We start from the raw sequence: 105,123 nt of genomic DNA, 5'->3' as shown, positions 1-105,123 counted from the left end.
GCGCTCACGGTGCCTCCGCCACGACGGCCTGGACGGGCACCAGCTCCGGGTCGACCCCCGCGGCCACCGCCAGGTCCCGGGCGCGGGGGCCCTTGAGCAGCCGCGCGGCCGCCGCCGGCTCGGTCGGCCCGGTGCCGTACGACGGGCAGAGCTTCGCCAGCGTGCACGCGCCGCAGGCCGGCTTGCGGGCGTGGCAGACCCGCCGGCCGTGGAAGATCACCCGGTGCGACAGCATGGTCCAGTCCCGCCGGGGGAAGAGCGCCCCGATCGCGTGCTCGATCTTCACCGGGTCGGTCTCGGCGGTCAGCCGCCAGCGCTGCACCAGCCGCCCGAAGTGGGTGTCGACGGTGATCCCGGGCACACCGAAGGCGTTGCCGAGGATGACGTTGGCGGTCTTGCGGCCGACGCCGGGCAGCGTCACCAGGTCGACGAGCTTGCCGGGGACCCGACCGTCGTACCGCTCGACGAGGGCCTGGCCGAGCCTGATCAGGGAGTCGGTCTTGTTGCGGTAGAAGCCGGTGGGCCGGATCAGCTCCTCCATCTCCGTCCGGTCCGCCCCGGCGTAGTCGGCGGCGGTCGGGTAACGGGCGAAGAGCTTCGGGGTGACCTCGTTGACCTTCTTGTCCGTGCACTGCGCGGAGAGGATCGTCGCGACGGCCAGCTCCAGGGGGCTGGAGTGGTCGAGTTCACAGTGCGCGTCGGGGTGGGTCTCGGTCAGCGCCCGGCCGATCCGCCGGGCGCGGCGCGTACGCCCGAGGTCGGTCTCGGTGAAGCCGGAGGAGCTGGTGGTCACGCCGGCCAGCCTACGTCGCCGGTGTGACCGGACGCCGGGGCCACGCGCCACGCCGCCCGGTCAGCCGCCCTGCGGCGGGCTGATCGCCCCGGAGTCGTCGAACCGGGCGCCGGTCTCCGGGAAGTCGCTGCGGGTGAGCTGCTTCACGAGGCCCAGGCCGCGGTCGTCGCCGTCCATCGTCGGCTTGCCGGCGGAGTTCATGTACGTCGAGACGAACGAGCCCCCGGCCCAGCTGCCGTCCGGCTTCAGCGACACCTTGAGCACCCCGCCCCAGCCGAGCCGGCCGGTGTTGCTCAGCGAGTTGCCCCCGCCGGCGAAGTTGCCCAGGCTGTACGCGATCAGCCGGCCCTTGTAGAACTCCATGCCACGCAGCACGTGCGGGCCGTGCCCGACGATCAGGTCCGCCCCGGCGTCGATCATCGCCTTGGAGAACTTGACGGGGTCGCCCCGGTTCTCGCCGAGGAACATCTCGGTGCCCGGCCGCACCCGGGTCTTGTCGGCTCCCTCGCCGCCCATGTGCACCTGCACCACGACCACGTCGGCCTGACCGGCCGCCTTGGCGATCACCTGCTTCGCCTCGGCGATGTCGACGAGGCTGTTGGACCAGACGTACGACGAGAAGCCGGCGACCGCGACCTTGACCCCCTTGACGTCGACCACGGTGATCTGGTCGGGCGCCCCGGTGTGCGCGAGATCGTACTTCTCCAGCGCCTTCTGGGTGTTCTCGTAGCCCTTCGGGCCGTAGTCGTAGCCGTGGTTGTTGGCCTGGTTGAGCAGGTCGAAGCCGGCGTCGCGCAGGTGCGCCGCGTAGTCCGGCGGGGCACGGAACTGGAAGCAGCGGGTCGAGTTCGGGCCGCACTTGCCGGTGCCGGTGTCGACGGTCAGCGGCTCCTCCAGGTTGCCCATCACCAGGTCGGCGGCGAGCGCCTTCTCGACCGAGTCGAAGAAGCCCTTGCCGCCGTTGGCAGGCAGCCGGTTCGGCGCGTTGCCCATGATGATGTCGCCGGTCGCGGAGAGCGAGATCGCCTGCTCTGCGGGCTTCGCGGGCTGGCCGGACCGGACCGGGGCGCCGGTGCCGCCGGCACCCGCGCCGGGCTGCCAGACGGGGTCACCCCCGGACCCGGGCTGGCCGCAGCCGGCGGCGAGCAGGACGGTGAGCAGCGCGCCCAGGGCGAGCGCGACCCGGCGGGGCGGAGGGGAGGCGGCAGCGTACATCGAGCGCGACCCTATCGGGTAGGCAACGCCGGGACGAGACCCGATCGGACGGATGTTCAGCCAGTCGGCCGATCGGACCACGGGACCACGGTGCCCGCCCCGCCGGCCGTCACGGCGGCGTACACGGCCCGGGCCAGCGGGGCTCCCCAGGTGGAGCGCGGTCCGCCGTACGCCGACTCCGGGCCGTCGAGCGGGCAGAGCACGGTGACGGCGTCGGTGGGGGTGCCGGTGCCCGGCACCCCCAGCTCCGCGATCGCCTGCGCCTTCGCCTCGGTGGCGGTCGCCACCGCGTTGACCAGGGCGGCGTCGCCGAGCCGGGCCGGGACGTACACCACGATGTTGACCGTGCCGACCCGCTGGCCGGGCGCCGCCGGGGCGGGCTCGGCCGCCCATACCGGGGTGCCCAGGCCGACGGTGGCCCAGACCCGCACCCCGGTGTCCGTCCGGGCGACCACCTCGGCGACGTCCACCCCGGTCAGCAGGCCCACCCCGGGCCCGTCGAGGTCGAGCCCGTCGGCCAGTCCGGCCAGGTGGCCGGCCGGGTCGTCCCGGTCGTACGACATGGGTACGGTCGCGTTGACGACCCAGCGCCGGACGCCGATCCCGCCGCCCAGCGGCGCGGAACTCACCGCGCGCAGCGGGCGGTCGGCGCGCCAGACCAGCAGCGGGACGTCCCGACCGTCCTCCCGACGGGCGGTCAGCACGGGTTCGCTCAGCACGCGGTGACCCTACGACCCGGCGCCCGCCGGCCCGCCGGCGCCCGGGACGGGCACGCGATCTTACTGCTTGATCACGTCGGGCGGGTTACGCCCAACGATCAAGATTCCAGGGGTGCACCTCTGATTCCAGCTCACGTGCGCCTAGACTGGCGACGCGCGAGGGATCAGCGGACGGCGGACCCGGCCGACGGACGGCACGCGCAGGTGGAGGTGCGCGATGGACGAGGTACTGGCCCGCAGCGGGATCTTCCAGGGCGTCGACCCGGAGGCTGCCGAGGCGCTCGCCAAGGAGATGGAGACGCTCGAGGTCCGCAAGGGCGAGATCGTCTTCAACGAGGGCGAGCCCGGCGACAGTCTCTACATCCTGCTGTCCGGCAAGATCAAGGTGGGTCGCCGGGCGGCCGACGGCCGGCAGAACCTGATCGCCGTGATGGGCCCGTCGGACATGGTGGGCGAGCTGTCGCTCTTCGACCCCGGCCCGCGTACGGCGACGGCCACCGCGGTCACCGACACCCGGCTGGTACGGCTGCGCAAGCAGGCCCTGCGCCCGTGGCTGAACAACCGGCCGGAGATCGCCGAGCAGCTGCTGCGGGTGCTCGCCCGCCGGCTGCGGCGGACGAACGACTCGCTGGCCGACCTGATCTTCACCGACGTGCCCGGTCGCGTCGCCAAGAACCTGCTCCAGATGGCCGGCCGCTTCGGCACCCGCGACGGCGGCGTGCTCCGGGTGACCCACGACCTCACCCAGGAGGAGATCGCCCAGCTCGTCGGCGCCTCCCGGGAGACCGTCAACAAGGCGCTGGCCGACTTCGCCTCGCGCGGGTGGCTGCGCCTGGACGGCAAGAGCATCATCATCCTCGACCCGGAGCGCCTGGCCCGCCGCGCCCGCGTCTGACGCCACCGGGGCCGGGGTCCACCCCGGCCGCCTCGGCACCACCGGTCCGGACCGCACACCCGCGGCCGGGCCGGTTCGCGTTCGGGCCCCCGCGGCCACCGGAACCCCGACTGCTCGTCTGCCCGGCTGCCGGTCTGCCGGTCTGCCGGTCTGCCGGTCTGCCGGGGGCAGAATCGCTGGACTCCGGCCGGGTCGGTGGGCATGGTGGAGCGATGCTGGACCGGGTCGCCGTTCTCTCCGACATCCACGGGGTGCTGCCCGCGCTGGAGGCCGTGCTGGCCGAGCCGGACGTCGCCGCCGCCGACCTGATCGTGCTCACCGGCGACATCGCCGCCGGACCGCAACCGGTCGAGGTGCTCGACGTGCTCGCCGGCCTCGGCGACCGGGTCTGCTGGGTGCGCGGCAACGCCGACCGCGAACTGGTCGAGGCGCGCGCGGGCCGCAAGTCACCGATCGACGTCTCGAACTGGGCCGCCGAGCAGCTCCGCGCCGACCACCTCGCCCGGCTGGCGGCGTTGCCGATGACGGTGACCCTGGAGGTCGCCGGCCTGGGTCCGGTGCTCTTCTGCCACGCCACGCCCCGCGACGACGAGGAGGTCGTGCTCGTCGACTCCCGGATGGAGCGCTGGGCGGAGGTGCTCGCCGGGGTGCCGACCGAGGTGGGGACGGTGGTCTGCGGCCACACCCACATGCCGTTCACCCGGCTGGCCGACCGGCGGCTGATCGTCAACCCGGGCAGCGTCGGGATGCCCTACGGCGGCCCCGGCGCCTTCTGGGCGCTGCTCGGGCCCGGGGTGCACCTGCGCCGCACCCGTTTCGACGTGGACGCCGCCTGCGCCCGCGTGGCCGCCGAGTCGGGCTTCCCCGACGCCGCCGAGTGGGCGGACGAGTACCTGCGCTCCCGGCACTGCGACGCCGACGCGCTCGCGGTGTTCGCCCCCCGCGACGGCCGCTGAGCCGGCAGCCGGCCGACCCGCAAAAAGTCAGTCTTGACTGTTTGTTTCGGTGGCGGCACGCTGTCCCCGTGCCCACCGCATCGACCCGCGTCCCTCAACAGGAGCGCAGCCGCGCCACCCGGACCCGGCTGCTGGAGGCGACCGTCGAGTGCCTGGTGGAGCACGGTTGGGCCGGCACCACCACCACCGTCGTCGCGGCCCGCGCCGGCGTCTCGCGCGGCGCCCAGCTCCACCACTACCCCACCAAGGCCGCGCTGGTCACCGCCGCCGTCGCGCACCTGACCGAACGCCGGGCCGAGGAGCTGCGCACCGAGGCCGAGGCGCTGCCGCCCGGCCCGCAGCGCCTCGACCGGGTGATCGACCTGCTCGGCGCGGCCTTCACCGGCCCGCTCTTCGTCGCCGCCCTCGAGCTGTGGGTCGCCGCGCGCACCGACCGGGCGCTGCGCGAGGCCCTGGTGCCGCTGGAGGCCCGGGTCGGCCGCGAGATGCACCGGCTCACCGTCGCGCTGCTCGACGTGGACGAGCGCCGCCCGGGCGTACGCGAGGCGGTGCAGGCGACGCTGGACCTGCTCCGCGGACTGGGCGTGGCCAACCTGCTCAGCGACGACTCGTCCCGCCGCACCGCCCTGCTGCACACCTGGAAGCGCCAGCTCGCCGCCCTGCTCGCGCCCTGACCGCCGCCCTGACCGGCCCGTCCCGCACCGGAGGCACCATGGTCGACCTGAAGGCCCTGCTCGCGGATCTGGCCGACGAGGCCGAGCAGCTGGACGGCCTGGTGGACGGCCTGTCGCCGGGCGACTGGGCGCGGCCCACCCCGGCGCCCGGCTGGGGCATCGGGCACCAGATCGCCCACCTCGCCTGGACCGACCAGGTGGCGCTGCTCGCCGCCACCGACCCCGAGGCGTTCTTCGCGTCCGTGTCCGCCGCCCCCGACCCGGCGCGGCTCGTCGACGCCGGCGCGGAGGAGTTCCTCGCCCCGCCGACCGAGCTGCTGCCCCGCTGGCGTGCCGGCCGGACCGCGCTCGCCGCCGCGCTGGCGGGCGTACCGGAGGGCGGGAAGCTGCCCTGGTTCGGCACCCGGATGTCGCCCGCCTCGATGGCCACCGCCCGGATCATGGAGACCTGGGCGCACGGTGCGGACGTGGCCGACGCGCTCGGCGTCATCCGCCCCGCCACGGCCCGGCTGCGGCACGTCGCGCACCTCGGCTTCCGCACTCTCGGGCACAGCTTCGCCGCCCACGGCCGGCCGGTGCCGGCGGCGCCGGTGCGGGTCGAGCTGGCCGCGCCCGACGGCGGCACCTGGACGTACGGGCCGGCCGAGGCCGCCGACCGGGTCACCGGCCCGGCGCTCGACTTCTGCCTGCTGGTCACCCAGCGACGGCACCGCGCCGACCTGGCCCTGGCGGCGACCGGACCGGTCGCCGACGGGTGGCTGGACGTCGCGCAGGCCTTCGCCGGTCCGCCCGGCGCCGGCCGCCCGCCGCAGGCCGCCGCAGCCGGCGCGACCGGAGCGGCGGCCGACGCGGGCGAAGCGGCCGGCACTGGCACGGCGGCGGGTGGGGCCGGTGCGGGGACGGGCAGGGCCGACGCGGGCCGGGTACCGGCATGAGCGGCGTGCTGCGCGTCGGCAACGCCTCCGGCTTCTACGGCGACCGGTTCAGCGCCTGGCGGGAGATGCTCGACGGCGGCGAACTCGACGTGCTGACCGGCGACTACCTGGCCGAGCTGACCATGCTGATCCTCGGCCGGGACCGGCTGCGCGACCCGTCCCTCGGCTACGCGAAGACCTTCCTCCGCCAGCTCGAGGGGTGCCTCGGCACCGCCCTGGACCGGGGCGTGCGGATCGTCACCAACGCCGGCGGGCTGAACCCGGCCGGCCTGGCCGCCGCGATCGGGTCGCTCGCCGACCGGCTCGGCCTGACCGTGCGCGTCGGCCACGTCGAGGGCGACGCCCTTCCGCGCGCGGACGCGCTGACGGCCAACGCCTACCTCGGGGCGTACGGCATCGCCGCCTGCCTGGACGGCGGGGCCGACGTGGTGGTCACGGGCCGGGTCACCGACGCGTCCCTGGTGGTCGGGCCGGCCATCGCCCGGTTCGGCTGGGGGCGCAACGACCTGGACGCGCTGGCCGGGGCGACCGTCGCCGGCCACCTCGTCGAGTGCGGGGCGCAGGTGACCGGGGGGAACTTCAGCTTCTTCACCGAGCTGCCCGACGGCGGGCACCGCCCCGGCTTCCCGGTCGCGGAGCTGCACCCGGACGGCTCCTGCGTGCTCACCAAGCACTCCGGCACCGGCGGCGCGGTCACCGTGGAGACCGTCACCGCCCAACTGCTGTACGAGGTCGGCGGGCCGGCCTACCTCGGGCCGGACGTCGTGGCCCGGCTCGACACGGTCGAGCTGAGCGCCGCCGGGCCGGACCGGGTGCGGGTGAGCGGGGTCCGGGGCGCCCCGCCGCCGGACGCCCTCAAGGTGGGCGTCACCAATCTCGGCGGCTTCCGCAACTCGATGACCTTCGTCCTCTGCGGGCTCGACATCCCCGCCAAGGCGGCCCTGGTCCGGGGCCAGGTCGAGGAGGCGGTCGGCACGGAGGGGCTGGAGTTCACCCTGGCCCGCACCGACCACCCCGACGCCACCGACACCGAGGCGGCCAGCGCGCTGCTGCACGTACACCTGCGGGACGACGACCGGGCGCGGGCCGGGCGGGCCTTCTCGGCGGCCGCGGTGGAACTGGCCCTGGCCTCCTACCCGGGCTGCACGCTGACCACGCTGCCCGGCGACGCGGCGCCCTACGGGGTGTTCACCGCCGACACCGTGCCGCAGGACGCGGTGCCGCACGTCGCGGTGCTGCCCTCCGGGGAGCGGCTGCCCGTCCCGCCGCCGCCCCGCACCGCCGGCGCGCCCGATCGACCGGCACCCGCCGCCGACCCGCCCCCGCCCGTGCCGACCGACCCGGCAGCGGCCGGTGACCGACGCGGGGCCGACCCGGGGCGGCCCGCCGCGCCGGCAGACCGACCGACCCGGCGCGCGCCGCTCGGCGAGCTGGTCGGGGCCCGCTCCGGCGACAAGGGCGGCGACGCCAACCTCGGCGTCTGGGCCCGCACCGACGCGACGTGGTCGTGGCTGCGCGGCTGGCTCACCGAGGCCCGCCTGCGCGAGCTGCTGCCGGAGACCGCCCCGCTGGCCGTGGAGCGGTACGAGCTGCCGAACCTGCGGGCGGTCAACTTCGTCGTCCGGGGGCTGCTCGGGCAGGGGGTGGCCGCCTCCACCCGGTTCGACCCGCAGGCCAAGGCGCTCGGCGAGCTGCTCCGCTCCCGGGTCGTCGACCTGCCGGCGGACCTCGCGCCCGGGGCGGCCGGCGCGACCACCACCCGGGAGGAACCGTGACCATCGTCGACACCCCGGAACGGCGGCAGCTCCGGGAGCTGACCCGCGCCTTCGTCACGCGGGAGGTGCTGCCGCACCTCGACGACTGGGAGCGGGCCGGCGAGGTGCCCCGCTCGCTGCACGAGACGGCCGCGAAAATCGGCCTGCTCGGCGTCGGCTTCCCGGAGGCGGTCGGCGGCAGCGGCGGCGACCTGCTCGACTCGATCATCGTCACCGAGGAGGTGATCCGCTCCGGCGGCTCGTCCGGGCTGGTCGCCGCGCTGTTCACCCACGGCATCGCGCTGCCGCACATGGTGGCCTCCGGTGACGGCGAGCTGATCGACCGGTACGTCCGGCCGACGCTGGCCGGGACGATGATCGGCGCGCTGGCGATCACCGAGCCGGACGGCGGCTCGGACGTGGCGGCCGTCCGCACCTGCGCGCGGCGGGACGGCGACCACTACGTGGTCAACGGGTCGAAGACCTACATCACCAGCGGGGTCCGCTCCGACTTCGTCACCACCGCCGTCTGCACCGACTTCCCCGGATCCGGCTCGCTCAGCCTGCTCGTGATCGAGAAGGGCACCCCGGGCTTCACCGTGGGCCGGCGGCTGGAGAAGCTGGGCTGGCACTGCTCGGACACGGCCGAGCTGTCCTTCGTGGACGTGCGGGTGCCGGTCGCCAACCGGATCGGCCCCGAGGACACCGCCTTCCTGGCGATCATGCAGAACTTCGCCAGCGAGCGGCTGTCGCTGGCGACCCAGGCGTACGCGACCGCGCAGCGCTGCGTCGAGCTGGCCGCCCGCTGGTGCCGGGACCGGTCCACGTTCGGCCGTCCCCTGGCGAGCCGGCAGCTCGTCCGGCACCGGCTGGCCGAGATGCACACCCGCAGCGAGGCGGCGCGGGCGTACGTGCACCAGGTGGCGGCGCGGGTGGCGGCCGGCGAGCCGGTGGTGACCGAGGTGGCAATGGCGAAGAACGTCGCCGTGGCGGCCTGCGCCGAGGTGGTCGACCAGGCGCTCCAACTGCACGGCGGCTACGGCTACCTGCGCGACGCCGAGGTGGAGCGGCACTACCGGGACTCGCGGATCCTCGGCATCGGCGGCGGCACCACCGAGATCATGAACGAGATCATCGCGAAGGGCATGGGCCTGTGAGTGCGAGGAGTGAGCCGGGTCTGCGAGCCCCGCGGTCACGAACGAAGGAGGCTCCGTGAGTGCGAGGAGTGAGCCGGGTCTGCGAGCCCCGCGGTCACGAACGAAGGAGGCTCCGTGAGTGCGAGGAGTGAGCCGGCTTTGCGAGCCCCGCAGTCACGAACGAAGAAGGCTCCGTGACGACGCTGCGGAGCGCGGTCGACCCGTCCTCGCCCGGCCACCGAGCCAACCGCGAGGCCCTGCTGGAGCGCCTCGCCGAGCTGGAGGCCGCCCTCGACCAGGCCCGGGCCGGCGGCGGGGAGAAGTACGTGACCCGCCACCACCGGCGGGGCAAACTGCTGCCCCGGGAACGGATCGAGCTGCTGCTCGACCGGGACAGCCCGTTCCTGGAGCTGTCCCCGGTGGCGGCGTACGGCACCGACTTCCCCGTCGGGGCGAGCGTGGTGACCGGCATCGGGGTGGTCGAGGGCGTCGAGTGCCTCGTCGTCGCGAACGACCCGACCGTACGCGGCGGCGCGGTGAACCCGTGGTCCCTCGCGAAGACCCGCCGGGCCGGCGAGATCGCCCTGGCCAACCGGCTGCCGATGGTGAACCTGGTCGAGTCGGCCGGCGCCGACCTGCCCACCCAGGCGGAGATCTTCATCCCGGGCGGCCGGGTGTTCCGCGACCTGACCCGGCTCTCGGCGGCGAAGATCCCCACGGTCAGCGTGGTCTTCGGCAACGCGACCGCCGGGGGCGCGTACGTGCCGGGGATGTCCGACCACGTGATCATGATCCGCGACCGGTCGCAGGTCTACCTGGCCGGGCCGCCGCTGGTGAAGATGGCCACCGGCGAGGTCACCGACGACGAGTCCCTCGGCGGGGCGGCCATGCACGCCACCACGTCGGGGCTGGCCGACTTCCTCGCCGCCGACGAGCGGGACGGCATCCGGCTGGCCCGGCAGTGCGTACGCCGGCTCAACTGGCGCAAGCAGGGGCCACCGCCGCGCGACCCGTTTCCCCAGCCGCCCAGGTATGGCCCGGAGGAGCTGCTCGGCATCGCCAGCGCCGACCTGAAGGTGCCGTTCGACCCGCGCGAGGTGCTGGCGCGGGTGCTCGACGGCAGCGAGTTCGACGAGTTCAAGCCGGCCTACGGCACCGCCCTGGTGACCGGCTGGGGCGAGCTGCACGGCTACCCCGTCGGGGTGCTGGCCAACGCCCGGGGCGTGCTGTTCAGCGAGGAGGCGCAGAAGGCGGCGCAGTTCATCCAGCTCGCCAACGCCGCCGACACCCCGCTGGTCTTCCTCCAGAACACCACCGGCTACATGGTGGGCACCGAGTACGAGCAGCGCGGCATCATCAAGCACGGCGCGCTCATGATCAACGCGGTGTCGAACTCGACCGTGCCGCACCTGACGGTCAACCTCGGCGCCTCCTACGGGGCCGGCAACTACGGCATGTGCGGACGGGCGTACGAGCCACGGTTCCTGTTCACCTGGCCGAACGCCAAGTCGGCGGTGATGGGGCCGGCGCAGCTCGCCGGCGTGCTGTCCATCGTGGCCCGGCAGGCCGCCGCCGCCCGGGGGCGCGACTACGACGAGGACTCCGACGCCGCGATGCGGATGATGGTCGAGCAGCAGATCGAGTCCCAGTCCGGCGCGCTCTTCCTCTCCGGCCGGCTCTACGACGACGGGGTGATCGACCCCCGGGACACCCGTACCGTCCTCGGGCTCTGCCTGTCGGCGATCCACAACGCACCGGTGCGGGGCGCCGACGGCTTCGGCGTCTTCCGGATGTGATCTCCCGTGAGCGTGAGGAAGGCGACGGAGCGGAGTCCCGCGGCCACGAACGAAAGGCAGGCACCGCGCGAATGATCACCCGACTCCTCGTGGCCAACCGGGGCGAGATCGCCCGCCGGGTCTTCGCCACCTGCCGGGCGCTCGGCATCGGGACGGTGGCCGTGCACGCCGACGCCGACGCCGACGCGCCGTTCGTCGCCGAGGCCGACCACGCCGTCCGGCTGCCCGGGAACACGCCCGCCGAGACGTACCTGCGGATCGACCTGGTCCTCGACGCGGCCCGCCGGGCCGGCGCGGACGCGGTCCACCCCGGCTACGGCTTCCTCGCCGAGAACGCCGAGTTCGCCACGGCGGTCACCGACGCGGGGCTGACCTGGGTGGGCCCGCCGGCCAAGGCGATCGCCGCGATGGGCGACAAGATGGCGGCGAAGGGGCTGCTCGCCGAGGCGGGCGTGCCGATGCTGCCCACCTGGACCGACGCCGACGAGATCACCGACTTCCCGGTGCTGGTGAAGGCGTCGGCCGGCGGCGGCGGGCGCGGCATGCGCGTCGTCCGCGACGCCGCCGGGTTGGCCGAGGCCGTCGCCTCCGCGCGCCGCGAGGCGGCGGCGGCGTTCGGCGACGGCACGGTCTTCGTCGAGCGGTACGTCGAGCGGGGCCGGCACGTCGAGGTGCAGATCTTCGGCGACGCGCACGGAACGGTCGTCGCCCTCGGCGAGCGGGAGTGCTCGATCCAGCGCCGGCACCAGAAGATCGTCGAGGAGGCCCCGGCGGTCGTCCCGACGGACCTGCGCCGGCGGCTGCACGAGGCGGCGGTCGCGGCCGGCCGGGCGGTCGACTACGTCGGCGCGGGCACGGTGGAGTTCCTGCTCGCCCCGACCGGGGAGTTCTTCTTCCTGGAGATGAACACCCGGCTCCAGGTCGAGCACCCCGTCACCGAGGCGGTCACCGGGCTGGACCTGGTGCGCCTGCAACTGCTCGTCGCCGAGGGCGGGCCGCTGCCGCTGGCGGCGACGCCGCCGACCCGCGGCCACGCGATCGAGGTCCGCCTCTGCGCCGAGGACCCGGCGCAGGGCTGGCGGCCGGCGACCGGCACCCTGCACCGGTTCGCGGTGCCCGGGGTGTCCGCCGAGTTCGGCCCGCTGCCCGGCCCGGGCCTGCGGCTCGACTCCGGCGTGGTCGACGGCTCGCCGGTCGGCGTCCACTACGACTCGATGCTGGCCAAGCTGGTCGCCTGGGGGCAGACCCGGGCCGAGGCGACCCGGGCGCTGGCGGGCGCACTGGCCCGCGCCGAACTGCACGGCGTCACCACCAACCGGGACCTGCTGGTCCGGGTGCTGCGCAGCGACGACTTCCAGGCCGCCGAGTTCGACACCGGCTTCCTCGACCGGCACCCCGAGTTCCTCGCCCCGCTGCTGCCGGCCGACCGGCTGCCGCTCGCGGCGCTGGCCGCCGCCCTCGCGGGTGCCGCCGGCCGCCGCGCTGCCGCGCCGACGCTGGCCGGGCTCCCCTCCGGCTGGCGGAACGTGCCGGCGTTTCCCCAGGTCGCCCGCTTCGCCGGCCCCGGCGACGGCGAGATCGAGGTCCGCTACCGGCTGGACCGTACCGGCGCGCTCGCCGAGTGGTCCACGGATCCCGCGACCGACCATCCGGTCAGCCTGGTCGAGGCCGCCCCCGACCGGGTGGTGCTCGAGGTCGACGGTGTGCGGCGGGCCTACCGCGTACACCGGGTGGGGTCGGCGGTCTTCGTGGACGGCCCGGACGGGGCGGCGGGCCTGGCCGAGCTGCCGCGCTTCCCGGAGCCCACCGCGGAGCTGGCGGCCGGGTCGCTGGTCGCGCCGCTGCCCGGCGCGGTGACCCGGGTGCACGTCGAGGTCGGCCAGCGGGTGGCGGCCGGCGACCTGCTGCTGACCCTGGAAGCGATGAAGCTCGAACATCCCGTGCTCGCCCCGGCCGGCGGTGTGGTCGCCGAACTGCCGGTGCCCGCCGGCGGGCAGGTCGACACGGGCACCGTGCTGGCCGTGGTCGACCCCGAGTGATCCTGGAGGCCCCGCGATGAACTTCGACCTCACCCCCGAGCAGGACCAGCTCCGCGACGCGGTCCGCGCGCTGGGCCGGCGGTACGGCCACGACTACTTCGTCACCCGGGCCAAGGCCGGCCAGCACACCACCGAGCTGTGGGACGAGGCCGGCCGGCTGGGCTACCTGGGGGTCAACGTCCCCACCGAGTACGGCGGCGGCGGGGGCGGGATCACCGAGCTGGCCATCGTCTGCGAGGAGCTGGCGGCGGCCGGCTGCCCGCTGCTGCTGCTCGTGGTCTCCCCCGCCATCGCCGCCACGGTGCTCACCAGGCACGGCACCGAGGAGCAGCGCAAGCGCTACCTGCCCGGCTTCGCCGACGGCTCGCTGAAGGTGGTCTTCGCGATCACCGAGCCGGAGGCCGGGTCGAACTTCCACCGGCTGGGCACGGTGGCCCGCCGCGACGGCGACGACTGGCTGGTCTCCGGCCGCAAGTGCTACATCTCCGGCGTCGACGAGGCGTCGTACGTGCTGGTGGTGGCGCGGGTCGCTGTCGAAGACGGCCAAGCCGGCGCGGGGGACGCGGCTCCGCAGAAACTGAAGCCGGCGCTGTTCATGGTGCCGACCGACGCGCCGGGGCTGACCCGGTCCAAGCTGGACATGGAGATCGTGTCCCCGGAGAACCAGTTCCTGCTCTACCTCGACGACGTGCGGGTGCCCGCCGACGCGCTGGTCGGCGAGTCCCTGGACGCCGGCCTGCCGGCGTTGTTCGCCGGGCTCAACCCGGAGCGGATCACGGTCGCCGCGATGGGCGTCGGCACCGGCCGGTACGCCATCGAGCGGGCCTCGGAGTACACCGCCGCCCGCAAGGTCTGGGGCGGCCGGAGCATCGGCTCGCACCAGGGCGTCGCGCACCCGTTGGCACACGCGGCCGTGCAGGTCGAGCTGGCCCGGCTGATGGTCCACAAGGCGGCCGCCCTCTACGACGCCGGCCGGGACCTGGAGGCCGGGGTGGCCGGCAACATGGCCAAGTACGCGGCCGGGGAGGCGGCGGCGCTGGCCGTCGACACCGCCGTCCAGGTGCACGGCGGGGCCGGCATGACCACCGAGTACGGGGTGGCGACGCTGCTCGGCGCGGTGCGGGCCGGCCGGATCGCCCCGGTCAGCCGGGAGATGATCCTCAACTTCGTCGCCCAGCACGTCCTCGGTCAGGACAAGTCGTACTGACGGTGGGGCCGGGGTACGGCGGGCGCCCGATCGCCCGCCGTACCCCGGGTCCTCAGCGGATGGTCAGCGAACCGACCGCCGGCAGCGGCGCGACCACCGGCGGGAGCCGCTTCGGCTCGCCCCGGCCCGGCGCGCCCTCGGCCGCGAGGGCACTCTTCGACGACTCCGCCCGCCGCGTCGCCCCCGGGTTCCCGGGCAGCTCGGCGAACGGCTGGACGTCGCCCGTGCAGACCGTGCCCTTCGCCGGCAGGGTGCCCCGGACCAGGTAGGCGTCCACCGCGCCGGTCACGCAGGCCGAGGTCCCGTACGCGGTGTGCCCCCAGCTGTCGCTGCTCAGCAGGCGGCTGTTCGGCAACAGCCTGGCCGCGCCAACCGCGCCCCGGTAGTTGGTCGACGGGTCCCAGTAGTTGCCGACCACCAGCACCGGCGCGGCGGTGCGCCGGTTGAACGGGCCCGTGTAGGCGTCCTCGTCCCGCACCGTCCACGTCTTCCGGGCGCAGGGCGAGCTGCCCCAGGTCCACAGCCGGCCGAAGTACGGGTCCCGCTTGTCGGCCTTCGCCGCCAGCGCCGGGAACGAGGCGGCGTCCGCCGGGTGGTAGGCGTCGGTGCAGTCCACCCCGAGGAACGTCTCCAGCCCGTTGTCGTATGGGAAGTCGTACCGGCGGGCCTGCTCGCGGGCCGTGGCGGCGCGCCGGACCACGTCGGCGTGCGCCTGCTGGCGGGCGGTGACGCCCGACGCCGGGTCGGTGAGCACCAGCAGCTCGGCGGTGAGGCCGACGACCTGGTCGTAGCCGGCGGGGCTGTAGAGCGCGCCCAGGGTGGCGGAGACGAAGTCGGCGTAGCTGACGCGGACGAGGCCCAGGTCGGGATCCTCGATCACCAGCGGCTTGGCCCGCAGCCGCTGCGCCACCAGCTCGAACGACGCGAGGGGGTCGCCCTGGGCCAGCGGGCAGACCTCGGCGCCGGCCCTGTCGCAGCGCACCAGGATCTCCCGCAGCGCCTTGTACGCGCCCTGCGCGCTGCGCAGCCGGTCCTCCTGGGACAGTGTGCGCGCCCTGCCCCGGCCGACCCAGGCATCCGCGTCGAGCACCCCGTCGATGGCCAGGGCACGGACCCGGTCCGGGAACATGTTGGCGTAGTACTGGCCGAGCGCGCTGCCGTAGCTGAAGCCGAGGTAGGTGAGCTTCGGGTCGCCGACGGCGCGGCGCAGCACGTCCATGTCCCGGGCGACCTCGGCGGTCGACATCGCGCCGGTGAGCGGCCGGCCCGTGCTGGAGCAGCCCTTCCCGACGGCCTTCGACGACGCGACGTACGCCTTCTCCTCGGCCCTCGTCCACGGGAACGCCACGTTGAGCCCGGCGTACGCCCGGGTCTGCTCCTTGACCGACGGGAAGCACCTGACCTGCTGGCTCGCGCCGACGCCGCGCGGATCCACGCCGACGATGTCGAACCGGTCGAGCACCTCGTCACCGAGGAAGTACGGCGCGGCGAGCGCGACGGCGGTGCCGGAGCCGCCGGGGCCGCCCGGGTTCAGGAAGAGGCTGCCGATCCTGCGCTGCTGGTCGCGGGCCTTCACCCGCAGCACGGCGATCTCGGTCGTCGGGCCGTTCGGCCTGTCGTAGTCCAACGGGAGCCGGACGGTGGCGCACTCGGCGTAGTCGTAGCAGGCGTACCAGTCCAGGTCGGGCGTGGGCACCCGGTCGACCCGGCGTGCCTCCTCGGGGCTGGTCCGGTCGGACGTGGCTGGGCGACCCCAGCCGGTCGGGGACGGTGCGGCGGCGGCGGGCGCGACCGCCGATCCGGCGAGGATGACGCCGGCGATACCGGCGGCGGCGAGGGACCGGGTTCGTCGTGGCATGTGGACCCTTCCGGTGGACGACAGGACAGGTCGGGGCGAGGCCCGACCCTTCGCACTCTAGGGATCGCGGGCAATGAATACCGCCCGAAGAGGGGCCACATATCCGACAATCCTTCGAACCGGTGTAACGAGTTCCCGACGACCGACGCCGTTCTTGCCCGACCCGGCGGACGGCCACAACTCCCACGGACCGGGCCCGGCCGCACCGGCGGGCCCGGCCGCACCTGGCCCAGCCGCCCGGCAGGTCCCGGCTAGTCGAGGCCGGCCATCCAGGCGGGCGTGGACTCGTCCGGCTCGCCCGGCACGTGGTCGTCCACCACCCGCCAGCCGTCGGGTCCCTCGCGAAGCAGCAGGAAGCCGACGACCTCGCTGGACGGGGCTCCCACGCCGTAGACGTCGCCGCCGTCCACAGTGGCCATCTTGATCGCACAGACCGCGTCCGGGTCGGGTTCCGCCTGCGCGCACTGCCCCACGTAGCGGGCCCCGGAGGCGGCCGAGAGGTAGCGGGCCACCGCCTGGTCCACCGTGGCGAACCCCCCGCCGCCGGGGGACGACGACGCCCCGGACGCGGTGGCGCCCCCGGCGGTCGGCGTCGGCGCGGTCACCGTCTCGGGTGGACGGTCGGACCCGCAGGCGGCCAACGCGCCCGACACCAGCACGGCGGCGACGATCCGGCAGAACCGGGACACCGGCGCTCCTCTCTCCGGGAAACGACCTGCCTCGGAGATCATCGCACCAACGCTGGCGCGCCTCCGGTTGACAGCGGCCCCCGGGTGGACATGCTGGACGGGTGAGGTTTCCCAGGCCCGACGCGCGGACGAAGGCGGTCGTCGCGGCGCTGGCGGCGGTCTCGCTGCTGGCTACGCTGGTCGTGCGCGGACGTCAGGATCTCCTCGGAGTGGTCCTGGCGCTGCTCTGCGTCCTGATGGTGATGATCGCGGCGGTGTCGGTGGCGGCGGCCCGCCAGGAGGGCGGGCGGCGAGCGGCGGTCACGCCGACCGTCCCGGGGCAGCCGGCGGGCGGCCTGTACGGCATCGACGCCGACACGCTGGAGACGCTGGACGGCCGGGAGGCGGTCCGCGCGATGCGGGAGCGCCACCGGGGGCGCGGCTCAGCGACCGGTGAGGGTGGGTGACGCGAGCGCGTCCAGCCCGCGCCCGGCCAGGCAGCGGTACGTCCGGTCGGCGTCGACCCCCGTCGGGGGCAGCACCTCCAGGTTCCAGCCGTCGGCGTGGCCCATCCCGCTGGTGAGCCGGAAGGTGGTCTCGTTGCAGACCCGGCGCACCGCCGGGGCCTCGCTGACCCGGATGTGGTCCGCGCCGACCAGGGTGTCGGGGAGCCTGCCCTCGGCGTAGCTCTCCCAGGTGTGGTCGCCGTCGCAGGGCACCCGGGCCGCCCTGGCCCGCGCGCCGCGCACCTCCATCGGCCCGAAGCACTCCAGCTCGTCGGCGCAGCCCGCCCCGTCGGGCAACCCGGTGGCCGCGGCGCAGGCGGGCAGCAGCCCGCTCGTCGCGGCCACGTCGGCCGTCGGGGACGGGACCGGGGTGGACGCCGGGCCGGCGAGCCAGGCGCCGGCGCTGGCCGAGGCGGCCAGCGCGACCATCCCGGCGCCGCCGAGGAACCAGCGCCGCCGGCGCCGCCGGTCGGAGGTGGGCACCGTCGGGTGCATGTCCTCCACCGGCGGCCGGGGCGCGGGCCGGGTCGTGCGGCCGGCGGCGTACGGGCCGGAGGCGGCGGGACCGCCGCTGACCGGGAAGCCCGGCGCGGGCGCGCCGCCGGCCGGCGGGCCGGTCGGGTCGAGCGGCAGGCCGACCAGCAGGTCGCGCAGCTCGACGGCCGACGGGCGCTCCCCCGGGTCGTTGGACATGCCGACCCGGAGCACGTCGATCAGCTCGTCCGGCACGCCGGGCAGGCCGGGCACCGGCTGGTGGAACATCTCCAGCACCGTCACCAGGCTGGGATTGCGCTCGGACTGCCAGCGCGGCGGGCGTCCGTGCATGACCGCGTAGAGGGTCGCGCAGAGGGCGTAGACGTCGACGGCGGGAGACGGCGGCGCGTGGTTGAACATCTCCGGCGGCGCGTACGCCGGGGTGAGCACCTCCAGGGCGACCGAGGCGTCACGCATCTCGGCCACCACGGCCAGCCCGAAGTCGGCCAGCACCGCCGGGTTGAAGTGCGAGTAGAGGATGTTCGCCGGCTTGACGTCGCGGTGCAGCACGCCGGCCGCGTGCGAGTGGGCGACCGCGTCGGCGATCTTGACGCCGAGGTCGCGGGCCTCGGCCGGCCCGAGCGGCGAGGTCCGCATCCGCTCCGCGTACGAGCCGTCGCAGAGTTCCATGATCAGGTAGGGGTGCTGGTCGACCGTGACCCCGACGTCGAAGAGGTCCACCACGTGCGGGTGGGACGACATCCGCCCGGCGGCCCGCGCCTCGCGTAGGAACCGGGCCTGGTCCCGTTCGCTGTCCAGGGTGCGATTCTCCACCTTGACCGCGACCTCACGCCCCACCGAGATCTGGGTCGCCTTGTAGATGGTCGCGTAGCCTCCCCGGGCGAAGACCCTCAAATCAGTCAGACCGGGCACAACGGGCAACGGCAGGGCACCGGGCGGGGTCGCGGTCACAGTTCTAGAAAATACCCAACCGGACGGGCTGCTCAGTGCACCGCGTCGGGGGCCGGGGCGGCACCAGCGGAAAGACCGCTCCCACCCCCGCCGGCCACCGGGCCCGCGCGCCGTGCGTCCCACCAGAGCCCGGCGGCGGTCGCCACCGCGCCGAGGCCCTCCCAGGCGGCCACCCCGAAGAACCGGCCGGGCGCGATGTCCGCCAGCACCGCGATGGTGAACACGGTGAACGTGACCAGCCGGAACACCACCGTGAAGCGGTAGAACGGGCGCCACTCGGTCGCGGTGGCGAGCAGGTAGTAGACCCCCATGTTGAACGAGGCCATCGAGGACGCCAGCAGGAAGGTGCCGGTGTGGTCGCCGGCCGCGCGGGTCGCCGGCACCTCGAAGCCGAGCAGGCGCAGCAGCGCCTCGGGCCAGAGCAGCCCGACCACGCCCATGAGCAGGGCCAGCACGCCGAAGACCGCGATCGTCCATCCCGCGGCCGAACGCGGCAACCTCATCCCGGCCCCTCCCAGACCCGGCGCGGTCGACATCGGACCGCCCCTCCGGCCTGACACGCTATCGGCCACCCCCGACATGCCACATCACCGGAACCGCCAGACCTGCCCGGGCCGGGGCCCCGCCGAGCCGGCCAGGGGTCAGCCGGCGGCGAGGCGGGCGCGGAGGGCGTCGGCGGCGGCGCGCTCGCTGCGCTGCTCGGTCCCGTACGCCAGGCGCACCGCCTCCTCGGCGGCGGCCAGCGCCTCCGCCGGCCGGCCGCACGCGGCCAGCGCCTCGGCGAGCACCATCGCGCCGACCACCTGGCTGCGCACGTCCTCCGCCGGGGCGGCGACCGCCCGCCGGGCCCAGTCCAGCGCCTGCTCGCGCTGGCCGTGGGCGAGCAGCGCGGCGGCGTACCGGGCCATCGTCTGGCGGCGGGAGAAGAGCAGCGAGGGCACGGTCGCGGCGACGGTGGCGACCGGGGCGAGCAGCCCGACCGCGGTGGCGGAGTCGCCCGCGGCCAGCCGGGCGGTGGCCAGCAGCACCCGGGGCGCCACCTGGGCGGGCGCCTGCGGGTTGTGCGGCTCGACGGCGGTCAGCACCGAGCGGGCGGCGCGTTCGGCCGTGTCGTAGTCGCCCATGTCCAGCGCCACGAATCCCCGCAGCGTGCCGGCCATGCCGGTGAGCAGCGGGTGCGACGTCCGGTGGGCGTACCGCAGCGCGTCGGTGAGCAGGTCGGCGGCGTGCTCCGGCTCGCCCAGCCCGCGCGCCACCACCCCCCGGACGACCAGCGCGAAGCCCTGCCCCCAGTCGTCGGAGGCGGCGGCGAACTCCCGGTACGCGCGGCGGGCCCCCCGGTCCGCCTCGCCCAGCTCGCCCAGCTCGGCGGTGGCGTACGCCTCCACCGCCCGCAGCGTGCCCACCGCCCACGCCTCGCCGACCCGCTCGCCGAACGGCAGGAAGACCCGCGCCATCCGGCACGCCTCCCGCAGCCGGCCCGCCAGCAGCCGGGCGAACGCGGTGGTGCCCCGCAGCCACGCCCGCCCGTACGGGTCCTTCAGCTCGGCGAAGAGGCGGGCGGCCCGGCCGAGCACCGCGTCGGTCCCGGCGAAGTCGCCCCGGGTGGTGGTGACCCAGGCCAGGTTCTGCAACGACCACGCCTGCCCCCGGCGGTCCTGCGCATGGCGGCTCACCTGGTACGAGGCGGCGAGCCGGCTGCTCGCCTGCCCCAGCCGCCCGGCGATGAAGTCGGCCATGCCGAGGCGGCGCATCGCCGAGGCGCGCAGGGTCGGCAGGCCGCCGTCGGTGGCCACCTGCAACGCCTCCTGCCAGCAGGCCTCCGACCGCGCCTGGTCGCCCATGGTCTGGTGGGCCTGCCCGGCGAGCAGCAGCGCACTGGCCCGGACGGCCGACTCGTCGCCGGCGTTGGCCGCGATCTTCTCGGCGGAGGCGAGCGCGTCGGCGGGCCGGCCGATCTGGAGCAGCGCCCGGGCGTGCACCACCCGGTCGGCCGCCGGCACCCCGTCGCGGGCCAGCTCGGCGGCTCGTTCGGCGTACTCCACGGCGAGCGCGGGCTCGCCCGCCTGCAACGACCGGCGGGCGGCCCCGCCGAGCGCGGCGACGCCCAACGGGACGACGGTCCGCGCCGGGGCGTCCGGCCGGAGCCCGACCGCGTCGGCCAGCGCGGCGGCCCGCTCCACGTGCTGGGCCACGAAGACGTCCCGGGCCGCCCCGGTGAAGCCGCCCGGCGCGCCCGCCCCGGCCGGCGGGTCGGTCGCGGCCCAGCGGGCCAGCGCGGCGTGCCGCTCGGCCAGCTCGGCCTTGCTCACGCCGGCGTACGCGGCCTCCCGCATCAGCGGGGTGGCGAAGGCGTACCCGGTGCGGGTGCGGTGCAGCATCCGGCGTTGCAGCAACTCGTCGACGGCCCGCTCCAGCTCGACGGCGACCACCGCCGCCGGGCGGCCGTCCCGGCCGGCCCGCTGCTCGCGCAGCGCCTCCAGCGCCCCGGCCGGCACGGTGTCGCCGACCACGGCCGCGTCCCGCAGCACCGAGCGGGCGTCGACGGGCAGCGCGTCGATACGCGCGGCGAGCACCGCGGCCAGGTCGCGGGAGAGCAGGCGGCTGCCGAGCGAGCCGGGCGCCAGCCGCCAGGCCCCCGGGCTGGGGGCGTTCCGGTCGGCGACGGCGGTCAGGGCACCCCGCTCCATCAGCAGGGTGACCAGCTCGGCCAGGTAGAACGGGTTGCCCTGGGCGGTGGCGAGCAGCCGGTCGGTGTCGGCCTGCGGCAGCTTGCCCCCGCCGAGATAGCTGGTGAGCAGCCGGGCCGCGTCGGCGCCGCGCAGCGGTGGCAGCGCGTGCACCTCGGCGTCGGCCACCCGGGTCAGCGCCCCGGCGGTGCGCACCAGCTCGGGGCGGCCGAGCAGCAGCACCAGCACCGGGCCGGCGAGCCGGGACAGGGCGAGCCCGAGCGCCCGGATGGTCTCCGCGGTCGCGTCGTGCAGGTCGTCGACGACGACCACCAGGGGTGCCTCCGCGGCGAGGGCGCTGAGCAGGTCCGCGACCGCGTTCGGCACGGCGTCGGCGTCGGCGGGCTGCTGGGGGTTGGTCCACTCGCCCTGGTCGGCCGGGCCGCCGCCGGGCAGCTCGGCGTAGCCGAGCAGGGCCATCAACTGGTCGGTGGCGACCGGGGCCGGGTCGCCACCCGCGCGGCCGAGCCGCTGGTTGAGCCGGCGCAGCCGCTCCTCGACGGCCGGTCGGGTCAGCGCGGTGGCGGCGTCGTTGGGCAGGCCGACCGCCGCCCGGACCAGGTCGGCCAGGGGCGCGAGCCGGCGCCGCTCGCCGAACGCGGCGCAGCGCACCGACAGCACCCGGGCGCCGGTGTGCGCGGCGTACCGGCCGGCGCCCACGTCGTAGCCGGCGGCGAGGCGTTCCACCTCGGCGGCGAACCGGGACTTGCCGAGCCCGGCCTCGGCGGTCATCAGGAGCACCCGGGGCTCGGCGCGGTCGATCACCTCGGCCAGCCGGCCGGCGACCCGGCCGATCTCGGTCTCCCGGCCGACGAACGGGGCCTCGTCACCGAGGCCGGACCGGGTGCCCGGCGCGTCCAGGAGGCCGAGCAGCTCGTACGCCTCGACCGGCTCGCGCTTGCCCTTGAGCCGCAGCGGCCGCAGCGCGCGCCAGGAGGCGACGTGCCGGGTGGCGGCGGAGGTGCGGGCCCCGGCGTAGACCGCGCCGACGGCGGCGGCGTCGGCCAGCCGGGCGGCGGTGTTCACGGTGTCGCCGATGACCGTGTACTCGATCGCGGCCTGGATGCCGGCGATCACGTCGCCGGTGTTCAGGCCGACCCGCAGGCCGAGCGGCGCGCCGCCGCCGCGCTCGTCGTCGAGCACCCGGCGGACCGCGCGCTGCATGGACAGCGCGGCGCGGACCGCCCGCTCGGCGTCGTCCTCGTGCGCCACCGGCGCGCCGAAGACCGCCATGATCCCGTCGCCGGTGAGCTTGTCGACGTGCCCGCCGAAGGTCTTGACCGCGCCGGCCAGGGCGGCGAGCACCCGGTCGGTGACCGCGCCGACCCGCTCCGGGTCGAGGTCCTCGGACCAGGAGGTGAAGTCCGACAGGTCGCCGAAGAGCACGGTGACCACACGGCGCTCGGCGGCCGGCAGCGTCGCGGCGGCCGGCAGGGCGGCCCCGCAGTTGTGGCAGAACCGGGCGCCGGGGACGGCTACGGTTCCGCACACCGGGCAGGTCACGCTTGCTCCAACCCCGCGGTGCCCGCGCCGGATTCCCGCCCGAGGTGTTCCAGTTGGGCCCGCACCGACCACTCGGCCGCCCACCACAGCGACCGGTCGACGTCCGCGTAGACCTTCGCGACCACCTCCGCGGCGGTGGTGGCCCCCTCGGCGACCGCCGCCCGGACCTGGTCGAGCCGGGCCCGGCGGTGGGCGAGGTAGAACTCCGCGGCGGCGGCGCAGTCGGCCAGCGCCGGGCCGTGCCCTGGCAGCGCCGGGATCCCCCGGTACGTCGAGAGCAGCTCCAGGCTGGCCAGGTAGTCCCCGAGGTGCCCGTCGGGGTGGGCGACCACGGTGGTGCCCCGGCCCAGGATGGTGTCGCCGGTGAGCACGACCCGCTCGTCGCCGTGCGCGACGACGAAGCAGACCGAGTCGCCGGTGTGGCCGGGGGTCGGCACGAGCCGGATGTCCAGGCCGGGGCCGCCGAGGCTGTCGCCGGGCGTGGTCAGCGGCTCCCCGCCGAGGGTGTGCGCCGGGTCGGCCGCGCGCACGGGCACCCCGTCGAGCAGGTCGCGCAGGCGGGGCGAGCCCTCGGTGTGGTCCGGGTGGCCGTGGGTGATCAGCACCAGCCCGATCGGCCCCCGCGCGGCGATCGCGGCCAGGTGCTCCTCGTCGGCCGGGCCCGGGTCGACGACGACGGCGTGCTCCTGGCCGGGGGCGCGTAGCAGCCAGGTGTTGGTGCCGTCGAGCGTCATCGGCCCCGGGTTCGGGGCACGCAGCAGCGTCACCCAACCCGGCAGCTGGTCGGCGAGCGCCGCTGCCGGCGCGGTGAAGTGCCCGGTCATGGCTGCGATCGTACGGCCCCCGCCGCCACTCCCCGCGATCTTGCAGTTTCCACCCGGGATACGTCCCACTTCACGGCTTTTGCCGGGGCGGTCAGTGCAAGATCGCGGGGTGGGCGCGGGTCAGGCGACCTCGACGATGACCTCGACCTCGACGGGGGCGTCGAGGGGGAGCTCGGCGACGCCGACGGCGGCGCGGGCGTGGCGGCCGGCCTCACCGAACACCGCGCCGAACAGGTCGGAGGCGCCGTTGATCACGCCGGGCACGGCGGTGAAGCCGGGGGCGGCGGCGACGAAGCCGGTCACCTTGACGACCTTGACGACCTTCTCCAGGCCGACCAGCGAGTCGATCGCGGCCAGCGCGTTGAGCGCGCACCGCTCGGCCAGGTCCTTCGCCTGCTCGGCGGAGACGCCGGCGCCGACCTTGCCGGTGGCGAGCAGCTTCCCCTCGACCATCGGCAGCTGCCCGGAGACGTAGACGTGCTGCCCGGACTGCACGGCCGGCACGTAGCTGGCCACGGGCGGGACCACCTCGGGCAGCGTGTGCCCGAGCTCGGCGAGCTTCCCGTGCGGACCGCTGCTCATGCCACCACCTCGCTCCGCTCGGCGGCGCCATGAGGCACCGAGGCGCTGAGCCCGATGATTCGCTCGCTCCGCTCGCTCATGCCTTCGGCCGCTTCAGGTAGGCGACGAGCTGCTCCGGGTTCGGGCCGGGAACCACGGAGACGAGTTCCCACCCGTCCTCGCCCCAGTTGTCGAGGATCTGCTTGGTCGCGTGGACCAGCAGCGGGACCGTGGCGTATTCCCACTTCTGCATCGGTGGAGGGCTCCCTTGGATGGAGTACGACTCTTCGACGCACAGCCTACGGTCCGGCGGCCGGCCGGGGTGCGGGACGCTGCTCCGGAGCGGTGGGCACTTCCCCGCAGGGGCCACTGTGCTCGTACGGCTGCGGGCAGCGCGACCGGTCCGGCAGCAGCAGGTCGCAGAAGACCCGGTGCCGGTTGTTCTGGTCGTCCGCGGTGGACACGGTCGTCTCGCCCGCGTCCAGTTCCGGCAGGAAGCTCAGCGACGTGGCGACGGTGCCGGCCAGCGCGGTGGCCGCCGCCAGGTCGGCGACCCGGATCGGCAGGTGGATGACGTACCCGGGCTCCTCCTCGTCCCGGCCGCGCGCGCCGGGCCGGCCGGCCGTGCGCACCACCTCGACGGGCGGGGCGAACCGCCGGTACGACCGCTCGTTGATCGGCAGGCCGCCGGCCACGCCCTCGGTCTCGCCGGAGGAACCGGCCCCGGTCAGCCAGGCCCGGTCACCCGCCGGGAACTGTGCTCGGGGGATGTTGTCCACGTCGCGCATGCCTTGCCTCCGGACGTCGTACCTGGTCACGTCATCGCCTTGCGGGCCGGGCCCCGGTGCCCGACCTTCCCCCCGCGCCGGTGAGAACGTAGGGCCGGAGGAAGAGTCCCGCCAACAGGACGCGCACGCCCGGTCACGACGAGTCACATATGCGACACATCCCTGGTCAGGGACGAGGCCCCACCTGCCGCCCCGCGAAACCGGCCGACCGACCGCTACCCTTCCGGTCGGACGGGCGCTCGCCGGCTCGCCGCCAGCTCGATCACGCTCGTCGCCGGGGCAGGCGACGACGTCGCACCCCGGGGGAAGAGATGACCCAACCACCCAGCGGCGGCCCCACCGGATCGCCGGCCGGCCAGCCGGACGTCCCGGCCGCTCCCGGCGCCGCCGTGCCGCCCGCGCCGGCAGCAGCCCCGGACCCGTCGATCCCGCCGCCCCCGGCCGGGTACCCGCCGTACCAGCCGCCCGCGCCGGCAGCGGCCCCGGACCCGTCGATCCCGGCCGGGTACCCGCCGTACCAGCCGCCCGCCGCGCCGAAGAAGAAGCGCGGCGTGCTGATCGCCGCCATCGCCCTGGCCGTGATCCTGCTGCTCTGCGCCGGCGGCGGCGTCGTCACCTTCCTGACGCTGCGCAACGTCGAGAGCGGCGAGGGAGCCAAGGAGCCGGCGGTCGCCGTGGACCAGTTCCTCACCGCCGTCTACAAGGACCGCGACGCGGGCAGGGCGGCCGCCCTGGTCTGCTCCTCGTCGCGGGACGAGAAGAAGATCGCCGCCAAGGTCGCCGAGGTCGAGAAGTACGTCGCGGCCCACCAGAACCCCCGGTTCCGGTGGAGCAGCCCGAAGGTGGACGACCGGACCGGCGACCGCGCCACGGTCACCACCAAGGTCACCATGACCACCGCCGACGAGAAGGTCGCCGACCAGGACCTGCGGTTCACCGTGGTGAAGAAGACGGGTTGGTGGGTCTGCGAGGTCGCCTGAGCCCGGCCGCTGGATAGGCTCGACGGGTGCGAGCAGCAGAGCGGCCGGCCGATCCGGCCGGCACCCAGTGGCCGGCCCGCCTCCACGTCGTGACCGGCAAGGGCGGCACCGGCAAGACCAGCGTCGCGGCCGCCCTGGCCCTGGCCCTGGCCGCCGGTGGCCGGCGCACGCTGCTGGTGGAGGTCGAGGGGCGGCAGGGCATCGCCCAGCTCTTCGACACCGACCCGCTGCCCTACGAGGAGCGGCACCTGACCGACGCGCCCGGCGGCGGCGAGGTGCGGGCCCTGGCGGTGGACGCCGAGGAGGCCCTCCTCGAGTACCTGGACATGTTCTACAAGCTCGGCGCGGCGGGCCGGGCGCTGCGCAAGCTCGGGGCGATCGACTTCGCCACCACCATCGCCCCGGGCCTGCGGGACGTCCTGCTCACCGGCAAGGTGAAGGAGGCGACCACCCGCACGGTCGGCCAGCGGCGCGCGTACGACGCGGTGGTGCTGGACGCCCCGCCGACCGGGCGGATCGGCCGCTTCCTGAACGTCACCGCCGAGACGGCCCGGCTGGCCAAGGTCGGCCCGATCAAGACCCAGAGCGAGGGGGTCGCGGCGCTGCTGCGTTCCCCGATCACCGCCGTGCACGTGGTGACCCTGCTGGAGGAGATGCCGGTCCAGGAGACGGTCGACGCGATCGCCGAGCTGACCTCGTTCGGCTTCCCGGTGGGGCGGGTGATCGTCAACGGCACCCGGCCGCCGCTGCCCGCGGGTCGCGCGGTGGGCCCGGCCGAGCTGGAGCGGGGGCTGCGCGCCGCCGGGCTGCCGGCGGACCGGGACACCGTCGCCGGGCTCGCCGTGGAGGCACGCGACCAGGCGATCCGCCGCGAGCTGGAGGATTCGCTGCGGGCCGACCTGATGGAGCTGGGGCTGCCGCTGACCGAGCTGCCGCTGCTGCCCGACGGGGTGGACCGCGCCGGGCTGGACCGGCTGGCCGAGGCCCTCCTCCGGGCGGATTGACTCACACCAGCCACCGGCACGGGCACGGCGACCGACCCGGCCCGATACGCTCGATTGGTGCCTTCCGAAGACGCGGCGCCGCAGCTGGATGTCGACCAGATCCTCGCCGATCCCGGCGTGCGGATCGTGGTCTGCTGCGGGGCGGGCGGGGTGGGGAAGACGACCACGGCCGCCGCGCTCGCGCTGCGGGCCGCCGAGCAGCACGGCCGGCGGACGGTGGTGCTCACCATCGACCCGGCCCGCCGGCTGGCCCAGTCGCTCGGGCTGACCGAGCTGGACAACACCCCCCGCCAGGTCAAGGGGATCGACGTCGAGGCCAGCGGCGGCGAACTGCACGCCATGATGCTGGACATGAAGCGCACCTTCGACGACGTGGTGCTCCAGCACACCGATCAGGCGAAGGCGGCGGAGATCTTCGCCAACCCCTTCTACCAGGCGATGAGTTCGACCTTCGCCGGCACGCAGGAATACATGGCGATGGAGAAGCTGGGCCAGTTGCACGCCCGGGGCGAGTGGGATCTGATCGTGGTGGACACCCCGCCGTCCCGCTCGGCGCTGGACTTCCTGGACGCCCCGGCCCGGCTCTCCCGCTTCCTCGACGGGCGGATGCTGCGGCTGCTGCTCGCCCCGGCGCGCACCGGCGGGCGGAGCATGTTCAGCCTGGTGACCGCCTCGTTCGGGATGTTCTCCAAGGTCGTGCAGAAGGTGCTCGGCGCCCAGTTGCTGACCGACCTCTCCGGCTTCGTCGCCGCGCTCGACTCGATGTTCGGCGGGTTCCGGCAGCGCGCCGAGCAGACGTACCGCATCCTCCAGGCGCGGGAGACGGCGTTCCTGCTGGTCGCGGCGCCGGAGCCGGACGCGGTCCGGGAGGCCGCCTACTTCGCGGGCCGGCTGCGCGAGGAGAGGATGCCGCTGGCGGGCCTGGTGCTCAACCGGGTGCACCGGCCGGCGGTGCCGGGCCTCGGCGCGGCGGAGAGCATGGCCGCCGCGGAGCGCCTGGCCGACCTGGGTGGGCACGAGGGCACCGTCGACGTGCTGCGGGCCCACGCGGCCCTGGCCCAACAGGCGGTACGCGAGCGCCAGGTGGCGGCCCGGTTCACGGAGGCCTTCCCGGCGGTGCCGGCGGTGTCCGTGACGGCGCAGCCCGCCGACGTGCACGACGTCGACGGGCTGCGGACGATCGGCGCGGCGATCAGCCGGCCGTGACGGCGTTCAGCCGGCGGCGGTGACGAGGATCTTGTCCTTGCCGGCCTTGTCCTTGGCGTTCTTCTTCATCGCGGCCTCGAACATCTTGCGCCAGCTCGTCACCTGGGGGTGACGGCGCAGCAGCGCGCGGCGTTCGCGTTCGGTCATGCCACCCCACACGCCGAACTCGATCCGGTTGTCCAGCGCGTCGGCCAGGCACTCGTACCGGACTGGGCAGCTCCGGCAGATCCGCTTGGCCACGTTCTGTTCGGCGCCCTGTACGAACAACGCGTCCGGGTCCCCGTTCTGACACGCCGCCAGCGACGGCCAGTCAGTGATCATGCCCATGTGTACTCGTCCCCCCTTGCAGTACCTACCGACCCCGTCGCGGACCAGCCGGCAATTCCCCCCGATCGCCCGGCGCGCCTTCCCCAAGGCCGCACGGACGACATGTGGCTCGGTCGCCGCCCCCATCATGCTCTGTAGTCGCCTGATTACGCAACGTTGTCGGCTAAATCCATCATTCCGGACACTCCCGGCTTCCCGGGCTTCGCGACCGCCGGTTACCCCGCCGGAGTCCGTGAAAACGCTGCGGGCCCCCTCGGGAAGGAGGGAGACTCGACGCCGGATTCACGCAACCACGCACCGGGGGTCGTGCGTTTAGCACAACGAGGTCGGCGCGCGCAGGAAATGGGGAAAGAAGCCCCGGCGCCCCTCGTTCCCTACTCGCGTACCCTGTCGAGGTGACCTGGATGCGGAAACGTGACCACAATGTGCTGACCAACGCCGCATCGCTACTCATATGTGGCCTGTTGGCCGGCGTGGTGGTCGCGGCGGCGGCCTTCCCCGCGGTGGCGATGTCCGGCCTGGCCGCCAAGGCCGGCGCCGAGACCTTCGGCGCGTTGCCCAAGGAGCTGACCGTGGCCCGCGCGCCGCAGATCAGCTACCTGTACGCCGCCGACGGCAAGACCCCGCTGGCGACCATGTACGACGAGAACCGTCGCGACGTGAAGCTGGCCGACATCGCGCCCATCATGCAGAAGGCGATCATCGCCGCCGAGGACCACGACTTCTACAAGCACAACGGCGTGGACCTCAACGGCATCGCCCGGGCCTTCGTCAACAACCAGTCCGGCGCGTCCAGCCAGCAGGGCGCCTCGACGCTGACCATGCAGTACGTCCGCCTGGCCATCGCCTACTCGGCGACCCACCCGGCCGACGTGGTCGCGGCCACCGAGGACACCAGCGCCCGCAAGCTGCGCGAGATGCGCTACGCCATCCAGATCGACAAGGAGCTCTCCAAGGACGAGATCCTGGAGCGCTACCTGAACATCGCCGCGTTCGGCAACGGCGCGTACGGCATCTACGCCGCCAGCCAGGTCTACTTCAACAAGCCGCCGAGCAAGCTCAAGATCGAGGAAGCCGCCATGCTCGCCGGCATGGTGAAGGCGCCGAGCACCAACGACCCGACCACCAAGAGCGGCTACAAGGCGGCGGTCGAGCGGCGCAACTACGTCATCGACAACATGGTCGAGATCGGCGCCATCACCCAGCAGGAGGCGGACGCGGCGAAGGCCGTCCAGCTCAAGGTCACCGGCAAGCGGGCGCCCAACGGCTGCGTCTCGACCAACGAGAAGGGCTGGGGCTTCTTCTGCGACTACTTCTACCGCTGGTGGATGCAGCAGGAGACCTTCGGCTCGACCTCGTACGACCGGGAGCGGCGGCTCAAGAGCGGCGGCTACACCGTGGTCACGACGCTCGACCCGCAGGCCCAGCGCGGCGCCGACAAGGCCGTCCGCAAGGCCAAGTCGGTGAACAGCAAGGAAGCCGCCATGGTCGCGGTGGTCGAGCCGGGCACCGGCCGGGTCCGGGCGCTGGCGGTCAACCGCATCTTCAAGCTCGACGACCCGAAGAAGCCGGCGAACAAGCCGCACAGCGACCCGAAGCAGAAAAGGAAGGGCAAGCTCGGCAACTACCCGAACACGGTGAACCCGCTGCTCTCCGGCGGTGACGGCATCACGGGTTACCAGGCCGGCTCGACCTTCAAGATCTTCACCATCGTGGCCGCCTTGGAGAAGGGCATCCCGCTCGGCTACACGATCAACGCTCCGCAGCAGTTCAAGTCGGAGTACATCATCGACAGCAGCAGCCCGGCTGCGTGCCCCGGCACCCACTTCTACTGCCCGACCAACTCGGGCAAGAAGGCCGGCGGCGTACAGAACATGTGGAGCGCCTTCGCGCAGTCGATCAACACGTACTTCGTGCCGTTGCAGCAGCAGGTCGGCGCGGAGAACGTGGTCGACGTGGCCAAGCGGCTCGGCATCCAGTTCCGGCAGAGCGAGGACGCGAAGTTCGCCGGCACCAAGGACGCCGCGCACCAGTGGGGCGCCTTCACTCTCGGCGTCTCGCAGACCACTCCGCTGGAGCTGGCCAACGCCTACGCCACCCTCGCCGCGGACGGCAAGTACTGCGAGCCGATCCCGGTGCAGGAGATCAAGGACCCGGAGGGCAAGAAGCTCGACATCGCCAACCCGCGCTGCGAGAAGCGCGTCAGCACCGAGGTGGCCCGCGCCGCCGTGGACGCGGCCCGCTGCCCGGTCGGTGACAACTCCTCCACCAGCAGGTGCGGCGGCAGCCGTACGGCCGCGAACGTCAGGGGCATCGTCAACGCGCCGGTGGCCGGCAAGTCCGGCACCACCGACTCGGAGAAGACCGCCTCGCTGGTCGCGATGACCAAGCAGTACGCGGTGGCCGGCATCATGGCCGACCCGGACTGGCCGCAGACCAACGCCAGGATGAAGCACAAGGAGCACGACGGCATCAACCCGCCGGTCTACGAGACGCTGCGCGACGCCATGAAGGGCAAGAAGCGGATCAACTTCGAGCCCCCGGGCCAGAAGATCTCCGAGGGCGACCAGCGCCGGATCCCGGACGTGAAGTGCCTGGACGTGGAGCAGGCGAAGTCCCGGATCGAGGCGGAGGGCTTCGACGCGGTCGTCTCCGACATCAAGGTCCCGTCGAGCTGCGCCCCGGGCAAGGCGGCGGGCACCAGCCCCGACGGCCGGACCATCAAGGGCGGCGTGGTGACCATCCAGATCAGCGCCGGCGGCGGCACCGCCCCGGGCAGCGACACCAAGCCGACCACCCCGGGCCGTCCGCCGGGCCGCAACGGCGGCTGAGCCGCCCGGACCGACGGGAACGGGCGGGCACCCCACGCGGGGTGCCCGCCCGTTCCGCGTACGTCGTGGATTGTTCGTCGAACTGGATCAGAAGCACTCGGTGTATTTGGTGTCGTTACTCCTGACAGTCTCGAACGGCTCCGAATTTCGGCTCAAATGACGGCGAGGATAAGGAAGGATATCCCTTGCGGGACACCCTTCCTTATCGGCTTGCGTGACCTTTAGGCCCGCATGGCGGTGAACGACTAGACGACGGTGATCGGGTAGCCCGCTTCGTCGCAGTAACCGTCTAGGTACCACCTGAGTGCGTCACGCGTCTGCGGACCGTACACGCCGTCCGCCGTGATGCCCTCCGCCTGCTGCGCGGCGATCAGCGCCGACTTGGTTGCCGGGCCGAAGTCTTGGTCGAGGGCGATATTCTTGCCGTAGCAGTACTTGAGGCTGCGCTGAAGCAGCAGGACAGCACTGCTGTTGGCTCCCTGCGCCATGCCGCAACTGGTGCTCGATGCCGTGCTGCCGGTGGAAGGCAGTGCCACCGGGCTCGCACTCCACAAGTTGTCGCTCGCCACCCGCACCGTCCGGCTGCACGTCGCTTGGACGATGATGTCAGCCGACGCCGCCGACGGGGCGACGAACACGGCCCCCAGAGTTCCGGCAACCACAAGACCTGCGGCAAATCCGCGCTTCATTAAGAAACCCTTCCTCGATGCAATGAGGCAACGGGGAATTGAATTGCCAGCCGGCCCGATTGCACCCCCGTTGCGCACTCTGCCGACAGGAAGACCTTCTCATGGAACTCAATGCGACGCAATAGACGCGTGACAATACTCAGCGTCACGAAGAAGCCTAACGAAAACCTGCGCTCCCCAATCGCCAGCAGACTTTTCGCAGGTCACTGATTACCGCTTCAACCTCGCACCGTAACCCATCGTTACAAGCCGAGCTGTCGGCGTACCTCCGCGGCCACCCGGCCGCCCTCGGCCCGGCCGGCCACCGCGGCCTGGGCCGCCTTCATGGCCGGGCCCATCTGCGCCTTGCCGGTGAAGCCACCCGCGGCGAGCGCCCCCGCGACCAGGTCGGTCAGCTCGGCCTCGGAGAGCTGCTTCGGCAGGTAGCGCTCCAGCACCTCGCCCTCGGCGGTCTCCTTCGCGGCCTGCTCGGTGCGGCCGGCGTCGGCGAAGGCGGTCGCGGCCTCCCGGCGCTTCTTCGCCTCCTTGGTCAGCACCGCGAGCACCTCGTCGTCGGTGAGCTCGCGCTTGGCCTTGCCGGCGACCTCGGCGGTGCCGACGGCGGCGAGCGCCATCCGCAGGGTGGAGGTGGTCAGCTCGTCGCGCGCCTTGAGAGCGGCGCGCATGTCGGCAGTCAGACGGTCCTTCAGCGTGCTCATGGACGGTGAAACTACCCTGAACGCCATGCGAAAGCGCACACTATTCCGGCTTGCGACCGGGACCGCCGCGTTGGGCGCGGCGACCCTGGCGTACGCGTCGCTCGTCGAGCGCAACATGTTCACCCTCCGGCGGTACGACGTGCCGGTGCTGCCGGCCGACGCCGAGCCGCTGCGCGTCCTGCACCTGTCCGACCTGCACATGATGCCCGACCAGGGGCGCAAGCAGCGCTGGGTGGCGTCGCTGGCCGCGCTCGACCCCGACCTGGTCGTGGTGACCGGGGACAACATGGCGCACCCCGGCGCCGTGCCCGGCGTACTGCGCGCCCTCCAGCCGCTCCTCGACTACCCGGGGGCCTTCGTCTTCGGCTCCAACGACTACACCGGGCCGGTCTGGAAGAACCCGTTCACCTACTTCCTGCCCGACCGTGAGTACACCGAGGGCGCGGAACTGCCGCACGAGGAGCTGCGCGACGTCCTCACCGGGGCCGGCTGGGCGGACCTGAACAACGCCCGCACCGTCGTCAAGGCCGGTGGCCGGGCGGTCGAGCTGCTCGGGGTCGACGACCCGCACATCGAGCGGGACGACTACGACTCCGTCGCCGGGCCGGTGTCGCCCGCGGCCGACCTGTCGATCGCGCTGACCCACTCCCCCGAGCCGGCCGTGCTCGACCGGATGGCCGCCGACGGCTTCGGGCTGCTGCTCGCCGGGCACACCCACGGCGGCCAGGTCTGCGTGCCGGGCGTCGGGGCGCTGGTCACCAACTGCGGCCTGCCCCGCTCCATGGCGCGCGGCCTGCACCGCTGGCCCGGGTCCGACTCCTGGCTGCACGTCTCCGCCGGCCTCGGCACCCACCCGACCGCGCCGGTCCGGTTCGCCTGCCCGCCGGAGGCGAGCGTGCTCACCCTGATCCCCCGCTGACCCGTACGCCGGCAGGCCGGGCCGGCTCCCCGGCCTGCCGGGACAGTGCCGCCGATCGCGCTGTCGAGCTGCCCCGTCCATGGGACCGGGCGGGCCGCCCGGACCACCGGGGGTACCGAGTTTGACCACCGGAGCGGGTGGGCTACTATTTGTCGGCACGCCTCGGGGTGTGGCGCAGCTTGGTAGCGCGCTTCGTTCGGGACGAAGAGGTCGTCGGTTCGAATCCGGCCACCCCGACCAGAGGTAAGAGGGCACATCCAATCGCTGGATGTGCCCTCTGGCGTTTCCTGGACGTCCAACTCGGTGTGGCGAGGCTCACTTCATGTCCAGGCGGCCCGGTCGAGGCCGCCAGGGGAAGAGGCTGCAGGTGGTCCGCGTGTCGCAGCTCAGGTAACCGCTCGTGCGGTGGGCCGCCCCATCCGGGACGGCCCACCGCGTCAGCGCCTGTCAGGAGACGTCGACCAGGAAGGAGTAGTTCGTCGCGTCGGTCCACACCCCGTCGGCCGTACGTCCGCGCACCCTCATGGTGTGCGAACTCGTCGAGGTCGGGGTGTAGCTGACGGTCGCAACCCCGGCACCGTTCGCCGGCACCATCACCGGCTCGCCGTCATCGACCCTGTACTCGAACTCCACCACGCCCGGCATGCCCTGCGTGAAGGTGAACTCACCCGGCACGCCCACGCCACCGGCCCACTGACCGGACGGGTAGGTAGCCGACGACACCAGCGGTGCCGTGCCGACCAGGAACGGGTAGTCCGTCTGAGGGGTGTACTCGCCAGCCGCGGTCCGGCCCCGCACCGAGAAGACGTTCTCGCCGTTGCGGTCCATGGTCACCGAGATGTCGGTCACCAAGGCGTCGGGGGTCTTCGGCACGCTCTGCCAGGCGCCACCGTTGAGCTGGTACTCGAAGGTCGTCACCTCGCCGATCTCGGTGTAGACCCCGAACCTGCCGGTCGCGCCGATCCCGCCACGGGGCGTGTACTCGTCGTAGGCGCTGCTCACGTTCACGCGCGGGTCACGGACGCGGAAGTAGTACCGCCGCTCCGCGCTGACCGTGCCATCGGCCGTCCGGCTCGTGACCGTCAACAGGGTGTGCCCGGGATGGGCCGGCGTGATCTCGACCGTCGCCCTGCCGTCCGCTCCCGCGGCGACGACCTGCTCCTCGCCGCTGTACTCCAGCACGTAGCGGTACTCCACCACGCCGGAGCGGCCCGGGTTGAAGGTGAACCGACCCGGCTGGCCGGGCTGACCGGCGGCGTCGTTCTCGGGGTAGTCGCTGGACGACACCACCGGCGCGTCGCTGACCTCGAACGTGTAGGTCCGCGGTGGCGAGAAGGACCCGTCCAGGAAGCGCGTCCGTACCGTGAGCGTGTTGCTGCCGGAGCGGTCGGGTGCAAGCGTCACGTAAGCCCAGCTGTACTCCGGATCTACGGTCTGCTCGGGCCCGTCGTTGAGCCGGTAGAGGTAGACGTCCACGTCCGGCATCGCCGTGTCGAAGGTGAACTCGCCGGGGATGCCCACGCCGCCCCACGCGCCGTGCTCGTAGTAGGTGCTGGAGTAGACGGTCGGCTTGATGTCGATGACGTTGAACTCGTACTGCGCGATCTCGGAGACGGTGCCGTCGGCGCTGATGCTGCGCACCTTCAGCACGTACCAGTTCGGCTCCGTCGGCGTCCATCGCAGCACCGCGGCGCCGTCTGCTCCCGCCTCGATCCGCTGCCAGTCGTCGTAGAGGAAGGCGTACTCGTACGCCACCACGCCGGGGCGGCCGGGCCGGAAGGTGAAGCTGCCCGGACGATCGACCACGCCGTCGTGGTCGGGGAAGGCGAAGTCGGTCGACCCGATCAACGGGGTGTCGCGGACCCACACGTCCTCCGTGTGCGCGCCGACGAACTCGGTACCGACGTAACTGCGCACGTGAAGCCTGATGGAACCAGCCTGCGGAAACACCACCGGGACCTCCGTGGTGCCAGCGGCGTTCGCCGGGACCCTGACCTCGTCGCCGTCACCGATCCGGTAGCCGAACTCGGTGACCCCCTCGACGTTGGTCCAGATCGCCAACTGGCTCGGCAGGCCGACACCGCCGACCGTCACCCGCACTCCCGGCGCGGTCGATCGCACGAGGAACCGGTAATCGGTCACCTCGGAGGAGTTCGACGCGCTGTCCACACTCCGCACGCTGAGATACTCGACGAACGAGGTCGGCGTGTACTCGAACGTCGCGTCCGCGCCCGGTTCCGGCGCGGGGACGTAGTTGTACGTCTGGCCGAAGCGTCCCCAGTAGTAGCCGACCACGTCCGGCGATCCATTCGCCTTCAACGTGAACGTGCCCGGAACTCCCGAGCCGCCATGCGGCAGGCCGTCATCCGGGTAAGTGGCCGAGGTGATCACGGGTGCGGCCGGCCGCTCCCCGTCGACCTTCACGTAGCACGGCTCGGCCCACTCCGAGTAGTCGTGACCGTCGTAGGCACGGGCGGTCCAGGCCACCACGGTGCCGTGCGGGTATCGCGCCATGTCCCAGCCGACCTTGGAGAGCGTGGCGCCGTAACTCGACCCGAACCGCTCGGAACGCTGGTCCTCATGGCCGACCGGCCAGGCGGCGAACTGCCCGGTGAAATTGAAGTCGTTGCTGTCCGCGTCCGCGCCCCGGACCATCAGGGTGTGGTTACGCGCCCCCACGGGCTGCGGGTCCTCCTTCGAACCGCACGACCAGGACGGAAACTCGAGCCCGATCTGCGCCACGGTCGGTGCGCGGTTGGCCTCGCTGCGGATCGTGGGGAACGGGCGGAACTTTCTGCCGTGGGAGAGCTTTCCTTCGAAGCCGTGCGGCACGCGAATCTCGACGGTGAGGGTCTGCTCGTCCTGGTTCGCCAGCTTCTGCAACGCGGGCATGATGTCCCACACCAGGTAGCCGGGGCAGGTGGCCGCCCCGCCGGCCTGGACGGTGCCGAGCAGCTCACGTCGGCGCGGCGTCGACTCCCAACTCGTGGTCGCCTTGATCGGATCGGTGCGCCAGAGCTCGACCGGCTGGGCCGACCCGCAGTCCGCCGCCGAGCGCTCCGCGATGACCAGGTCCGCCTTGTGGATGACGGCTCCACGGAAGCGCGAGATGTCGAAGGTGAAGTAGGACCGAGACTTGTGCTTGTTGCCGTCCGCGTCCGCCCAGGCGCCGATCGGCGCGTCTCCGGCGGGGTTGACGAACGACCGGTCGGGCAGGTGGGAATCGGTGTAGGCCCAGCCGGACCTGACCACATCCCGCTGCTCGTAAGCCTGTGCCGGCATCGTGACGACATTGACCAGACCCACACCAAGCATGATCCCGAGTGATGCGGCCACCAATCTTCGTGCGCGCACGGGCAATTCCTTCCCCCTGGTAATGGCGCGCTTCGCCATCGAGGGGCCCGAGCATATCGAGGTACGGCTACGTCCCACCGACCCGAAAATCGGGTCGGCTCCGACCGTCGACGGCCCCGCCGGCGCTCAGGTCGTACGCCAGGGGAGGGCGTCGCCGGCGCGACCCGGCTGGCGGCACTCGGACGCGCTCAGTCGTGGCGTTCGGTGCGCGCGATCTCGGCGAACGCGGCGGTCAGGTAGCCGTCGAGCGGCCGGCCGGTCGCGGCGAGCAGGTCGGCCACGAGCAGCGGCGCGTGCCGCGCCACGGCCGGCGGGTCGGGCGGGGACTCGTCGCCGTCCGGGTCGTAGACGCCGAGGGCGCCCGCCAGCAGGACGAGCACCACGTGCGGGTCGACGTCGGGCCGCCACCGCGCCGCGTCCCGTACGCAGCGTTCGAGCACCTGCCGGACGTCGTCGCCGTCCAGGCCGTCCGGGTGGCCCTCCTCCAGCAGCAGCCGGACCACCGCGCCGAGGACCAGGCCGGACCGTTCGGCCGCGGCGAGCCGGGCCACCGAGACGTCGTACGCGTCGGGGTCGCGTTCGCGCGCGGCGGCGACCGCGTCGGCGGCGGCGGTGGCGATCTCGCGGGCCGGTGCGGGCAGGTGTCGCCAGGTCGTGGTCATCCGGGCCAGCATCGCAGACGGGCCCGACAGCGAGCCGGCCCCGGCACCACGGCGCGGGCCGGTCGGCGCGAACGTGTCCTTGGTCACCGGGCGGCGTCGGGCCGCGCGGGGCGGGTCGTAAACGGCTCGCCTGTCGTCGTACCCGGCGCACAGAATCGCGGCATGCTCAGTCGTGCCCTGCCCCGCCGGCCGGAAGCCCGGCGGATCCTTGTCGGCACCCTGCTGTCGGCGGTCGGGCGCGGCCTCACCCTGCCGTTCCTGTTCATCTACCTGACCGACGTCCGCGGCCTCACCGACGCCCGCGCCGGCCTGGTGATCGGCTGGTACGGCGCCGTCACCCTGGCCCTGTCGCCGCTCGGCGGCACGCTCATCGACCGCTTCGGCGCGCGCCGGATCGTCGTACCGTGCCTGCTCGTCGAGGCGGCCGGCACCGGCTCGCTGGCGCTGGTCGACTCGACCGCCTCGGCCTTCGTGGTGATCACGCTGATCGCGATCGGCAGCTCGGCCATCTGGTCCGGGCAGAACACCATCCTCGCCTCGCTCACCGACGACGACGAGCGGCAGCGGGTCTACGGGCTGAACTTCGCCCTGCTCAACCTCGGCATCGGCATCGGCGGCCTGATCTCCGGCGCGATCGTCGACACCGCCCGCCCGGTCACCTTCCAGGCGATCTACGTGCTCGACGCGATCAGCTATCTGATGCCCGCGCTGATCCTGCTGAGCCTGCCCCGGGTGGGCCACCGGCTCACCGCCGGGCCGACCGGGGACCGTCCGTCGGCCGGCGGCTACCTCACCGTGCTGCGGGACCGGCCGTTCCGCCGGCTGGTCGTCTTCGGCCTGGTCCTGACCACCTGTGGGTACGCGCAGATCGAGGTGGGCTTCGCCGCGTACGCCGTGCGCGTGGTGGAGGTGACGCCGCGCGTGGTGGCCTGGGCGTTGGCCGGCAACACGGTGATGATCGTGCTCGCCCAGCTGTTGGTCATCCGCCGGATGGAGGGGCGCAGCCGGACGGGCGGGCTGGCCGTGGTGGGCGCGGTCTTCGCGACCGCCTGGCTGGTCCTCGGCGCCGCCGGCCAGGTCGGTCCGGGCAACGCGCTGGTCGCCGCCCTCGGCGTGGTGGCCTGCTCGGCCATCTTCGGCTTCGGCGAGACGCTGTTGTCGCCGGTGATGCCCGCGCTGACCAACGCGCTCGCCACGGACGAGCTGCGCGGGCGTTACAACGCCATGAGTTCGATGATCTTCGGCATCAGCGGGGTGATCGGCCCGGTGACGGCGGGTCCCCTGATCGGGGCGGCCGACGGCCGGATCTGGGTCGCGGTGGTGGTCGGCGGCTGCCTGGTGGCCTCGCTGCTCGCGCTCTCCCTGCGCCCGCTGCTCACGGCGGTCCAGGACGGCCGCGTGCCGGCTGCCACGCCGGCCGCCGAGCCGGCCCCCGCCCACGTCTGACCGCCACGGGGCGCAGCGGAGACGGGCCCCGGAGCAGGTGCTCCGGGGCCCGTCGGGTGCGCACGTCGCCTCAGGCGGCGGCGACCTCCGCAGTGGTGCGGATGCGGTCCAGCGCCGGCGCCGAGACCGGGGACTCGGCGGCCAGGTACGCCACGAACGCGTCCAGGTCGATCATCCCGGTGACCACGTTGGTGCCGCCGGTGAGGACGCTGAAGCCGTCGCCGCCGCCGGAGAGGAAGTTGTTCACCGTGACCCGGTAGGTGGCACCGGCGTCGACCGCCACGCCACCGAAGCTGAGGCTGCCCCGGACCACCCGGGTGCCCGCGCACGGGTCCGCCACGGTGCCGGTGGTGCCGGCCGGGTCGACGACGTACCGGACGGTCGACGACGGGTAGAGCGTCCGGCCGGTGACGAACTGCTGCTCCAGCACGCAGTAGAGCTGCGCGCCGGTGAGGTCGAGCGTCACGAGGTTGTTGCCGAACGGCTGCACCGTGAAGGCCTCCTCGTAGGTGACCACGCCGGCGTCGAGGTCGGCGCGTACGCCGCCAGGGTTCATGAAGGCGGCGACCGCGCCCTGCTCGTCGTCGGTGGCGGCGAGCTGCGCGTCGGCGATCAGGTTGCCCATCGGGGACTCGCCCAGGGTCTTGTCGAAGAGAATCTCCTGGGTCCTCTTGATCGCCGTGGTGGTCTGGCCGACCTCGCGGCCGGCCACCGGGCCGAGCACGGTCTTGTAGCGGTTGATCAGGTCGGTCTGCGCCGGGTCCCTGTCGACGTCCCGGTTGACCACCACGTTCTCGGCCTTGGCGGTGATGACGTCACCGGTGCGCCGGTCGATGGAGAGGTCGATGTCGGTGACCAGGCGGCCGAACGAGCTGGCGCTGGTGACCAGCTTGCCGGCGATGTCGCAGTTGTACGCCTGGTGGGTGTGGCCGCTGACGACGACGTCGATCGACGGGTCCATCCGGTTGGCGATGTCCACGATGGGGCCGGAGATGCCCTTGCAGTCGTTGATGCCGCCGGTGGCGTCCTGGGTGCCGCCCTCGTGCAGCAGCACGACGATGGTCTCGACGCCCTTGGCACGCAGCTCGCGGGCGTACCGGTTGGCGGTCTGCGCCTCGTCGGCGAAGGTCAGGCCGGCGACGCCCTGCGGGCTGACGATCTGCGGGGTGCCCTCCAGCGTCATGCCGATGAAGCCGACCTTGACGCCCTGCACCTTGTGGATGGCGTACGGGGCGAGCAGCGGCTGGCCGGTGGCGGTCCTGAACGCGTTGGCCGACAGGTACTGGAAGCCGGCGCCCTCGTACGGGGTGCCGTCGGCGCAGCCGTCGACGGGGTGGCAGCCGCCGTTCTGGATGCGCAGCAGCTCGTCGGCGCCCTCGTCGAACTCGTGGTTGCCGACGCTGGCGTAGTCGAGCCCGGCCAGCGACAGCGCCTCGATGGTCGGCTCGTCGTGGAACGCGGCGGAGAGCAGCGGGGAGGCGCCGATCAGGTCGCCGGCCGCCACGGTGATGGTGTTCTGCTCCTTGGCGGCGCGCTTGCGCAGCTCGGCGAGCTGGGTGGCGAGGTATTCGGCCCCGCCGGCGGGCTGCCCGGCGATGGTGCCGTTGGTGGTGCCGGTCGGCGGTTCGAGGTTGCCGTGGAAGTCGTTGAGGGCGAGCAGCTTGACGGCGACCGGCTTCGGGCCGGCGTCCGCCTGGTCGGGGGTGGTCGTGACCGCGCCGAACGCGGTCACGGCGAGCGCGGTCAGGCCGATGGCGGCCCGACGCATCCCGGGGATGGACATGGAACTCCTCGTGAGAAGCCGGCGCGGGCGCCCGGACGATGGTGACGCCGGTCGGGCCCGCGCCGTCGGCGGGGTTCGGTCGCGGTGGCGGCGGTGGGGGACCGCCGCCGCGTCGGGGACAGCCTCTCATCGCCGGCCGCCGCCGGTCGACCGGGGCGGGCCCCGCAGACCTGGGGATACGTCTTCGATCGGGGGACGTCTGGACGGGCGTTTCCGACATGCCCGGCCGGCGATGGCCGGTCGTCGCGGTTGTCGGTGGGCTGGTCTAGAAAGGACCGGACGGACGGCGTACGACGGGAAGGATGATCGGATGAGCGAGGGCCCGGTGGTGGAGACGGTGCGGTCGGCCGACGGCACCCGGATCGCGTACGAGCGCGCGGGCGACGGGCCAGCGATCATCCTGGTCGGCGGCGCCTTCAACGACCGGTCGACCACCCGGGCGCTGGCCGGGGCGCTCGCGCCGGACTTCACCGTCGTCGGCTACGACCGGCGCGGCCGGGGCGACAGCGGCGACACCGCGCCCTACGCGGTCGACCGGGAGATCGAGGACATCGCGGCGCTGGTCGCCGCGGTCGGCGGCACTGCGCACCTCTACGGCGTCTCGTCCGGCGCGATCCTCGCCGCGCTCGCCACGGCGCACGGGCTGCCGGTCGGCGGGCTCGCCCTGTTCGAGCCGCCGTTCCAGGTCGGCCCGCAGACCGGCCCCCGGCCGGACGTCTCGGCCCGGACGGCCGAGCTGATCGCCGCCGGCGACCGGGCCGGTGCGGTCGAGGCGTTCATGCTCCACGCGGTGGGGCTGCCCGCCGAGGCGGTGGCCGGGATGCGCGGCGAGCCGGTGTGGCCCCACCTGGAGTCGCTGGCGCACACCCTCCCGTACGACACGCTGATCAGCGCCGGCGGCGTGCCGCCGGTCGACCGCCTGGCCACGATCACCGTCCCCACCGTGGTGGTCGACAGCACGGGCAGCCCGCGGTGGTTGCGCGACGGCGCCCGCGCGGCGGCCGAGGCGATTCCGGGTGCCCGCCACGTCAGCCTCGACGGCGGCTACCACGAGGTGCCGGCCGAGGCGCTCGCCCCGGTGCTGCGCGACGTCCTCCTCCGCTGACGCCCGTCCGCCTCACCGACGGCAGCGGCATGCCGGGCGCTATTGACGGCCGCTGATACACCGGAGTGGGTGAGCGCCGGAGGAGGCAGGGTGTCGGAGGAGCAGAAGAACCGGGCCCTCGAGGCGGCCCTGGCGGACGCGGCGGCGATCCGGACGACGATCGAGCGCAAGGCCAACCACAACCAGGCGCTCGTCGGGGCGAACCTGACCGCGGTCGCGGCGGTCGCCGGCTTCGTCCTCTCGGAGAAGGCAGACCTCCGGATGTTCCTGCTCCTGCCGGTGCTCAGCACCGCCCTGGGGCTGAGCGTCGTCTCCCAGTACCGGGACATCCGCATCGCCGGTCAGTACCTCGAGCAGGTGTTGCGCCCCGCCATCGCGCGCTACACCGGCGAGCCCAGCCTCTTCGGCTGGGAGGTCTTCTACTGGCGACGCAAGCACGACGGGCACGTGGCGCAGGCGCTCGCCATGGGGGTGATCTTCCCGGGGGTGTCCACCCTCGCCCTGGCGGTCACGTTCCCCGGCATCCGCACGACCGCCGACAAGCTGGCCTGGGCCGTCGGGGCGGCCATGCTCCTGCTGCTGCTCGGCGCCTGGTCCAACCGTCTCCACGAGATGGTCCGCTCCCGTTGGGCCCGGTTCCGCCGCGCCTCGCCCCGCCGGGCGCCCGACGAGCCGGCCCGGTCCGGCGACGACGGCACCCGCACGCCGACGGCGGCCTGACCAGCCCCGAGGGTCCCGGTCCTCCCCGTTGTCCGCCCGAGGGAAGAGACGGTGCGCCGGTCAGCCCGGCACCCGGTCCGTCCCGGCGGTCAGCGCCCCAGGTCAGAATCCGCAGGTCTTGCCGGCGGCGTGGCTGACCTGCACCAGGTGGGTGACGCAGCCGCCCCTGGCGACCTGGTGCAGCAGGAAGCCGGTCGGCTCGGTGACCCAGCCGATCTGCTCGTCGGCGCTCATGGTGAGCGAGCACTGCCGCCAGGTGCTCGGCGCGGTGGTGAGCACCGTGCCGGCGAAGGTCACCGTGACCGGGCGGTGGACGTGCCCGGCGACCACCCGGGCGACGTGCGGGTGCCGGGCGATCACCTCGGCCAGCGCGTCCCCGTCGGTCAGCCGGATGTCGTCGGCGACGGGGATGCCGACCGGCGCCGGCGGGTGATGCAGGCAGACCACGGCCGGCACCTCCGGCCGGCCAGCCAGCACCCCGTCCAGCCAGCCGAGCTGGTCCTCGCCGAGGCACCCGGCGCCGTCGCCGGCCGGCATCAGCGAATCCAGCACCACGATCGTCGCCTCGGGGTGGTCGACGTGGTAGTAGGCCGAGAAACCGCCACCGAGCCACGGCGTGCCGCCGAAGGTGTCGAGGAGCGACTCCCGGTCGTCGTGGTTGCCGGCGACCAGGTGCACCGGCAGCGGGAACCGGCCGATGATCTCGCGCAGCGCGGCGTACTCGTCGGGGCGGCCGTGGTCGACGAGGTCGCCGGTGATGACCACGCACTCCGGCCGGGGGTCCAGCGCCAACACCCGGCCGAGGGCACGGTGCAGGCCGACGGCCGGTTCGGCGGCGAGTACGCCGGTGGTCACGTGCGGATCACTGAGCTGGGCGATGAGCATACGTGCCTCCACTCGACCGGGACCCTCACGCTATCGCCGCGAGCGCCGCCGCGCGGCCCGCCCGAACCCACAGGCCGTGTCCACAGCCTGTGGATAGCACATGTGTACGAAGGCTGTGGGTGATCTTGCTCCCGGGCGGTACGACGCCTCGCTGAGTACCCTTGGTGCGGGCCCGCCCGCCGGCCGGCACCCCTCCCAACCTGGAACGACGTGCCCAGTGGATCACGAGCGAGTCATCCGTGACGTGACGGTCCGCCTCCCCATGGCGTCGACCGCCCTGGAGGCGTGCCAGTGGACCGTCACCGCGCTCGCCCGGCACGCGCCGGCCACCATCTCCGTCCTGCTCCAGGTGCACGACCGGCTCCGCTGCGTCGCGGCGACCGGCTCCTGGCAGGTCTTCTCGACCGTGCCGCCGAAGACCGGGATCGTCGGGCGGGTGTACGCCTCCGGCGAGACCGCCGTCGTGCCCGACGTCGCCGACGACCCCGACTACATCCCGGTACGCCCCGACGTCACCGCCGAGGTCTGCGTACCGGTGCTGGACCCGGCGGGGCGGCCGATCGGCGTGCTGGACCTCCAGTGGCGCGGGCCGGCCGACCTGGCCCGGTGGGGAGAGACCGCCGAGCGGCTGGCCGCCCGGCTCGGTGCCCGGATCGTGGCGCTCGGCGGGCCGCCCGCGGAGAGCCGCAGCGAGAAGCTGCTCCGGCACGCCACCGCGCTGACCTCCGCGTCGACGGAGTGGGACCTGTTCGCCGCCGCGATCGCCGCGGCCCGGGACGTCTCCGCCCTCTCCGCCGCCGTGCTGGTGCTCGCCGGGCCGGAGGGGCCCCGGCTGGGCGCGCCCACGGCCACCCCCGGCGAGTTCGAGTCCCGGATCCGGGCGGAGCTGACCGAGGCGGGCCCCGTCGCGCTGGGCCGGATGATCAGCCGCGCCCACCACCACGGAGTGGGGTACACGCTCGGCGAGGCGGGGCACCCGCCGGTCCCCGACCACCGGCCGCTGTCCCGGGCCGGGGTGCGCACCCTGGTCGCGGTGCCGGTCGGCCCACCCGGCGACGGCGGGGTGCTGCTGGTCGCCGACGAGCGGCTGCTGCGCCCCGACCCGACCACCGTCAACCTGCTGGAGCTGCTCGCCGGCCAGGCATGGAGCTGCCTGGACCGGCTGCGTACCGTCGCCCGGCTGCGCGAGCAGGCCAACTCCGACCCGCTGACCGGGCTGCGCCACACCGGCCCGTTCGGCCGCCGCATCGCCGTGGCCACCCCCGGTCGTACGGCCCTGCTGGCGATCGACGTGGACGGCTTCAAGAGCGTCAACGACACGTACGGCCACCAGGCCGGTGACCGGGTGCTGGTCCGGCTGGCCCGGGCCCTGGAGGGGGCGCTGCGGCACGGCGACGAGCTGTACCGGATCGGCGGCGACGAGTTCGTGGCGGTGATCGAGGTGAACCGCCCCGACGAGGCCGTCCGGATCGCCGAGCGCCTCGCCGAGGCGGCGCGGCAGATCGGCCGCACGATCAGCGTGGGGGTTGCCCTGCCCCGCCCCGGCGAGTCCCCCGAACTCACCCTGCGCCGCGCCGACCAGGCGCTCTACGCGGTGAAGCGGCACGGCCGCGACGGCGTCCGCCTGGCCGCCGCCTGACCGCACCCGTCAGCGGGGGGTCAGTTCCTTGGCGAGGAGTTCGGCGATCTGGGCGGTGTTGAGGGCCGCGCCCTTGCGCAGGTTGTCGCCGGTGACGAAGAAGTCGAGGGCGCGCGGGTCGTCGACGGCGCGGCGGATCCGTCCCACCCAGGACGGGTCGGTGCCGACCGCGTCGATCGGCATCGGGAACTCGCCGTCGCCCGGGTCGTCGACCAGGATCACCCCGGGCGCGTTGCGCAGCACCTCGCGGGCTCCCTCGGCGTCCACCTCGGTGGCGAAGACCGCGTGCACCGCGACGGAGTGGCCGGTCACCACCGGCACCCGTACGCAGGTGGCCGAGACCTTGAGGTCGGGCAGCCCGAGGATCTTGCGCGACTCGTTGCGCAGCTTCATCTCCTCGGACGACCAGCCCGCCTCGGCCAGCGAGCCCGCCCAGGGCACCACGTTGAGCGCCAGCGGCGCCGGGAACGGGCCCAGCTCGTCGCCGACCGCCTGGCGTACGTCGCCGGGGCGGGAGCCGAGGGCCCGGTCACCGGCGATCTTGGTGAGCTGGGTGTGCAGGGTGTCCACGCCGGCCTGACCGGCGCCGGAGACCGCCTGGTAGGAGGCGAGCACCAGCTCGCGCAGCCCGTACTCGCGGTGCAGCGGGGCGACCGCGACGATCATCGCGAGGGTGGTGCAGTTGGCGTTGGCGATGATCCCCTTCGGCCGGTTGCGCACCTGCTCGGGGTTGATCTCCGGCACCACCAGCGGGACGTCGCGGTCCATCCGGAAGGCGCCGGAGTTGTCCACCGCGACGGCGCCCCGGCCCACCGCGACCGGGGCCCACCGCGCGGAGACGTCGTCCGGCACGTCGAACATCGCCACGTCGACCCCGTCGAACGCCTCCGGGGTCAGCGCCTGGACGGTCAGCTCCTCGCCCCGGCAGCGCACCCGCCGCCCGGCCGAGCGCTCGGAGGCGAGCAGCCGGATCTCTCCCCAGACGTTCTTCCGCCCGGTGAGCAGCTCGCACATCACGGTGCCGACGGCACCGGTCGCTCCGACCACGGCCAGGGTGGGCAGCGACGACACGGGGGCTACCGTCCCGTCCCCGCGTAGACGACGGCCTCGGTGTCGCCGCCGAGGTCGAACGCCTCGTGGATGGCGCGCACGGCGGCGTCCAGGTCGGTGTCGCGGCAGACCACGGAGACCCGGATCTCCGAGGTGGAGATCATTTCGATGTTCACGCCGGCCGCGCCCAGGGCGGCGAAGAAGCCGGCCGCGACGCCGGGGTGCGAGCGCATGCCCGCCCCGATCAGCGACACCTTGCCGACGTGGTCGTCGTAGAGCAGGCCCTTGAACTTGACGGACTCCTGGATCTTGCTGAGCGCGGCCATGGCCGTCGGGCCGTCGGTCTTGGGCAGGGTGAAGGAGATGTCCGTGCGCCCGGTGCCCTCGGTGGAGACGTTCTGCACGATCATGTCGATGTTGATCTCGGCACCGGCCACGGTGTCGAAGATCCGCGCGGCGGCGCCCGGCTCGTCGGGCACCCCCACGATCGTGATCTTGGCTTCGCTGCGGTCGTGGGCGACCCCGGTGATCAGTGCTTGCTCCACAGGAAGGTCCTCCATCGATCCGGTGACCATCGTGCCGGTGTTGGTCGAGTATGACGAACGGACGTGGATCGGCAAGCCCGCCCGGCGGGCGTACTCCACGCTGCGCAGATGCAGGACCTTGGCGCCGCAGGCGGCCAGCTCCAGCATCTCCTCGTAGGTGATCTGCTTGATGTGCCGCGCGTCGGGGACGATCCGCGGGTCGGCGCTGAAGACGCCGTCGACGTCGGTGTAGATCTCGCAGACGTCCGCGTGCAGGGCGGCGGCCAGCGCCACGGCGGTGGTGTCGGAACCGCCCCGGCCCAGCGTCGTGACGTCCTTGGTGTCCTGGGAGACGCCCTGGAAGCCGGCCACGATCACCACCGCGCCCTCGTCGAGCGCACCCTTGAGCCGGCCCGGCGTGACGTCGATGATCCGCGCCCGGCCGTGCACCGACGTGGTGATCACGCCGGCCTGCGAACCGGTGAACGAGCGGGCCTCGTACCCCAGGTTGTGGATGGCCATGGCGAGCAGCGCCATGGAGATCCGCTCCCCGGCCGTGAGCAGCATGTCCAGCTCGCGGCCCGGCGGCAGCGGGCTGACCTGGTTGGCCAGGTCGAGCAGCTCGTCGGTGGTGTCCCCCATGGCGGAGACCACCACCACGACGTCGTCGCCGGCCTTGCGCGCGGCGACGATGCGCTCGGCCACGCGCTTGATCCGTTCGGCGTTGGCGACGGAGGACCCGCCGTACTTCTGCACCACGAGTGCCACGACGGTGCGCTCCCTCCCAGCGACGACCCTGAGCGTGCCGACGCCGCCGGTCGGGGCCGGCGGCGTGTGTCAGACGCCTTCAGGGTATCGGTCGACCGGCTCGGTCGGGTCAGGTGATCCCACGATCCGGCCCGGCCGACGCGGGGGGCGTGGCGCGCGACACGCCGGGCGGACGGGGCGGCAGGGGCCCCGCGCACCGTTCCCGGGCCGCAGAATGACCCGGTGCACGCCCACCTGAGTCCGGCCGGCCCCCACGGACGCGATCGTCAGTCCGCCCGGGCCGGGAAGGCCGCCGCCGAGGAGGTCCGCGCCCCCGTCGCCGGCCTCCGCACGGCGGCGCGGCCGGCCCGACGCCTCGCCGGCCCGCTCGCGCTCGCCCTGCCGGCGCTCCTCGTCGCCTGCGCCGCCGACGAGCCGGTCACGCCACCGCCCGCCACGTCGACGCCCGTCCCGGTGGGGATGGACGCGGCGCGCGACGCGCTGGCCGCGCTGGCCGCGGCGGCGCAGGACCGGCACCTGGTCGCCGGCTACACGCTGCGCAGCCCGGACGCCCCGGACCGCACGATCATGGTGACCAGCGCGAACGACGGCACCTGGCGGGTCGACGTCCCGGGCGGTGCGCTCGGCGGCACCGCGGACATCTCGCTCGCCGCCACCGCCGATGGGCTGTTCCAGTGCGCCCTGCCGTCCGCCGCCCGGCCCGAGCCGGCGAGCTGCGTACGCCTCGGCGACCCGGACGACGCGGTGCCCCGCCGGCTGGACCCCCGGGTGCAGCACCCGTTCACCGACTGGCTGGACGTGCTGACCGACCGGCGCGCCCCGCTCGCCGTGTCACCCGCCCAGCCCCTGCCCGGGGCGTCGGGCACGTGCTACTCGGTGGAGACCACCTCGGCCTCGATCAACGCCCCGCTGGACGTGGGCATCTACTGCTACGGCCCCGACGGCACGCCCACCGCGGTGCGCACGGCGTTCGGCACGCTCACCCTGGCCGGGCCGCCCGGGCCGGCCCCGGCGACCGTGCAGCTCGCCGGTCCGGTGGTGGAGGGCGAGCCGCTCGGTACGGCGGCGCCGGAGCCGACCGACAGCCCGAGCGCGGGAACGCTCTGACCCAGCCGCACGTTACGGGTGCTTTCCGCCACATTCGGACATACCACCCTTAGTTGCCGAACCGCCCGTACGGGACACTCGTCGCATGGTCGACCTCACCCCGCTGCTCGCGTTCCGCTGGAGCCCCCGGTCCTTCGACCCGACGGCGCAACTGGCCGCCGACCACGCGTCGGCGCTGATCGAGGCGGCCCGCTGGGCGCCCTCGGCCGACAACGTCCAGCCGTGGCGGTTCGTCCTCGGGCACCGCGACGACGAGACGTTCAAGCGGATCCTGGTGAACCTGCCGGAGCCGGACCAGCGGTGGGCCCAGCGCGCCTCCGCCCTGCTGCTGGGCACCCACCTGACCGGGGCCGCCGGGCACCTCTACGACCTGGGTCAGGCCATCGCCCACCTCACCGTGCAGGCCACGGCGCTCGGCCTGCACGTGCGCCAACTGCGCGGCCTGGACCGCGCCGGCCTGGCCGCCGACCTCGACCTGCCGGACGGCGTACGGCCGCACGTGGTGGTGGCCGTCGGACAGCTCGGCGACCCGCTCAGCCTGCCCGCCGACCTGCTCGGGTCGGAGACCGGCCTGCGCCGCCGCCTCCCCCTGGCCCAGATCGTGCTGACCAGCGGGGATGCGAAGTACGTCTCATAGTCCGGACCGTCCTTCCCGCGACTCGTCCCACCACGTAGGGTTACCTGGTCATGTGGCGGGCGTACCTCCTCCTTAATCGCCGCGACGAGGCCTGAAGGCCGGCACCTCGTCGCGGAGTCGAACCGCGCCGTCCAGCACATCCGAACTTCCCATCGGCACCGCCCGGGCACCGTCGCCCCGGCACCTGGCCGACACCTTCCGATTGCTGACGCCACATGTTCAAGGGGAGCACTTCGTCATGGCTCAACCCGTCACCGACGCGGAGACCGATCCGATCGCCCGGCAGCGCCCCAGCGGGATGCCGTACCACCGCTACCAGCCCTACCAGCAGCAGTTCCGCATCGACCTGCCGGACCGCACCTGGCCGACCCGGCACGTCGAGACCGCGCCACGCTGGTGCGCGGTGGACCTGCGCGACGGCAACCAGGCGCTCATCGACCCGATGTCGCCGGAGCGCAAGCGGCGGATGTTCCAGCTCCTGGTGCAGATGGGCTACAAGGAGATCGAGGTCGGCTTCCCCTCGGCCAGCCAGACCGACTACGACTTCGTCCGGCAGCTGATCGAGCAGGACCTGATCCCCTCCGACGTCACGATCCAGGTGCTCACCCAGTGCCGGGAGCACCTGATCGACCGCACCTTCGAGTCGCTGCGCGGCGCGCGGCGCGCGATCGTGCACTTCTACAACTCGACCTCCACGCTCCAGCGCCGGGTGGTCTTCGGGCTGGACCGCGACGGCATCGCGGACATCGCCACCCAGGGCGCGCGGCTCTGCCAGAAGTACGCGGAGATCCACACCCCGGACACCGACATCCACTACGAGTACTCGCCGGAGTCGTACACCGGCACGGAGCTGGAGTACGCGCTGGAGGTCTGCGCCAAGGTCATCGAGGTGGTCGACCCGACGCCGGACCGGAAGCTGATCGTCAACCTGCCCGCCACCGTCGAGATGGCGATGCCGAACGTCTACGCCGACTCGATCGAGTGGATGCACCGCCACCTGCCCCGGCGGGACAGCCTGGTGCTGAGCCTGCACCCGCACAACGACCGGGGCACCGGCGTGGCCGCCGCCGAGCTGGGCCTGCTGGCCGGCGCGGACCGGGTCGAGGGCTGCCTGTTCGGCAACGGCGAGCGCACCGGCAACGTCGACCTGGTGACGCTGGGCCTGAACCTGTTCTCCCAGGGCATCGACCCGATGATCGACTTCTCGCGCATCGACGAGGTGAAGCGGGCCGTCGAGTACTGCAACCAGCTCCCCGTGCACGAGCGCCACCCGTACGCGGGCGACCTGGTCTACACCGCCTTCTCCGGCTCCCACCAGGACGCGATCAAGAAGGGCTTCGACGCCCTGACGGCGGACGCGGCGGCGGCCGGGGTGCCCGTCGACAACTTCACCTGGGCGGTGCCCTACCTGCCGATCGACCCCAAGGACCTGGGCCGCACCTACGAGGCGGTCATCCGGGTCAACTCGCAGTCCGGCAAGGGCGGCGTCGCGTACATCATGAAGAGCGAGCACCAGCTCGACCTGCCGCGCCGGCTCCAGATCGAGTTCTCCGGCGTGGTCCAGCAGGTCACGGACCACGACGGCGGCGAGGTCGACCCGGGCACGATGTGGGAGATCTTCGCGGGGCACTACCTGCTCGACCACCAGGCCGACCCGGCGCTCACCCTGGACGGCTACGCCATCGGCACCCCCGAGGGCAAGGTCGAGATCGAGGCCCGCGTCGGCCTGGACGGCGAGGCCCACTCGCTGACCGCGGTCGGCAACGGCCCGATCGACGCGTACGTCAACGCGCTCCAGTCGGTGGGCGTGGCGGTGCGGGTGCTCGACTACCACGAGCACGCGCTCTCCTCCGGCGGGGACGCGCAGGCCGCCGCGTACGTGGAGTGCGAGGTCGACGGTCGTACGGTCTGGGGCGTAGGCACCGACGCCAACATCGTCACCGCCTCGATCAAGGCCGTGACGAGCGCCGTCAACCGCGCCCGCGCCTGACGCGCGAGGAAGGGCCCCCTGCCGAACGCCTGGCGATCGCAGGGGGCCCTTCCGCACGGTCGCCACACGCCCGAGCCGCCGCAGGCGTCGTACGCCCGGCGGGTCGCGCCGTCGGCGCTGCCGTGATCAGACGGGGGTGATGTCGGCCGCCCAGCCGTCCGCGAGCACCACCGCCTGGGCGACCACGACCCGCTCACCGTCGAAGGTCATCGCGGGCGAGCCGTGCAGCCGGTACCCGTCGGCGAGCGCCTCGCTGACGCGCCGGCAGAAGTCGGCGTCGTCCGGCCCGGTGAGCAGGCGGTAGCGCAGGCGGGGCGACGCCTTGTCCTGATCCGTCACGCGGCGACCGTACCGCTTCCGCGGGGCTCTCGCCGGCGCGGGCGGTGGATGAGCAGGGCGGCCAACGCCGCGCCGGCCAGCAGCAGGCCGGCGCACCAGAGCATCGCGTCCCGGTAGGCGCCGGTCAGCTCGCCCGCCTGCTCGTAGCCGGTGCCGGAGAGCCCGACCAGCAGCGGTAGCGCCGCCACCGCGAGCAGGCCGCCGGCCCGGGACGCCGCGTTGTTGAAGCCGCTCGCCACGCCGGCGAACCGGTCGTCGACCGCCGCCAGCACCGACGCGGTCAGCGGCGCCACCACCAGGGTCAGCCCGACCCCGAAGAGCACCACCCCGGGCAGCACGTCCCGCCAGTACGACGCGTCCGGGTCGACGCCCCGCAGCAGCACCAGCCCGGCGGCGGCGACCACCGGCCCGACGGTCAGTGGCAGCCGGGGACCGATCCGCGCCGACAGCGCGCCCGCCCGCGCCGAGCCGACCAGCAGCAGCACCGTCATCGGCAGCAACGCGACCCCGGTGAGCAGCGCCGACCAGCCGACCACGTTCTGCAGGTAGACGGCGAGGAAGAAGGTGAAGCCGCCGAGCGCCGCGTAGACCAGCACGGTGAAGACGTTCAGCACGGAGAAGAGCTGGCTGCTGAACAGCCCGGTGGGCAACATCGCGGTGTCGCCCCGGCGCCGCTCGACGAGCACGAAGGTCACCGCGCCGGCCACCCCGAGCAGCGCCGCGACCAGCACCGGCGCCGAGTCGAAGCCGCGCGCCGGGGCGTCGATCAGCGCGTACGTGACGCCGGCCAGGGCGAGCGCGCCGAGCAGCGCGCCGGCCACGTCGAAGCGGCGGCGCCGGCCGGCCGCCCGGGTGCGGGAGGTGGCCTCGTCCCTGCTCTCCGGCACCCAGCGCAGCGCGGCGAGCACCACCAGCACGGCCAGCGGCAGGTTGAGGAAGAAGATCCACCGCCAGGAGAGCGCGTCGATCAGCCAGCCGCCGATGAACGGGCCGAGCGCGGTGGAGACGCCGGACAGCCCCGACCAGGCGCCGATCGCGCGCCCCCGGTCGTCGGGGTGGAAGCTGGCCTGGAGCACCGACAGCGAGCCCGGGGTCAGCAGCGCGCCGCCGGCGCCCTGGAGGAAACGGGCCGCGATCAGCCACTCCGTGCCCTGGGCCAGGCCGCAGAGCAGCGAGGCGGCGGTGAACCAGACCACCCCGAGCAGGAAGACCCGCCGCCGCCCGAAGCGGTCGCCGAGCGCGCCGCCGAGCAGGACGAAGGCGGCGAGCATCAGCAGGTACCCGTTGACCGTCCACTGGAGACCGGCGACGGTGGCCTCGAGTTCCGCGCCGAGCCGGGGCAGCGCCACATTTACCACCGTGCTGTCCAGGAAGACCATGCCGGAGGCGAGGACGGCGGCGAGCAGGGTGCCCCGACCGTGGGCGGTGCCCAGCCGGAGCGCGGGCGCGGAGTCGGTCATGGCGTCCAATCTTCCCCGCACCATATGAGAGACGCCACGAAACGCCGAAACCATGCCCGGGTACTGTGCGGGATCGCCGGGAGCCCGCAAGCTGGAGAGGTGTCGTCTGTGCGTACCAGATCAGGACCGCGCGCCGCGGTGACGGCCGCGCTGGCCGCGGCGCTGGCGCTCGGCGCGGCCGGCTGCGTCCCCGTCGACGAGCCGGAGGCCCCGCCGAGCAGCAGCGGCGGCAACGCCGCGCAGAAGCTGGCCCAGCTCAGCGTCGCCGGCGCGGGGTCGATGAAGGGCTACAGCCGGGAGCGTTTCCCGCACTGGCGGGACACCGGCAAGAACTGCGACGTGCGGGACAGCGTGCTGAAGCGCGACGGGGAGGACATCAAACTCTCCGGCTGCAACGTGGTCGGCGGCCGGTGGGAGAGCGTGTACGACGACCGCGCCCTGACCGATCCGTCCGACGTGGACATCGACCACATGGTGCCGCTGGCGAACGCGTGGCGCTCCGGCGCCGACGAGTGGGACGACGCCAAGCGCGGCGACTTCGCCAACGACATGGACCGACCGCAGCTCATCGCGGTTTCCAAGAACTCCAACCGGGCAAAGGGTGATCAGGACCCGTCCCAGTGGAAACCGGCGAACCGGGCGTTCTGGTGCCAGTACGCCGAGAACTGGGTGACGGTCAAGCACCACTGGCGGCTCACGGTGACCACCGCCGAGAAGGCCGCCCTGACCGACATGTTGGAGGGCTGCACATGGGCGAACAAGCCGTGACCGGGGCCGGGGCGACCCCCGCTCCCGAGCAGATGCCGGATTCCGGCGGGGAGGACGCGGCGGCGGCTGCCGGCAGCGCGCCGGCGGGGCCGACCACGGCCGGCATGACGGCGGACGGGAGAGCCGCCACGCAGACCGCGGTGCCGGGGGCGGGCATGGCCGCCGACGCCGGCGGCGCGTCAGCCGCCGCCCAGGAACGCACCGCCGACCTCGTCCCCGGCCCGGGCGGGGTGATGACCGACGAGGTCGGCGTGGTCACCGGCGAGCTGACCCTGCGCACCGGCTACGCCGACGGCCAGGTCACGCTGTCGGTGCGGTACAAGGACGCCGACGAGTGGTACACGGTCACCGGCGGCAGGGTCGCGCTGGCTGATCCGGCCGGGTTGGACGCGGTGCACGGCATCGCCGTCGCCCTGCTGCACCGCCCCGAGGGCTGACCACGGCCGGACGCGGCCCCCCCGGCGGGACCGCGTCCGCGCCGCGGGTCAGACGTACGAGCCGGGCTCGCTGGGGGCGGAGACGGTGTGGGGCTCCTCGCCCTCGCCCATCGGGCGGGTGATCTGCACGCTGACCTTGTGCGGGCGCAGCTCGCCGCTGGCGATCCGCTCCGCGAAGTGGCAGGCGACCCGGCTCCCGCCGATCTCCCGCAGCACCGGCCGCTCGTCGGCGCAGCGGGTCGGCTGCGCCCACGGGCAGCGGGTGTGGAAGCGGCAGCCCGCCGGCGGGTTGGCGGGCGAGGGCAGGTCGCCGGCGAGCAGGATGCGCTCCCGCCGGTCCTCCACGTCGGGGTCCGGCACCGGCACCGCCGACATCAGCGCCCGCGTGTAGGGGTGCAGCGGTTCCGTGTAGAGCCGGTCGCTCGGCGCCTCCTCGACCAGCGCGCCGAGGTACATCACGCCGACCGTGTCGGAGATGTGCCGCACCACGGCGAGGTCGTGCGCGATCACCAGGTAGGTCAGGCCGAGGCTGTCCTGGAGCTCGTCGAGCAGGTTCACCACCTGGGCCTGGATCGACACGTCGAGCGCGGACACCGGCTCGTCGGCGACGATCAGGTCGGGCCCGAGCACCAGCGCCCGGGCGATGCCGATGCGCTGCCGCTGGCCGCCCGAGAACTCGTGCGGGTAGCGGGAGAGCGCCCAGCGGGGCAGGCCGACCTTGTCCAGCGTCTCGCTGATGATCCGCCGCCGCTCGTCGCGGTTGCCGCCGATGCCGTGGGTCTGCAACCCCTCGGTGAGGATCGACTCGACGTTCTGCCGGGGGTCCAGGCTCGACATCGGGTCCTGGAAGATCATCTGCATCCGGCGGCGCATCGACCTCAGCTTGCCCGCCGGCAGCTTCGTCAGCTCGACGCCGTCGAAGGCGACCTCGCCGCCGGTGGGCGGGGTGAGCTGGAGCAGCGCCCGGCCGAGCGTCGACTTGCCGCACCCGGACTCGCCCACCAGGCCGTACGTCCGGCCGCGCGCGATGCGCAGGTCGACCCCGTCGACCGCCTTCACGTGCCCGACCGTCCGGTCGAGGATCACCCCCCGCCGGATCGGGAAGTGCACCTTCAGGTCGCGGACCTCGACGAGGATGTCGCTCTCGGTCACGGCTTCTCCTCCTCGCGCGGGGCGGGCACCGGGCCCGCGGTCGCCTCCGTCGCCGGAGCGTCCGCCGCCGGGGTGGCGGCGGCCCGCAGGGGCACGGTGCCGGGCAGCGGCGCCGGGTTGACGCAGCGGTAGCTGCGCCCGTCGTGGGCGTGCACCAGCGCGGGCGGCTCCCCCACGCACTCGTCGACCCGTCGGGAGCAGCGCGGCGCGAAGGCGCAGCCGTCCGGCCAGGGCAGCACGTCGCGGACCGAGCCGGGGATCGGGTTAAGTCGCTCCCCGCGCCCGGCGTCCAGGCGGGGCACCGAGCCGAGCAACCCCACGGTGTACGGGTGCCGGGGCTCGCGGAACAGCGGACGACGGCGGGCCGTCTCCACCACCCTGCCGGCGTAGAGCACGTTGATGGTGTCGCACATGCCGGCCACCACGCCCAGGTCGTGCGTGATCATGACGAGCGCGGTGCCGGAGTCGCGGACCAACTCCTTGAGCAGCTCCAGGATCTGCGCCTGGATGGTGACGTCCAGCGCCGTGGTCGGCTCGTCGGCAATCAGCAGCCGGGGCTTGCAGGCCACCGCCATCGCGATGAGGGCGCGCTGCCGCATGCCGCCGGAGAGCTGGTGCGGGTACTCCTTCAACCGCCGCTTCGGGTCGGGGATGCCGACCCGGTCCAGCAGCGTCGCCGCCTCCTTCTCGGCCGCCGCGCCCTTCATCCCCCGGTGCCGCGCGAGCACCTCGGTCACCTGCAACCCGATCGGGATGACCGGGTTCAGGGAGGACAGCGGGTCCTGGAAGATCATCGCGACGTCCCGGCCGCGGATGTCCCGCCGGGACCGGTCGTCGAGCTGGAGCAGGTCGGTGCCGTCGAAGACCGCCTTGCCGCCGACGCGCAGGCCCGGCTGCTTGGGCAGCAGGCCCATGATCGCCAGCGAGGTCACGCTCTTGCCACAGCCGGACTCACCGACCAGGCCGACCACCTCGCCGGCGTCGACGGAGAACGAGACACCGTCCACGGCGTGCACGGTGCGCTGACCGCGCCGGGCGAAGGTGACGGAGAGGTCGTCCACTTCGAGCAGTGCCATTACCGACCCTCCGTCCGAGACTGCGGGGCTCGCAACTCTTCACACAGCCGACCTACCGTTCGCGACTGCGGGGCTCGCAAGCTCACTCCTCGCGCTTCACACATGGAGACCTACTTCCGCAGCTTCGGGTCGAGGGCCTCGCGCATCGCCTCACCGAGCAGGGTGAAGCCGAGCGCGGTGATGATGATCGCGACCGCCGGGTAGATCGCCAGCCCCGGCCGGATGCCCAGGTACGGCTGCGCGTCGGCGAGCATCACGCCCCACTCCGGCACGGCCGTGTCGGGGTTGCCGAGGCCGAGGAAGGAGAGCGCGGCGGCCTCGATGATCGCGGTGGCCAGGGTCAGTGTGGCCTGCACGATCACCGGGGCGAGCGAGTTGGGCACCACGTGGGTGATCGCGATCTTCGACTTCTTCACGCCCAGCGAGGTGGCCGCCAGCACGTAGTCGCTGTTGGCCTGGGAGATCATCGAGCCGCGCAGCAGCCGGGCGAAGACCGGCACGGAGACCACGCCGACCGCGATCATCACGGTGGTCAGGCTCGCCCCGAGCAGGGCGGCGATGCTCACCGCCAGCAGGAGGCTGGGCAGCGCCAGCATCATGTCGATGACCCGCATGAGCGCGGTGTCGACGGCCCGGCCCCACCGGCCGCCCAGCCCGGCCGCCGCGCCGGCGACCCCACCGATCAGGGCGCCGACCGCCAGACCGATCAGCGTGGAGACCACGCCGACGAGCAGGGTCTGCCGGGCGCCGACGATCATCCGGCTGAACACGTCGCGGCCCTGGTGGTCGTAGCCGAGCCAGTGGTCGCCGGAGGAGCCGGGGATGAGGCCCTGGCCCGACTTGACCACGCCCTCGCGGATGCCGATCGCGTCGGTCGGCCCGTACGGGACGAAGAACGGCCCGACGACCGCGACCAGGACGAAGAGCACCAGGATGACCGCGCCGATGATCGCCGCGGGGTTGCGCCGCAACCGGCGGAACGCCTCCTGCCAGAGGCTGACGCCGCGCTCGTCGTCCCGGGCGGCCAGCTCGGAGAGCCGGTCGATCTTTTCCTTCTTCTTGCCGGTGGTGATCGTCATCGGACCCTCACCCTCGGGTCGATCAGGCTGTAGGAGAGGTCGACCAGGAGGTTCACCAGCACGTACACCACCGCGATGATCATGATGAAGCCCATCAGCACCGGGTAGTCCCGCTGGCCGATGGCGTCGTAGATGAACGCCCCGATGCCGCTGAAGGCGAAGACGGTCTCGGTCAGCACCGCGCCGGAGAGCAGGCCGCCGGTGAGCAGGCCGATCGAGGTGACCACCGGCAGCATCGCGTTGCGCAGCACGTGCCGGCGGCGGACGGTCGGCTCGGTGAGGCCCTTCGCCTCGGCGGTGCGGACGAAGTCCTCGTTGAGCACCTCCAGCACGCTGGCCCGGGTGATCCGGACGATGATCGCGAGCGGGATGCTGGCCAGCGCGACGCCCGGCAGCACGAGGTGCCAGATCGCGTCGGCGGCGGCGTCCCACTCCCGCGTCATCAGTCCGTCGAGGACGAAGAAGTTGGTGATCCGGGTGGCGCCGAGCGTCGGGTCCTGCCGGCCGCTGGACGGGAACCAGCCGAGGTTCTCCGAGAAGATCGCCTTGAGCACGTAGGCCAGGAAGAAGACGGGGATGCAGATGCCGATCAGCGAGCCGCCGACCGAGAGGTGGTCGAGCATCCGGCCGCGACGGCGGGCGGCCAGGTAGCCGAGCGGGATGCCGAGCCCGATCGCGATCACCAGCGCCATGACGGTCAGCTCGACGGTGCCGGGGAAGCGCTCCAGGAACTCCGTGGTGACGGCGCGCTTGGTGGAGGTCGAGGTGCCGAGGTCGAGGCGGAGCAGCCGCCGCACGAAACGGCCGTACTGCACCAGGATCGGCTCGTCGAGGCCCATGTTGCGCCGGATCGCGGCACGCATCTCGGGCGTGCCGCGCTCGCCGAGGATGGCGGTCTCGGGGCCGCCAGGCAGTCGGCGGAGCCAGATGAAGAGCAGGAGGGAGAGCCCGAACAGCGTGGGTATCAGCTGGAGCAGGCGTCTGACGATGAACCGGAACACGGTGGCCTCGAAAGGGGTGCGGAGGGTCGCGGGCGGGCGCTGTCGAAACAGCGCCCGCCCGCGTGCCTTGCGTCAGGTCAGGACTTGAACTCGGCCGTTTCAAGCCGCTCGTCGGTGAGCGGGCTGGCCTTGACCCCGGTCACGTCCTTGCCGAACACGATCGCCGGCGGCGAGTGCGACACCGGGACACCGGGCAGGAACTCCATGATGGCCTTGTTGAGGGCCTTGTACTTCTCCACCCGGGCCGCCTGGTCGGCGGTGGTGTCGGCGTCCTTGAACTGGTCGAACAGGGCCTTGTTGGTGAAGCCCCACTCGTCCTTCGGCCGGTCGAAGAAGGTGCCGATGAAGTTGTAGGCGTCGCCGTAGTCACCGGTCCAGCCGAGGAAGTGGATGTCGTGCTTGCTGCCGGACGTGGTGGCGTTGAGGTAGTCCGGGCTCCACTTCAGCGGGATGGCCTCGACCTTGATGCCGACCGCCTTGAGGTCCGCCGAGAGCAGCTCGAAGATGTCCTTCGGGTTCGGCATGTACGGCCGGGTGACCTCGGTCGGGTAGTGGAACTTCAGGGTCAGGTTCGTCGCGCCGGCCTCGGCCAGCAGCTGCTTGGCCTTCTCCGGGTTGTAGTCGTACTTGGCGACGTCGCCGTTCCAGCCCTCGACCGTGTCCGGCATGAAGTTCTCGGCGACCTTGGCGCCCGGGGGCAGCTTCGAGTCGACCAGCGCCTGCCGGTTCAGGGCGTGCGCGATGGCCTGCCGGACCTTGATGTCGGCGAGCTTCGGGTTGCCCTTCTGGTTGATGGCCAGGTAGAGCACGTTGAACGCCGGGCGGGTCAGGACGTTGAAGCCCTCGCCCTTCAGCGGCTCGACGTCGGCCGGGCCGACCAGGTCGTAGCCCTGGATGTCGCCGGAGCGCAGCGCCTGCTTGCGGGCGTTCTCGTCCGAGATGGTCTTGAAGATGATGGTCTTCAGCTTGGCCTTGGTGCCGGCGTAGTCGTCGTTGCGCTCGATGGTGAGCGTCTTGTTGGCGACGTCCCAGGACTTGAACTTGAACGGGCCGGTGCCGGTCGGGTGCTCCATCGCGTACGCCGGGTACTTGATGTCCTCGGCGGTGCCGCCCACGTTGCTGGCGTCGTACTTCTCCAGCGCGGTCGGGCTGTGGATGGAGAACGACGGCAGCATCAGCGCGGCCGGGATCTTGCTGGAGACCCGGGTGAAGGCCAGGTCGACAGTGGTGGCGTCCTTGACGGTGCAGGACTTGAAGAGGCTCGGCGGCAGCTCCGCGTCCTCGTTCTTGGCGAAGCCGCCCATGACGTCCTGCCAGTACGCCGTCACGTCCGGGCTCTGCATGAGGCCCTTGGCGTTGTACCAGCGGTCGAAGTTCTTGCAGACCGCCTCGGCGTTGAAGTCGGTGCCGTCGTGGAACTTCACGCCGGAACGCAGCTTGAAGGTCCACGTCGTGCCGGCGGCGTCCGGAGTCCAGGACTCGGCCAGACCGGGGGTGATCTTCGTGCCCCCTTCCTCCGGCGTGACCAGCGTCTCGAAGATGCTGCGTGCGACGCGCAGCGACTCACCGTCGCTGGCGAAGCTCGGGTCGAGCACCTTCGGGTCTCCGGCGACGCCGAAGACGAGGGTGTCCTTCTTGCTACCGCCGGAACTGTCACCGCGGTCGCTCTCGGCGCAGCCTGCTACCGCGAGGGCCGCGACCGCGACGGCCGCGATAGCGACCTTCGGCCTGGATGCACGCATGGTGCTTCTCCTTGGGGGTACGGACAACGTGGTGACAGGGGTCACCGATGGCCGTGACCTTAGCCCTCGTTCGGACCGCCGGGAAACCTTCGTCGAACTGGTTGGTACCGGATCGTGTCTTAACCGGGGCACCCCGCGCTGGACGCAGCGCCGGACCGCTATCAAAGGGGCGAGATGTCCGGGTTGGTCGATGCAAATTTGTTACATGCATCGACACTCGCTTCGTCCACATGTCAGAGCCCACAGTGGATGTCCGAGCGCGTACGACAGTGGCCGGCACCGAGATCCGGTGCCGGCCACGATCGGCGGATCAGACGGCGCGGCGCCCCTCGAAGGCCCGGCCGAGGGTGATCTCGTCGGCGTACTCCAGGTCGCCGCCGACCGGCAGGCCGCTCGCCAGCCGGGTCACCGCGATGCCCATCGGCTTGACCATCAACGCCAGGTAGGTGGCGGTGGCCTCGCCCTCGGTGTTCGGGTCCGTGGCCAGGATCAGCTCCCGCACCGCGCCCCCGCCCAGGCGGGTCATCAGCTCGCGGATGCGCAGGTTGTCGGGCCCGATCCCCTCCAGCGGGTTGATCGCCCCGCCGAGCACGTGGTAGCGGCCCCGGAACTCACCGGTCCGCTCGATCGCGACCACGTCCTTCGGCTCCTCGACCACGCAGAGCACCTCGTCGGTGCGGCGCGGGTCGCGGCAGATCCGGCACTGGTCGGACTCGGCCACGTTGTAGCAACTGGTGCAGAACCGCACCAGCTCCTTGACCTTGCGCAGCGCGCCGGCCAGCCGGTTGACGTCGGCCGGGTCGGCCGACAGGACGTGGAAGGCGATCCGCTGCGCGCTTTTCGGGCCGACGCCCGGCAGCCGCCCCAGCTCGTCGATCAGGTCCTGGATGGCGCCCTCGTACATCTGCCGCTCAGAAACCGGGCAGGCCGAGGCCGCCCATGCCGCCGGTGACCGGGCCCATCTTCTTCTCGGTCAGCTCCCGGGCCGCCTCGGCGGCGTTGTGCATCGCCGCGACGACCAGGTCCTCCAGGGTCTCCACATCCTCCGGGTCGACCGCCTTGGGGTCGATCTTGATCGCCTTGAGCTCCCCGGTGCCGGCGACGGTCGCGGTCACCAGGCCGCCCCCGGCGGTGCCGGTCAGCTCGGCCTCGGCGAGCTCGGCCTGGGCCTTGGCGATCTGCTGCTGCATCTTCTGCGCCTGCTTCAGCATCTGCTGCATGTTCGGCTGTCCACCTGGGCGCACGGATGGCTCCTTCTCGCACTCGTCTGCTCGGCCGCCGCTCAGCCTATCCGCTGTGAGCGGCCTCGCCCCGCCCGGTGCTTCCCCGCCCGGCGGGTCCCGGGCGGACGATCACGGAAGCGACCGGAGGAAGACGCGGATGCCCCGGGAGCAGGCCGCGACGGCAGCGGAACAGCAGGCGAGGGCCTCTGCGGCGATGGACGCCGGCCGCTACGCCGACCTGCCGGGCCGTGGCCCTAGCGGGCGTCCACCTCGTCGATCTTCTCCGCGCCGAACGCCTCCCGCAGCAGCCGTACCGCCTGCTCCTCGCTGGATTCCCGCGCGGTCCGCTCGTCGAGCACCTCGTCCAGCGGCTCGTCGCCCGGGTCGAAGCCCTCGTAGGTCGGGCTCGCCGGCTGGGCGCCGCCGGGGCGTCCCCCGCCGCCGCGCACCGGCCCGTCGAAGTCCGGATCGTACGGCGGCTCGCCGGCCCAGTCGGCGTCCGCGGTCTTCCGGGCCGCCTGGGCGGGCCGCGGGCCGCGTCCCGCCGCAGCCGCCCGCGCCGCCGCGATCGCGCTGCTCACCGGGGGACCGGCGGGCGCGGCCTGCTGCGGCGCCGCCGAGGGACCGGCCGGCTTCGGTACGGCCGGCGCGGCGGTCGCCGACGCGCTGCCCGGCGGTGCGGTGGTCGTCGCCGCGCCCGCCGTGGAGGTGGCCGTCGACGTGGTGGCCGACGTGCCGCCCGGCCGGGCCGGTTCCGGCCAGTCGTCGGCGCCCCCGGCCGCGCCGCCCGGGCGGGCCGGTTCGGGCCAGTCCTCGCCCCCGCCGGCCGCGCCGCCGGGCCGGGCCGCCTCGGGCCAGTCCCCGGCGTCGTCGGCGGACGTGGTGCCGCCCCGCGCCGCACCCGCGCCGGACGCCGGACGGGTCGCCCCGCCCTGGCCGCCCGCGCCACCACGAGGCCCACCGGCCACGCCATCGGGCCCGCCAGCCGCACCGCTCGGGCCGCTCGGACCGCTGGACATGCCGCCGCCCGCGCCGTTGCCGGACGGGCCGGCGCCGGCCGGGGCCTGGTGGACGGGGGCGGCCGGTGGCGGGGAGGCCGGGCGGGCCGGAGGGGCGGGCCGGGACGGGCCACCGAGCGACGCGCCACCCCGCTCGCCGGCCACCTCGCAGCGGATCTGCCAGCGGCCGCCGAACTCCTCGTACAGCGCCTCGGCCAGCACCGAGGTGTGGTTGCCCATCATCTGCGCGAGCACCGGCGACTTGACGGTCAGCACCAGGGTGTCGCCGTCCACGTCGCGGACCACCGCGTCGCGCATCAGCGCGGCGGCCGGCTTCTTGATCCGGTTGACCTTGGCGACGATGTCCGGCCAGACCCGGCGCACCGCGACGGCGTCCAGCGCGCCCGCCGGAGCCGCACCGGGGCGGGGCGGCTCCGGGGTGGCCGGGTCGGGCATCACCGCCGAGGACGGCACGTCACGGCGGGCGGGAGCATCGGCGGGCGGGCCACCGGCGGTGGCACCCACCGGGTCCGCGGCACCCGGGACCGCCTCCGCCGACCGGGAACCGGTGGCGGCCCCGGCGGCGCGGGCGGCGGCGACACCGGACGGAGCGGCGGCAGCCGCCGGCGGGCCGGCGGGCCCCGGGTCGGGCGCGGCGGCAGCCGCGGTCGCGGCGGGGGTGTCGGGGCGTACCGGAGCCGGGGCGGCCGGCGCGGGGCTGGCGGCGGCCGGCGGCGCGTCGGTGCCGACGAGGGTGAGCCGGCGCTCCATGCGCTCCAGGCGCTGGAGCAGGCCGCCGGTGGTGTCGTCGGCGCCGGGCAGCAGCATCCGGGCGCAGATCAGCTCCAGCAGCAGCCGAGGCGCGGTGGTGCCACGCATCTCCACGAGGCCGTTGTGCACGATGTCGGCGCAGCGGGACAGGGTGCCCGGGCCGAGCCGCTGGGCCTGGGCGGCCATCCGCTCGATCTGGTCGGTCGGGCCGTCGATCAGGCCCTTGGCGGCGGCGTCCGGCACCTGCTGGAGCACGATCAGGTCGCGCAGCCGCTCCAGCAGGTCGGAGGCGAACCGGCGCGGGTCGTGCCCGGCCTCGGCCACCCGGTCGACGGTCACGTACGCGGCCGCCCCGTCGCCGGCGGCCAGCGCGTCGCACATCTCGTCGATCAGGGCGGCGTCGGTGACACCGAGCAGCGCGGCGGCGCGGGGGTAGGTGACCCCCTCCGGCCCGGCCCCGGCGATGAGCTGGTCGAGCACGGAGAGGCTGTCCCGGGCGCTGCCGCCGCCCGCGCGCACCACCAGCGGGAAGACCGCCGGCTCGACCGCCACGCCCTCCGCCTCGCAGAGCTGCTCCAGGTAGGGCCGGAGCACCTTCGGCGGGATCAGCCGGAACGGGTAGTGGTGGGTCCGCGACTTGATCGTGCCGAGGACCTTCTCCGGCTCGGTGGTCGCGAAGATGAACTTGACGTACTCGGGCGGCTCCTCGACCAGCTTGAGCAGGGCGTTGAAGCCGGCCGACGAGACCATGTGCGCCTCGTCGATGACATAGATCTTGAAGCGGCTGCGGGCCGGCGCGAAGAACGCCTTCTCGCGCAACTCGCGGGCGTCGTCGACGCCACCGTGGCTGGCCGCGTCGATCTCGATGACGTCGATCGAACCGGCGCCGTCAGTGGCCAGCGAGCGGCAGGACTCGCACTGCCCGCACGGCTCCGGGGTGGGACCCTGCTCACAGTTGAGGGAGCGGGCCAGGATGCGGGCGCTGGAGGTCTTGCCGCAGCCACGGGGGCCGGAGAAGAGGTACGCGTGGTTGAGCCGCCCGCTGCGCAGCGCCTGCGACAGCGGCTCGGTGACGTGCTCCTGCCCGATGACCTCGGCGAAGGTGCGTGGCCGGTACTTGCGGTAGAGCGCCAGTGCCACCCGTCCCGCCTCCTCTCGACCGAGCCATTCTGCGCCGGTCAGCCGCGGGTGACCACCCACCCCGCCGGTGACCTGACCCGCAGGGACGTTACCGGCACCCGGAGACAGAAAGGCCCCCCGTGCACCCGTCAGAGCCCGCTTATCCTTGCTGCCTTCCGGCCCTGGGGAGGTTCACGAGATACACGCCGCACGGGGGGTACCGCCAAGCCTACCCGACCGGCGGTCGATCTTCAGGGGGTGGTGGGGTGGCCGAGCCGCCGGGGACCTGTATCCTCTTCTGCGGAGGATTCGCCTAGAGGCCTAGGGCGCACGCTTGGAAAGCGTGTTGGGTTCACACCCTCACGAGTTCGAATCTCGTATCCTCCGCCGTCGACGAAGGGCCGGCCCCCACGAGGGGCCGGCCCTTCGTCGTGGTACGTCCCCAGGTGTCAGCCGATGACCGAGATCGACGAGTGGGAGCCCGCCGTCCCGGTGATCAGGCGCTGGAACGGCGTCTCCCGGGCCCCGCCGGTGACCAGCCGTACGGAGAGGTAGTCGGCCCCGTCGGCCAGGTAGAGCGCCGTCCGCATGCCCGCGCCGCCGACGATCCACTTTCCGCCGCCGCCGGCCCGCTGGAACGAGCCGCCCTCCACGCTGACGGCCGAGGCGGCGATGTGGAAGCCGGCCGAGTGCTGGTCACTGCTGCCGGTCCCCGTCGAGTCGGCGGTGCAGCCGGAGAGCGTGCAGTTCGGGGCGGCGATCTCGAACCCGTTGCCCGCGCTGTCCTGGGCCTCGCAGCCCACCAGCGTGGCGCGGGCGGACTCGATGCGGAAGGCGGGACCCGGCGTCGTCGCGGTACCGGTGCCGTACGCCTTGCTGCCCCAGACCTTGAGGTTGCCGCCGCTGATCAGGTAGCCCCCGGCGGCACCGCCCTGGGCGGAGCAGCCGCTGACGAAACCGTCGGAGGACTGGATGTTGTAGGCCCAGCCGTCCGCGTGCTCGACCCGGCAGTCGGTCAGCTTGAACTCGCGCTGCCCGCCCGAGTAGGTGCCGCCGAGGTAGATGCCGTCGCCGGTGGTGCGGGTGACGAAGACCCGGGTGAACCACGGCGCCGGGTCCGGCCCGTACGTGGACGGGGTGGCGTTCATCTGGAAGTTGATCCCGTTCGCCACGATGTTCGCCGCGTCGAGCCCGATGTCGGTCACGCACTGGCGGGAGGAGCCGACGTACGTGCCGGACCACGGGTTGACGACCAGCGCCGCCCCGCTGAAGCCCGAGCCGGCGCGCAGAATCGTGACCAGCGGGCCGGCGCCGATCAGCGCGTGCTTGTCGTCGAGCACCACCGGGGCCTTGACCGTGTAGGTGCCGGGCGCGACGTAGACGGCCCGCTGGCTGCTGCTGCCCAGCGCGGTGTTGATGGCGGCCTGGGCACCAACGGTCGGATCCACCTCGTAGGTGGCGCCGGAGCCGGCGGGACCGACCCACGGGATCGCGCCGGTGGACGCGAGCGCGGCGGCCTGTGCGGGGGTGATGCTGCCCAGCGCGGGCGCGGCGACGGCGGCGCCCGCGCCGACCATCGCGGCCCGGAGCAGATGACGACGGCCGGAACGGTTGTCCTGCATGCTTCCTCCTGAGCTGGTTGGCCCTCGGCCGCCGGGGCGGAACGAGGTGCGGCGTCGGTGGCCCGTCGTCGCCCGGAGGAAGCGGACAGGTCGACGGGCAGCCCGGCCTGCGCCGAGCCGCCAAGTCTCTCCGTCTGTGTCGATCCCCCGTGGCGGCGACGGAGCCCGCGCCGCATCGGCGGTCATCATCGCAACTGGTGGCCGATCCGTCTGCCCCCTGCGAGCGATCTTCGGGACTCAGCAGCCGCCCGCACGGCACGGACGCGCCTGGCCGGACTCGGCCGGTCGAGAGGTGATCTCCGACGCAGGTCGATCAACCCGACAGGGCCGGAACCATACGCTGGCAGCCGCACTCGACAGCGAGACATCCGGGCGGCGGCGACCTGAGGGCGACGACCGGCCCGGGGAAGGCGCGGACACAGATGAACACGATGTTGAACGCCGCCGAGATGCTGGCGGTGCTGGCCGCCGGGGTCGCGGCCGGTGCCATCAACGCGGTGGTGGGCTCGGGCACGCTGGTGACCTTCCCGGTCCTGCTGTCCCTGGGCTATCCACCGGTGGTGGCGAACGTGTCGAACACGGTCGGGCTGGTGCCGGGGTCGTTCTCCGGGGCGTACGCCTATCGCCGTGATCTTGCCGGGCACGGCCGGCTGCTGGCGCGGTTGGGCGTCGCGAGCGTGCTCGGGGGGATCACCGGGGGCGTGCTGCTGCTGCGGCTGCCGCCGGGGGCGTTCCAGGCCATCGTGCCGGCGCTGATCGGGCTGGCGCTGGTGCTGGTGCTGGTGCAGCCGCAGCTGGCCCGGGCGCTGGCCCGCCGGCGGCAGGGCCCGGCGGACGCGCCGCCGCCCGCCGACGGGGAGGTCCGGCGGGTCGGGCTGCTCCTGCTCCTCGGTGTGTTCGCCACCGGGGTGTACGGCGGCTACTTCGGCGCCGCCCAGGGTGTGCTGCTGCTGGGGCTGCTCGGGGTGCTGCTCTCCACCGACCTGCGCTGGGTCAACGGGGTCAAGAACGTGCTCGCCGGCCTGGTGAACGGGGTCGCGGCGGTCATGTTCATCGCCCTGGGCACGGTGGCCTGGCAGCCGGCCCTGCTCATCGCCGTGGGTTCCGTGGTGGGTGGCCTGGTCGGCGGCCGGTGGGGGCGTCGGCTGCCGCCGGCAGCGCTGCGTGCCGCGATCGTGGTCGTCGGGCTCGCCGCCCTGGTCAACCTGCTGGCCTGAGCCGGCGCCGCCCGACGTGAGCCTGGCCGGTCAGCCGCGCGCACGGGCCCACGAGACGAAGCGGTCGGCCAGCTCGGCGGGGTTCACGTCGTGGTCCAGCCCGGCGAGTTGCTCGGCGGCATCGGCCTGGAGGGTCGCCAGGTAGACGGTGAGCGCGACGCGGTCGTGGCGGTACTCGCCGAGCAGCCGCAGCTTCGCCGCCGAGCAGGGCCAGGCGATGCCGCACGCCCGGCAGCGCCAGGTGGGCCGGGTCGGGACGTGCTCGCGGCGTCGAGTCACGGCCGGGCCGCCCCCGCCGCCTCTGCGGACCCTGGGCCGCCGGCGACCGGCCCGGACGGTTCGGCGACGACCGCGACCGGGTGGTTCGGCGAGGGTGCGGGTCGCGTCATCGATCCGGCCAGCTGGGGGCCGGCGGAGATCAGCGTGACCCGGTCGACGCGGACGAAGGCGAAGCGCGCGCGGGCGCGGAGGGTGCCGTCCGGGGTGACCTCGTGGCCGCGTACCTCGGCCCACACCCGTCCCTCGAACGGGCCGATGCTCAGCACCTCGGTGATCCGCAGGGTCAGCGGTCCCTCGCCGAAGCGGTACGCGTCGTCCGGCACGCGGATCGTCGCGCCGACGGCCAGAGGCATCCGTGTCTCCCGACGAGGCGCGTTCTCCTGGCGGGGCGCGGGCTCCCGGCGATGCACGGGCTCCCGGCGGGGCGCGGGCTCCCGGCGAGGCGCGGGCTCCCGGCGAGGCGCGGGCGGGGTCGGCTGGCATTGGCCTGCGACGGCATCGGGCCGGACGGGCAACGGTGCCGGGCCGGGCGGCTGGCGGGTGGGCACGGGCGGGGCCTCCTCCGGGAGCGCGACGAGGAACGCGACGAGCGGGCTGGAGGGGGCCGCCCCGCCCTCCCCGCCGGGGCGGCCCCGCGACTGGCACGACCGCCGGGCTACCTCGCCTCCACCGGCCGCGCCGCCTTCGTCACCCCAACTTGCCGCCAGTAAGCAGACAGATACACCGCGTGAATGTATGGTCGCCAGATATTTGGGACATCCGATGGGAGGAGCCCGTGAACGACGCGCTGCGGGTCGCGCTCAGCGACACCGGACACACGACCGAATCCCTCGCCGAGAAGGTCGGGGTCGACCCGAAGACGGTCGGCCGCTGGCTGACGGAGGACCGCATCCCGCATCCCCGACATCGGTTGGCGGCGGCGGAGGCCCTCCACCGGGACGTGTCGGACATCTGGCCGGACACTTCGAGACGTCGTGACCCGATCTGGTTCCGTCCGTGGCAGGAGATCGAGCGCGAGGCGGTGTCGCTGCGGTCGTACGAGTCGGTGGTGCTGCCCGGGCTGCTCCAGACCGAGGCGTACGCGCGTGCCGTGCTGACCGGCGGCGGCCTGTTCCCCCGGGGCGACGTCGAGCGGCACCTGGCGGCCCGGCTCGCCCGGCAGGGCATCCTCCGGCAGGACGAGCCGCCGCTGTTCACGGCCGTCGTCGACGAGGCGGTGCTGCGCCGGCCGGTCGGCGGCCGGGCCACCATGCGCGAGCAGCTCCGCGCCCTGGTCACGGTGTGCGCCGAGCCGCACATCCGGGTGCACGTCGTGCCGTCGTCGGTCGGTGCCTACGCGGGGCTGAACGGGCCGTTCGTCATCGCCAACAGCCACGACCACCGGATCGCCGGCTACCTCGACAACCAACTCCAGGGTCAAGTGGTTAGCGACCCCGCGGACATCGCCGCCATGATGGCAGCGTGGGAGAACGTGCGCGGCGAGGCGCTGACCCACTGGCAGTCTGTCGATCTCATCTCGGAAGTGGCGGAGACATGGAGCTGAATGGCGCGCGGTGGCGCAAGAGCAGCCGCAGCAGCGGCAACGGCGGCAACTGCGTCGAGGTCGCCGACAACCTGCCCGGCGTCGTCGCCGTGCGCGACTCGAAGGACCCGGCCGGCCCGGCGCTCGCCTTCCCGCCGGCGGCGTGGCGCGCGTTCGTCAGCCGGATCGCCGAGCGCCCCTGACCGAGCGGCGGTGACCGGATCGGCGTCCGGGGCGGCGGAAACTCCGCCGCCCCGGACGACCTGGGGTCACTCCGCCGGCATCGTGGCGGCCTCCAGGGTCGCCAGCGCCCGCCGCAGCGCGCCGGCCCGCCCGGCCGGCGTGCGCGCCTTGAGCAGCGGCAGGAAGATCCCGTACCGGTCGCTGCGGCTCAGGGCCTCGAACGCCACGCGGGCACGGTCGCTGCCCGCGAGCGCCGCGACGAGATCCTCGGGTACGGCGGCGCTGCGCTGCGGGGCGTACGCCCTCGCCCATCGGCCGTCGGCCTTCGCGGCGTCGACCTGCGCGGCCGGCGGGGCGCATCTGGCCGGCCGCCTCCAGGGCGGCCACGCGGTCGACGTTGACCCGCGACCACGGGCTGCCCGGCCGGCGCGGCGAGTAGCGCTGGAGGAAGTGCGTCGCGTCCAGGCGGCGGCGGTGGCTGTCGATCCAGCCGTGGCTGATGGCGACGTCGCCGGCCTGCGCCGCGCTCATGGCGACCGCGCCCGAGCCCTTGCGGGGAATCGCCAGCCAGGCTTCGGACCGGGTGCCGGCGTGCGCGGCGAGCCACCCGTCCCACTCGTCCGCGTCCGCGCACCGGATGATCTCGACCTCGTCCACGGTTGTCAGCCCTGCCCGGCGAGGATCTCGACGTAATGCGGGTTGTACATGACGCCCAGCAGGTTGCCGAACGGGTCGACCACGGTGGCGGTCACGAAGCCGCTGCCGCGGTCCTGCGGTGGCTCGTGCGGGGTGGCGCCCAGGGCGAGCAGCCGCGCGTACATGCCGTGCACGTCGTCGACGTGCCAATACAGGACGACGCCGCCCGGCCCGGACGCCGCGCCCGGCGGCCGATAGCGGCTGTCGACCAGGCCCAGTTCGTCCTGGTGGTCGCCGAGGCGCCATTCCGCGTAGCCGTCGCGCAGGAAGTACGGCTCGAAGCCGATCAGTTCCGTGTACCAGCCCTTGGCCGCCTGCCAGTCCACCGCCCAGTAGCTGACGTTGGCCATGCCGCGCAGTCTCGGTGTCTCCGTCATGACCTCACGCTAGGACGGGTTGAGGAACATCAGCTTCCTCAATCTCGGGCAGAATCGGGAAATGCTGGAAACCTCGGTACGGCTCCTGCGGCTCCTCTCGCTCCTCCAGCAGCGGCGCGACTGGTCCGGCGCCGATCTGGCGGCCCGGCTGGCGGTCACCACCCGGACCGTCCGCAACGACGTCGACCGGCTCCGGCAGCTCGGCTACCAGGTGGACTCGACCACCGGCCCGGCCGGCGGCTACCGCCTCGGCGCCGGCACCGCGCTGCCGCCGCTGCTGCTCGACGACGACGAGGCGGTGGCGGTCGCGGTCGGCCTACGGGCGGCCGCGGCGGGCTCGGTCACCGGCATCGAGGACGTGTCGCTGCGGGCGCTGACCAAGCTCGAACGGACCCTGCCGGCGCGGCTGCGCCCGCGCGTCGACGCCCTGCGCACCACGACGGTCTCGGCGGCCGGCGGCGGGCCGACCGTCGACGCCGACACGCTGACCGCCGCCGCGGCGGCGGCACACCGGCACGAACGGCTGCGGTTCGAGTACGCCGGCCACGACGGGAGCACCAGCGTGCGCGACGTGGAGCCGCACACCCTCGTCTACACGGGCCGCCGCTGGTACCTGCTGGCCTGGGACACGGACCGGCGGGACTGGCGCACGTTCCGCGCCGACCGGGTGCGTCCGCTGCCGCCGGCCGGGCCACGGTTCGTGCCGCGCGAGCCACCCGGTGGCGACGCGGCGGCACACGTCCTGCGCGGCGTCCGGTCGCTGGTCTGGGCGTACCAGGCGCGCATCCGCTTCCACGCGCCGGCCGCCGTGGTGGCCGAGCGGAGCACCCCCACCTCCGGCGAGATCATCCCGATCGACGACGCGACGTGCGAGCTGGTCACCGGCACCGACTCGCTGCACGACCTGGCCACGTACCTGAGCAAGTTCGACGTCCCGTTCACGGTCCTGGCTCCCCCCGAACTCCACGACCTCCTCCACACCCTCGCCACCCGCTACCTCGCCGCCCTCCCCCACCCGCCCCGGCGATCTTGCACTGCATGCCCGGGCGAAGGCCCGCATTCCGCCTGAAACAGGGCCGAAAGTGCAAGATCACGGGGGTCGTCGCGTCCCCACGGCGGCGGGGGTGGGCGGTAGCGTGCGGTGGTTGGTGGCGGAGGCGCGTCCGTCGTACACATGTTCCATCCACAGCCTGTGGACGGCGGAGGGCTCCGATGGGTTACCAGCTCAGCGCGGTCGTCGCGGACGCCGAGCTGCTCCGCGAGCAGACCGCCGACCTCGACCACGCGGTCCTCGGCGAGCTGCGCCAGGACTTCGCGCTGCTGCCGGTCACCCCGCAACTGGTCGAGGAGCTGACCGGGGCGCTGCCCGACTTCTCGGCGGCGGAACGGTCGCCTGCGGAGCCGTTCCACCTGGTGCTCTCGGCCGCCCTCGCCGGGGTCCTCGCGGGCTGGTCGCGGTCGGGTCCGGTGGCGTACCTGGAGGCGGAGTTCGCCGGCGGCGCCGGCTACCAGTCGGCGGTGGTGTGGCTCGGCGGCGGGGTGAGCTGGGGGCCGCGCGTCGACCACCTCTTCGACGGGCCGCGGTCGGAGTGGCCGCTCAACGCCGCGCTCGCCCGGCTCGGCGCGGAGCCCGGCGCGTGGATCGACCCGTTCGCCGAGCTGGGCCTGCACGTCGAGCGGAGCACCGCCGGGTGGCTCGCGCACGGCCGCCGACGGCTGAGCGCCGACTACTGGGACGAGCTGGCCGAGGAGTGGGAAAGCCGGCAATCTGGGGACGAACAGCAACCTGAGCGCCCCGGCCCCGTTGGGGACTGGGGGATTCTATGAAATTGCGACAATTCGTGTTCATCGCGGCGCTGCTGACGGCTGCCTCGATCGCGGGCAGTGGCGTTCGCCCGCAACTGCCCGAAATGGACGGTCGGCCCGCCGGAGCCGTCGACGTGGTCGGCCTGAACGGGCTCCACGACATCGAGTTCGGCGACACCGAGGACGAGCTGACCCGGCGGGGCATCCTGCGTACCGACGTCGACGCCTGCGGCCCGTCACTCGCCGGGCACGACACGACCAGCCCGATCTTCGTCGACGACCGGCTCGTGCTGCTCTGGCTCGGCGACGCGACGCGCACCCCGGAGGGCGTCACCGCCGGCAGCCCCGTCGACGAGGTCTGGGGCCGCTACCCGTCGGCGCGCGAGCTGGAGGCTCCACAGGGGACGCACCGGTTCGACGGGCTGCTCGCCCGGCGGGGCGACCGCGCGTACCTGTTCCTGCACGACGGGCGCACGGTCCGCAAGATCATCGTCGGCTACGCCGAGTGGGCCCAACGCCTCTTCGAGGAGGGCCACAGCCCCTGCTGAACTCCGCCGGTCGGTCTTCGACAGCAGCGGCGTGCGGTACTGCGGCCCCGACCGGCTACGCCTTGCGGATGGATCGGGCGTCGACGGGGTCGGGGGGCGCGGCAGGCATGTGCGGCGGAGTGCCGGGTATCCGCCGGACATGGCGCGGTACACGAAGCCCGAGCTGAGAGAACAGCTCAAGGAAGAGATCATGGCTTCCGACAAGGGCGGCAGGCAGGGGCAGTGGTCGGCGCGCAAGTCGCAACGGCTCACCAAGGAGTACCAGAAGCGCGGCGGAGGCTACGAGGGCCCGAAGGACGAGCGGCAGAAGTCCCTGCAGCGTTGGGGCGGAGAGCACTGGCAGACCAGGGAAGGCGACACCCGGGCGCGGCACGGCGACGAGACGAGTCGTTACCTGCCCAAACATGCCTGGGAGCAGCTCTCCGACGAGGAGCAGCGCAAGACCGACGCCAAGAAGCGGAAGGAGTCGAGGTCCGGCAAGCAGTACGTCGCCAACACCGAGCGGGCCAGCCGCGCACGCCGGAACGCCACGTCGGTCGGGCGGCTGTCGGAGCTGCCGGTTGCCGAGGCGGCCAAGCTCGTCCGGGGCCTCGACACGGGCCAACTCAAGGCGGCACTGCGGAGCGAACGCGACAACAAGGGTCGCAAGACGCTCATCCAGCGGCTGGAGTCGGAACTCGACCGGCGCTGACGGGCGTCCGGGTCACCGCGCCCGCTCGCGTACCGCCGAAACCGGGACCACAAGCGGAACGCCCGGCCGATCCTCGCGGATCGACCGGGCGTCCTCGCTTGTCACGAGCGGTGGCGGAGGGATTTGAACCCTCGGAGGGCGTAAACCCTCACACGCTTTCGAGGCGTGCTCCTTAGGCCACTCGGACACGCCACCGCCGACGAGGGTACAGGACCGCGGGTCTGGATGCCGAACCGGTATCCCCGCCTCCGGCCTGGCAGGATCTTTGCCATGAGTACGCACATCGGCGCGAAGCCGGGAGAGATCGCCGAGCGGGTCCTGATGCCGGGCGACCCGCTGCGGGCCAAGTGGATCGCGGAGACCTACCTCGAGGGCGCCAGCTGCTACTCGACGGTCCGGGGCATGCTGGGCTTCACCGGCCGCTGGAACGGCGTCGAGGTCTCCGTCCAGGGCTCCGGCATGGGCATGCCCTCCGCCTCGATCTACGCCCACGAGCTGGTCAACGAGTACGGCGTGAAGAGCCTGATCCGGGTCGGCTCCTGCGGCGCCCTGACCGAGGACCTGCGGCTGCGCGACGTGATCGCGGCGATCGGCTCCTCCACCGACTCGAACATGAACCGGATGCGCTTCGACGGGTTGATCGACTACGCCCCGGTCGCAGACTTCGGGCTGCTGCGCACGTCGGTCGAGGTGGCCGAGCGGCGCGGCATCGCCATGCGGGTGGGCCCGATCCTGGCGGCGGACGCCTTCTACACCGACCGCCCGGACCTCTACGACAACCTCGCCGACTACGGCGTGCTGGCGGTGGAGATGGAGTCGGCGGCGCTCTACACCATCGCCGCCCGGTTCAAGGCCCGCGCGCTGACCCTGCTGACAGTCAGCGACCACATCAAGACGGGCGAGAAGACCACCTCCGAGGAGCGCGAGCAGACCTTCAGTCAGATGGTCGAGATCGCCCTGGACACGATCATCGCCTGATCGCCTCCCCTTCGGCTCCACCGCCCCGTCGTCCGCTGGACGGCGGGGCGGTGTCGTGACGACCGTCACCCGACAAAACTATACGACCGGTCGTGCTTATTTATTAGCCTCTGCCCATGACACTCGACGGACGCGTCGCGCGGGGCGACCGGACCCGCACGGCCGCGCTGGACGCCGCCGTGGTGCTGGCCACCGAGGTCGGCCTGCACGGGCTCTCCCTCGCCCAGCTCGCCGACACGCTCGGGGTCAGCAAGTCCGGGCTGTTCGCGCACTGGCGCTCCAAGGAGGCGCTCCAGCTCGCCACCATCGACCGGGCCGTGGAGCAGTGGCAGGAGCGGATCGTCGCCCCGGCCCTGCGCGCCCCCGGCGGCGTACGGCGGCTCTGGGCGTTGCACCAGGCCCGGATCGACTTCTACGCCGCCCGGGTGCTCCCCGGCGGCTGCTTCTTCGCCAGCACCGACTTCGAGTACAACGCCCGCCCCGGCCCGGTCCGGGACCGGCTCGCCGAGGTGTTCGGCCGCTGGGCCGCGTTCCTCGAACGGCTCGTCCGGGAGGCCGTCGACGCCGGCGAGCTACCCGCCGACACCGACGTCCCGCAGCTGGCGTACGAGATCGACGCGCTCGGGATCACCGCCGCGCTGCGCTCCCGGCTGCTGGACCCCGACACCGCCTACCGGCACGCCCGCCAGGGCCTACTGACCCGCCTACGGGCGCTGTGCCCCGACCCCACCCTGCTACCGGAAGGCCCCTCATGAGCCACGCCATCGCCGACCAGCCCGCCGTCGAGTTCGGTCACGTCGAGCACGTCACGGTGCACTTCGACGACCTCGACGCCCTCGGCCTCCTGCACAACGCCCGGTACGCCGTGCTGCTGGAACGGGCCCTGACGCCGTACTGGGCCGCCCGCGGCGTCTCGTTCCAGGGCGGGCAGCACAGCGCCCCCGACGTGTTCCACGCGGTACGCGAGTTCACCATCACCTACCGCGCCCCGATCACCGGCACCGGGCCCGTGGCGGTGCACTTCTGGCTCGAACACTTCGGCACCAGCAGCGCCGAGTACGCCTACCAGTTCCGCTCCGTCGACGGCCGGGTGGTGCACGCCGAGGGCCGGCGCGCCATCGTCCGGCTCGACCCGGCCACTCTGCGCCCGGCGCCGTGGACCGAGACCGCGCAGGCGGTGGCCGCCACCCTGCTCCGTCCCGCCCCGAGCCCCGCCTGACGCGGTTCGGGTGCGTCCGCCGGTCGCGCAGGCGACCACGGACGCACCCGAACCGTCAGGCCAGCGCCTCCGTGGGGGCCAGCCGGGCGGCGCGGACGGCCGGATACAGGCCGGCGCCACCACCGATCGCCAGGGTCGCCGCCACGCCGCCGACCACCGCCCAGGCCGGCACCACGGTCGGCCACCCCTGGGAGAGCGCGTAGCCGGCGGTGACCAGGATGCCGAGCAGCACCCCGCCCGCCCCGCCCAACGCGGAGAGCAGCAGCGACTCGGCCAGGAACTGGGTGCGAACCTGCCCCCGGGTGGCGCCCAGCGAGCGCCGCAGCCCGATCTCGGCGCGCCGCTCCAGCACCGAGATGACCATGGTGTTCGCCACCCCGACACCGCCGACCAGCAACGCCACCGCGCCGAGGCCCAGCAGCAGGCCGGTGAACGCCTCGTCGGTGGCCTCCGCGGCCGCCAGCGCGTCCGACGGCCGGGACACCTCCACCTCGTTCGGCGCCTCCGGGTTCGCGGTCGCGCCGAGCACCGACCGGACTGCCTCCACCGACGCCTCCCGAGACCGGGTGTAGACGGTCGTCGGGTGCCCGTCGAAGCCCAGGTACGTCTCCGCGGCCGGCCAGCCGACCAGCGCCGAGCCGTCCAGCTCCGGGGCGAGCGGGGCCGGCGCCAGGATGCCGACCACGGTGAACCAGCGCCCGCCGAGGTGCACCTGCACGTCCGGGCCGGCCGCGCCGAGCCCGAGCCGCCGGGCGGCGGCGTCGCCGAGCACCACGGCCGGGTACCGCTCGGTGGCCGCGTTCAGCCAGGTGCCGCTGCGTACCGTCGCGCCGACGGTGTCGACCAGCCCGAGCTGGGCGGCCCGGGTGGCGATGCCGCCCGTCTGGCCCGGCGGGATGCGGTCGGAGCGGTAGACCGGGCTCTCCGGCACCTGCCCGGTGGCGGCCACCGCGGTCACCGGCCCGATCCGGCCGATCATGGCGACCGCCTCCACCGGGAGCCGCGCCTGCTCGCCGAAGAGCGTGCTGCCCGGGGCCACGGTGAGCAGGTTGGTGCCGAGCCGGTCCAGGGTGCGGTCCAGGTCGGCGCGGGACGACGACGAGATGCCGACCACCGCCACCATCGCCGCGATGCCGATCGCTATGCCCAGGGCGGAGAGAAACGCGCGCAGCGGCCGGGTGCGCAGCCCCACCCCGCCGACCCGGAGCACGTCGGCCGGCACCAGCCGGGCCGGCACCAGCCGCGGCCGGTTCTCCACCACCGTCAGCCCACGCCGGTCGCGCCGGGTGTCCACCGCCATCAGCGCACCCCCTCGGAGACCAGCGCCGCCGAGTCGGCCACCACCCGGCCGTCCCGCATCCGCACCTGCCGCGGCAGCCCGTCGGCGATCTCCCGGTCGTGCGTGATCACCACGACCGTGGTGCCCGCCACGTGCAACTCGCGCAGCAGCGTCAGCACCCCGGCACCGGCCACCGAGTCGAGGTTGCCGGTCGGCTCGTCGGCGAGCAGCACCGCCGGCTCCCCGACCACCGCCCGGGCCACCGCGACCCGCTGCCGCTCGCCGCCGGAGAGCTCGTGCGGCCGGTGCGTCAGCCGGTGCCCGAGCCCCACCCGGTCGAGCGCGGCCTCCGCGCGCCGCCGCCGCTCCCGCCGGGGTACGCCGGCGTAGAGCAGCCCGTCCGCGACGTTGTCCAGCACAGGCGTGCCGGCGGCGAGGTGGAACTGCTGGAAGACGAAGCCGATCCGGCGGGCCCGCAGCGCGGCCAGCTGGCGGTCCGGCAGGATCGCCACGTCGTACCCGTCGATCCGGACCCGGCCGGCGGACGGGCGGTCCAACGTGCCGATCAGGTGCAGCATGGTGGACTTGCCCGACCCGGACGGGCCGACGATCGCCAGGAGCTCGCCGTATCGGATCCGCAGCGACACCTCACGCAGCGCCACGACCCCGCCCGGGTACGTCCGGCTCACCCCGTCCAGCACGACGGCGTCAGCGGTCATGCCGGCATCCCCACGGTCATGCCCTCGGCCACGTCCGGGCCGCTGATCTCGACCCGGCCGGCGGCGAAGAGCCCGGTCGTGACCGCGACGATCCGGCTCCGCCCCGCATCGACCACCTCCACCCCGTAGCCGCCCTCGGCGAGGGCGAGCAGCGCCGCCACCGGCACGGTGAGCACGTCGGGCCGCTCGGTCGCGGTGAAGGTGACCTCCACGGACGCCTGGTCGTAGCCGGCGAGCTTTGCCGGGTCGGCCACCGACACGGTGACCTCGATCTTCGTCTCGGCCTCGCTGTCCTGCCCCGCCGCGCCGCCGGTGCCGGCGTCGATCACCGTCTGCACGGTCTCGACCTTTCCGTTGACCGGCCCACCGTCGGGCAGGCTGACGGAGACCGCGCCGCCCTTCTTCGCCAGCCGTTGGTCGTCGACCTCCAGCTCGACGGTGACCAACCGGCTGGTGCCCGTGTACGTCAACACCGCCTGGCCCGGCTGGGCCGCGTCCCCGGGCGCCGCCTGCTGGCTCGCCACCCGGACCGCGCCGGCCGCGTAGACGATCCGGCCCGGCTCGACCCGGCCGGTCTCGGGCAGCCCCAGCTTCTCCTGCCACTGCCGGACCGCGTCGGCGGTGCTGCCGGTGTACTCGTCGTCGACCGTGAAGCCGTCGTGACCGAGCGCGCGCAGGTTCCGCTCGAACTGCTCGACGTCCGCCCCCTCCACCCCTGGTTGGAGCACCCGGTACGCGGGCAGCGGCCCGTAGAGCAGCACCACCGGGTCGTTGTCCACGGCGTAGAGCCGCCCGCCCCGCTTCACCGTCGCACCGGTGTCCGGCACCGCGGTGATCGTCCCGCTCAGCCGGGCGGAGGCGGTGCGGGTGGTGCCGTACCCCAACTCGCCGTCGACGGTCTGGGCGTCGGTCAGCGTCTGCCGGGTGACCGTGGCGGTGGCCGGCGGGGCGGTGTCGGCGGCGGCGGTGCTGCGGTCGGTCCCGTCGAAGCCCACCGCGGCGGCGACACCGACGGCGGCCGCGACCACGACGGCGGCGGCCAGCGCGACCGTCCGGAGCCGGAACCGTCGAGCGCTCACCGCGCGGCTCCGGCGGTCTTCGGTGCGTACTGCCGGCACTTCTCCATCGCGGCCTTCAACTGCTGGTCGTCGACGTTCATCGCGTCGAGCCGCAGTTGGATGCCGCCGTCCGCGGAGGGGTCGGGGAACTCGGGCACGCCGTTCTCGCGCATGCAGGCGGCGAGCTTGCGCATCCGGTCCACCTGCTCCGGGTCGAGCTTCGGCTTCTCTCCGCCGTTCGGCAGGTGCTGCCGGCACTTCTCCATGGCCGCCTGCACCTTCCCCGGGTCGGTCTTCCCGTCGAACCGGAACAGCCGGGCGCCGCCCGGCTCCGGGTCCGGCACCTCCACCCCGTTCTCCCGCATGCACTCGGCGAACTTCAACTGCCGTTCCTCGTCGCCGAGCTGGGCGGCGGTGGAGGCCGACACCGGTTCGGCACCGCCGCCGCCCGCCGTCGCCACCGCCGGTCCGTCGCCCGACCCGCCGCAGCCGGCAAGGGCCAGGGCGACCAGCAGCGGCACCGCGAGTAGTCCTCGTCGCATGACACGCTTCCTCTCCGGGCCCGGCGGACGTCGCCGGGCACCCCCCGTTCGGCCCGGCGCTCCACCGGGCGTCCCGACCAGTCGACGACAGGGGGCGTATCCGGGGCGTAACCGTCGGCGTTAACGGCGGCGTTATGCGGGGCGCGGCACCATTGGCGGGTGAGAGTGCTGGTGGTGGAGGACGAGAGCCTGCTCGCGGAGAGCATCGCCGAGTGGCTGCGCCGGGAGGCGTTCGCGGTCGACGTCGCGTACGACGGCGACGCGGCGCTGGAGCGGCTCGGCGTCAACGACTACGACGTGGTCGTCCTCGACCGGGACCTGCCGTTCGTGCACGGCGACGAGGTGTGCCGGGCGATCGTGGACGGCGGCGGGGAGACGCGGGTGCTGATGCTCACCGCGGCGGCGGCCGTCCGGGAGCGGGTGGCCGGCCTGGCGCTCGGCGCCGACGACTACCTGACCAAGCCGTTCGCCCTGGTCGAACTCTCCGCCCGGGTGCACGCGCTGAGCCGGCGGGCCCGCCCCGCAGCACCGCCCACGTTGGCCCGGGCCGGCATCGTGGTCGACCCCGGCCGCCGCGAGGTGCACCGGGACGGCCGGTACGTGCCGCTGTCCCGCAAGGAGTTCGCGGTGCTGGTCGAGCTGCTGCGCGCCGACGGCTCGGTGGTCTCCGCCGAGGAACTGCTGGAGCGGGCCTGGGACGAGCACATCGACCCGTTCACCAACGTCGTCCGGGTCACCGTGATGAAGCTGCGCCGCAAGCTGGGCGACCCGCCGGTGGTCGAGACCGTGCCCGGTGTGGGATACCGGATCTCGTGAAGCGCCTCTCCCTCCGGGCCCGGCTGACCCTGATCTACGGCGGCCTCTTCCTGGTCGCCGGGTTGGTCCTGCTCGCGGTCACCTACGTACTGGTCGACCAGCGCACGACGCAGCCGGTCGGGATGGCGCTGCGCGACGCCAAGCCGGTCGTCCAGGGGACGGAGCCGAAGATCAACGGCGTCCCGGCCGAACAGCTGCGGGTGCTGGTCAGCAGGGCCCAGGACGACGCCCGGGACCAGACCCTGTACTCGCTGCTCACCCAGGGCGGTATCGCGTTGCTCCTGGTCTCCGTGGTGGCCATCGCGTTCGGCTGGCTGGTCGCCGGCCGGGCGCTGCAACCGCTGCACCAGATCACCGGGACCGCCCGGCGGATCGCCGGCGCCGACGTGGCCGGACGCGGGCTGCACGAACGCATCTCGCTCTCCGGGCCACGGGACGAGGTCCGGGAGCTGGCGGACACCTTCGACGAGATGGTGGAGCGGCTCGACCGCTCGTTCGACGGGCAGCGCCGGTTCGTCGCGAACGCCTCGCACGAACTGCGTACCCCGCTGGCGCTCAACCGTTCGCTGATCGAGCTGGCCGTCACCCGGCCGGGCGCGTCCGAGGACGTCCGCCGGCTCGGCGAGTTGCTGCTCTCGGTGAACGAGCGGCACGAGCGGCTGATCGACGGTCTGCTCACCCTGGCCGACTCGGAGAACGAACTCACCGCCCGGTCCCGGGTGGACCTGGCCGAGGTGGCCGCGCACGTCGTCGACCAGGCGGTCCGGGCGGGCACCGGGCCGGTGGTGGACCGGGACCTGGCGGCGGCGCCGGTCAGCGGCGACCCGGTGCTGCTGGAACGGATCACCACCAACCTGGTGGAGAACGCGCTGCGGCACAACCTGCCGACCGGCGGGTGGGTCGGAATCCGCACCGGCGTGGTGGCGGGGCGGTCGACGCTGACCGTGAGCAACACCGGCCCGGTGGTGCCCGGCTACGAGATGGCGGCCATCTTCGAGCCGTTCCGCCGGCTCGCCGGCGAGCGGGTCGGCGGTGGCCGCGGGTTCGGCCTCGGGTTGTCCATCGTCCGGGCGGCGACCCGGGCGCACGGCGGCACGGTGACGGCCCGCCCCCGCGACGGCGGCGGGCTGGACGTCACGGTCGAGCTACCGCCCGCCTGACTCCCACCCCGGGGGGAGGGCGGCCGTTGCCTCAGCGGAAGAAGGCGCGCAGCAGCGCGGCGCTCTCCGACTCCAGGACGCCGCCGTAGACCTCCGGCCGGTGGTTGAGCCGGCGGTCGCGCAGCACGTCCCAGAGCGAGCCGGCGGCCCCGGTCTTCGGCTCCCAGGCGCCGAAGACCACAGTGGACACCCGGGCCAGCACGAGCGCGCCCGCGCACATCGTGCAGGGTTCCAGGGTGACCACCAGCGTGCAGCCGTCGAGCCGCCAGCGGCCCAGCCGCTCCGCCGCCCGGCGCAGCGCCAGCACCTCGGCGTGCGCGGTCGGGTCGCCGGTCAGCTCCCGCTCGTTGCGCCCCGTCGCCAGCTCGGCGCCGTCCGGCCCGTAGAGCACGGCGCCGACGGGGATGTCGTCGGAGCTGTCCTCGCCCGCGCCGCCGGGGGGCTCCGCCGGCCCGGTGACCGCGACCTCCAGCGCCCGGCGCATCCACAGCTCGTGCCGCTGCCGCCGGCCGGCGCCGTCGGGGTCCGCCAGCTCCTCGTGCGCGCCGGGCCCGACCCGGCCGACCGAGCCCGGGGTCGGCTGCCCCGGCCGTACGGTCTCCAGCGCCGGATCGGTGGCGTCGGCCGGCTCGCCGCCGCCGGCCCCCGACCGACCCGGCCCGGCGACACCGGACGGGTCAGACCTCACGCAGTTCCTCGACCTCGTCGGCGCAGCCGAGCATCAGGCACACCTCGGCGGTCACGTCGGCGGGCATCATGCCCTCCTGCGCGCAGAGGTTGAGCAGCTTCTGCGCGGGGATGCCCAGGTCGGCCAGGAGGTCGGCGTCGCCGACCGGGTCGGCCTCGGGGTCGACGGCGGGCTGCTGGCTCTCCTCGTCGCCGGACGGGGCCGGGCGCGGCTCGTCGGTGTCGTCCATCCCCGTCACCGAGGTCTTCAGGTCCCCCACCAGCAGCGCGCCCAGCCGGGACTCCTCCGCGTACGCCGAGTCGGAGCCGAAGACCCGCAGGTCCTCCCCCTCGTCCAGGCGCAGGATCACCAGGTACGCGTCGTCCGCCTCGACGAAGAGCAGCGACAGGTCGGCGTCCTGGTCGACGTCGCGCAGCCGGTCGGCGACGTCGTCGACGTCGGTGACGCCCCGCAGGTTCACCTCGGCCGCGGTCCAGCCGCCGCCGTCACGCACGACCGCCGCAGCGAAGTACGACACGGTCCCCCCAAAAAAGCCTCGGCACGCCGACCCGTTACGCGTGCACGTTAGCCGGTCGGGTCGGCAGGCGACCGGTCAACGCCCCGAAGGGCCGGTCAATCCTGAGGAAACTCTCGTCAGCCGGCGACGCGACGGCGGGTGGCGATGAGCTCCCGCAGCCGCTCGCTCCGCACCCGCTGCGGCCGCTCGCGCTGGCGGACCGCCCGGGCACCCGCCAACTCGGCGAGGAGCTGCTGGCGGCGACGGCTGCGCTCGGGATCGAGCCGCGGAGTGGTCCAGGCCATACCGCCGAGAGTGCCGAGTCCGCGCGGCCACGTCAAGACGGGATTCGCTGCGCAGCCGACCCGCGACGCAGCGCAGCCGCGCCCGCCGCGCGGACCTCCCCGTGACCGGGGACTACCAGAGCGGCCAGTCCCCGCTCGACGCCCAGCGCACCGCCACGACGGCGGCGGCGATGCTCCACCCGCCGGCGGTGACGATCGCGATGCCGGTGGCCACCCCCCGGTCGCCGGCGCGGACCAGCAGCAGCGCGGCCAGCCAGGCCAGGCCGCCGGCCGCCACCGTCCACCAGGCGTACTCGGACACGCTGCGGCCGAGCAGGCCGAACAGGAGCAGCCAGACGGTCGCCGCGCCGCCGCCCACGGCGACGCCCACGCCGGTGACCGGGTGCGGCTCGCGGTAGGTGGGCCGCGACGGCGGCCCGGCGGGGAAGAGCCCCGAGGGGGCACGCGGCGCCGGGCGCAGGTCCGGGTCGGGCGGGAAGGCGTACGGTCCGGTCGTCACCCTGCGCCTCCCCTCTGCCGTGCGGCTCGTCCCACCGTACCGACTCTGTCAGGATGTCCGGATGCCCTCGCCGACGATCCGACGCCGCCGTGCGCGTCCGGCGTACCCGGTCCTGCTGTTGCTCGTGCCGGTGCTGGCCGCCGGCTGCGCGACGAGCCGGCCCGGGACGGCACCCGGCACCCCCCGCCCGAGCCTGCCGGCCACGGCCGCGCAGCCGGCGCCGTCGTCCGCCGTCCCGACCGACGCCGCCGTCCCGACCGACGCCGCCGTCCCGACCGGCCCGTCGGTGGCGCCGGCCCGCGCCGGGCTGCCGCACGTCTTTCCGGTACGCGCGACGAACGTCGCCTACCACCCGACCCACTCGGCCTACCCGGGGACGGACATCTTCGCCGACTGCGGCGAGCCCGTGGTGGCGGTGACCGACGGCGTCGTCCTTGAGGTCAGCCGGGTGGACCGGTTCGACAAGCGGGGGCCGCGAGGGCCCTACAACGGCGGGCTGTCGGTCTCGCTGCTCGGCGACGACGGGGTGCGCTACTACGGCTCGCACCTGCGCCGGATCGCCGACGGGATCGACGCCGGCGTGCGGGTGCGGGCGGGGCGGCTGCTCGGCGAGGTCGGCCGGACGGGCAACGCGAACAACGTCTGCCACCTGCACTTCGGCATCTCCCCGCCGTGCACCGGCCGGGACGGCTGGTGGATCCGGCGGGGCGTGGTCTGGCCGGCGCCCTACCTGAACTCGTGGCGGCGCAAGGGCAACCGCGAGCCGGCCGCCGAGGTGGCCGCGTGGCACCGCCGGCACGGCTGCCCGAAGGCCCCGGCGACGACCGGCTGACCGCGCCGCAGGTCGTCCCTGCGACCGGCGGCGCGGAGGCGTATTTTCCTTGGAATGAGCGCCCGGGACCCGATCGCCGATCTCCGCCGGATCGCCTTCCTCCTGGAGCGGGCGAACGAAGCGACCTACCGGGTCCGGGCGTTCCGGTCGGCGGCCACGGCCCTCGCCGCGCTGCCGGCGCGGGAGGTGGCCGAGCGGGCCCGCACCGGCAAGCTCACCGAGCTGTCCGGGGTCGGCGACGTCACCGCCCGCTGCGTCGCCGAGTCGCTCGCCGGCGAGGAGCCGGTCTACCTGCGCCGGCTGGTCGCCACCGAGGGCACCGACCTCGACGCGGCGGCGACCGCGCTGCGCACCGCGCTGCGCGGCGACTGCCACACCCACTCCGACTGGTCCGACGGCGGCTCCCCCATCGAGGAGATGGCGCTCGCCGCGGTCGAGCTGGGCCACGAGTACGTGGTGCTGACCGACCACTCGCCCCGGCTGAAGGTGGCCCGGGGCCTGACCGCGGACCGGCTGCGCCGCCAGCTCGACCACGTGGCGAAGGTCAACGAGGCGTTGCCGGAGGGCTTCCGGATCCTGACCGGCATCGAGGTCGACATCCTCGCCGACGGTTCGCTGGACCAGGACGAGAAGCTGCTGGCCCGCCTCGACGTGGTGGTCGGCTCGGTGCACAGCGGCCTGAACGACGACCGGGCGAAGATGACCCGGCGGATGCTGGCCGCGATCGCGAACCCGCACCTGGACATCCTCGGCCACTGCACCGGGCGGATGGTGTCGTCCCGGCCGGCCGGCGTGCAGGGGCCGGGCGACCGGGCGCACCGGCCGCGTACCCGGCCGGAGAGCGACTTCGACGCGGACGCCGTCTTCGCCGCGTGCGCCGAGCGCGGAGTGGCCGTGGAGATCAACTCTCGGCCGGAGCGGCAGGATCCCCCGAAGCGGCTGATCCGCCGGGCCCTGGAGGCCGGCTGCGACTTCGCCATCAACACCGACGCGCACGCCCCGGGGCAGCTCGACTGGCAGCGGTTCGGCTGCGAGCGCGCCGCCCTCTGCGGGGTGCCCGCCGACCGGGTGGTCAACACGTGGGACGCCGACCGGCTGGTCGACTGGGCGCGCGAGCACGCCGCGAGCTGAGCCGTCGCCTCGCCGGCCGCCCGGGGCCGGGGCGCGCCCCGGCCCCGGGACCACGCGGCACCGCTCAGCGGTGGGTGGCCCGCGCGACGTCGGCCCGGGGCCGTTCAGCGAGAGGTGGCCGGCACGATGGCCGGCGCGGCGACGTCGGCCGCCGCCCGACGCCGGCCGATCAGGCCCTGCGAGACGGCGACGCCGAGCAGCACGATCAGCGCGCCGACCGGCTGGTGCCAGGTGAGCCGCTCGTCGAGGGCGAGGGCGCCGATCAGCACCGCGAAGACCGGGATCAGGTAGGTCACGGTGGAGGCGGTGCTCGCCCCGGCGACCCGGATGTTGCGCATGTTGATGACGAAGGCGAGGCCGGTGCCGAGCGCGCCGAGCGCCAGCACGCTGGCCACCACCTCGACCGAGAGGCCGGTCGGCGCCGGCGGCGCCCCCGCGACGAACGGCGCGACGACCGCGAGCTGCGCCGCCGCCATCAGCAACTGCGCCGCCGAGAGCGAGAGCCCGGAGTGCGTGCTGCCGGCGACGAACTTCTTCTGGTACGGGATGGCGACGCCGTAGCAGGCGGCCGCGCCGAAGCACATCAGCTGCCCGACGAAGTGCGCCCCGCCCACGCCCTGCCAGACGCCGAGCACCACCAGCACGCCGACGAAGCCCAGCGCCAACCCGACCGCGCGCCGGACGGTCAGCCGCTCGGTGCGGAACACCAGCACCGCCAGCGGCAGCACGATCAGCGGGGTGGTCGCGTTCCAGATGCCCGCGAGCATCGACTCGACCCGCTGCTCGCCGTAGCCGAAGAGGGTGAACGGCACGGCGACGCCGAACGCGGCGACCACGGCCAGGTGCGCCCAGACCCGGGGCTCGCCGGGCAGCCGGTCACGGAGCACGGCGAGCACCACCAGCAGCGTCACCGCGCCGGCGACGACCCGGTAGAGGGTGAGGTGCAGCGGATGCAGCTCCTCGACGCCGACCTTGATGAACAGGAAGCTGGAGCCCCAGATCGCCGCCAGCGCGACGAACCCGGGCAGCCAGCTCCGCAGCGCCGCCCGGTCAGGGGTGATATCCGCTGTCACTCCTGACACTCTGCCGCAGCCCCACGACAATGTCCCGCGACTTTCGGACGTCGTGTCGACCACCACAGCGACCGTCCTACCGGTCGGGACCGCGCCAGTGGAGCGCTGCCACCGGGGTCTTCGCCGGTGCCGGGCCGGCGCGCCGTCACCTGTCCGGGCCGACCTCGCGACCGCTGCCCTGAACACCGCAAACACGCTCGACAACTCGGCGGCCGCGTCGCGTAGGGTCGCAGCGTGGGACGAATCGATGACCTCGCGAACCGGTACGTGGCCGACTGGGCGCCGCTGAGCCCGACCGGCGCCACCTACGTCGGCATTGCCGGCTACGACGGCCAGCTCGACGACCTGTCACCGGACGGATACGCCGCCCGGGCCGGGCTGATCCGACAGACCCTGGCCGACCTGGACGTGACCGAGCCGGAATCAGAGTCGGAACGGACCGCCAAGGAGGCCATGCAGGAGCGGCTCGGCCTCGACCTCGCCCGCTACGAGGCGGGCGAGACGACCAGCGAGGTGAACGTGATCGCCAGCGGCCTGCACGAGGTCCGCATGGTGTTCGACCTGATGCCCACCGAGGGCGACGACGCCAGGGCCAACATCGCCGCCCGGCTGAACGGCTTCGCGGGCGCGCTGGAGGGCTACAAGGCGACGCTGCGCGAGGCGGCCGCCGCCGGCCACGTCAGCTCCCGGGTGCAGTTGGTCGAGGTCGCCAAGCAGTGCGACATCTGGACCGACCCGGACGGCGACAACTTCTTCCACGGGCTGGTCGAGCGGCTGGGCGCCGACGGCAGCCTCGGCGCCGAGCTGCGCCGGGGCGCGGCGGCGGCGACCGCGGCGACCGCCGAGTTCGGGCAGTTCCTCCGCACCGAGCTGGCCCCGCTGGGCCGGGAGAAGCAGGCCGCCGGCCGCGAGCGCTACGAGCTGGCCTCGCAGTACTTCCTGGGCGCCAAGGTCGACCTCGACGAGACGTACGCCTGGGGGTTCGAGGAGCTGGCCCGGCTGGAGACCGAGATGCGGGCGGTGGCCGCCCGGATCGTCGGCCCCGGCGCGAGCATCGACGAGGCGGTCGCGGCGCTGGACGCCGACCCGGCCCGGACCATCCAGGGCAAGGAGGCGTTCCGGGACTGGATGCAGGCGCTCGCCGACAAGGCGATCAGCGACCTGAACGGCACCCACTTCGATATCCCGGAGCAGGTCCGCCGGATCGAGTGCTGCCTCGCCCCGACCAGCGACGGCGCAATCTACTACACCGGCCCGAGCGAGGACTTCTCCCGCCCGGGTCGCATGTGGTGGGCGGTGCCGCAGGGCGTCACGGACTTCTCCACCTGGCGCGAGGTGACCACCGTCTACCACGAGGGCGTGCCGGGTCACCACCTCCAGGTCGCCCAGACCGCCGTCCGCGCCGAGCTGCTCAACCGCTGGCAGCGGCTGCTCTGCTGGGTCTCCGGGCACGGCGAGGGCTGGGCGCTCTACTCGGAGCGGCTGATGGACGATCTGGGTTACCTGGACGACCCGGGCGACAAGCTCGGCATGCTCGACGGGCAGGCGTTCCGGGCCGCCCGGGTGATCGTCGACATCGGCATGCACCTGGAGCTGGAGATCCCGAAGGACAACCCGTTCGGCTTCCACCCGGGCGAGCGCTGGACGCCGGAGCTGGGCTGGGAGTTCATGCGGGCGCACTGCCGGGTGCCCGACGAGAACCTGCGCTTCGAGCTGAACCGCTACCTCGGCTGGCCGGGGCAGGCCCCCTCCTACAAGGTGGGCGAGCGGATCTGGCTCCAGGCCCGCGACGAGGCGAAGGCCCGCAAGGGCGCCGACTTCGACCTGAAGGAGTTCCACCGCCAGGCGCTCGACCTGGGCTCGCTCGGGCTCGACCCGCTGCGCAGGGCGCTCGCCCGCCTCTGAGGTGCGGTGCGGGGCCGGAGGGACACCGGCCCCGCACCTCGAATGTCGGAGGACCGTCGCCCACCTGCCACGGTGGGCGACGCCCGACGACCTGCTACCGGCCCCCGGCCTCGCCGTCGCCGCCCCGCACGGGCGCCCCGGACGTGACCTCCTGCTGCTCTCCCGACGCGGCGGCGTCGCTGTCGTCGGCGCGGTGCCGCGCGGCGGCGGTGGCCCGCCGGCCCGAGAGCACCAGCCAGAGGCCGACGAGCAGCGCCAGCGCACCGACGACCGCCAGCGCGAGCGGGATGGTCCGACCGATCAACTGCAGCTTGTCCCGGTTGCTCCCGGCGGACTCCACGCTGTTGGCGATGGTCTGGTCGGTGTAGACGAAGTCGGCGTCCAGCAGCGCGGTGGCCGTGCCCTGGTCCGGCACCAGCGTCTTCTTCTGCTGCTCCCGCACCTTGACGAAGTTGCCGCTGACCGGCTCGACCCAGATGGTGCGGGTGTTGCTGTACATCACCTTGCCGCTGGTCGCGCCCGGCGCGAACGCCCCGAGCAGGCCGCTGACCCGGTCGGCCGGCAGGCCCAGGTCGGTCTCCTCGATGACCTGCTGGAACCGGTACGCCTCGATGCCGTCGACCTTCTCGGTGCCGTCGAACCGGATCGGCAGCGCCTTGCGCACGTCACGGTCGAAGTACTCGTAGTCCTTGCGCTCGGTGTGGAACGGGAACTTGTAGACCTGCCCGCTGAAGGTGACCTCGCTCGGCCCCTCCGGCCCGTCGGCCTGGAGGAACTGCTTGTCCCACTCGACCGCGGCAGCGGTCGACCGGTCCAGCGCCAGCTCCGCGGAGTACTGGCTGATCACCTCACCGGTCTGGGTCCACTTGACCGTGCCGTACGCCCCCCAGACGACCGCCTTGCCCTCCAGGTCGCCGGTCATCTCCGCCTCGGTGACGCCGGCCTGCGGCGCCACCTCGGTGGTGGCCTCCAGCGTGCCGGTCTGGACCGTCGGCGGGGCGTCCTTCTTCAGCTGCAGGAACTTCGCGTTCTCCGCCACCGCTACGCTCGGCTTCAGGCAGCCCTCGGGCTTGCCCTCCGCGTTGCAGAGCGTGAGGTCGTACGGCAGTTTCGTCACCGTAGGTGCCACGAAGAACGCCGCTCCCGCGGCGAGCACGAGACACAAGACGCCTATCCCGAACAGCACGGCGCCCAGGCGAGCCTTCACTGATCCTCCCAACAAAGACAGTCAGCCGGTGTCCGGCGAGGGGGTCCTGTCCCTAAACTTGGCCGCAGGTTACTCCCGGGTTACATATTCACGCGACCCTCTGGACGGTTGATGTCTGCGCCAACCACCGATCAGGGCCTCCGCCGGCTGCCCGCGCTCGACGCCGTACGGGTGATCGGCGCGCTGGCCGTCGTCGGGCACCACGTCGGGTTCGCCACGGGCGCGAACACCAACGACTCGGGGCTGGGCAGCTGGCTGTCCCGGCTCGACGTGGGCGTCGCCGTCTTCTTCGTGCTCTCCGGGTTCCTGCTCTTCCGCCCGTACGCGCACTCGCTGGCGACCGGGCAGCGGCCCCCGTCCGCCCGGCGCTACCTGTGGCGACGCGCGACCCGGATTCTGCCCGCGTACTGGGTGACCGTGGTGGTCTGCCTGCTGGTGCTGCCGCAGAACCGGCCGGCGTCCACCGGCGACTGGTGGCGGCACCTGACGCTGGCCCAGATCTACGAGCCCCGGCAGTTGCGGCACGGCCTCAGCCAGACGTGGAGCCTCGCCACCGAGGCGGCCTTCTACCTGCTGCTCCCGCTGCTGGCCGCGCTCCTGCTCGGCCGCCGCTGGCGTCCCGGCCGGGCGACCGTCGTCATCGTCGTGGCGGGGCTGGCGGTCACCGCCGGCTGGGTGGCCCTGATGGGGCTCGGCCTGCTCGACCTGGGCCTGCACACGATGTGGCTGCCGTCCTACGCCGGCTGGTTCGGCGCCGGCATGGCGCTGGCCACCGTCCACGTGTCGCTGCGCACCGGCACCGGGCACCGGTGGCGGTGGCTGGACGACCTCGGCACGGCGCCGCTGGCGTGCTGGTCGGTCGCGCTCGCCGCGCTGGCCGTCGCCACCACGCCGATCGCCGGGCCCCGGGACCTGGCCGAACCCACCGCCGCCCAGTTCGGACTGAAGATGGCGCTGTACGCCGTGGTGGCGGTGATGCTGGTGCTGCCGGTGGCGTTCGGGCCGGACACCCGGACCAAGGCCGTCCTCGGCGGCGTCGTCGGCCGGTGGCTCGGTCGGGTCTCCTACGGGCTGTTCCTCTGGCACCCCTTCGTGCTGGAGGGGGTCTACCTCCTCACCGACCGGCCGAACTTCACCGGCGACACGGGCCAGATCTTCCTGCTCACCGTCGCCGGCGGGCTGGTGCTCGCCGCGCTCAGCTACTACGCCGTCGAGCGCCCCTTCCAACGCTGGAACGGGCCGTGGCCGCGCCGCGGCGAGAGCACGACCGAGAACCAGAGCACCGTCACGGCCGCGACCGCCGCCAGCTGAGGCGCCGCGGCGGTATGCCCGCCGCGGGTCACCGCGTACCAGCCGGCCAGCGCGAAGCAGCCCACCGGCAGCCAGCGTCCGGCCACCCGGTACAGCCGGTGCAGCCGGCGCCGGTCCGGCGGGTGCAGCTGCGGCTCCAGCACGTGACCGGCCAGCACACCGGCCGCCGCCAGCATCGCGACCGCGACCGCCGCCAGGCCACCGAACAGCAGCAGCGCCGCCCCACCGAAGACCAGGGCGAGCAGTCGGTGCCGGCGGCGGCGCGCCGGAGCCGCCAGCGGTGGCGGGACCCGCCGGCTCGGCAACGCGGCGGCCACCCCGACCCCGCCCAGCAGGATCGCGCCGACGCCCAGCGCCACGACGTAGCCGTCGTCCGGGGCGAACCGGAGCAGCACCTCGCCGGAGAAGCCGGCCGGCACCAGCCAGCCCTGCTGCCAGCCGTCCACCACGAACGGGGTGAGCCGCCTGCCGCCCGCGGTGGCCTCCCACCCCGCGTTGGCGTTCTCCCGCAGGGCCAGCACCCGCTGGCCCGGATACGCATCCAGGTGCAGCGACCGCCGGGTGGCCGCCCAGCCGTCCACCCGGACCGGGGTCTGGGTGGCCTCCGGCGCGCCCGCCGTGCCGGCCGCGCCGCCGGCGGTGGGCCCCGGGACGACGGCGTCGGGGGTGAGGACGAGCCGGGTCGGCGTTGCCAGGCGGCTCGCCGCCGCCACCACCCGCACCTCCCCGCCGGCCAGCGGCAGCGGGTCCTCCGCACGGGCGCCGCAGAGCACCGCGTCCACCTCGCGCAGCTCCACCAACTCCCGCCGGCTCGCCACCAGCGCCGTCCGGCGCCGGTGGGTCCCGACCTCGACGGTCGGCCCGGTGCCGCAGGGAAGCGTGACGTGCTCCTCCGGGTCGTTGCGCAGCACCGGGCCCTCGGGCAGCACGATCAGCTCGCCCACGCCGACGGGCAGGCTCCGCGACAACCGCCGGTACGGGTCGAAGGTGTTGGCCGGCACGACGTCGGAGATCAGCACGGTGATCTGGTCGGTCTTCAGCGGCCGGTCGAAGACCAGGCTGCCGCCCTCGTCGAAGACGCCGCCGCGCATGCCGCCGCCCCCGATCACGGTCGCCTGCCACGGCCGGGCGGCCGCTGCCGTGGGTGGCAGGGTCACCTTCAGCCCGGCGATCTGGCGCGCCTTGGGCCAGGTCAGACGCAGCCACGGTTGCCGGTCCGACGCGGCGGCGTACCACGTGGTCGCCGGATCGCCGTCGACGACCGCGCCCGGCCGGGCCGCGGGGTGGGTAACGCCGATGCTGGAGGCGGCGACCGCCGGAGTGATGCCGCGCGCGGCGGCCGCCTCGCCACCGCCGTCGAGCAACGCGTTCAGGGCGCTCCCCGCCCGGGGACGCACCCGCAGCGCCACGTCGTAGTCGGCGGCGATCGGCAGGCTCAGCGTCCGGTCGATCCGGTCGCCGTCCTCGGACTCCCGGGCGAGCCCGCCGTCGCAGATCGGTCGGCCCTCGTCGAAGACGCAGGGCGAGGCGCCGGCGGCGGCCGTGAGCACCACGGCGGCCGGGGCGGCGCTGGCCGGCGGCGCGGGCACGGCCAGGGTCCGCTCGACCCGCAGGCCGGGGATGGACAGCTCGGCGATGCCGACGCCGCCGAAGCCGGCCCGGATGTCGAAGACCTGGTCGACGGAGACCCGGACCCGGCGGGTCGGGTGGCCGGCGGGCACCGTGACCTGCACGCTCTGGCCCGGGTTCTCCACCACCGCCTGCTGGTTGCCCGCGGCGACGGTGATCCGGGTGGGCAGGGAGTCGGCGCCGGTGTCGAAGGTGAGCCGCACGTCGCGGACCACCTGCGGCTCGGTCAACTCCACCTCCAGCCACTGCTCGGTGGCCAGGGTGCCCGGCGCCGAGCGCCAGGAGGTGGCGAGGCCGCCGTCGAGCGCCGCGTACGGCTGGTGCGCCGGCCGGCCGCCGACCAACGGCTGGGCGTCCGACCAGGAGCTCGACGCGGTCACCGACTCGATGCCGAGGTAGCGCACGGTGGTCGCCTGGTCCTCGCCCCACGGCGGCAGGTAGTCCCGGGCGGGCGCGCCGAGCCGCGACTCGTCGGCGGGCGTCATGGTCGCCGAGGCGTTGTCGTGCGGTTGTCCGAACGCGACCTCACGCCGGCGCAACCCGTCGGTGAGCACCACCGGGCTGCCGGCCAGCCCCGCCGGCCGGTCCCCCGCCAGCACCGTCGGGGCGTCCGAGAGCCGGCCGGCCGCCGCGATCTGGAGCAGCGACTCCGGCCCGCCCACCACCGTTGTGAGCCCCTTCGTGTCGTACGCGACGACCGGGCTGACCGGCTTCTCGACCTCGTACACCTCCAGGGCCCGGACCTTCACGTCCAGCCCGTGGTCGACGAAGTTGCCGGGCAACTGGCCGCCGCCGACCTCCGGCCCGAAGGCGCGCACCGCACGGATGCCGGGCGAGCGTTGCAGCGCCTGCCGGACCACCACCGGCTGGGTGGCCCCGGAGCGCCCGTAGTCGAGATCGGAGCGGAGCAGCAGGAAGCGCACGCCCGAGCGGGCGAGCAGGTCGGCCAGCCCGGCGGAGCCCTCGCCGTTGGCCAGCGCGGCCTCGACGGTGTCGAGCAGGCGGATCGTGCCCGGCGGGGTGAGCGGCACGGAGCTGCGCACCGCCCAGCTGCTCTCCAGCAGGGGCTGGGTGACCTCGTCGCTCGGGCTGCCCCAGAGGTAACGGGGGAACCGGGCGGCGGGCACCACCAGCACGCGGTCCATGCCGAGGTTGCGGTCCAGCCAGGACGTCGCCTGGTGCCAGTAGCCGGGCACCTCGCGGAAGCTGCCCTGGGCGGGCAGCCCGGCGGCCAGCGCCGGCGCGGCCACCCCGGCGACCGCGACGAGGGCGGTGCCGGTGACCAGGTTGGCGCGCAGCCGCACCGGCTGGAGCAGGCGGGGCAGGCCCGGGTTCAGCTCGGGCCGGTCGGCCGCCCGGGCCGCCCGCGCCACCAGCCCGAGCAGGTGGGCCAGGCCGAGGATGAGCGGCAGCCGGAGCACCACGTCGAACTTGTGCACGTTGCGCAGCGGTGCGCCGGCCGCGTCGAGGAAGTCCCGCTGCGTCTGCGCGCCCAGCCCGTCGACCGCGCCGACGTGACCGAGCCCGACCAGGGCCAGCCCGACCAGCAGGCCGGTGACCAGGAGACGCCGGTGCGGCATGCCCCGCCGGGCCAGGCCGACCAGGCCGAGGCCGGCGACCACCAGGGTCGCGACGACCAGCGGTTGCTCGGTGGCCAGCCGCCAGCCGGCAGACCAGGGCGGCCCGTACGCGCCGTTGAGGTACGCGTGCCAGTGCGAGGCGCCGCGCAGCACGGTGGTCGTGTCGGTGGGTGCGGTGGTGACCGGCGCCGTCTCGATGTAGTCGAGGAACGGCGGACTGTACCGGCCCAGCAGGAGCAGGGGCACCAGCCACCAGGCGGTCGCCGCGCCCACCGCCAGGCCCCAGGCGGCCAATGCCCTGATCCGCAGCCGGAACGGGTGCAGGCCGACCAGCAGGAGGCCGGCCAGCGGCACGACGGCCAGCACCGCCGTCGCGTTGACGCCCCCGGCACACGCCACCACCAGCGCGGACCGGGTGACCGCGCGGCGCACCGACCCGCCCCGGGCCAGCCCCACTAGGGGCACCAACACCCAGGGGGCGAGGGCGCTCGGCCACGCCTCCACCGAGATCGGGCCGAGCTCGGTGACCAGCCGGGGGGAGAGCGCGAAGGCGACCCCGGCGACCAGCCGGGCCCCCGGCGTGCCGATGTGCAGCCGCTCGGCCAACCGGACCACGCCGGTGCAGGCCACTGTCATGAGCAGCGCCCACCAGAGCCGCTGCACCACCCAGGCCGGGATGGCGAGCAGCTTGCCGAGGAGGAAGAACGGGCCCATCGGCCAGAGGTAGCCGTACGCCTGATTCTGGAGCTGGCCGAAGGTCCCGTCCGGGTCCCAGACGTGCAGCGCGCGACTCAACCATCCGGCCGGATCGACCGCCAGGTCCACTTTGGTGTCGATGACGATCATGCCCGGATCCTGGAGGAACGCCAGGGCCGACAAACCGAGACAGACCGCGACCAAGCGAAGACGCCACACCCTTTTCGATGTGTCGTCCGGCCGATCGGTCAGCTCCGGACGGGCCGGCGCCTGCTGCATGTCGCCTCCGATGGGGCATTGCGGGGGGCGTGACGAAGCCCATAGTGTGACGCGACGCGAAGACTACTCGGCAGTAGGAGTAAGTGTGGAAGCACCGCCTGCCGCCAACCGGCACGTACTTTTCCTCAACTGGCGTGACATCCGGAACCCCGAGGGCGGCGGCTCGGAGGTGTACGTCGAGCGGATCGCCGGGGAACTCGTACGCCGGGGCCACCGCGCCACGCTGCTCTGCGCCACACACTCCGCCGGCCCCGCCGAGGAGGTCACCGCCGACGGGGTGCGGGTGCTGCGTCGCGGCGGCCGGCACACCGTCTACCTGCGTGCCGCGTTGGTCTACCTGGCCGGAGCGCTGGGCCTCGGTCCGCTGGCCCGGCGTCGGGGTGGCCGACCGGACGTGATCGTGGACGTGGGCAACGGCCTGCCCTTCCTCTCCGCCCTGTACGCCCTCTGCCCGGTGATCGCGCTGGTGCACCACGTGCACCGGGAGCAGTGGCCGGTGGTGCTGGGCCGCTGGCTGGCCCGCTTCGGCTGGTGGGTGGAGTCCTGGCTGGCCCCGCGCGTCTACCGCCGGTGCCGGTACGTGACGGTCTCCGAGGCCACCCGCCGGGAGCTGGCCACCCTCGGCATCGACCTCGCCCGCATCGCCGTCGTGCACAACGGCACGCCGGACATGCCCGTCGGGCCGGTGCCGCGCACCCCGCACCCGTCCCTGGTGGTGCTCGGCCGGCTGGTGCCGCACAAGCAGGTCGAACTGGCCCTGCACGCGGTCGCCGGGCTCGCCGGCGAACTGCCCGGCCTCACCCTCGTGGTCGCCGGCCAGGGCTGGTGGGAGCCGCACCTGCGCCGGCTCGCCGACGAGCTGGGCATCACCGACCGGGTCCGGTTCACCGGCTTCGTCAGCGACGCGGAGAAGGGGGAACTGCTCGCCAGCGCATGGGTCGCGCTCACTCCCTCGCTGAAGGAGGGCTGGGGACTGACCATCGTGGAGGCCGGGGCGGTGGGCACGCCGACGATCGCGTTCCGCGGCGCCGGCGGGGTCGAGGAGGCACTCGTCGACGGCGAGACCGGCCTGCTCGCGGACGACGTCGACGACTTCGTCGCCAAGGTGCGGGTGCTGCTCACCGACGACGCCCTGCGTACCGCGATGGGCGCGGCGGCGCGGGCGCACGCGGCCCGCTTCACCTGGCCGGTCTCGGGCGAAAAATTCGCGGCCCTCGTGGCGAGGGCCGCGAACGTTCGGGCGGTGGTGCCGGCGGAGCAGATGGAGCCGGTGGAGCCGTCCTACCTCGCGCCGTAGACCAGCGGCTTGTTGGCGCCGCCGCTGCCGCCGTCCGAGCTGGTCCGCGCGGACTGCTCGGCCTTGGCGGCCTCGGACGACGAGGTGCCGGTGAGGGTGGTGGCCAGCGCCACCGACCCGAAGACGCCGAGAGCGACCGCGATCACTCCGGCGAGAACCAACGAGAGAGCACTGCGCATGGTGCTGACTTCCTCCTCGTGAGCTGCGTGCGCGGGACGTTACCACCAAGTAGCGACGGTGGGGAGGGCCGCGAGGACGATCGATACGGGCCGGTGGGCGCGCTCGCCGCCGGTCAGCCGCCCGCCATCGGGTTCTCGTACAGGGTCAGGTCCGTGCCGGCGTACTCCTCGCGGAGCCCGAGCAGCGTCGCCGGGTCCACCCGGTGGCCGCCGACCACCCGTTGCACCACCACCCAGCGCACACCGGTGGCCGTCACCGGAGCACCGGTGGCGAGCACCCGCCGCACCTGCGCCGCCCGCGGATTCTCCCCGCTCACCTCGCTCGGGCCGACCCAGAGCGTGTCGTCGACGAGTACGTCGGCGTCGACGTAGCGGGGCAGCGGGTCGAGCGCCGTCCGACCACCGTTCCACGGGTACGCCCGGTAAGCCCCGAACGGCAGCGAGAGCACCTCGCCCGGCCGGCCGTCGAGGCGGGCGGCGACGGCGTTCCAGTCCGCCGGATAGGCCACCGGTCGCAGCCGGCCGGCCGCGCCGAAGGCCAGGTCCGGCAGCACCACCACGGGCAGGACCAGCGCCCCGGCGAGCACCGCGCCCGCGCCCACCCGACCGGCCCGACCCGCCGCCTCGGCCAGCCGCTCCACGCCGAGCGCGAACCCGACGGCGACCAGCAGGGCGTACGGGACGAGGAACTTCTGCCCGTCGCGCAGCACCCCGGCCCCGGGCACCGTGGCCACCGACCACTCCAGCAGCCCGCTCAAGCCGGGCAGCACGCCCAGAGCGGCGAGCAGGAAACCACCGGCCGCCAGCCCGGCGAGCCGGTGCGCGAGCCCGCCCGACCACCGCCGGCTCAACGTCCGGTAGCCGAGGACCGCCACGGCCAGCACGACGGCGGTGGCCACCGGCGCCAGCGGGGACGAGCGGCTCACCGGCGTCGTCTGCGCGTTCCAGATCCCGCCGGTGCCGGCCAGCGCGCCGAGCGCGCCGCTCCAGTTCTCCGCCCGCGCCGCGAACGCCGCCACCCCGTCGGGGTCGGTCCGGGCATCCGCCCGGGTCAGGGCCGCCGCCACCAACCAGGGCGCGTTCAGCAGCAGCACGAGTCCCACCGCGGCCGCCCCGACCCGGCCCCCGGCCCGCCTCGGCACCAGCACGACGGTGCCGGCCAGGGCGATGAGGCCGCCGGTCGGGGTCACCGCCGCGGGCACCGCGGCCAGCACCAGCAGCGGCAGCGCCCGCCGCCCACCGGCCCGCAACCGGATCACCGCCGACACCAGCCACGGCAGCGACGCGTACGCCAGCAGCAGTCCCCAGTGCCCGATCAGCAGCCGTTCCGCCAGGTATGGCGTCCACGCGTACCCGACGGCGGCCACCAGCCGGGTGACCGGGTGCCGCGCCGGCACCAGCAGCCCGGCGCCGACGGTGGCGAGCAGCAGCACCGCGACCAGCACCAGCCGCTGCACCAGCCAACCGGGCACCACCTGACTGGCCAGCGACACCAGGGCGTCCAACGGCACCGCCCGGGGCAGCGAGTCGGACGGGACGACGAGTTCCGCGCGCCACGGCTGGTGCGGCACGAAGACCATGTCGTAACTGAGCACGTAACCGGGCGCCGCCAGCGGCGCCAGCACCAGCAGGGTGACGGCCAACCCGAGCCCGGCGAGCATCGACCTCTCCCGCAGGGTTGACCTCCTCACTACGCTGACCGGGCGTGGCACCGGCGTGGCGCCACTGTACGCGCGCCCGCCGCACAGCCGGGGGTGCCGGCGACCCGGGGCGGTGATGGGAACGGAATCGGACAGGCGCGGCCGGGCGACCGGTCTCGGCGCCGCAGGGGTGGCCGTGACGCTGGCCGGTGTCTTCGTCAACGGGTTGGCCTACGTGGTGCCCGTCCTCGGCGCCCGGCACCTCGACCCGGCGGAGCTGAGCGCGCTGGCCACCCTCCTCGCGCTGGGCGCGATAGGCGGTGTGGCCGGCACCGGGCTGCAGATCGCGGTCGCCGTGCACCGGGCCCGCCACGGTCACGCCGCCACCACCCGACCGACCGTGCTCACGCTCGTCGTCACCGCCGCGCTGCTCGCCGTGACGCTGCCGGTGGCCGCCGTGCAGCTCCGGCTGGCCGCCCCGGCGGTGCTGCTGCTCGGCGTGCTCACCGTGGCGGTCGTCGCGGCCGGTCGCTGGCTCGGCGAGTTACAGGGCGACCAGCGCTTCCTGCGGCTCGCCGGCGGCATGGCGCTGCTCGGCGCCGGCCGCTACGGGGGCATGGTGGCGGGGCTCTCGCTCGGCGGCGGGCTCACCGGGTCGCTGCTGGCCGGGGCGGTCACCTCGGTCCTGGTGCTCGCCCTGCTGGTACGCCTCAACCGGGGCTCCGGCATCGACCCGACGGCACCCTCGCTCGCCACCCGGACCGTGCTCACCGCCAGCGGCGCCACGCTGGCGATGCTGGTCGTCTCGTACGTGGACCTGCTGCTCGCCCGCCGCTTCCTACCGCCGGACGTCTCCGGCACCTACGCCGTCGGCACGGTGCTGACCAAGGGCGCCCTCTGGGCGCCGCAGGTGGTGACCGTGATCGCGCTGCCCCGCCTGGCGAAGGGTGACCGCCGCGCCCTGGTCACCGCGCTGGCCCTGGTCGCCGGCGCCGGGACGGTGCTGGTGCTGGGCTCGGCGCTGGCCGGCGGGCTCGCCTTCCGCCTGGCCGGTGGCCCGGCGTACGCCGGGTCCGGCCGCTACGCCCCGCTCTTCGCCGCCACCGGCGCCCTGTACGCGGTGGTCTTCATCCTGGTGAACGCCCGGGTCGCGGCATCGGCCCGGTGGCCCGCCGCTCCACTGTGGCTGTCGACGGTGGTGTACGTGGCCGCGGTCGCGACCGTCGTGCCACGGACCATCGCCGGGATCGCCGGGGCGGCCCTGGTGACGGCGGCAGTCACCGCCGTGGCGACCGGGCTGCTGACAATGGCTCACGAACGCGGCGACAGGTCGAAACCCACCCGGACGGCCACTACCCACCCACCGGGAGCACATGGCACAGTGCGGGACGGATAACCAGGAGACGGGGGTTTCTGGTGAGCGTCCGCATGACCACGACCGGATCCCGCCGACGGAACGACCGTCCGCACACCCGCTGGCTGCTCGTGCTGTACGCCGCCGCGCTGGTGGTCACCCTGACCGCGGGCGTTCCGGGCCCTGCGCGGGCCGAGGGCGGCATGTCGGCCGAGCGGCTCACCGCCCTCTTCGACCGCTACGGCGACACCTCGGGCAGGTGGAACGGCGCCGACCGGACAGCCTCCGTCCGGCTCCCCGACGGCCGGCTGCTCTGGCTCTTCTCCGACACCTTCCTCGGCCCGGTCGATTCGGACGGCTCCCGGCCCGACACCGCGTCGTTCATCAACAACTCGATGGTCGTGCAGCAGGGCGACGAGCTGCGCGAGACCGTGCACGGCGGCACCGCCGAGGAGCCCGCCTCGCTGGTGCCACCACCGGCCGCCGACCAGTTCTACTGGGTCGGCGACGCCCAGGTCGTCGGCCAGAGCCTCCAGATGCTGGTCAACCGCTACCGCCGGACCGGCACCGGCCCGCTGGACCACGTCCTGCTGGGCACGTCGCTGGCCACCTTCGCGTTACCCGGCCTGGCTCCCACCGCCGTCCGGCCGCTGCCGTTGGGGCAGCGGATCTCCTGGGGCTCCGCGCTGCTCCGCGACGGCGGGCACACCTGGATCTACGGCACCGAGGCGAGCGGCGAAACCAAGTTCGCGCACGTGGCCCGGGTCGCCGGGGACGACCTCACGGGCCCGTGGGAGTTCTGGACGGGCAGCGGCTGGGCGCCCGAGGTGAACCGGTCCGCCCGCGTCCTCAGCGGCGTCGGCACGTCGTACGGCGTGCAGCGGGTCGGGGACCGGTACGTGCTCGTGACCCACGAGAACAACCTCGTGTTCAGCGGCGACCTCGTGGCCTACTCCGCCGCCGGGCCGACGGGGCCGTTCGAAGGGCCGGACTACCTGCACAGCGCCGCGGAGACCGACGCCGGGCACCTCGTCTACGACGCCGACCTGCACCCCGACCTGGCCCGTCCGGGAAAGCTGCTGATCTCGTACAACGTCAACAACGTCGACGACGCGGTGACGTACGCCGACGCCGGCGTCTACCGGCCGCGTTTCGTCGAGGTCGACTGGCCCCGCCCCCGGCCGGACCGGGCCGACGTGCCGCCAGCTCCGGCCGCGCTCACCGCCGACGCCCGGGGCGCGGGCAACGCCGAGCTGCGCTGGCGCCCCGTCCGGGCCGATGACGACCCGCGTTACCTGGTCCACCGCCGAGACGTGACCGCCGGCCAGACCCACTTCGTCCGCATCGGCGAGCCGACCGCCGAGCCCCGCTTCTCCGCCGACTTCCTCGTCAACGGCCACGAGTACGAGTTCCGGGTGACCACGCTCGGGCGCCGGGGCGAAGGCCCGCCGTCGCCGGTGGCGCGGATGACCGCCACCGTGCCGCCACCTGCGCCGCCCGGCGGGCTGCGGGCGACGGCCGGGCGGACCGGGGACGTCGCGGTGCGCTGGGACCCGCTGCCGTTCGTCCAACTGTTCCGGCTGTACCAGCGCGACGTCACATCGGGTCAGCGGGCGCCGGCCCTGGTCGGCACGTTCACCGGCACCAGCGCGACCGTCGACTCGCTGTGGCACGCGCGGACGTACGAGTTCACCGTCGTCGCGGTCGGCGGCGGCGGGGACAGCCAACCCTCCGCGCCGGTCCGGGCCACCGCGTTCGTCACCCCGCCGGCCGCGCCGGCCCGGCCGACCGCCAGCCCCCAGCCGGACGGCGACATCCGGCTCAACTGGGCCGGCCTCGGACCGGGCGTCTCCTACCGCGTCTACCGACGGGACGTGACGGCGGGCGAGACCCGCCTCGGCTCGCCATCGCTGGACACCAGGGCGAACCACCTCGCCCGGCACCTCCGACACGACCACGAGTACGAGTTCGCCGTCAGCGCCGTCAACAGCGGCGGCGAGGGGCCCCTCTCCCCGCCGGTCCGGGCCCGGGCACGGTTCACCGCGCCGGAGGTGGTGCCGGCCGGCCTGCGGGTGACGAAGATCGGGCCGGGTCAGGTGGAGCTGGCCTGGCGCTCGACCAACCCCGGCGGATGGCACCGCGTCTACCGGCGGGACCTCACCGCCGGCGAGCGGGAATTCACCGAGGAGAAGGTGGCCGTGCAGGGCACCGAGGCCACCATCCACCAGCTGCGCAACGGCCACGAGTACGAGTTCGCGGTCGCCGCCGCCAACCAGGCCGGTCCGGGTCGGCTGAGCAGGCCGGTCCGGGCCACGCCGCGGCTGCCCACGCCGGGCGGGCTGGCGGTGACGGCGAGCGGCAACGGTGAGGCGCGGCTGAGCTGGCGTCAGGCCGGCCCTGGCCTCGCCTACCGCGTCCAGCTCCGGGATGTCACGTCCGGTACGAGCTGGCGGACGGATCCGTACCCCGTGGCCGGAACCGACTTCACCGCCGTACTGCTGACCCGGGGCCACCGCTACGAGTTCCGGGTCGCGGCCACCGACGGCGTCGACACGGGCCCGCCGTCCGCGCCCGTCGCCGTGCTCGTGGAGTGAGTCAGGCTCCGGCGGCGAGCCAGGATCGGAGCAGGTGGTGGTCGATCGAGTCGACCCGGCCGAGCGGCCACCCGGCGGCCACCCGCTCGCGCAGCTCGTCCCGGGTGAACCAGCGCGCCTCCAGCAGTTCCTCGCCGTCCACCCGCACCTCCTCGGACGCGGCGGTGGCCCGGAAGCCCACCATCAGTCCCGCCGGGAACGGCCACGCCTGCGACCCCACGTACGTCAGGTCGGTCACCGTCACCCCGGCCTCCTCGGCCATCTCCCGCCGGACGGCGTCCTCCAGGCTCTCGCCCACCTCCACGAAACCGGCGAGCGTCGAGTACGCCCCCTCCCGCGCGCCCGCGTGCCGGGCCAGCAGGCAGCGGTCCGGTGCTCCGGGCGCCTCGACCAGCACGATGACCGCCGGTTCGATCCGGGGAAAGAGGAGCCGGCCGCAGTCCGCCCCGGTGCAGGACCGGACGTGTCCCCCGCCCCGGGCCACGGTCGACGCCCCGCAGGCGCCGCAGAAGCGCTGCTGCCGGTGCCAGTGCAGCAGCCCCCGCGCGTACGCCTGGACGGCCGCCTCGGCCGGACCGAGGCGGCCGACCAACGCCCGGACGTCCACGGCGGCGCCCGCCCCGGCCGCCTCGACGGCGGCTGCCTCGGACAGGCCGGAGAGGTCCACCGCGAAGACGGCCGACGTGTCGTCGCCCATGCCCAGGAAGGCGGTCTCGTCGGCGACGGCGAGCACCCCGGCCGCCAGGTCGCCGGTCAACCGCACCGGCACGTCCTCCGCGACCAGGCAGCGGTCCCGCCAGAGCGGCAGGACGACGCTGCCCGGGTCTGCCATCAGCGCCGCGATCCGCTCCGGGTCGGCGCGCAGTTCCCCCGCCCGGTCCAGCCAACCGCCGCCGTACGCCAGGACCGCCTCGTCCGCTCGCATGTCCCTACCGTGCCATGGCCGCCGCCGCGCCCCGCGCCCGGGCGGCCCCCACCGACCCGCCGCGCGACACGCGCCGCCGCAACGGGAGGGGCGCAGACTGCCGCCGCGCCGGGCCGCCGGTTACCGTAGGTGTCTTCCGGGCGGGGCGAGCGCTCCCCCCTTTGTGGTATGCCCTTATCGAGGTGACCGTGACGCTGTACGGCGAGAAGAGCCCACCCGCCGACGACCGGCCCACCGTGCAGGTCACCGCGGTGACCTGGCCGGGTGACGAGCCGGCACCCGTCGTGCCCGTCGGCCGGCCGGGCGGGGGGTCCCGGTCCCGCCGGGGCCGCCTGCTGCTCGCCGCCGGTGTCGCCACGGCGGTGCTGGCCTCGGTGGCGGGGGTGGGCGCCTACGCGTACGCCGGTGACGTGCCCCGCGGGACGACGGTGCTCGGGGCGGAACTCGGCGGCCGGAGCCGCGCGGACGCCGCCCGGGAACTGCGGGCGGCGCTGGACCGCCGCGCCGCCGAACTCGCGGCCCCCCTGTCGGTACGCGTCGGCGAGCGGACCGCCGAGATCGTCCCGGCCGAGGTCGGCCTGGCCGTCGACGTCGACGCCACCGTGGCGGCGGCGGCCGAGGCGGACGCGCACGCGGTCGACCGGCTCGTCGGGTCCCGCGCGGTGCAGCCGGTGGTGACCGTGGACGTCGCCCGCCTCGACACCGCCCTGAAGAAGGCGGTCGGCGACCAGGGCCGGAAGATGACGATGCCGGCGATCACCTGGAAGGGCACCACGCCGAAGGCGGTGCACCCGAAGCCGAGCCTCGCGCTGGATCCGGAGCGCTCCGCGCAGGTGGTGCGGGAGGGCTGGCTGAGCCGCCAGCCGGTGACCGTGCCGCTGGTCGAGACGCACCCCGTGACCACCGCCGAAGAGGTGGACCGGCTGGTCGCCGAGCTGGCGGAGCCGGCCGTCGCCGCGCCCGTCACGCTCACCACCGACAAGGGCTCCGTGCAGATCCCGCCGAAGGCGATCGCGAGGAGCCTCCGGTTCACCGCCGACAAGGCCGGCAAACTGACCCCGCAGGTCGACGTGAAGCGGCTGCGCGCCGCGCTCGGCGACGACCTGGCGACGATCGAGATTCCGCCGAAGGACGCCCGGATGACCATCTCCGGGGGCAAGCCGAAGGTCGTCGACGGCAAGCCGGGGCAGCAGCTCGACAGCGCCGCCCTCGGCCGCGACCTGCTGGCCGTCCTGCCGAAGGCGGAGGACCGGAAGGTCACCGGCGAGCTGAAGCCGGCCGAGCCGGAGCTGACCGCGGAGAAGCTGGCCGGGCTCGGCATCAAGGAGCGGGTGTCCACGTTCACCACCCGGTTCACCGGTGGGCTCTCCTCGCCGCGCAGCCAGAACATCATCACGATCGCCAAGGACGTGGACGGCACGGTCGTGCTGCCCGGCGAGACGTTCTCGCTCAACGGGCACACCGGCGAGCGCGGCTACGCCCAGGGCTACCGGGACGCCCCGGTCATCCTGAACGGCAAGCTGGTGCCGGGCGTGGGCGGCGGCACCTCGCAGTTCACCACCACGCTGTTCAACGCGACCTACTACGCGGGCCTGGAGGACGTCGAGCACAAGCCGCACTCGTACTGGTTCAGCCGGTACCCGGCGGTCATCGAGTCGACCATCTTCTGGCCGGACCTGGACTTCAAGTTCCGCAACAACACCGAGTACGGCGTCCTGATCGACACCTCGTACACGTCCAGTTCCATCACGGTGTCCATCTGGAGCACCAAGATCTGGGACAGCGTGAAGACGGAGTACAGCCCGCGGCGCAACATCACCCAGCCGAAGACCGTCTATCTTGAGCCGGGCCCCACCTGCATCCCCGCCAGCGGCAGCCAGGGCTTCACCCAGGACGCCTTCCGGGTCATCAAGAAGGACGGCAAGGTCGTGAAGCGGGAGAAGTTCACCTGGCGCTACGACGCCGAGCCGCGCTTCATCTGCGCCCGCGAACCGTCCTGACGTCCGTCCCACTTCCGCACGTCGCTGCCCCGCCTGCCCCGCCGGCGGGGCAGTTCCTTTCCGGCGTACGCACACCCGCGCGGGCTCTCTCTCGCCAGGCGGCGGATCTCGGCCGGCTGTGTGACTTCTTCGCCCTGATCGGCTGGGATGGTGTGGGCCTGCCTCAGTCCCGTTGGTGTGGCGCCCTAGGTGGTGGGGTGGGTGCTGTCTGAGCGTTTGTTGCGGTGTCGGGTGGGTGGGGTGGGGCCTGGGGGGGGGCGGGGGGGGGGCGGGGGGGGGGGTAGGGGGCCCGGGGCGCCC

General features: G+C 73.9%; 93 protein-coding genes, 3 tRNA genes, 1 other RNA gene and 1 pseudogene. 46 read left to right on the top strand and 52 right to left on the bottom strand.

Going from position 1 to position 105,123, the window contains the following annotated elements:
- Positions 1–4 precede the first annotated feature (4 nt).
- The 3 genes from nth to ABZ793_RS13320 are packed head-to-tail and all read right to left on the bottom strand — an operon-like array spanning position 5 to position 2,727.
- A complete protein-coding gene (nth, locus tag ABZ793_RS13330; protein ID WP_357456483.1) occupies positions 5–793 on the bottom strand; it encodes an endonuclease III in 789 nt (262 codons plus the stop codon).
- Between the two features lie 60 nt (positions 794–853).
- Positions 854–2,008, bottom strand: a complete 1,155-nt coding sequence (locus ABZ793_RS13325) for a CapA family protein (protein WP_357456479.1) — start codon at positions 2,006–2,008, stop codon at positions 854–856.
- A gap of 56 nt (positions 2,009–2,064) precedes the next feature.
- Positions 2,065–2,727, bottom strand: a complete 663-nt coding sequence (locus ABZ793_RS13320) for an adenosylcobinamide amidohydrolase (protein WP_357456476.1) — start codon at positions 2,725–2,727, stop codon at positions 2,065–2,067.
- 217 nt (positions 2,728–2,944) lie between these two features.
- On the opposite strand from ABZ793_RS13320, the gene ABZ793_RS13315 reads away from it, so the two are divergent.
- From ABZ793_RS13315 to ABZ793_RS13275, 9 genes and pseudogenes are all read left to right on the top strand, one after another.
- Positions 2,945–3,622 carry a Crp/Fnr family transcriptional regulator gene (locus ABZ793_RS13315; RefSeq protein ID WP_089003062.1) on the top strand — a complete coding sequence of 226 codons (678 nt, stop codon included), beginning with the start codon at positions 2,945–2,947 and terminating at the stop codon, positions 3,620–3,622.
- A 212-nt stretch (positions 3,623–3,834) separates the two neighbouring features.
- Positions 3,835–4,578, top strand: coding sequence for a metallophosphoesterase family protein (locus ABZ793_RS13310; protein ID WP_357456473.1), 744 nt, complete (start codon positions 3,835–3,837; stop codon positions 4,576–4,578).
- 68 nt (positions 4,579–4,646) lie between these two features.
- Positions 4,647–5,252: a TetR/AcrR family transcriptional regulator gene (locus tag ABZ793_RS13305; protein ID WP_357456470.1), complete on the top strand. Its 606-nt coding sequence runs from the start codon at positions 4,647–4,649 to the stop codon at positions 5,250–5,252.
- A gap of 38 nt (positions 5,253–5,290) precedes the next feature.
- Positions 5,291–6,055, top strand: a pseudogene (locus ABZ793_RS13300) (TIGR03084 family metal-binding protein); the annotation flags it as partial.
- Positions 6,056–6,183: 128 nt separating this feature from the next.
- Positions 6,184–7,962, top strand: a complete 1,779-nt coding sequence (locus ABZ793_RS13295) for an acyclic terpene utilization AtuA family protein (RefSeq protein WP_357456467.1) — start codon at positions 6,184–6,186, stop codon at positions 7,960–7,962.
- Entirely contained in the window at positions 7,959–9,098 is a 1,140-nt protein-coding gene (locus ABZ793_RS13290) for an acyl-CoA dehydrogenase family protein (protein ID WP_357456463.1), read from the top strand. Before ABZ793_RS13295 ends, ABZ793_RS13290 begins: the two co-directional genes overlap by 4 nt.
- 173 nt (positions 9,099–9,271) lie before the next feature.
- Positions 9,272–10,873, top strand: a complete 1,602-nt coding sequence (locus tag ABZ793_RS13285) for a carboxyl transferase domain-containing protein (protein ID WP_357456460.1) — start codon at positions 9,272–9,274, stop codon at positions 10,871–10,873.
- Between the two features lie 71 nt (positions 10,874–10,944).
- Positions 10,945–12,912, top strand: coding sequence for a biotin carboxylase N-terminal domain-containing protein (locus ABZ793_RS13280; protein WP_357456457.1), 1,968 nt, complete (start codon positions 10,945–10,947; stop codon positions 12,910–12,912).
- Between the two features lie 16 nt (positions 12,913–12,928).
- Positions 12,929–14,119 carry an acyl-CoA dehydrogenase family protein gene (locus ABZ793_RS13275; protein WP_357456454.1) on the top strand — a complete coding sequence of 397 codons (1,191 nt, stop codon included), beginning with the start codon at positions 12,929–12,931 and terminating at the stop codon, positions 14,117–14,119.
- Between the two features lie 52 nt (positions 14,120–14,171).
- Here the strand turns inward: ABZ793_RS13275 and ABZ793_RS13270 are convergent, their stop codons facing one another.
- The gene (locus ABZ793_RS13270) at positions 14,172–15,977 is read right to left on the bottom strand and encodes an alpha/beta hydrolase (protein ID WP_357456451.1); all 1,806 of its coding nucleotides are present in this window, start codon (positions 15,975–15,977) and stop codon (positions 14,172–14,174) included.
- Positions 15,978–16,228: 251 nt separating this feature from the next.
- The gene (locus ABZ793_RS13265; protein WP_357456448.1) at positions 16,229–16,708 is read right to left on the bottom strand and encodes a hypothetical protein; all 480 of its coding nucleotides are present in this window, start codon (positions 16,706–16,708) and stop codon (positions 16,229–16,231) included.
- Between the two features lie 59 nt (positions 16,709–16,767).
- Between ABZ793_RS13265 and ABZ793_RS13260 the strand changes: the two genes are divergently transcribed.
- Positions 16,768–17,112, top strand: a complete 345-nt coding sequence (locus ABZ793_RS13260; protein ID WP_357456445.1) for a hypothetical protein — start codon at positions 16,768–16,770, stop codon at positions 17,110–17,112.
- Here the strand turns inward: ABZ793_RS13260 and ABZ793_RS13255 are convergent.
- The 7 genes from ABZ793_RS13255 to ABZ793_RS13225 all read right to left on the bottom strand — a co-directional run bounded on the left by ABZ793_RS13255 (position 17,089) and on the right by ABZ793_RS13225 (position 25,002).
- The gene (locus ABZ793_RS13255) at positions 17,089–18,597 is read right to left on the bottom strand and encodes a serine/threonine-protein kinase (RefSeq protein WP_357456442.1); all 1,509 of its coding nucleotides are present in this window, start codon (positions 18,595–18,597) and stop codon (positions 17,089–17,091) included. The genes ABZ793_RS13260 and ABZ793_RS13255 overlap by 24 nt on opposite strands.
- A 32-nt stretch (positions 18,598–18,629) precedes the next feature.
- Positions 18,630–19,100: a hypothetical protein gene (locus ABZ793_RS13250; protein WP_357456439.1), complete on the bottom strand. Its 471-nt coding sequence runs from the start codon at positions 19,098–19,100 to the stop codon at positions 18,630–18,632.
- Between the two features lie 138 nt (positions 19,101–19,238).
- Positions 19,239–22,829: an adenylate/guanylate cyclase domain-containing protein gene (locus ABZ793_RS13245; protein WP_357456436.1), complete on the bottom strand. Its 3,591-nt coding sequence runs from the start codon at positions 22,827–22,829 to the stop codon at positions 19,239–19,241.
- Entirely contained in the window at positions 22,826–23,653 is an 828-nt protein-coding gene (locus ABZ793_RS13240) for an MBL fold metallo-hydrolase (protein WP_357456432.1), read from the bottom strand. Before ABZ793_RS13240 ends, ABZ793_RS13245 begins: the two co-directional genes overlap by 4 nt.
- 120 nt (positions 23,654–23,773) lie before the next feature.
- Positions 23,774–24,235, bottom strand: a complete 462-nt coding sequence (locus ABZ793_RS13235) for a RidA family protein (RefSeq protein ID WP_357456429.1) — start codon at positions 24,233–24,235, stop codon at positions 23,774–23,776.
- 76 nt (positions 24,236–24,311) lie between these two features.
- Entirely contained in the window at positions 24,312–24,467 is a 156-nt protein-coding gene (locus ABZ793_RS13230; RefSeq protein WP_013736319.1) for a DUF4177 domain-containing protein, read from the bottom strand.
- Between the two features lie 46 nt (positions 24,468–24,513).
- Positions 24,514–25,002: a hypothetical protein gene (locus tag ABZ793_RS13225; RefSeq protein WP_357456588.1), complete on the bottom strand. Its 489-nt coding sequence runs from the start codon at positions 25,000–25,002 to the stop codon at positions 24,514–24,516.
- A gap of 311 nt (positions 25,003–25,313) precedes the next feature.
- On the opposite strand from ABZ793_RS13225, the gene ABZ793_RS13220 reads away from it, so the two are divergent.
- Genes ABZ793_RS13220 through ABZ793_RS13210 form a run of 3 tightly spaced genes read left to right on the top strand, consistent with a single transcriptional unit; the run spans position 25,314 to position 28,192 of the window.
- Positions 25,314–25,982, top strand: coding sequence for a hypothetical protein (locus tag ABZ793_RS13220; RefSeq protein ID WP_357456426.1), 669 nt, complete (start codon positions 25,314–25,316; stop codon positions 25,980–25,982).
- Positions 25,983–26,008: 26 nt separating this feature from the next.
- Positions 26,009–26,986: an ArsA-related P-loop ATPase gene (locus tag ABZ793_RS13215; RefSeq protein WP_357456423.1), complete on the top strand. Its 978-nt coding sequence runs from the start codon at positions 26,009–26,011 to the stop codon at positions 26,984–26,986.
- A 54-nt stretch (positions 26,987–27,040) separates the two neighbouring features.
- On the top strand, positions 27,041–28,192 hold the full coding sequence (locus tag ABZ793_RS13210) for an ArsA-related P-loop ATPase (protein ID WP_350709510.1): 1,152 nt from the start codon (positions 27,041–27,043) through the stop codon (positions 28,190–28,192).
- 6 nt (positions 28,193–28,198) lie between these two features.
- Here the strand turns inward: ABZ793_RS13210 and ABZ793_RS13205 are convergent, their stop codons facing one another.
- The gene (locus tag ABZ793_RS13205) at positions 28,199–28,519 is read right to left on the bottom strand and encodes a WhiB family transcriptional regulator (protein WP_319460489.1); all 321 of its coding nucleotides are present in this window, start codon (positions 28,517–28,519) and stop codon (positions 28,199–28,201) included.
- Positions 28,520–28,923: 404 nt separating this feature from the next.
- Between ABZ793_RS13205 and ABZ793_RS13200 the strand changes: the two genes are divergently transcribed.
- Complete coding sequence (locus ABZ793_RS13200) at positions 28,924–31,350, top strand: penicillin-binding protein (protein ID WP_357456419.1); 2,427 nt, start codon at positions 28,924–28,926, stop codon at positions 31,348–31,350.
- 245 nt (positions 31,351–31,595) lie between these two features.
- Here the strand turns inward: ABZ793_RS13200 and ABZ793_RS13195 are convergent, their stop codons facing one another.
- Complete coding sequence (locus tag ABZ793_RS13195) at positions 31,596–32,039, bottom strand: peptidoglycan-binding domain-containing protein (RefSeq protein WP_357456416.1); 444 nt, start codon at positions 32,037–32,039, stop codon at positions 31,596–31,598.
- A gap of 242 nt (positions 32,040–32,281) precedes the next feature.
- Positions 32,282–32,737 carry a GatB/YqeY domain-containing protein gene (locus ABZ793_RS13190; protein WP_357456413.1) on the bottom strand — a complete coding sequence of 152 codons (456 nt, stop codon included), beginning with the start codon at positions 32,735–32,737 and terminating at the stop codon, positions 32,282–32,284.
- A 25-nt stretch (positions 32,738–32,762) separates the two neighbouring features.
- Between ABZ793_RS13190 and ABZ793_RS13185 the strand changes: the two genes are divergently transcribed.
- Positions 32,763–33,656, top strand: coding sequence for a metallophosphoesterase (locus tag ABZ793_RS13185; RefSeq protein WP_357456410.1), 894 nt, complete (start codon positions 32,763–32,765; stop codon positions 33,654–33,656).
- 163 nt (positions 33,657–33,819) lie between these two features.
- Positions 33,820–33,896 (top strand) — tRNA-Pro (locus ABZ793_RS13180).
- Positions 33,897–34,103: 207 nt separating this feature from the next.
- Here ABZ793_RS13180 and ABZ793_RS13175 read toward each other — a convergent pair.
- Positions 34,104–37,049: a hypothetical protein gene (locus ABZ793_RS13175; RefSeq protein WP_357456407.1), complete on the bottom strand. Its 2,946-nt coding sequence runs from the start codon at positions 37,047–37,049 to the stop codon at positions 34,104–34,106.
- Between the two features lie 149 nt (positions 37,050–37,198).
- The gene (locus tag ABZ793_RS13170) at positions 37,199–37,672 is read right to left on the bottom strand and encodes a hypothetical protein (protein ID WP_357456404.1); all 474 of its coding nucleotides are present in this window, start codon (positions 37,670–37,672) and stop codon (positions 37,199–37,201) included.
- Positions 37,673–37,834: 162 nt separating this feature from the next.
- Between ABZ793_RS13170 and ABZ793_RS13165 the strand changes: the two genes are divergently transcribed.
- Positions 37,835–39,118, top strand: coding sequence for an MFS transporter (locus ABZ793_RS13165; protein ID WP_357456401.1), 1,284 nt, complete (start codon positions 37,835–37,837; stop codon positions 39,116–39,118).
- Between the two features lie 70 nt (positions 39,119–39,188).
- On the opposite strand, the gene ABZ793_RS13160 is transcribed toward ABZ793_RS13165, so the two are convergent.
- A complete protein-coding gene (locus ABZ793_RS13160) occupies positions 39,189–40,901 on the bottom strand; it encodes a bifunctional metallophosphatase/5'-nucleotidase (RefSeq protein ID WP_357456398.1) in 1,713 nt (570 codons plus the stop codon).
- A 310-nt stretch (positions 40,902–41,211) separates the two neighbouring features.
- Here ABZ793_RS13160 and ABZ793_RS13155 point away from each other — a divergent pair, with 310 nt between their 5' ends.
- Together ABZ793_RS13155 and ABZ793_RS13150 are read left to right on the top strand one after the other, a co-directional pair.
- Positions 41,212–42,006: an alpha/beta hydrolase gene (locus ABZ793_RS13155; protein WP_357456395.1), complete on the top strand. Its 795-nt coding sequence runs from the start codon at positions 41,212–41,214 to the stop codon at positions 42,004–42,006.
- Between the two features lie 90 nt (positions 42,007–42,096).
- Complete coding sequence (locus ABZ793_RS13150) at positions 42,097–42,726, top strand: hypothetical protein (protein ID WP_357456392.1); 630 nt, start codon at positions 42,097–42,099, stop codon at positions 42,724–42,726.
- 102 nt (positions 42,727–42,828) lie between these two features.
- Here the strand turns inward: ABZ793_RS13150 and ABZ793_RS13145 are convergent, their stop codons facing one another.
- A complete protein-coding gene (locus ABZ793_RS13145; RefSeq protein ID WP_357456586.1) occupies positions 42,829–43,611 on the bottom strand; it encodes a phosphodiesterase in 783 nt (260 codons plus the stop codon).
- A 217-nt stretch (positions 43,612–43,828) separates the two neighbouring features.
- Between ABZ793_RS13145 and ABZ793_RS13140 the strand changes: the two genes are divergently transcribed.
- Positions 43,829–45,250, top strand: coding sequence for a diguanylate cyclase (locus ABZ793_RS13140; RefSeq protein WP_357456389.1), 1,422 nt, complete (start codon positions 43,829–43,831; stop codon positions 45,248–45,250).
- Positions 45,251–45,259: 9 nt separating this feature from the next.
- Here the strand turns inward: ABZ793_RS13140 and ABZ793_RS13135 are convergent, their stop codons facing one another.
- Both ABZ793_RS13135 and ABZ793_RS13130 read right to left on the bottom strand, forming a co-directional pair.
- The gene (locus tag ABZ793_RS13135; RefSeq protein ID WP_357456386.1) at positions 45,260–46,321 is read right to left on the bottom strand and encodes an aspartate-semialdehyde dehydrogenase; all 1,062 of its coding nucleotides are present in this window, start codon (positions 46,319–46,321) and stop codon (positions 45,260–45,262) included.
- Between the two features lie 5 nt (positions 46,322–46,326).
- The gene (locus tag ABZ793_RS13130) at positions 46,327–47,592 is read right to left on the bottom strand and encodes an aspartate kinase (RefSeq protein WP_357456383.1); all 1,266 of its coding nucleotides are present in this window, start codon (positions 47,590–47,592) and stop codon (positions 46,327–46,329) included.
- 222 nt (positions 47,593–47,814) lie between these two features.
- Between ABZ793_RS13130 and ABZ793_RS13125 the strand changes: the two genes are divergently transcribed.
- The 3 genes from ABZ793_RS13125 to leuA all read left to right on the top strand — a co-directional run bounded on the left by ABZ793_RS13125 (position 47,815) and on the right by leuA (position 51,326).
- Entirely contained in the window at positions 47,815–48,699 is an 885-nt protein-coding gene (locus ABZ793_RS13125) for a hypothetical protein (RefSeq protein ID WP_357456380.1), read from the top strand.
- 85 nt (positions 48,700–48,784) lie between these two features.
- Positions 48,785–49,336: a nitroreductase family protein gene (locus tag ABZ793_RS13120; protein WP_357456377.1), complete on the top strand. Its 552-nt coding sequence runs from the start codon at positions 48,785–48,787 to the stop codon at positions 49,334–49,336.
- A 238-nt stretch (positions 49,337–49,574) separates the two neighbouring features.
- Positions 49,575–51,326 carry a 2-isopropylmalate synthase gene (leuA, locus tag ABZ793_RS13115; RefSeq protein WP_357456374.1) on the top strand — a complete coding sequence of 584 codons (1,752 nt, stop codon included), beginning with the start codon at positions 49,575–49,577 and terminating at the stop codon, positions 51,324–51,326.
- A gap of 126 nt (positions 51,327–51,452) precedes the next feature.
- On the opposite strand, the gene ABZ793_RS13110 is transcribed toward leuA, so the two are convergent.
- Together ABZ793_RS13110 and ABZ793_RS13105 are read right to left on the bottom strand one after the other, a co-directional pair.
- Positions 51,453–51,665 carry a DUF1737 domain-containing protein gene (locus ABZ793_RS13110; RefSeq protein WP_357456368.1) on the bottom strand — a complete coding sequence of 71 codons (213 nt, stop codon included), beginning with the start codon at positions 51,663–51,665 and terminating at the stop codon, positions 51,453–51,455.
- The gene (locus tag ABZ793_RS13105) at positions 51,662–53,125 is read right to left on the bottom strand and encodes an MFS transporter (RefSeq protein ID WP_357456365.1); all 1,464 of its coding nucleotides are present in this window, start codon (positions 53,123–53,125) and stop codon (positions 51,662–51,664) included. The genes ABZ793_RS13110 and ABZ793_RS13105 overlap by 4 nt, the downstream gene beginning before the upstream one ends.
- A 108-nt stretch (positions 53,126–53,233) precedes the next feature.
- Here ABZ793_RS13105 and ABZ793_RS13100 point away from each other — a divergent pair, with 108 nt between their 5' ends.
- A complete protein-coding gene (locus ABZ793_RS13100; protein WP_357456362.1) occupies positions 53,234–53,893 on the top strand; it encodes an HNH endonuclease family protein in 660 nt (219 codons plus the stop codon).
- Positions 53,875–54,330, top strand: a complete 456-nt coding sequence (locus ABZ793_RS13095) for a hypothetical protein (RefSeq protein WP_357456359.1) — start codon at positions 53,875–53,877, stop codon at positions 54,328–54,330. Before ABZ793_RS13100 ends, ABZ793_RS13095 begins: the two co-directional genes overlap by 19 nt.
- Before the next feature lie 48 nt (positions 54,331–54,378).
- Here ABZ793_RS13095 and ABZ793_RS13090 read toward each other — a convergent pair whose 3' ends face one another.
- The 9 genes from ABZ793_RS13090 to ffs form a co-directional block, all read right to left on the bottom strand.
- Positions 54,379–55,482 carry an oligopeptide/dipeptide ABC transporter ATP-binding protein gene (locus ABZ793_RS13090; RefSeq protein WP_357456356.1) on the bottom strand — a complete coding sequence of 368 codons (1,104 nt, stop codon included), beginning with the start codon at positions 55,480–55,482 and terminating at the stop codon, positions 54,379–54,381.
- On the bottom strand, positions 55,479–56,558 hold the full coding sequence (locus tag ABZ793_RS13085; protein ID WP_357456353.1) for an ABC transporter ATP-binding protein: 1,080 nt from the start codon (positions 56,556–56,558) through the stop codon (positions 55,479–55,481). The genes ABZ793_RS13090 and ABZ793_RS13085 overlap by 4 nt, the downstream gene beginning before the upstream one ends.
- Before the next feature lie 110 nt (positions 56,559–56,668).
- The gene (locus ABZ793_RS13080; protein WP_350709554.1) at positions 56,669–57,637 is read right to left on the bottom strand and encodes an ABC transporter permease; all 969 of its coding nucleotides are present in this window, start codon (positions 57,635–57,637) and stop codon (positions 56,669–56,671) included.
- Entirely contained in the window at positions 57,634–58,638 is a 1,005-nt protein-coding gene (locus ABZ793_RS13075) for an ABC transporter permease (RefSeq protein ID WP_350709556.1), read from the bottom strand. Before ABZ793_RS13075 ends, ABZ793_RS13080 begins: the two co-directional genes overlap by 4 nt.
- A 77-nt stretch (positions 58,639–58,715) precedes the next feature.
- The gene (locus ABZ793_RS13070; RefSeq protein ID WP_357456348.1) at positions 58,716–60,380 is read right to left on the bottom strand and encodes an ABC transporter substrate-binding protein; all 1,665 of its coding nucleotides are present in this window, start codon (positions 60,378–60,380) and stop codon (positions 58,716–58,718) included.
- Positions 60,381–60,690: 310 nt separating this feature from the next.
- Positions 60,691–61,284, bottom strand: a complete 594-nt coding sequence (recR, locus tag ABZ793_RS13065) for a recombination mediator RecR (RefSeq protein ID WP_350683348.1) — start codon at positions 61,282–61,284, stop codon at positions 60,691–60,693.
- 7 nt (positions 61,285–61,291) lie between these two features.
- Positions 61,292–61,600, bottom strand: a complete 309-nt coding sequence (locus tag ABZ793_RS13060; RefSeq protein WP_218106165.1) for a YbaB/EbfC family nucleoid-associated protein — start codon at positions 61,598–61,600, stop codon at positions 61,292–61,294.
- A gap of 257 nt (positions 61,601–61,857) precedes the next feature.
- Entirely contained in the window at positions 61,858–64,512 is a 2,655-nt protein-coding gene (locus tag ABZ793_RS13055) for a DNA polymerase III subunit gamma and tau (RefSeq protein ID WP_357456345.1), read from the bottom strand.
- A 108-nt stretch (positions 64,513–64,620) separates the two neighbouring features.
- Positions 64,621–64,711: signal recognition particle sRNA small type (gene ffs / locus ABZ793_RS13050), an RNA gene on the bottom strand.
- An 82-nt stretch (positions 64,712–64,793) separates the two neighbouring features.
- Here ffs and ABZ793_RS13045 point away from each other — a divergent pair.
- Positions 64,794–64,878, top strand: a tRNA-Ser gene (locus ABZ793_RS13045).
- 62 nt (positions 64,879–64,940) lie between these two features.
- Here ABZ793_RS13045 and ABZ793_RS13040 read toward each other — a convergent pair.
- A complete protein-coding gene (locus tag ABZ793_RS13040; RefSeq protein WP_357456342.1) occupies positions 64,941–66,113 on the bottom strand; it encodes a glycosyl hydrolase family 28-related protein in 1,173 nt (390 codons plus the stop codon).
- 422 nt (positions 66,114–66,535) lie between these two features.
- On the opposite strand from ABZ793_RS13040, the gene ABZ793_RS13035 reads away from it, so the two are divergent.
- On the top strand, positions 66,536–67,330 hold the full coding sequence (locus ABZ793_RS13035) for a sulfite exporter TauE/SafE family protein (RefSeq protein ID WP_357456339.1): 795 nt from the start codon (positions 66,536–66,538) through the stop codon (positions 67,328–67,330).
- Between the two features lie 30 nt (positions 67,331–67,360).
- Here ABZ793_RS13035 and ABZ793_RS13030 read toward each other — a convergent pair whose 3' ends face one another.
- Both ABZ793_RS13030 and ABZ793_RS13025 read right to left on the bottom strand, forming a co-directional pair.
- On the bottom strand, positions 67,361–67,609 hold the full coding sequence (locus tag ABZ793_RS13030) for a flavin reductase (protein ID WP_357456336.1): 249 nt from the start codon (positions 67,607–67,609) through the stop codon (positions 67,361–67,363).
- Entirely contained in the window at positions 67,606–67,962 is a 357-nt protein-coding gene (locus ABZ793_RS13025; RefSeq protein ID WP_357456333.1) for a hypothetical protein, read from the bottom strand. The genes ABZ793_RS13030 and ABZ793_RS13025 overlap by 4 nt, the downstream gene beginning before the upstream one ends.
- A gap of 422 nt (positions 67,963–68,384) precedes the next feature.
- Between ABZ793_RS13025 and ABZ793_RS13020 the strand changes: the two genes are divergently transcribed.
- Positions 68,385–69,152, top strand: a complete 768-nt coding sequence (locus ABZ793_RS13020) for a helix-turn-helix transcriptional regulator (RefSeq protein ID WP_357456330.1) — start codon at positions 68,385–68,387, stop codon at positions 69,150–69,152.
- Positions 69,143–69,334 carry a DUF397 domain-containing protein gene (locus ABZ793_RS13015; RefSeq protein WP_357456327.1) on the top strand — a complete coding sequence of 64 codons (192 nt, stop codon included), beginning with the start codon at positions 69,143–69,145 and terminating at the stop codon, positions 69,332–69,334. Before ABZ793_RS13020 ends, ABZ793_RS13015 begins: the two co-directional genes overlap by 10 nt.
- 66 nt (positions 69,335–69,400) lie before the next feature.
- Here ABZ793_RS13015 and ABZ793_RS13010 read toward each other — a convergent pair whose 3' ends face one another.
- Both ABZ793_RS13010 and ABZ793_RS13005 read right to left on the bottom strand, forming a co-directional pair.
- On the bottom strand, positions 69,401–69,541 hold the full coding sequence (locus ABZ793_RS13010; protein ID WP_357456324.1) for a hypothetical protein: 141 nt from the start codon (positions 69,539–69,541) through the stop codon (positions 69,401–69,403).
- Between the two features lie 435 nt (positions 69,542–69,976).
- Positions 69,977–70,387, bottom strand: coding sequence for a VOC family protein (locus ABZ793_RS13005; RefSeq protein WP_357456321.1), 411 nt, complete (start codon positions 70,385–70,387; stop codon positions 69,977–69,979).
- Positions 70,388–70,448: 61 nt separating this feature from the next.
- Here ABZ793_RS13005 and ABZ793_RS13000 point away from each other — a divergent pair, with 61 nt between their 5' ends.
- The 4 genes from ABZ793_RS13000 (at position 70,449) to ABZ793_RS12985 (ending at position 73,432) form a co-directional block, all read left to right on the top strand.
- Positions 70,449–71,456, top strand: a complete 1,008-nt coding sequence (locus tag ABZ793_RS13000; RefSeq protein WP_357456318.1) for a YafY family protein — start codon at positions 70,449–70,451, stop codon at positions 71,454–71,456.
- Positions 71,457–71,599: 143 nt separating this feature from the next.
- Entirely contained in the window at positions 71,600–72,214 is a 615-nt protein-coding gene (locus ABZ793_RS12995; RefSeq protein WP_357456315.1) for a hypothetical protein, read from the top strand.
- 83 nt (positions 72,215–72,297) lie between these two features.
- Positions 72,298–72,741 carry a hypothetical protein gene (locus ABZ793_RS12990; protein ID WP_357456584.1) on the top strand — a complete coding sequence of 148 codons (444 nt, stop codon included), beginning with the start codon at positions 72,298–72,300 and terminating at the stop codon, positions 72,739–72,741.
- 139 nt (positions 72,742–72,880) lie between these two features.
- Positions 72,881–73,432, top strand: a complete 552-nt coding sequence (locus tag ABZ793_RS12985) for a hypothetical protein (protein WP_357456312.1) — start codon at positions 72,881–72,883, stop codon at positions 73,430–73,432.
- A 108-nt stretch (positions 73,433–73,540) separates the two neighbouring features.
- On the opposite strand, the gene ABZ793_RS12980 is transcribed toward ABZ793_RS12985, so the two are convergent.
- Positions 73,541–73,627, bottom strand: a tRNA-Ser gene (locus ABZ793_RS12980).
- A 75-nt stretch (positions 73,628–73,702) separates the two neighbouring features.
- Between ABZ793_RS12980 and deoD the strand changes: the two genes are divergently transcribed.
- The 3 genes from deoD to ABZ793_RS12965 all read left to right on the top strand — a co-directional run bounded on the left by deoD (position 73,703) and on the right by ABZ793_RS12965 (position 75,629).
- Positions 73,703–74,410, top strand: coding sequence for a purine-nucleoside phosphorylase (deoD, locus tag ABZ793_RS12975; protein ID WP_350709584.1), 708 nt, complete (start codon positions 73,703–73,705; stop codon positions 74,408–74,410).
- Positions 74,411–74,526: 116 nt separating this feature from the next.
- Entirely contained in the window at positions 74,527–75,165 is a 639-nt protein-coding gene (locus ABZ793_RS12970) for a TetR/AcrR family transcriptional regulator (RefSeq protein WP_357456308.1), read from the top strand.
- On the top strand, positions 75,162–75,629 hold the full coding sequence (locus ABZ793_RS12965; protein ID WP_357456305.1) for a thioesterase family protein: 468 nt from the start codon (positions 75,162–75,164) through the stop codon (positions 75,627–75,629). Before ABZ793_RS12970 ends, ABZ793_RS12965 begins: the two co-directional genes overlap by 4 nt.
- Positions 75,630–75,684: 55 nt before the next feature.
- Here ABZ793_RS12965 and ABZ793_RS12960 read toward each other — a convergent pair whose 3' ends face one another.
- Genes ABZ793_RS12960 through ABZ793_RS12945 form a run of 4 tightly spaced genes read right to left on the bottom strand, consistent with a single transcriptional unit; the run spans position 75,685 to position 79,227 of the window.
- Entirely contained in the window at positions 75,685–76,929 is a 1,245-nt protein-coding gene (locus ABZ793_RS12960) for an ABC transporter permease (protein WP_357456302.1), read from the bottom strand.
- Positions 76,929–77,627 (bottom strand): ABC transporter ATP-binding protein, encoded by a 699-nt coding sequence (locus tag ABZ793_RS12955; protein WP_357456299.1) that lies wholly within the window; start codon positions 77,625–77,627, stop codon positions 76,929–76,931. Before ABZ793_RS12955 ends, ABZ793_RS12960 begins: the two co-directional genes overlap by 1 nt.
- Positions 77,624–78,706, bottom strand: a complete 1,083-nt coding sequence (locus ABZ793_RS12950; RefSeq protein WP_357456296.1) for a peptidoglycan-binding protein — start codon at positions 78,704–78,706, stop codon at positions 77,624–77,626. Before ABZ793_RS12950 ends, ABZ793_RS12955 begins: the two co-directional genes overlap by 4 nt.
- On the bottom strand, positions 78,703–79,227 hold the full coding sequence (locus ABZ793_RS12945) for a hypothetical protein (protein ID WP_357456293.1): 525 nt from the start codon (positions 79,225–79,227) through the stop codon (positions 78,703–78,705). Before ABZ793_RS12945 ends, ABZ793_RS12950 begins: the two co-directional genes overlap by 4 nt.
- A gap of 159 nt (positions 79,228–79,386) precedes the next feature.
- On the opposite strand from ABZ793_RS12945, the gene ABZ793_RS12940 reads away from it, so the two are divergent.
- Positions 79,387–80,043, top strand: a complete 657-nt coding sequence (locus ABZ793_RS12940; protein WP_357456290.1) for a response regulator transcription factor — start codon at positions 79,387–79,389, stop codon at positions 80,041–80,043.
- Positions 80,040–81,203, top strand: coding sequence for a HAMP domain-containing sensor histidine kinase (locus ABZ793_RS12935; protein ID WP_357456287.1), 1,164 nt, complete (start codon positions 80,040–80,042; stop codon positions 81,201–81,203). The genes ABZ793_RS12940 and ABZ793_RS12935 overlap by 4 nt, the downstream gene beginning before the upstream one ends.
- Before the next feature lie 31 nt (positions 81,204–81,234).
- Here the strand turns inward: ABZ793_RS12935 and ABZ793_RS12930 are convergent, their stop codons facing one another.
- The 4 genes from ABZ793_RS12930 to ABZ793_RS12915 all read right to left on the bottom strand — a co-directional run bounded on the left by ABZ793_RS12930 (position 81,235) and on the right by ABZ793_RS12915 (position 83,152).
- Positions 81,235–81,687 (bottom strand): nucleoside deaminase, encoded by a 453-nt coding sequence (locus tag ABZ793_RS12930; RefSeq protein ID WP_350709639.1) that lies wholly within the window; start codon positions 81,685–81,687, stop codon positions 81,235–81,237.
- Between the two features lie 193 nt (positions 81,688–81,880).
- Positions 81,881–82,408: a tRNA adenosine deaminase-associated protein gene (locus ABZ793_RS12925; RefSeq protein WP_357456284.1), complete on the bottom strand. Its 528-nt coding sequence runs from the start codon at positions 82,406–82,408 to the stop codon at positions 81,881–81,883.
- A gap of 116 nt (positions 82,409–82,524) precedes the next feature.
- Entirely contained in the window at positions 82,525–82,692 is a 168-nt protein-coding gene (locus ABZ793_RS12920; RefSeq protein WP_350709602.1) for a hypothetical protein, read from the bottom strand.
- 112 nt (positions 82,693–82,804) lie between these two features.
- Positions 82,805–83,152 (bottom strand): hypothetical protein, encoded by a 348-nt coding sequence (locus tag ABZ793_RS12915; RefSeq protein WP_357456581.1) that lies wholly within the window; start codon positions 83,150–83,152, stop codon positions 82,805–82,807.
- A 100-nt stretch (positions 83,153–83,252) separates the two neighbouring features.
- On the opposite strand from ABZ793_RS12915, the gene ABZ793_RS12910 reads away from it, so the two are divergent.
- Positions 83,253–84,023, top strand: coding sequence for a peptidoglycan DD-metalloendopeptidase family protein (locus tag ABZ793_RS12910; RefSeq protein WP_357456279.1), 771 nt, complete (start codon positions 83,253–83,255; stop codon positions 84,021–84,023).
- 54 nt (positions 84,024–84,077) lie between these two features.
- The gene (locus tag ABZ793_RS12905; protein ID WP_357456276.1) at positions 84,078–85,154 is read left to right on the top strand and encodes a PHP domain-containing protein; all 1,077 of its coding nucleotides are present in this window, start codon (positions 84,078–84,080) and stop codon (positions 85,152–85,154) included.
- A gap of 104 nt (positions 85,155–85,258) precedes the next feature.
- Here ABZ793_RS12905 and ABZ793_RS12900 read toward each other — a convergent pair whose 3' ends face one another.
- Positions 85,259–86,227, bottom strand: coding sequence for a DMT family transporter (locus ABZ793_RS12900; RefSeq protein ID WP_357456273.1), 969 nt, complete (start codon positions 86,225–86,227; stop codon positions 85,259–85,261).
- A 234-nt stretch (positions 86,228–86,461) separates the two neighbouring features.
- Between ABZ793_RS12900 and ABZ793_RS12895 the strand changes: the two genes are divergently transcribed.
- Positions 86,462–88,132 (top strand): DUF885 domain-containing protein, encoded by a 1,671-nt coding sequence (locus tag ABZ793_RS12895; RefSeq protein ID WP_357456270.1) that lies wholly within the window; start codon positions 86,462–86,464, stop codon positions 88,130–88,132.
- A 94-nt stretch (positions 88,133–88,226) separates the two neighbouring features.
- Here ABZ793_RS12895 and ABZ793_RS12890 read toward each other — a convergent pair whose 3' ends face one another.
- Positions 88,227–89,339 (bottom strand): DUF3068 domain-containing protein, encoded by a 1,113-nt coding sequence (locus ABZ793_RS12890; RefSeq protein WP_357456267.1) that lies wholly within the window; start codon positions 89,337–89,339, stop codon positions 88,227–88,229.
- A 111-nt stretch (positions 89,340–89,450) separates the two neighbouring features.
- On the opposite strand from ABZ793_RS12890, the gene ABZ793_RS12885 reads away from it, so the two are divergent.
- On the top strand, positions 89,451–90,650 hold the full coding sequence (locus ABZ793_RS12885; protein WP_357456264.1) for an acyltransferase: 1,200 nt from the start codon (positions 89,451–89,453) through the stop codon (positions 90,648–90,650).
- On the opposite strand, the gene ABZ793_RS12880 is transcribed toward ABZ793_RS12885, so the two are convergent.
- A complete protein-coding gene (locus tag ABZ793_RS12880) occupies positions 90,542–94,834 on the bottom strand; it encodes an alpha-(1->3)-arabinofuranosyltransferase (RefSeq protein ID WP_357456261.1) in 4,293 nt (1,430 codons plus the stop codon). The two genes, ABZ793_RS12885 and ABZ793_RS12880, sit on opposite strands and share 109 nt — an antisense overlap.
- An 85-nt stretch (positions 94,835–94,919) precedes the next feature.
- Between ABZ793_RS12880 and ABZ793_RS12875 the strand changes: the two genes are divergently transcribed.
- On the top strand, positions 94,920–96,131 hold the full coding sequence (locus ABZ793_RS12875; protein WP_357456259.1) for a glycosyltransferase family 4 protein: 1,212 nt from the start codon (positions 94,920–94,922) through the stop codon (positions 96,129–96,131).
- On the opposite strand, the gene ABZ793_RS12870 is transcribed toward ABZ793_RS12875, so the two are convergent.
- Together ABZ793_RS12870 and ABZ793_RS12865 are read right to left on the bottom strand one after the other, a co-directional pair.
- Complete coding sequence (locus ABZ793_RS12870) at positions 96,116–96,310, bottom strand: hypothetical protein (RefSeq protein WP_350709619.1); 195 nt, start codon at positions 96,308–96,310, stop codon at positions 96,116–96,118. The genes ABZ793_RS12875 and ABZ793_RS12870 overlap by 16 nt on opposite strands.
- A 113-nt stretch (positions 96,311–96,423) precedes the next feature.
- A complete protein-coding gene (locus ABZ793_RS12865) occupies positions 96,424–97,971 on the bottom strand; it encodes a hypothetical protein (RefSeq protein ID WP_357456255.1) in 1,548 nt (515 codons plus the stop codon).
- A 175-nt stretch (positions 97,972–98,146) separates the two neighbouring features.
- Between ABZ793_RS12865 and ABZ793_RS12860 the strand changes: the two genes are divergently transcribed.
- Positions 98,147–99,346, top strand: coding sequence for a polysaccharide biosynthesis protein (locus ABZ793_RS12860; protein WP_357456252.1), 1,200 nt, complete (start codon positions 98,147–98,149; stop codon positions 99,344–99,346).
- A gap of 32 nt (positions 99,347–99,378) precedes the next feature.
- On the top strand, positions 99,379–101,898 hold the full coding sequence (locus tag ABZ793_RS12855; RefSeq protein ID WP_357456249.1) for a fibronectin type III domain-containing protein: 2,520 nt from the start codon (positions 99,379–99,381) through the stop codon (positions 101,896–101,898).
- Between the two features lies 1 nt (position 101,899).
- On the opposite strand, the gene nudC is transcribed toward ABZ793_RS12855, so the two are convergent.
- Entirely contained in the window at positions 101,900–102,823 is a 924-nt protein-coding gene (gene nudC / locus ABZ793_RS12850) for an NAD(+) diphosphatase (protein WP_357456246.1), read from the bottom strand.
- A gap of 182 nt (positions 102,824–103,005) precedes the next feature.
- On the opposite strand from nudC, the gene ABZ793_RS12845 reads away from it, so the two are divergent.
- Entirely contained in the window at positions 103,006–104,823 is a 1,818-nt protein-coding gene (locus tag ABZ793_RS12845; RefSeq protein WP_357456243.1) for a VanW family protein, read from the top strand.
- Positions 104,824–105,123: the final 300 nt, after the last annotated feature.

Source organism: Micromonospora sp. NPDC047465 (assembly GCF_040643125.1).
Classification (GTDB): domain Bacteria; phylum Actinomycetota; class Actinomycetes; order Mycobacteriales; family Micromonosporaceae; genus Micromonospora.
This window is presented reverse-complemented; position numbering and strand designations above follow the sequence as displayed.

Excerpts from the sequence above, each read along its gene's own strand:
- ABZ793_RS13325 (WP_357456479.1), bottom strand. The coding sequence starts at position 2,008 with ATGTACGCTGCCGCCTCCCCTCCGCCCCGCCGGGTCGCGCTCGCCCTG.
- ABZ793_RS13315 (WP_089003062.1), top strand. The coding sequence starts at position 2,945 with ATGGACGAGGTACTGGCCCGCAGCGGGATCTTCCAGGGCGTCGACCCG.
- ABZ793_RS13310 (WP_357456473.1), top strand. The coding sequence starts at position 3,835 with ATGCTGGACCGGGTCGCCGTTCTCTCCGACATCCACGGGGTGCTGCCC.
- ABZ793_RS13295 (WP_357456467.1), top strand. The coding sequence starts at position 6,184 with ATGAGCGGCGTGCTGCGCGTCGGCAACGCCTCCGGCTTCTACGGCGAC.
- ABZ793_RS13280 (WP_357456457.1), top strand. The coding sequence starts at position 10,945 with ATGATCACCCGACTCCTCGTGGCCAACCGGGGCGAGATCGCCCGCCGG.
- ABZ793_RS13275 (WP_357456454.1), top strand. The coding sequence starts at position 12,929 with ATGAACTTCGACCTCACCCCCGAGCAGGACCAGCTCCGCGACGCGGTC.
- ABZ793_RS13270 (WP_357456451.1), bottom strand. The coding sequence starts at position 15,977 with ATGCCACGACGAACCCGGTCCCTCGCCGCCGCCGGTATCGCCGGCGTC.
- ABZ793_RS13265 (WP_357456448.1), bottom strand. The coding sequence starts at position 16,708 with ATGATCTCCGAGGCAGGTCGTTTCCCGGAGAGAGGAGCGCCGGTGTCC.
- ABZ793_RS13250 (WP_357456439.1), bottom strand. The coding sequence starts at position 19,100 with ATGAGGTTGCCGCGTTCGGCCGCGGGATGGACGATCGCGGTCTTCGGC.
- ABZ793_RS13240 (WP_357456432.1), bottom strand. The coding sequence starts at position 23,653 with ATGACCGGGCACTTCACCGCGCCGGCAGCGGCGCTCGCCGACCAGCTG.
- ABZ793_RS13235 (WP_357456429.1), bottom strand. The coding sequence starts at position 24,235 with ATGAGCAGCGGTCCGCACGGGAAGCTCGCCGAGCTCGGGCACACGCTG.
- ABZ793_RS13230 (WP_013736319.1), bottom strand. The coding sequence starts at position 24,467 with ATGCAGAAGTGGGAATACGCCACGGTCCCGCTGCTGGTCCACGCGACC.
- ABZ793_RS13225 (WP_357456588.1), bottom strand. The coding sequence starts at position 25,002 with ATGCGCGACGTGGACAACATCCCCCGAGCACAGTTCCCGGCGGGTGAC.
- ABZ793_RS13220 (WP_357456426.1), top strand. The coding sequence starts at position 25,314 with ATGACCCAACCACCCAGCGGCGGCCCCACCGGATCGCCGGCCGGCCAG.
- ABZ793_RS13205 (WP_319460489.1), bottom strand. The coding sequence starts at position 28,519 with ATGGGCATGATCACTGACTGGCCGTCGCTGGCGGCGTGTCAGAACGGG.
- ABZ793_RS13200 (WP_357456419.1), top strand. The coding sequence starts at position 28,924 with ATGCGGAAACGTGACCACAATGTGCTGACCAACGCCGCATCGCTACTC.
- ABZ793_RS13195 (WP_357456416.1), bottom strand. The coding sequence starts at position 32,039 with ATGAAGCGCGGATTTGCCGCAGGTCTTGTGGTTGCCGGAACTCTGGGG.
- ABZ793_RS13190 (WP_357456413.1), bottom strand. The coding sequence starts at position 32,737 with ATGAGCACGCTGAAGGACCGTCTGACTGCCGACATGCGCGCCGCTCTC.
- ABZ793_RS13185 (WP_357456410.1), top strand. The coding sequence starts at position 32,763 with ATGCGAAAGCGCACACTATTCCGGCTTGCGACCGGGACCGCCGCGTTG.
- ABZ793_RS13175 (WP_357456407.1), bottom strand. The coding sequence starts at position 37,049 with ATGGCGAAGCGCGCCATTACCAGGGGGAAGGAATTGCCCGTGCGCGCA.
- ABZ793_RS13170 (WP_357456404.1), bottom strand. The coding sequence starts at position 37,672 with ATGACCACGACCTGGCGACACCTGCCCGCACCGGCCCGCGAGATCGCC.
- ABZ793_RS13165 (WP_357456401.1), top strand. The coding sequence starts at position 37,835 with ATGCTCAGTCGTGCCCTGCCCCGCCGGCCGGAAGCCCGGCGGATCCTT.
- ABZ793_RS13160 (WP_357456398.1), bottom strand. The coding sequence starts at position 40,901 with ATGTCCATCCCCGGGATGCGTCGGGCCGCCATCGGCCTGACCGCGCTC.
- ABZ793_RS13155 (WP_357456395.1), top strand. The coding sequence starts at position 41,212 with ATGAGCGAGGGCCCGGTGGTGGAGACGGTGCGGTCGGCCGACGGCACC.
- ABZ793_RS13145 (WP_357456586.1), bottom strand. The coding sequence starts at position 43,611 with ATGCTCATCGCCCAGCTCAGTGATCCGCACGTGACCACCGGCGTACTC.
- ABZ793_RS13120 (WP_357456377.1), top strand. The coding sequence starts at position 48,785 with ATGGTCGACCTCACCCCGCTGCTCGCGTTCCGCTGGAGCCCCCGGTCC.
- leuA (WP_357456374.1), top strand. The coding sequence starts at position 49,575 with ATGGCTCAACCCGTCACCGACGCGGAGACCGATCCGATCGCCCGGCAG.
- ABZ793_RS13105 (WP_357456365.1), bottom strand. The coding sequence starts at position 53,125 with ATGACCGACTCCGCGCCCGCGCTCCGGCTGGGCACCGCCCACGGTCGG.
- ABZ793_RS13095 (WP_357456359.1), top strand. The coding sequence starts at position 53,875 with ATGGGCGAACAAGCCGTGACCGGGGCCGGGGCGACCCCCGCTCCCGAG.
- ABZ793_RS13085 (WP_357456353.1), bottom strand. The coding sequence starts at position 56,558 with ATGGCACTGCTCGAAGTGGACGACCTCTCCGTCACCTTCGCCCGGCGC.
- ABZ793_RS13080 (WP_350709554.1), bottom strand. The coding sequence starts at position 57,637 with ATGACGATCACCACCGGCAAGAAGAAGGAAAAGATCGACCGGCTCTCC.
- ABZ793_RS13070 (WP_357456348.1), bottom strand. The coding sequence starts at position 60,380 with ATGCGTGCATCCAGGCCGAAGGTCGCTATCGCGGCCGTCGCGGTCGCG.
- recR (WP_350683348.1), bottom strand. The coding sequence starts at position 61,284 with ATGTACGAGGGCGCCATCCAGGACCTGATCGACGAGCTGGGGCGGCTG.
- ABZ793_RS13060 (WP_218106165.1), bottom strand. The coding sequence starts at position 61,600 with ATGCAGCAGATGCTGAAGCAGGCGCAGAAGATGCAGCAGCAGATCGCC.
- ABZ793_RS13040 (WP_357456342.1), bottom strand. The coding sequence starts at position 66,113 with ATGCAGGACAACCGTTCCGGCCGTCGTCATCTGCTCCGGGCCGCGATG.
- ABZ793_RS13035 (WP_357456339.1), top strand. The coding sequence starts at position 66,536 with ATGAACACGATGTTGAACGCCGCCGAGATGCTGGCGGTGCTGGCCGCC.
- ABZ793_RS13025 (WP_357456333.1), bottom strand. The coding sequence starts at position 67,962 with ATGCCTCTGGCCGTCGGCGCGACGATCCGCGTGCCGGACGACGCGTAC.
- ABZ793_RS13015 (WP_357456327.1), top strand. The coding sequence starts at position 69,143 with ATGGAGCTGAATGGCGCGCGGTGGCGCAAGAGCAGCCGCAGCAGCGGC.
- ABZ793_RS13005 (WP_357456321.1), bottom strand. The coding sequence starts at position 70,387 with ATGACGGAGACACCGAGACTGCGCGGCATGGCCAACGTCAGCTACTGG.
- ABZ793_RS13000 (WP_357456318.1), top strand. The coding sequence starts at position 70,449 with ATGCTGGAAACCTCGGTACGGCTCCTGCGGCTCCTCTCGCTCCTCCAG.
- ABZ793_RS12995 (WP_357456315.1), top strand. The coding sequence starts at position 71,600 with ATGGGTTACCAGCTCAGCGCGGTCGTCGCGGACGCCGAGCTGCTCCGC.
- ABZ793_RS12990 (WP_357456584.1), top strand. The coding sequence starts at position 72,298 with ATGGACGGTCGGCCCGCCGGAGCCGTCGACGTGGTCGGCCTGAACGGG.
- ABZ793_RS12985 (WP_357456312.1), top strand. The coding sequence starts at position 72,881 with ATGGCGCGGTACACGAAGCCCGAGCTGAGAGAACAGCTCAAGGAAGAG.
- deoD (WP_350709584.1), top strand. The coding sequence starts at position 73,703 with ATGAGTACGCACATCGGCGCGAAGCCGGGAGAGATCGCCGAGCGGGTC.
- ABZ793_RS12970 (WP_357456308.1), top strand. The coding sequence starts at position 74,527 with ATGACACTCGACGGACGCGTCGCGCGGGGCGACCGGACCCGCACGGCC.
- ABZ793_RS12965 (WP_357456305.1), top strand. The coding sequence starts at position 75,162 with ATGAGCCACGCCATCGCCGACCAGCCCGCCGTCGAGTTCGGTCACGTC.
- ABZ793_RS12960 (WP_357456302.1), bottom strand. The coding sequence starts at position 76,929 with ATGGCGGTGGACACCCGGCGCGACCGGCGTGGGCTGACGGTGGTGGAG.
- ABZ793_RS12955 (WP_357456299.1), bottom strand. The coding sequence starts at position 77,627 with ATGACCGCTGACGCCGTCGTGCTGGACGGGGTGAGCCGGACGTACCCG.
- ABZ793_RS12945 (WP_357456293.1), bottom strand. The coding sequence starts at position 79,227 with ATGCGACGAGGACTACTCGCGGTGCCGCTGCTGGTCGCCCTGGCCCTT.
- ABZ793_RS12930 (WP_350709639.1), bottom strand. The coding sequence starts at position 81,687 with ATGCGCCGGGCGCTGGAGGTCGCGGTCACCGGGCCGGCGGAGCCCCCC.
- ABZ793_RS12920 (WP_350709602.1), bottom strand. The coding sequence starts at position 82,692 with ATGGCCTGGACCACTCCGCGGCTCGATCCCGAGCGCAGCCGTCGCCGC.
- ABZ793_RS12910 (WP_357456279.1), top strand. The coding sequence starts at position 83,253 with ATGCCCTCGCCGACGATCCGACGCCGCCGTGCGCGTCCGGCGTACCCG.
- ABZ793_RS12905 (WP_357456276.1), top strand. The coding sequence starts at position 84,078 with ATGAGCGCCCGGGACCCGATCGCCGATCTCCGCCGGATCGCCTTCCTC.
- ABZ793_RS12885 (WP_357456264.1), top strand. The coding sequence starts at position 89,451 with ATGTCTGCGCCAACCACCGATCAGGGCCTCCGCCGGCTGCCCGCGCTC.
- ABZ793_RS12880 (WP_357456261.1), bottom strand. The coding sequence starts at position 94,834 with ATGCAGCAGGCGCCGGCCCGTCCGGAGCTGACCGATCGGCCGGACGAC.
- ABZ793_RS12870 (WP_350709619.1), bottom strand. The coding sequence starts at position 96,310 with ATGCGCAGTGCTCTCTCGTTGGTTCTCGCCGGAGTGATCGCGGTCGCT.
- ABZ793_RS12865 (WP_357456255.1), bottom strand. The coding sequence starts at position 97,971 with ATGCTCGCCGGGCTCGGGTTGGCCGTCACCCTGCTGGTGCTGGCGCCG.
- ABZ793_RS12855 (WP_357456249.1), top strand. The coding sequence starts at position 99,379 with ATGACCACGACCGGATCCCGCCGACGGAACGACCGTCCGCACACCCGC.
- nudC (WP_357456246.1), bottom strand. The coding sequence starts at position 102,823 with ATGCGAGCGGACGAGGCGGTCCTGGCGTACGGCGGCGGTTGGCTGGAC.